The following is a 115,343-nucleotide window of genomic DNA, read 5'->3' as shown; positions in this document are numbered from 1 at the left end:
TGGTTCTCGGTGAAGGGGAGTGGGACCAGCCGGCCGCGGCCAAGCCCGCGCAGAACGGCACCCAGGCCCGACCGGTCTGGCCGCCCGTGTACGACGAATCCGCCGACCGCAGGCCCCCCGCTCCCAGCGCGGGACCGGCGCCGTACCGCGACACCCAGCGGCCTCGCGACTGGTAGGCGGCTTTCCCGTACCGGCGAAGAGCGCCGCCCCGTGTCTCACGGGGCGGCGCTCTTCGTCTCTCCGCGTCCAGGAGGGGGAGCCGCGGTCAGTCCGCCGGCCGCTCGGCGGACTCGATGGACTTCCGCAGCCGCGCGCTGGCCATCCGCATGTGCTCGGCCATGGCCTCGTTCGCCGCGTCGGGGTCACGGTCGCGGATGGCGGCGAGCACGGCGTCGTGCTCGCACAGGGTGCCGCTCACCGTTCCCTCCAGATCGCTCACCCGCTCCATCCACACCTGCAACAGGGCCCGGATGCTGTGCAGGATGTCGGTGAGCACCGAGTTCCCGGCGATGTTCGCCGTCTCCAGATGGAAGGCGATGTCGGCGTCGATGAACGACGCGGCGTCCGTGCCCGCGTCCCGCATCCGCCGCAGATGCTCCTCCAGCCGGGCCACGTCCTCGTCGTCGGCCCGCTCCGCCGCCAGCCGCGCCGAGACCCCTTCGAGGTGTGTGCGCACCTCGACCAGGTCCTGGGTGCGCCGCTGCCCCAGCATGAGACCCCAGTTGATGGCGCGCGGGAGGAACTCCGAGGTCCCCTCGCGTACGTACGAGCCCGATCCCGGGCGGATCTCGATGATGCCGAGCACATCGAGCGCCGAGAGCGCGCCGCGCACGCTGGAGCGCGCGACCCCCAGCGCCTCGGCGAGCTGACGCTCGGCGGGCAGCCGCGTACCGGGCTTGATGTCACCGGCGGAGAGATGGTCGAGAAGCCGCTTCGCGACCTCGCTGACCGAGGATTCGCGGACGACGGGGCGGAGGAGCTGGGCGAGATCCGGCGAACCGGACGCGGTCTGATCGGGCTGACTGGTCACGGTCACCAGTACACCAGATGGGTGTTCCCGCTGTTCAGGTACGTCGTGATCCGCCTCATTCTCGCCCCTCCGGCGTTGTTGTCAAGAGAGACGCAGGTCACATAAAGAGTGACCCTCGCCACATTGGTCAATTGGTGACCAATTTTCTTCTGGGGGTTACGTTGAAGACACATCAGCCGGTCGAGCGGGTGCCGCTGTCTCTTTCAGCCACGATCGCTACCGACTATGACCCGAGTCCGGACAGAGCTGTCCGGCGCAGCCGAGGGAGTCACCATGGGTGCCACCACGTCTCCATCCGCCGTGGAGAGATCAGCCATCAGGAAGGTCTCGATCCGGCTCGTCCCCTTCGTGGCGTTGATGTTTTTCATCAACTACCTCGACCGGACCGCCGTCTCGTTCGCCGAGCCGAACGGAATGGGTCACGACCTGGCGCTCACCGCGGCGCAGTTCGGATTCGCCTCCGGGGTCTTCTTCATCGGATACATCATCCTCGAAGTGCCCAGCAACATGGCGCTCCACCGCTTCGGCGCCCGCCGCTGGCTGGCCAGGATCATGGTGACCTGGGGCATCGTGTCCCTGCTGTTCACCTGGGTGCAGAACAGTGAGCAGCTCTACGGACTGCGCTTCCTGCTCGGCGTCGCCGAGGCCGGCTTCTTCCCCGGCGCCATCCTCTTCCTGAGCCAGTGGGTGCCCACCCGGCACCGCACGAAGGTGCTCGCCCTCTTCTACCTGGCACAGCCGCTCACCACGGTCATCGGCGCCCCGTTCGCGGGCTGGCTCATCGGCCACCACGGGCTCTTCGGCCTCGAGGGCTGGCGCGTGATGTTCCTGTTCGTGTCGATCCCCGCGATCGCCATCGGCATCATCGCCTGGTTCTACCTGATCGACCGTCCCGCCGACGCCAAGTGGCTGACCACGGCCGAGAAGGAGTGGCTGACCACCGAGCTGGCCGCGGAGAACGCCACCAAGACCGGCAACAAGGAGAGCCACGGCCGCGAGGCCCTCAAGGAAGCCTTCCGCAGCGGCCGGGTCTGGGTCCTCGCGATGGTCTACTTCGGCTTCATCTACGGCCTGTACGCGCTCGCCTTCTTCCTGCCGACCATCATCGCCGGGTTCCAGGACAGCTTCGGCACCTCGTTCAGCGTGATGGACAAGGCGCTCATCACCGCCATCCCCTACCTGCCCGCGGCCGTCGTCCTCTTCTTCTGGTCCCGGCACGCCACCCGCAACGGCACCCGGACCTGGCATGTCGCCGGCCCCGCCGTCGTCGGCGGTATCTCGATCCCGCTCGCCCTGTACATGGGCTCACCGGCCGCGACCATCGCCGTGATCACCGTGACGGCGTGCTCCATCTTCGCCGCGCTGCCCGTCTTCTGGTCGATCCCCTCCCGCTTCCTGACCGGCGCCGCCGCCGCGGCGGGCATCGCCCTGATCAACACCATGGGCAACATCGCGGGCTTCGCCGCCGGTTACGTCACCGGCTGGCTCAAGGACTTCAGCGGCAGCTACACCCTCTCCATGTTCGTCGTCGGCGGCTTCATGCTGCTCTCCGCGGCGCTCATGGTGATCCTCTCCCGGCGCCGGCCCGCCGATCCCTCCAACCCCGCGGACCAGCCGCTCCTTGAGGTGCACTGACATGACCCGCCTGTTCAACGACCCCGCAGCCTTCGCCGACGAGGCGCTGGAGGGCTTCGCCCTGGCCCACCGCCGCTGGGTGCGGCCGGTGACCGGCGGGGTCGTGCGGTCCACCCCGGGCGCCGCCGGCCAGGTCGCCGTCGTGATCGGCGGCGGCTCCGGCCACTACCCGGCCTTCTCCGGCCTGGTCGGCCCCGGGCTGGCCCACGGCGCGGCCGTCGGCAACGTCTTCGCCTCGCCGTCCGCCCGGCAGATCCGTACCGTCGCCAAGAACGCCCACACCGGCGGCGGCGTGCTGCTGATGTACGGCAACTACGCGGGCGACGTCCTGCACTTCGGCCAGGCGGCCCAGCAGCTCAACGCCGACGGCGTCGAGACCCGCTGTGTCTCCGTCACCGACGACATCTCCAGCGCGAGCGCCGCCGAGGCGGACAAGCGCCGGGGCATCGCCGGTGACCTCCCGGTCTTCAAGGCCGCCGCCGCGGCGGCCGAGGAGGGCCGCTCCCTGGACGAGGTCGTACGGGTCGCCCGGCACGCCAACGCCCGTACCCGCTCCTTCGGGATCGCCTTCGGCGGCTGTACGCTCCCGGGCGCCGACCACCCCCTGTTCACGGTCCCCGAGGGCCGGATGGCCGTCGGCCTCGGCATCCACGGCGAGCCCGGCATCGGCGAGCAGGACGTGCCCAGCGCCGACGAGACCGCCGAACTGCTGGTCTCCTCCCTCCTCGCCGAACTCCCCGACGGCGTGGACACGGCGGACGGCGCCCGCGCCGCCGTCATCCTCAACGGCCTCGGCACCGTCAAGTACGAGGAACTCTTCGTCGTCTACCGGCGCGTCGCCGAGCTGCTCGCCGAGGCCGGCATCGAGGCCGTCGACCCCGAGGTCGGCGAGCTGGTCACCAGCTTCGACATGGCCGGCGTCTCCCTCACCCTCTGCTGGCTCGACGACGAACTCGAAACCCTGTGGACGGCCGGGGCCGACACCCCCGCCTACCGCAAGGGCGAGGCCCGCGCGGCCGGCGGCCCGGCCGTCCTCGAAACGGCCCCCGAGGCGGCCGGGGCCGAGGCCGTCCCCGAGGCCACCGACGCCTCCCGTACGGCGGCCCGCACCGCCGTCGCCGCGCTCACCGCCCTCCGGGACACCGTCGACACCCACGCCGAGGAGCTCGGCCGGATCGACGCCGTCGCCGGGGACGGCGACCACGGCATCGGCATGAGCCGCGGCTCCGGCGCCGCCCACCGGGCCGCAGTCGAGGCCGCCGAGGCCGGCGCCGGCGCCGGTACGGTCCTCGCCGCCGCGGCCGACGCCTGGTCCGACCGGGCCGGCGGCACCTCCGGCGCCCTGTGGGGAGTCCTGCTGCACGCCGTGGGCACCGCGCTCGGCGACACCGCGGAGCCCACCGCCCGTACCGTCGCCGACGGGGTGGGCGAGGCGTCCGCCGCCGTACGGCGCCTCGGCGGCGCCGAGGTCGGGGACAAGACCATGGTCGACGTCCTCGTCCCCTTCGCCGGCACCCTCGCCGCCGCCACCGCCGAGGGAGCGTCCCTCGCCGACGCCTGGGACCGCGCCGCCACCGCCGCCGAGGGAGCCGCCAAGGCCACCGCCGACCTCGTCCCCCGGATCGGCCGCGCCCGGCCGCACGTCGAGCGGTCCCTGGGCACCCCGGACGCCGGCGCCCACTCCCTCGCCCTGATCGTCCGCGCCGTCCACGGCGTACTCGCCGGCCACTGAAACCCACCCACCGAGGAGCACCCCCCCATGAGCGACAAGCTGCGGATCGTCGTCGGCTCGGACGACGCCGGCTACGACTACAAGGAAATACTCAAGACTGATCTCGGCAACAGCGCGCTGGTCGCCTCCGTCACCGACGTCGGCGTGGACGGCGACGGCCACACCGCCTACCCGACCATCGCCATCGCCGCCGCCGAGATGGTCGCGCGCGGCGAGGCCGACCGCGCCCTGCTCGTCTGCGGCACCGGCCTCGGTGTGGCGATCGCCGCCAACAAGGTCAAGGGCATCCGGGCCGTCACCGCCCACGACTCCTTCTCCGTCGAGCGCGCCGTCCTCTCCAACAACGCCCAGGTCCTCACCTTCGGACAGCGCGTCGTGGGCATCGAGCTGGCCCGCCGGCTCGCCGCCGAGTGGCTGACCTACCGCTTCGACGAGACCTCGGCCTCGGCCGCCAAGGTCCAGCTGATGAACGACTACGAGACCGACGAGGAAGCCGCCGCCTGATGTCCGCACCCACCCTGCTCGGGGTGAGCCTGAAGATGTACTTCGGACATCACGAGACCCTCAACTGGGCGCGCCGTGTCGGCGACATCGCCGCCCGGCACCCGGCCGTCACCGGCGGCCTCACCGAGATGTTCGTGCTGCCCGCCTTCCCCGCGATCGTCCCGCTCACCTCCGTCCTCGCCGGCACCGGCGTCCGGATCGGCGCGCAGGACCTTGCCACCGACGACCGCGGCCCGTTCACCGGCGAGGTGTCGGGCCCGTACCTCAAGGAGATCGGCTGCTCCTACGCCGAGGTCGGCCACGCCGAACGGCGCCGCCTCTTCGGTGAGGGGGACACCGTCGTCGCCGCCAAGACCGCCGCCGCCCTGCGCAACGGACTCACCCCCGTGCTCTGCGTCGGCGAACGCGACCAGGCAGGACCCGTCGAGGCCGCGGACCGTACCGTCGCCGAGCTGGAACGTATCCTCGCCACCGCCGCGCACGACGGCGGCGGGGACGGGTCCGTCGTCGTCGCCTACGAGCCCCAGTGGGCCATCGGCGCGCCGGAGCCCGCCTCCGCCGGACACATCACAGCCGTCTGCGCCGCCCTGACCGCCTGGCTGGACGCGCGCCCCCGGTACGCCGGCAGCCGCGTCATCTACGGCGGCAGCGCGGGCCCCGGACTCCTCGGCCGCCTCGGCGAGGGCGTCGACGGGCTGTTCCTCGGCCGGTTCGCCCACGACCCGAGCGCCGTCGAGTCCATCCTCGACGAGATGAGCGCCCGGCACGCCGTGCGGGAGGACGTCTGATGGCCTACGGCCTTTCGACCTACGCCTACTTCTGGCGCATCTCCGCCCGCGCGCCCCGGCCGCTGACCGTGGAACAGATGCTCCACAACACCCGTGAGCTGGGCGGCGACGTCTTCCAGATCTGCGACTACCCGCTGATCGAGACCTTCGACGACGCCCGCCTCGCGGACATCCGCGCCACCGCCGCCGACCTGGGCATCACCCTGGAACTCGGCACCCGAGGCGTCCTGCCGGAGCGGCTGGCCACCTATCTCGCCCTGGCCGGCAAGCTCGGCGTCACGCTCGTGCGTTCCATGCTCAACACGAACGACCACCGGCCGTCCACCGACGAGGCCACCGCGCTGCTGCGCGCGGGCGTCCCCGCCTACGCGGCACAGGGCGTCACCCTCGGCCTGGAGACCTACGAGCAGGTCGCCACCGACGACCTGCTCACCGTCGTCCGCGCCGTCGACGACCCCCACCTGGGCGTCGTCCTCGACCCCGGCAACTGCGTCGCCCGGCTGGAGCGCCCCAAGGACGTCGTCGAGGCCACCGCGCCGTACGTCGTCAACATCCACGTCAAGGACTTCGCCTTCACCCGCAGGGACGGCTGGGTCGGCTTCACCTACGCCGGCTGCCCGCTGGGCGAGGGCCTGCTCGACTACGCCCACCTGGTGGAGACCGTACGGCCCGAGCAGCGCGGCATCAACCAGATCGTCGAGCACTGGCTTCCATGGCAGGACGACGGATTCGAGACCACTGCCGGGATCGAGGACCAGTGGACCCGGCACTGCATCAGCACACTTCAGAGGAGCAAGTAATGGCCACCGAGATCAAGACCGTCGCCGTCATCGGCGCCGCTGGCAAGATGGGCCAGCGTGTCTCCAACAACCTGGTCAAGAGCGACTTCCGGGTGCTGTTCTCCGAGAACTCCCCGCAGGGCCAGGAGCTGATCCGCGGGCTCGGCCGCGAGCTGACCGACTCCGACGAGGCCGCCCGGCAGGCGGACGTCCTCATCCTGGCGGTGCCCGACGTCGTCCTCGGCAAGGTCTCCGAGGTGCTCGTCCCGCTGATGAAGCCCGGCGCCGTGCTGCTCACCCTCGACCCGGCCGCCGCCTACGCCGGCCTGCTCACCCGCCGCGACGACGTGCACAACGCCGTCGCCCACCCCTGCCACCCCTCCGTCTTCCTGGAGCGCACCACCAAGGAGGAGTACGCGGACACCTTCGGCGGCATCGCCGCCCCCCAGGAGGTCGTCGCCTCCTTCGAGGGCCCGGACGCGGCCGTCCAGCCGCTGGCCGAGGCCGTCATCCGCACCATGTACGCGCCGGTCGTGGACGTGCACTGGGTGACGGTCAAGCAGCTCGCCGTCCTGGAGCCGACCCTGGTCGAGACCATCGCCTGCATGGTCGGCGCGCTGCTCACCGAGGCCCTGCACGAGACGGTGCACACCGTCGGTGTCCCGGAGGCCGCCGCCCGCGCGATGCTCCTCGGCCACACACAGGTCGCGCTCGCCAACACCCTCAAGGGCGACAACCCGTTCTCGGACGCCTGCCTGATCGCCATGGACTACGGCCGCGAGTCGATCGTCAAGGACGACTGGAAGAAGGTCTTCGAGGACGACGAGCTGGACAAGGTCATCACGCGCATGCTCCGCATCAAGGAGATCAAGCGCTGACCGCACGGCACCCGACGGAACCGGCCTCCCCCGTACGCACCGGGGGAGGCCGGTTCCGTTCTGTTCCGCTACGCGGCGGGCGGAGCCTCCGTCGCCCAGTCCAGGGTGAAGGTGACGGGCCCCGCGAACAGCCGGTACTCGGGCAGCACACCCGGCCCGCACGACGCGCTGCCGATGCCCTGCTGCGCGGCGTCCAGCGTCAGCCGGACCAGGTCGCCGCGGACCAGATCGGTGGGATGACGCGCCGCGTCCAGCTCCTCGCTGCTCCACGGGCGCGCGGCGAACGCGAACGGCGCGGGCCCGCCGATCCGCAGCCCGGGACCGCCCGTCCGGTCCGTGAGCCGCACCCAGCGGACATCGGGCCGGCTGCCGTTCTCCTGCGGGAAGAGATACGGCGTCTGGAGCTCGTCGAGCCCGGCCGTGAACCGCCCGATCCGGCTCGCGCTCCGGGTGTCGGGATACGCCTCGTACGGTCCGCCGCCGAACCAGCTGACCGTGTCCAGCGCGAGCGGTACGGCCGCGCGCAGCCCCAGCCGCGGCAGCGGCAGGTCCCAGACGCCCAGCGGCTCGACCTCCAGGGTCAGCCGCAGCCCGCCGCCCGGCCGGTCCTCCGGGGCGCTCCAGTGGTAGACGGCCGACATGGCCGCGTCGGTGCCCGCGGCGGCCACCCGCGTGGTCACCGTCAGCCCCTCGTCACCGGTGTCCACCGAGAGGACCCGGTGCTCCAGCCGGTCAAGACCGGCCGCCCGCCACCGCTCGGCGACGGAACCGCCCCAGCCGCGCAGATCGTTGTCCGTGGGAGCGCGCCACAGGTCCAGCCGGGGGCCCTCGACGGTCAGCGACCCGATCCGTACGAGCGCGCCGGTGTACGGGTCGAAGGCGCCCTCGCCCAGGGTGAGCAGCCCGTCCGCCGTGCCCGGCCGCCTGCCCCGGCCCGGCTGCGGTACGGGCGGCGCGGCGGCCAGCAGCGCCTGGCCCCAGGCCACTTCATGGCCGGCGGGCGCCCACGCCTCGTCCTTGGCGAGGCGCGCGCTCACCGTCAGCCGGCGCTCGCCCGCCGCATCGGTGCCGGCAGCCTCGGCCAGCGCCTCCGGCCAGGCCACCACCGCCGTACCGCCGGCGGCGACGGCCGGTACGGTCAGCTCGCCCCCGGCGCGGGCCACCCCCTCGTCCTCCAGCAGCCAGTGGAACGACAGATGACCGGTGCCGGCGAAGTCCAGACCGTTGCGCACCGAGACCCGGCGGGCGTGCGGATCGATCCGTACCGTCACCGGCTCGATGACCTTCTTGTACTCGGTGAGCCCGGGGGACGGGGTGCGGTCGGGGAAGACCAGCCCGTCGGCCACGAAGTTCCCGTCGTGCACGACCTCGCCGAAGTCCCCGCCGTACGCGAAGAACTCCCGGCCGTCGGGGGTGCGGCGGCGCACACCGTGGTCGATCCACTCCCAGACGAAACCGCCCTGGAGCCTCGGATGCTGCTCGAACAGGCGCTGGTACTCGGCCAGTCCGCCGGGTCCGTTGCCCATGGCGTGGGCGTACTCGCACAGGATGAACGGCAGCGCGCGGCGGTGCGCGTCCAGGGCCGGGTCCTTCGTCGGGTCCTCGGTGCCCCGGCCGATCCGGTCCGTCTCGTCGTGGTCGGCGTACATCCTGCTGTACACATCGACATAGCCGCTGTCCCAGTCGCCCTCGTAGTGCACCGGACGGCCCGGGTCGCGCTCGTGCGTCCAGTCGGCCATGGCCCGCAGATTGTCCCCGGTCCCCGACTCGTTGCCGAGCGACCACATGATGACGCTGGGGTGGTTCTTGTCGCGCTCGACCATGCGGCTCATCCGGTCGAGGTACGCGTCCCGCCAGCGCGGGTCGGCGCTCGGGTTGTCCCGCCAGTTGTTGGGCTCGAAGCCGTGCGTCTCCAGATCGCACTCGTCGACGACCCACAGACCCAGCTCGTCGCAGAGGTCGAGGAACCGGGAGTCGGGCGGATAGTGGCTGGTGCGTACCGCGTTGATGTTGTGCCGCTTCATCAGCTCGATGTCCTGGCGCATCGTTTCGGGGCTCAGGGTGCGCCCGGTGTCCGGGTCCCACTCGTGCCGGTTCACCCCGCGCAGCAGGATCGGCACGCCGTTCACCCTGAGCAGGCCGTCCTCGACCGCGACCGTACGGAAGCCGATGCGCAGCCGGACCCGCTCGCCCGCGGTGGCCAGCTCCGCGTCGTAGAGCCGGGGCGTCTCGGCGGTCCACGGCTCCACGGGGGTGCGGATCTCGTCCCCGACGGCGAGGTCGAGACCGAGTTCGGCCACGGTGATCCGGCCGGGCGCGCCGGCCTCCACCCGCAGCACGCCCTCGCCGCTGTCGCGGTCGTAACCGGCGTGCACGAAGACATCGCCCACGCCGTCGAGCGGCCGGTGGAGCAGCGCGACGGAGCGGAAGATCCCGGACAGCCACCACATGTCCTGGTCCTCCAGGTAGCTGCCCGCCGACCACTGGTGCACGCGTACGGCCAGGACGTTGCGGCCGGGGCGCAGTGCGTCGGTGGCGTCGAACTCGGTGGGCAGCCGGCTGCCCTTGCCGTTGCCGAGCGCCACGCCGTTCAGGAAGACCGCGAAGGCCGAGTCGACGCCCTCGAAGCGCAGCACGCCGTGCCCCGACTCCGGCCACTGGTCGGGCAGTTGGAACTCGCGCCGGTACTCACCGGTGGGGTTGGCGTCGGGCACACGCGGCGGGTCGACCGGGAACGGGAAGACGATGTTGGTGTAGGCGGGGGCGCCGTAGCGCGGGGCGTCGGCCACGTCCCGCAGCTGCCAGCTCGACGGCACGTCGAGGATGTCCCACTGAGTGTCGTCGTGGTCGGGTGCCTCGAAACCGGGGGTCAGCGTGTGCCGGGAGGCCGCGAGCCGGAAGCGCCAACCGCCGTCCAGATCAAGGGCCATGGCGTCCGACGTGTGCCGGGCCCGGGGGGCGAGCCGCCCCTGCCCCGGGTCATGGCTTTCGACGTAGTCGAGGGAGGCGTGGTCGAAACGGTCGCTGGGCACGGATGGGGTATCCCTTCGGGCGGGCGTGGCCGGAGCACCGTTGAGTGCGGCCGTACAGGTGACGTTTTCCATGCAGACTAGGTGAAGTATCCGGCCACGTCGCCCCCCTGGGCCAGGAAAACCGTCCGATCGGGACCGGAGTCGGTTGTGTCTCGCGACAGCCACTTCAGAAACCGGTTTCTCAACCTGTGGCCGAACCGTTGACCCTGATAGCAATCGGTTTCTACATTGAGGGACACACCGGGTGCCCCGGCCGCCGTCAGGGGGCGCCCCAGGAACAGGGAAGGACCCGGTATGACGTCGGACCGTCATCTCCGCAACCCCGTACTGCCCGGTTTCCATCCGGACCCGAGCATCGTGCGGGTCGGGGCGGAGTACTACATCGCCACCTCCACCTTCGAGTGGTTCCCCGGCGTCCCCGTGCACCGCTCCACCGACCTGGTGCACTGGGAGCACGCCGGGCATCTCCTCGACCGCGCCGAGACGCTCGACCTGCGCGGAGTGCCGGACTCGGCCGGTGTCTGGGCGCCCTCGCTCTCCCACCACGACGGGCGGTTCTGGCTGATCTACAGCATCGTCAGGACCGTCGGATCCCCGTACAAGGACGTCGACAACTTCCTCGTCACCGCCGACTCGGTCGAGGGGCCGTGGTCGGAGCCCGTCTTCCTCAACTCCTCCGGCTTCGACCCCTCGCTCTTCCACGACGACGACGGCCGCCACTGGCTGGTCAACCTCCAGTGGGACCACCGCCCCGGCCGGCCGTCCTTCGCCGGCATCGTGCTCCAGGAGTACGACCCGGAGAAGCGGGCGCTCGTCGGGGAGATCAGCCACCTGCTGAGCCACGACGAACTCATCGAGGGCCCCAACCTGTACCACCGTGACGGGTGGTACTACCTGATGCTCGCCGAGGGCGGCACGGGCTGGAACCACGGCATCCTGATGGCCCGCTCCCGCTCGCTCACCGGACCGTACGCACTCGACCCCGCCGGATCGCTGCTGACCACCCGCGACGCCCCCGACGCGCCTCTCCTCAAGGCCGGGCACGGGGAGCTGGTGGAGACCCCGGACGGCGAGTGGTACCTCGTCCACCTCGCGTCCCGGCCGGTCGCCACTCCCGACGGGCCGCGCTGCGTCCTCGGCCGGGAGACCTGCATCCAGCGGGCCGAGTGGACCGGCGACGGCTGGCTGCGGCTCGCCCACGGCGACAACCGGCCACGGGTGACGGTCCCCGCCCCGCGCTCGGCGCCCCTGACCGAACCGGTCCCCGCACCCGACCGCGACGACTTCGACGCCCCCGTCCTGAGCGGCGAATGGAGCACCCTGCGGGTCCCGGCCGACCCCTCCTGGCTGAGCCTGACCGAACGGCCCGGCGCGCTGCGGCTGCGCGGGCGGCAGAGCCCGCACTCGCGCCACAGCCAGAGCCTGGTCGCCAAGCGGCTGACCTCCGTGCGCTGCCGCGTCACCACCGCGCTGGACTTCCGGCCGTCACACTTCTCCCAGCTGGCCGGGCTGATCTGCTGGTACGACACCACCACCCACTACTACCTGCGCGTCACCCACGAGGAGGGGCGCGGCCGGGTGCTGGGCCTCACCCTCACCGACGACGGCGTCCACTCGGAGCCCACCGACGCCGAACTGCTGGTCGAGCAGTGGCCGGCGCTGCTGCTGCGGGCCGACTTCGACGGCGCCGAACTGCGCTTCAGCGCCTCTCCCGACGGTACGGACTGGATCCGCGTCGGCCCCGTCCTCGACGCGACGAAGCTCTCCGACGACTACGGCGACCGGCTCCGCTTCACCGGGGCGTTCGCCGGGGTGTGCGCCCAGGACCTGGGCGGGACCCGCGCCGTCGCGGACTTCGACTGGTTCGAGCTGACCAACCTCTGAGCGGGCGCCGCCCACGCGCGTCGGCCCTGTCGTGCGCCGTCGCGTCCTCATCTTGTCCGCATCTCTCGTCCACGTGTGTAGAAACCGATCCCTCTTTCATCGGCTTGTTTCTGCCGTGCGTCACCATTGACCCTTCCGGTCCCAGGTGCTTAGCGTAGAGATCGGTTGCTATCGTTGAATCCGAGCCGGAGGCCACTTCCCTTGACCGAGCGTCCCCTGGCGTTGTTCGCCATGAGTGCGGAGAATCCGCCGAAGCTGCTTCCGCCCGGTGTGCTGGCCAGGCTCCGTACCTCGGTCGACATCGATCCCACCCTGGTGGCCGAGGACTTCGGGGACCCCCGGGTCCGTGAAGTCCTCGGCGAGACCGAGATCCTCATCACCGGCTGGGGGTGCCCGGTGATCGACGACGCGGTGCTGGCCGCCGCGCCCAAGCTGCGGGCCGTCCTGCACACCGCCGGATCGGTGAAGGGCATGATCACCCCCGGCTGCTGGGACCGGGGCCTGATCGTCTCGTCGGCCGCCGACGCCAACGCGCTGCCCGTCGCCGAGTACACGCTCGGCATGATCCTGCTGGCGGGCAAGGACCTCTTCGCCGCCCGCGACCGCTACCGCGCGGCCCGCACCTTCACCCTCGCCGAGGTCATCCCGGACATCGGGAACTTCGGCCGCCGGATCGGAGTGGTGGGGGCCTCCCGGATCGGCCGCCGCGTCATCGAACTGCTGCGTCCCTTCGACTTCCGGGTCGCCCTGGCCGATCCGTACGTCGACACCGCGGGCGCCGCCGAACTGGGCGTGACCCTGATGGGGCTGGACGAACTGCTGCGCACCAGCGACATCGTCACCGTCCACGCACCGGCGACCCCCGAGACCCACGGGCTCCTCGGCCGCCGCGAACTCGCGCTGCTGCCGGACGGCGCGGTGCTCGTCAACACCGCCCGGGGCAGTCTCGTCGACACCCCCGCGCTCGTCGAGCAACTGCGCACCGGCCGGATCAGCGCCGTACTCGATGTCACCGAGCCCGAGCCGCTGAACCCCGACTCACCGCTCTTCGACCTGCCCAACGCCTTCCTCACCCCGCACATCGCCGGCTCGCAGGGCAACGAGCTGCACCGGCTGGGGCTCTGCGCCGTGGAGGAGCTGGAGCGGCTGCTGCGCGGGCTGCCGCTCTCCCACCGCATCGACCGCGCCGAGCTGGAGCGTGCCGCATGACGGAGGAGACCGGAACCCCCATCACGAGCTGGGGCCCCGGCGCCTTCACCCTGCACCTCGCGCACGGCGCCGACCGTGTGCCCCGCCTCGCCGTCAACGCCACGCCGGGCCGCGCGGCGCTGCCGCTCGTCGAGGTCGAGCTGACCGGACAGGGCCGCAGCGGCACCTCGGGCAAGCGCCATGTGGACGGCGCTGTCTCCCGCCGGCTGCGGTACGAGGGCCATGACGCGGACGGCGAGCGGCTGACCGTACGGACCCACGACCCGGAGACCGGCCTGCGCGCCGCCACCCACTTCCGGCGCACCGGGGCCCTGCCCGTCGTCCGCACCTGGACCGAGCTGACGGCGGGGGACCGGGCGGCCGAGGTCGAGAACGTCTCCTCCTTCGTGCTGTCCGGTGTCGCCGCTCTGCTCGGCGCCCCGGGCCGCTGGGAACAGGACGTACGGCTCTGGACGGCGGACAACCCGTGGAGCGGCGAGTACCGCTGGCAGGGCGTCCCCCTCGGCGCCGCCGGGCTGCTCGACACCGGCATGACCCGCTTCGGCCAGACCGGCTCCAAGAACCGGGTGGCCCGTACCAGCACCGGTTCGTGGCCCTCCTCCGAACAACTGCCCATGGGCTGGCTGGAGGGCCCGGACACCGTCCTCGCCTGGCAGATCGAACACAACGGCTCGTGGCACACCGAGATCGCCGACCGGTTCGACGAGATCTATCTGCTGCTGTCCGGACCGGGCCGGCGGGAACACCAGTGGTCGCTGCGGCTCGCCCCCGGTGAGAGCTTCACCACCGTCCCGGTCGCCTTCACCCTCGCCCCCGACCGGGACGCGGCGCTCGCCGCCCTCACCGGCCACCGGCGCGCCGTGCGCCGGCCCCACCCGGACACCACCACGCTCCCGGTGGTGTTCAACGACTTCATGAACTGCCTGATGGGCGACCCCACCACCGAGAAGCTGCTGCCGGTCGTCGCGGCGGCGGCCGCCGCCGGCTGCGAGTACTTCTGCGTCGACGCGGGCTGGTACGACGACGAGCGCGCCGGGGAAGGACCCGGGGGAGTGCCCGGCTGGTGGGACGCCGTCGGCGCCTGGCGGCCCGCGCCCTCGCGGTTCCCCGGCGGACTCGCGGAGGTCACCGATGCCATCAAGGCCGCGGGGATGGTTCCCGGGCTCTGGCTGGAGCCCGAAGTCGTGGGCGTACGGAGCCCGTTGGCGTCCTCCCTGCCCGACGCGGCGTTCTTCCGGCGGGGCGGCACGCGCCTCACCGAGTGGGGCCGCCACCAGCTCGATCTGCGCCACCCCGCGGCCGTCGCCCATCTCGACGACACCGTGGACCGGCTGGTCGGCGAGTTCGGTCTCGGCTATCTGAAGCTCGACTACAACATCGACATCGGCGCCGGTACGGACAGCGGGCCGCACGGCCCCGGACACGGGCTGCTGGAGCACAACCGCGCCTATCTGCGCTGGCTCGACAGCGTCCACGACCGGCACCCCGGGCTGGTGCTGGAGGGCTGCGCGGCGGGCGGCATGCGCATCGACCACGCCACCCTCGCGCACGTCCCCGTCCAGTCGCTCAGCGACCAGCAGGACGAACTGCTGATCGCCGCGATCGCCGCCGCCGCCCCCACCGCCGTACCGCCGGAGCAGGGCGCCGTCTGGGCCTATCCGTACGCGGGACAGAGCGACGAGGAGATCGCCTTCACCATGGTGTCGGCGCTGCTGGGGCGCGTCCATCTCAGCGGCCGGATCGATCTGCTCGCACCGGACCAACTCGCCCTGGTCGCCGAGGCGATCACCGCGTACGGCGGCTACCGCCGCGACCTGGCGCGGGCCCTGCCGTCCTGGCCGCTCGGACTGCCCGGCTGGCGCGACGACTGGCTCGCCCTCGCGCTGGACACCGGCAGCGAGACACTGCTCGCCGTGTGGCGCAGGACGGGTTCCGACGCGGTCCGTGAGATACCGGTCCCGGCGGGTACGAGCGGCGTCGTCCCGGTGTTCCCGCGCGCCGCGCCGGGCGAGGCGGTGCTCGACCCGGGGACCGGCCGGCTGCGGATCACCCTGCCGTCGGCGCCCTCGGCCCGGCTGCTGAGGCTCCCGCGGGCGGTGTCTCCACTATCGTGAGCCCCACGCACACCGCGGGGTGGAGCAGGGCGAAGGGGACAAGCACACGTGGACATGAACGCGACGGGTCCGTCCGGCAGGGAAGCTTCGACGGTCAGGGACGTCGCCAAGCGTGCCGGGGTGTCCGCGTCGACGGTCTCGCGGGTGCTGGGCGGTACCTATCCGGTGGCCGCGGCCACCCGCACCCGGGTCCTGCGCGCCATGCGCGAACTGGACTATGTCGTCAACGCGCACGCGCGGGCCCTCGGCGGCTCCACCAACAAGAGTGTGGCGTTCGTCGTGGACGATGTCACCGGCCCCTTCTACGCGCACATCGCGCGCGGTGTGGAGGAACAGGCTTCCGCCGAGGGGCGGTTGTGCATGCTCTGCACGACACACGGCGATCCGCAGCGGGTGCTGGCCGTGGTGGAGCTGATGCGCGAACAGCGCGCCGACGCGGTCATCGTGGTCGGCGGCGCCTGGGAGAACAAGGAGTACCAGGCACGCATGACACACTTCGCGCACGCGCTGGACCGCGCCGGGTCGCGGCTGGTCCTGGTGGGCCGGCCGCCGCTGGGCGAGGGTGTCCCCGCCACCGTCGTCGAGTACGACAACGAGAACGGGGCGTTCGCGATGACGACGCATCTGCTCTCCCTGGGACACCGCAGGATCGCGTTCCTCGGCAAGGTGCCCGGGCTCTCCACCAGCGGTCAGCGCGTCGACGGCTTCCTCAGGGCGCACGAGACGCTGGGCTTCGAGGCGGATCAGGAGCTGATCGTCGAGGGTGAGTTCACCCGGTCGTTCGGCTACCGCGCGGCGGCCAGGCTGCTGGCGTCGAAGACCGAGTTCGACGCCGTCTTCGCCGCCACGGACATGGTGGCCGCGGGCGTGCTCCACGCACTGCGCGAGGGCGGGGTGCGGGTCCCCGAGGACGTCTCCGTCGTCGGCTACGACGACATCCCGGTCGCCATCGACCTGCACCCCGCCCTCACCACCGTGAGCATCCCGCACGAGGAGCTGGGCCGTACCGCCGTACGGCTCGCCCTGCACCGGGAGGAACTCCCCGACGCCCAGCACCAGGTGCTGGGCACCCACATCGTCGTACGCGGCTCCACCCGGCGGCCCGGGCGCTGAGCGCACACCACCCCACCGGGGCGCGGCTAGAGATCGATTTCTAGCCGCGCCCCGTGCTGTGTCCGGGTGTTGAAGCAGCGGTTCGGGGTGCTCCGCCGCCGGTACGGCGCGAATAAGGCCCGTAACAGAAGATTTCCGTGCCCGACATCTTGCTCATCCGGTGGTCTGCGCTTAGCTTCCGTAGAGACCGATTTCTATGAGTCGTGCAGCTGAGCTCGAAGTCGGCTTCCTCTTCCGTGCCCGAACCTCTTGAGGAGGGGTGTCATGCAACGCACACACTTCGCAGTGACAGCCGCGACCACCGTGGTGCTTTCCGTCGTCCTGGCCGGCTGCGGCGGTGGGGACGGCGGCGGCGACACCGCCGCCAAGGGCCCCGTCACCGTGACCTACTGGACATGGGACGAGCCCAAGACGATCCAGCCCGTCGCGGACAAGTTCAACGCGACCCACGACACCGTCCAGGTCAAGATCGTCAAGCAGGCGGACAACCCGGGTACGGCGGCCAACCTGCGCAATGTCGTGGCCTCGGGCAAGGGGGTGCCGTGTCTGGTGAAGAACTTCGGGCAGGTTCCCGGACTGGTCGGCGAGGGGCTGCTCTCCGATGTCACGGGCGATGTCGAGCCGTATGTGAAGAAGGGCGTCTTCAACGAGGCGTCGCTGCTGGGCGCGCAGGCCGGCGGCCGGTACTTCGGTGTGCCGATCGGCTACCAGCCGAGCTTCCTGGTGATCAACCGCAAGGTCTACGACCAGTACGGCGTCGCCGTGCCCAAGACCTGGGACGAGCTGATCGAGGCCGGCAAGAAGCTGAAGAAGCACGGCGTCTACGTGATGAACCTGGCGGGCGAGGACCCCTCGACGCTGGAGAACCTCGTCCAGCAGGCCGGCGGCAGCTGGTTCGCGACCGAGGGGGACACCTGGAAGGTCGACTTCCTGTCCCCGGAGTCGCTGAAGGCCGCCGATGTCATCCAGCGGCTCGTGGACAACGGACTGGTCGCCAACCAGACCTATATGGACCGCCCCGCCCTGATCAACTACTTCGACTCCGGCAAGATGGTCTCGCTCCCCACCCAGGTGTGGCAGCTCGGCAACTACGAGCTGAACTACAAGAAGTCGCTCGGCGACTGGGAGCCCGTCGACCTTCCGCAGTTCGCGGACGCCCCCGCGTTCACCGCCCCCGCCCATGGCACCGCGCTGCTCGTGCCGAAGGGCTGCGCGCACCCGAAGGAGGCCGTGGAGGCCGCGGTGTGGATGAACACGACCAAGGAGGGCATCGACGCCAGCTACCAGAAGGACACCAAGCAGTACAACTGGCCCGGCGCGGTCCAGGACCCGGGCCCCTGGGTCGACTCGGCGGTCCCCGACAAGCTCTTCGGCGACCGCAAGGGCGAGGCCAAGGGGGTCATCCTCAAGGCAGTGAACGGCGCCAAGGACACCTGGACCGTCGGCCCCAACTACACCGGTGTCTTCGCCGAACTCCAGGACCAGTGGGCCAAGGTGGTCACCAGGAAGATGACCCTGCGTCAGGCGCTGGAGCACATGCAGAAGTTCACCGTCGACGACCTCAAGTCGAAGAACATCAACGTCGAGGGCTGATCGATGGCCGTGGAATCACCAGCTCCACCGCGCGCGGCCCACCTCACGTGGCGGCGTGTGATGGCCTTCAAGGGCGCCTCGTTCACCTTCCCGTTCTTCCTCGGGTTCCTCGTCTTCACCGTGGTTCCTGTGGTCATCGCGCTCAAGGAGAGCCTCTACACCGAGCAGGGCTCGGGGCTCGGCTTCGGGCCGAAGACCATCGAGTTCTCCGGCCTGGACAACTTCGTCCGGGGCTTCGAGGACGCCAAGTTCTGGACGGCGATGGGGCGGGTCGCCCTCTTCGCGGCCATCAGCATCCCGCTGATCCAGCTCGCAAGCCTGGGGCTCGCGCTGCTGATGGACATGGTCAAGCAGCGCCTCGCCAACCGCTTCCGGATCGCGCTGCTCGTGCCGTACATGATCCCCGGGATCGTCGCCACCCTGATCTGGATCTACCTCTACAGCCCGGTCGTCGGGCCGATCACGCCCTTCCTGGCCTTCTTCGGGATCGACGCGAACTTCTACAGCGGCGACATGATCTGGGTGTCGATCGGCATCCTCATCGCCTGGAGCTCCATCGGCTTCAACATGCTGATCCTCTACGCCTCCCTTCAGTCGGTGCCCCGTGAACTCTTCGACAGCGCACGGGTGGACGGCGCCTCGGAGTGGCGCATGGCCTGGTCGATCAAGGTGCCGCTGGTCCGCCGGTCCCTGGTGCTCACCACGGTGCTCAGCATCATCGGGTCGCTCCAGATCTTCAGCGACCCACTGCTCTTCCGGTCGATGACACCGGAGACCGTCACCCGGGACTTCACGCCGATCATGGCCATCTACGACTGGGCCTTCGCGCAGGGCGACTTCAACTACGCCGCCGCGCTGTCGATCATTCTCGCGGTGGTCGTCGGCATCGCCTCGGCCATCTTCTACCGGCTCACGAACAGGGCGCCCACCTCATGACCACGACGATGGACCGACCTCCGGCGAAGACGTCGGGCGAGCCCCCGCGGGTCCGCCGGCGGACGACGGGCGGCACGGTGCGGCACACCAGAGGGACCAGGGTGCTGGTGCTGGTGGGGCTCGCGCTGTTCACCCTCTACTCACTGGCGCCCGTGTGGTGGCTGCTGGTCGCCGCGACCAAGAGCCAGCGCGACCTCTACACCACCAACGGGCTGTGGTTCTCCGAGTTCCACTTCTGGGACAACCTCAAGGACCTGTTCACCTACCAGGACGGCATCTTCCTGCGATGGATGTGGAACACACTGTTCTACGGCTTCGCGGGCACCATCGGAATGACCCTGGTCTGTGTCGCCTGCGGCTACGGCCTGGCCATGTACCGGTTCCGGGGCCGCGGTGTGCTGATGGCCTGCATCATCGGGTCCTTCCTCATCCCCGGAGCCCTGCTGACCATCCCGTCCTTCCTGCTCTACACGGATCTGCGGCTGATCGACACACCGTGGGCCATCATCGTGCCGGGCTTCTTCAACGCCTTCTCCGTCTATCTCGCCAAGGTGTACGCGGAGGGCGCCATCCCGCCCGAACTGCTGGAGGCGGCCCGTATCGACGGCGCGGGCGAGTACCGCATCTTCTTCCAGATCGGTGCCAGGCTGATGTCGACCGGCGCCGCCACCATCTTCGTCCTCGGCTTCGTCGGAGCGTGGAACAACTTCTTCGGCCCCCTCGTCTATCTGCGCAGCAGCGAGAAGTGGACCGTGATGCTCGGCCTCTACTCCTGGCTCAAGGTGAAGGTCGACAGCTCCGTCGACCTGACGGGACTCGTCGTGGTCGGCTCCATCGTCTCGCTCATCCCCATGGTGATCCTGATGCTCTCGATGCAGCGCTACTGGCGCTCCGGGGTGACCATGGGAAGCCTGAAGTAGGCGGTGCCGGCGCCGGTAGGGACGCCGGCGCCGACGTGCCGGGCGGGAGTGGTCACTCCCGTCCGGCGGCGTAGTGGATCCCGCCGCGCAGATGGGCCAGGAAGACCGGGTCCGCGAAGGACTCCGCGGTGTGGCCGAGCGCGGTGTAGAACACCCTGCCGCCCAGCCGCTCGTGACACCACACGAGCGGATGGTCCGCCCCCATGCCCCCGCCCGCGTACGACGACTCGTCGGCGCGGGCCAGCACGTGTACGCCCGCGGGCACGGCGCGGAAGTCGTACCACTCGTCGGTGAAGTCCCACCGGGCGCCCAGATGGCGGGTGGCGGGATGGGTGCGGTCGGCGACCGCGACCGTGCCCGGCTGGAGGTCGGGGTGGCGGGCGAAGCGGGCGCCGAGCAGCTCTCCGTAGTACGGCCAGTCGTACTCGGTGCAGGCCGCCGCGTGGATCCCGACGAACCCGCCGCCGCCCGCCAGGTGCCGGCGCAGCGCGTCGCGCGCGGCGGGGGTGAGGACCTCCCCGCTGGTGGAGAGGAAGACGACGACCGCGCTGCGCGGGATCTCGCGCTCCAGGACCGCCGGATCCTCGGTGGCGACGCTCTCGAAGCCGTCCTCGGCCACGAGAGCGCCGACGGCCTCGACACCGTCGGGGATCGAGTCGTGGCGGTAGGCGGTGGTGCGGCTGTACAGCACCACGCGCGGTGTGGGGTGGGGCATGGCTCTCCCGTGGTGGAGGGGGGGAAGGGGAAGGGCGTGTGCGGCTCGGGGCCGGCCGGATCAGCGGGACGCGGGGGCTACCGTCTCCCGCGGGACGAGGCCGGTACCGAGCAGCTGACGCTGCTCGTCGGCGCTGTGCTCGCCGTTGCGCAGTCCGAGGGCCAGCCGGACCGCGAGCCGGCCCATCTCCTCGTACGGCACCCGGACCGTGGTCAGCGCGGGCCGCAGATCCTGGGCGAGCTCGCTGTCGTCGTACCCGAGGACCGAGATGTCCTCGGGAACCCGCAGCCCCGCGTCGAGGATCGCGGCCATGGCGGCGGAGGCGACGACATCGGTCTCGCCGAACACCGCGGTGAACGGCGGGCCTTCGCGCAGCAGCCGGGCCACCCGGTCCCGTACCGGGCGCCGGGCGAACTCCACCCGCTCGATCAGCTCGGCGCCCGGGCCGACGGAGTCGGCGAGCGCCCGCCGGTAGCCGGCCGTGCGGCCCGCGGTCGTGGTGTGGGCGGGGTCGCCGCCGAGATAGAGGATCGCGCGGTGTCCCCGCGCCAGCAGATGGCTCGTCGCCGCGTACGCCCCGCCCTCGTTGTCGTACTCGACGACGGTGGCGGGCAGTTCCGGTCCTGGCAGCGGCCTGCCGCAGAGCACCAGCCGCGATCCGGCGGCCTCCAGGCCGTGCGCGACCTCCGCCATCCGGTCCCGGTAGCGCGCGTCCTCGACGACTCCGCCGATGAGGATGACGGCCGCCGCGCCCTGCTCCCGCATGGACTGCACCACGGCCGGCTCGCGGTCGGGGCGGTGGCCGCTCAGCCCGACCACGCACAGATGCCCGCGCGCGGCCGCCTCCCGTTCCGCGCCGGTGGCGGCGAGCGCGAACGGCTGGCCCAGCACATCGCCGAGGACGAAGCCGATCTGCGGGGCGCCGGAGCCGCGCAGCGCCCGTGCGTGCGAGTTGGCGACGTAGTGCAGCTCGCGCACGACCCGCAGCACCCGGCGGCGGGTACCGGTCGCCACCGGATAGTTCCCGGCGAGGACCCTCGACACCGTCGCGGGCGACACACCCGCGCGCGCCGCCACCTGCTTGACGGTCGCCGGTCCGCCCGGCGCGGCGGAGATCCTCTTGAATTCTGATGCGGTCACGGGCGGTCCCTCGCTGGACGGGCGGGCTCGGCATCCGGGCCGGAGAACACCGGTGATGAGAAGCATAGACATCGTTCCCTATCAGAGGTACCCGTGCCAACCCCCGTGACAGAAGTGGATGGCCCCCGTACTGCCTCTACGGGCCGATCCTGTGGCAGAAACCGGTTTCTCCACACCCTCGCCGGGGCCTGGGTGAGGACGCCGCCCCGGGTGCCCCGCTTCCCGGGGCGGTACCTGTTAGGTACCGTACGGGTATGCCATCACTCAACATCAGCTTCACCGAGGACGAGCTGGAGGCGGTGCGCGCCGCGGCGGCCGCCGAGGGCAAGTCCCTCAAGCAGTACGTGCACGACCTGCCGCTGCGCGAACAGCAGCGCCTCCAGTTCGTGCGGTACGCGGTCGCCTGGGGCGAGCAGCACCGGGGCGAGTTCGACGAGGCGTTCGCCAACGAGGTGCCACCCGCGGCGCACGGCGGGCGGCAGGTGGAAGCCGCCTGATGCCCGTGGTGTACATCGACGTGGCCTGGCTGCTGGACGTACAGGAACAGGCCGTCCCCGAGGACGTGTCCGTGGCCGACTACTCGGCACTCGTGGCCGCGGTCGCCCGCCACAGGACCCGGATCCCGCGCCCGGCCACCAGCGAACCCGACGGCGCCTGGCGCGCCGCCGCCCTCATCCACACCCTGGTGCGGCTGGAGCCGCTGCCGTACCGCAACAGCCTGTTCGCCTGCCAGGTCGCCGCCGCGTACATGCACGCCTCCGGCGAGGGGATCGACCCGCCGTACGGCGCGCTCGTCGAGCTGGTCCGCGCCATCCAGGCCGGCAAGTCGAACGTCTACCAGGCGGCGGACCAGATCCGCGCCTGGCGCATCTGATCCCGGCGCCCCACCGGGGGCGGCCGGGATGACGCCGCGCTCGGCCGTCCCGTCCCCCGATGCGGGACGGTCGAGCGCCGCGTCGAGATGATTGGACCGCATCGGAGCGGTGCGGGGAAAGCCGCTGCCTCGGTGCACCGTGCCCGGACTCCGCGTCCCGGTGTGCACGGTGCACGGTTCGGGCCGTTGCCGCCGCGCTACGGGTGCGTGGTGACGGACGCGGGGGCGGCCGGCGGGCACAGGGGGATCCTGTCCGCGATGTGCAGCGCGTACACCAGATCGTGCACACCCGCGGCGGTGCGGGTCAGGTCGCGGCCGAGCAGCCGTTCGGCGGTCCGCAGCCGCGCCGTCACGGTGGTGCGGCTGCCGCCGAGCCGCTGTGCGGCCCGTCGCGTGTCCGCGTTCGACTCGATCCAGACGCGCAGTGTTCCGCGTACCCGCTCGTGGCGGCCGTCCGCGAGCGGTTCGAGGAACCGGTGGGCCCAGGAGACCGCCTCGGGTCCGCTCAGCAGTGGACACGCGGCGGTCGGCGACCGCTCGGGGTCCCCGGACTCCTCGTACGGTCCGGATCCGGCCCGTGCGGCGTCCGCGCCTACGGCGTCCTGGTGCGCGGCGTCCGGCCGCGCGTCGATCGCCAGGGCGAGCGCCAGCGTCGCGCGGGAGCGTACGTCCCGGAGATCCAGCCCGAGCGCCTCCTCGGCGCGCCGGAGGTGGGCGGTCACGGTGTTGCGGCTGATCCCCAGCAGATCGGCCACGCCGGAGCGGGGGAAGGACAGGGCGAGGTGGGTGCTCTCGGCCGCGAGCCGCGGCAGGAGGCGCAGTGGCCGCAGGAAGTGCCGGGCCCAGTCGGCCGCCGCCGCATGCGGCAGCACCCGCTCCAGCGGCTCCCGGCCCCGGTACGAGGCCACCCGGCCGGGGATGTTGCCCGCGACGGCCAGCGCGTGCCGGGCCTGCTCGTAGGCCACGGCCGTCGCGTGCAGCGGATGCGCGTCGCTGATGCCCAGGGCGTAGCCCGGGATCTCCTCGACCAGCTCCCGCAGCAGCCGGTCCAGTTCGGGCCGCTCCTCGGTCTCGGTCCCGGTCCCGGCTTCGGTCCCGGTTTCGGGAATCAGGCAGATCAGATGCTCGTCGTAGACCGGGCAGCGCACCATCATGCCCCGGCCGTGGTACCCGGAGGCGTCCTGGTGGGCACGGGTGAGCCGGTCGCGGTCGCCGGGCGCGCAGCGCAGCAGGAACAGCCGCAGCCGGTCGGAGTCCAGCAGCTCCGGGACCGCGCCGGTGGTCATGCGCCGCGCCAGTACGGTGTCACCGGCCATCAGCGCCATGAAGAGGGCCACCCGCAGCTGGTGCGCCTTCTGCTGGTAGGCGCGCAGCACGGTGTCCGTCGCCTCGGCCCGGTGGAGCAGGGTGAGGACATGGCCGGTGTGCGCCGCCGCCGTGGTGTCACGAGGGCTCAGCGGGTCGGGACCGGCGAGTACGAGCACCCGGCGCGGTGTGCCTGAGCCGACACCCTCCAGCCGGATCCGGACCGTACCCACCTCGGTGGCCGCCGACGCCAGGCGCCCGTCGGCCAGCCGGGTGAGCAGCGGAGCGAGTGTCCCCAGGATGCCGGTGGGAAAGGCGGCCGTGGCCAGTTCCACCGTGTGGCCCCGGCCGACCAGGGCGATCTCGGCGCCGAGCCGCCGCTGGAGCCAGTCGAGGACCTGCCGCGCGTCCGCGTCGGGGCGCCGGGCCAGCCGCCCGACGAGACGGAGGAATTCGTCCGGATCCTCCCCGGGCCCGTTCCGGGTACCCGAGGACGACGACCTGTCCGCCGCACCGGGCCGGCCACGCATAATCCACTCCCACTACCGCCGACTGCCCCCCGAAGGGGGGACAGTCTACGGGCGGTGTGGTGCGGTGCGGTGCGGGCCGGTGCCGGCAGGTCACTTCGCCTTGTCGACGAACTCCGTGGTGAACGTCTTGCTCAGATCCACCTTCGCGTCCTTCAGGTTCGGGTTGAACGCCCGCAGGACGCGCTCGACGGTCTCCGGGCCTTCGGCCGGCATCACACCGTCCGTCGTGAACATCGGCAGCGTGCTCTCGATGGCCTTCGCGTACAGCCCGTCGCCGCCCTGCGCGTAGTCGGTGGGCATCTTCGCCGCGATCTCCTCCGGGGAGTGCGCCGCCATCCACTTCAGTGTCTTCACGAAGGCGTTGGCCAGCTTCTGCACCGTCTCCTTGCTGTTGTTCACCCAGTCGGTGTTCATGTACAGACTGGACGACGGGTACGGTCCGCCCAGCGCCGCCTTCGAGCCCTCGGGCGTCCGCATGTCGATGAGGACCTTGCCGAGCTTCTTGTCCAGGATCTGCGCGACCGTCGGGTCGGTGGTCATCCCGCCCTGGATCGAGTTCTGCTGGAGCGCCGAGATGAAGGTCTGGCCCGCGCCGACGGCGACCGTGCTGAACTCGTCCGTCTTCACACCGTTCTTCACGGCGAGGTACTTGGTGAGGAAGTCCGTGGACGAGCCGAGGCCCGTCACACCGAGCTTCTTGCCCTTGAAGTCCTTGGCCGAGGTGATTTCGGCGGCGGCCTTGTTGGAGACGACCTCCACCTCACCGGAGGCGTGCGAGAACTGCACCACCGACTCCACCTGCTTGCCCTTCACCTGAAGGTCCAGCGTGTGGTCGTAGAAGCCGACGACACCCTGTACGTCACCGGAGACCAGCGAGGTCGTGGCCTGCACCCCGGCCGGCTCGGTGAGCAGTTGTATGTCGAGGCCCTCGTCGGTGAAGTAGCCGAGCTTCTGCGTGAGCATCGCGGGCAGATAGATGACCTTGTCCAGGCCGCCCACCATGATCTTGACCTTGCCGCCGGAGCCGGCCGAGGAGGAGTCGCCGCCGCAGGCGGTCAGGGTGGCGAGGGCGAGCACGGCGGAGACCGCGGCTGCCGGGAGCTTGAGATGACTGCGCATGTCACGTCCTTGTGATCAGGTGATCCGGTGATCAGGGCCCGGGGTGTGTCCGGCGGGCCCGGGGAAAGCGGCCGGGCGGCGGTGAGTGGTGAGTGGTGAGCGGTCGGGCGGTCACACGGTCAGCGGTCGGAGCCGGCTTCTGCGGGCTTCCAGCGGAAGAGGCGTTTCTCCAGGAAGGTCAGCAGCGCCTCGGCGAGCAGCGCCACGACCGCGAGGATCACCATCGCCGCGTACACCCCGGCCGCGTTGAACGTGCCCTGCGAGGCCGAGACCAGCAGCCCGATGCCCTTCGTCGCGCCGATGTACTCACCGACGATCGCGCCGATCAGCGCGAAGCCGAAGCTGACATGGAGGCTGGTGAAGATCCACGAGGTGGCGGACGGGATGACGACCTGGAGGGTGACCTGCCGGTTGGTCGCGCCGAGGATCCTGGCGTTGGCGACGAGATTGCGGTCCACCTCCCTGGCCCCCTGGAAGGCGTTGAAGAAGACCGGGAAGAAGACCAGCACGACCGCCGAGGCGACCTTCGAGGCCGGCCCCAGACCGAACCAGATGAGGAAGATCGGCGCCAGCACGATCCGGGGGAGCGCGTTGAGCACCTTGATGTACGGGCCGAGGACATCGGCCAGGAAGCGGACCCGGCCGAGCGCGATGCCCAGCACCACCCCGGCGGTCACACCGATGACCCAGCCGAGGAGCGCCTCGTACAGCGTGTACCAGATCTGCTCCCACAGGGAGCCCTGCGGGGTGCCGTGCACCGCCCACTGGACGATCTGGTCCCAGATCTTCGACGGCATCGAGAAGTTGAACGGATCGATGACGGCGGACCTGGCCATCCACTCCCAGATCCCGATGATCGCGATGAGCAGCAGGATCCGGGTGCCGTAGACCACGAACTGGCGGTTGCGGGCCGCCCGCGCCCTGGCCTGCGTACGTTCGCCGCCGGCGCCCGTGCCCGGATCCGTACCGTTGCCCGCGGTCTTCCCCGTGGTGTTCCCCGGCGTCTTCCCGGCCGGTGCGGCCGGAGTGGTAACAGTCTCAGGCGGCATGGGTGGCACCCCTCTCGCGCGTGATGCGGACCTCTTCGCCCAGCGAGGACCAGATCTCCCGGTAGATCTCGACGAACCGCGGTTCGAGCCGTACGGACTCGACCTTGCGGGGGCGCGGCAGGTCGATCCGGAAGACCTCCTTGACCGTCGCCGGTCCCGCCGTCATCACCACCACCTTGTCGGCGAGGGCGATCGACTCCTCCAGATCGTGGGTGACGAAGATGACCGAGGCGCCGGTCCCCGCCCACAGCTCCAGCAGCTCGTCCGACATCAGCGCCCGGGTCTGCACGTCGAGCGCCGAGAACGGCTCGTCCATGAGCAGCAGTTCGGGGTCGTTGACGAAGGTCGCCGCCAGGGCCACGCGCTTGCGCTGACCGCCCGACAGCTGGTGCGGATAGCGGTCCTCGAAGGACGTCAGCCCGACCCGGGCCAGCCACTCGCGGGCCCGCTCCCTCGCCTCGGCCTTCGCCACGCCGCGGAACCGCGGGCCCGCCATCACGTTGGACAGCACGGTGCGCCAGGGGAAGACCGCGTCCTGCTGGAAGACGAACCCGGTCTTGTCGCCGATGCCGGTGACCGGCTCGCCGCCGACCAGCACCTCGCCCTCAGTGGGCTCCTCCAGGCCGCTGACCAGGGTGAGAGTGGTGGATTTTCCGCATCCGGTGGGACCCACCACCGCGACGAACTCACCGCGTTCGACCGTCAGGTCGAGATCCCTGACGGCGGTATGGAGGTGTCCCGACGGGGTCCGGAATACCTTGCTCGTTCCCCGCAGCTCGATGGCGGGGCTCGTGTGGCTGCTCATGGACCGGGAGGCTAGGAGTGACCGGGACCACAGCGGCAGCCTTGTGGGCGCAACCCGTCGTTCTGCGCGCAAACCCCGTTCTGCTCGTTCTGCTCACGCGGGAACGACAAAAGAGCCGCACAGGGCTGGGCACCGGAGCCCCGGCGGCTTACGTTGCGTTCACCACGACATCAGACGGAAACGCGTGGTCCACCAGGGACGGAGGAGAGCGGATGCGGATGCGGAGCCCCCGGCGCGTCTCCGCCGAGGTCCTGGCGGCACAACTGGCCATCACCACCGGCGTGATGGTCCTCGCCACCTGTCTCTTCCTCGCCCCGCTCGGCTCCGAGCTGGACGACGCGGCCACCCACCGCGCCCTCGCCATCGCCCAGACCACCGCGGCCGACCCGGACATCGCCCGGGAGATCCTCACCACCGCACCGAGCAGCCGCGGCCCCGTGCAGAGCGAGGCCGAGCGGATCCGCCGCGCCACCGACGCGCTCTACGTGGTGGTGATGGACACCCGCGGGGTGCGCTGGTCGCACACCACCACCGCCGAGATCGGCCGGCACGTCTCCACCGACCCGAGCGCCGCGCTCGCCGGCCGGGAGATCCGGCAGATCGACGACGGCACCCTGGGCCGCTCGGCCCGCGCCAAGGTGCCGCTCTACGACGCCACGGGCCGGCTGGTCGGCGCGGTCTCCGTCGGCATCGCCTACGACAGCGTGCGCGGCCGGCTGCTGGACGCCGTACCGGCGCTGCTGCTCTGCGCCGGCGCCGCCCTCGCCGTGGGCGCGCTGGCCGCGGTCGCCGTCTCGCGCCGGCTGCGCCGCCGTACCCACGGGGTCGGCTTCGCCGACATCTCCGCGCTGCTCGACGAGCGCGAGGCGATGCTGCACGCCGTCCGCGAAGGGGTCGTCGCCTTCGACCGCATCGGCCGGATCCGGCTCGCCAACGACGAGGCCGTACGGCTTCTCGGCCTCGACGCCGGCGCCACCGGCCGGCCGCTGGACGAGGTGCTCGCGCCGGGACGGACCACGGACGTGCTCGCGGGGCGCGTCGCGGGCACCGACCTGCTCACCGTCAGCGGCGGCCGGGTGCTGGTCGCCAACCGGATGCCGACGCGCGACGGCGGCGCCGTGGTGACCCTGCGCGACCGTACCGAACTGGAGCAGCTCGGCCGCGAACTCGACAGCAGCCAGGGGCTCCTGGACGCGCTGCGCGCCCAGGACCACGAACACGCCAACCGGCTCCACACCGTCCTCGGACTGCTCGAACTCGGCCGCCACGACATGGCCGTGGAGTTCGTCGCCGAGATCGCCAGCGCCCACCGCGCCTCCGCCGAACAGATCGCCGAACGGGTCCGCGACCCACTGCTCTCCGCGCTCCTCGTCGGCAAGACCGCCATCGCCGCCGAGCGCGGCGTCGCACTGCGGCTCTCCGACGCGACGCTGCTGCACCACCGCGTGGTGGACGCGCGCGACCTGGTGACCGTGCTCGGCAATCTCGTCGACAACGCGCTGGAGGCCGTCACCGAGCGCCGCCGCGGCGACCCGTCGGCCGAGGCCTCCGTCGAGGTCGAACTGCGCGCCGAACACACCACCGCCGTACTGCGTGTCTGCGACACCGGCCCCGGGGTACCGCCCGAGGAGCGCGAGCGGATCTTCGTCGAGGGCTGGTCGACCAAGCGGCCCCCGCCGGCCCCGGGGGCCGGTGTCCTCCCGCGCGGACGCGGTCTCGGCCTCGCCCTGGTGCGCCGGCTCGCCGAGCGGTACGGCGGCATGGCGCGGGTGACCGCCCGCGCGGGCGGGGGAGCGGTCTTCACCGTCGTACTGCCCGAGGCACTCGTTCCGTCCGGCGTCACGGGCGACGCACTCCCCGAGCGCCGGCTCATGGCCGCGGGGGAGCCGCAATGATCGATGTCCTCGTCGTGGACGACGACTTCCGGGTCGCCGAGATCAACGCCGCGTACGTGGAGCGGACGCCCGGCTTCCGGGTCGCCGCCCGCGCCCACACCGCGGCCCAGGCGCTGGCCACCCTGGAGCGGGGCCATATCGACCTCGTCCTGCTCGACCACTATCTGCCGGACGAGACGGGCCTCACGCTGATCCGCCGCATGCGGCAGCTCGGCCACCACGCCGACGTCATCATGGTCACGGCGGCGCGCGATGTGACCACGGTCCAGGCCGCGATGCGCTACGGCGCGCTCCAGTACCTCGTCAAACCGTTCAGCTTCGCCGGGCTCGGCGCGAAGCTCGACGGCTACGCGGCGCTGCGCCGTACCCTCGACGGCGTCGGCGGCCGGGGAGAGGCCGGCCAGGACCAGGTGGACCGTATCTTCAGCGCCTTCAGAACCGCCGACGCGCCCCGTTCCGAACTTCCCAAAGGGCACTCCGCCGCCACCGTCGACCTCATGCGCCGGGTCCTGACCGGGGCCGAGCGGCCGCTCTCGGCCCACGAGGTCGCCGAACGCACCGGCGTCAGCCGCTCCACCGCGCAGCGCTACCTCAAATACCTGGAGCGCACCGGGCGGATCAGCCTCACCCTGAAGTACGGCGACACCGGGCGCCCCGAGCACCGGTACACCTGGGCCACGGCCGTCTGACGCCCGTTCTTCGCAAAGGTCACGGAAAGCTGACTCTTCGACATTTACTATGTCCTGGCGATCACTTATGTGACTACCGAGTCGCGTCTGCACAAGGGGCCCGTACTGCCTCCGGCCACCGAGCCCTCCGAAAGGACCTCCGCGCCGTGAACCATCTCTTCCTGCCCGAGGCCGACCCCGTCGGCGTATCACTGCGCGGATTCGCGCGCGCCCATCCGGAGCTGGTCGCGCTGCACGAGGACCCGCTCTTCGTCACCGCGACCGACACCGATCCCGCGCGGCGGGTCGGCCTCCTGTCCGGCGGCGGATCGGGACACGAGCCGATGCACGCCGGCTTCGTGGGCCGCGGCCTGCTCGACGCCGCCGTTCCCGGGCGGATCTTCGCCTCGCCGCACAACCGGCAGGTGTACGAGGCCAGCCGCGCGGTCGCCAGGGACGACGGCGTCCTGCACATCGTCAAGAACTACACCGGCGACCGGATCAACTTCGGGATCGCGGCCGAACGGCTGCGGGCCGACGGCATCGAGGTGCGCCGGGTCCTCGTGGACGACGACCTGGCGACCGAGAGCGACCTCACGGCGACCGGCCGCCGGGGCACCGGAGCCACCGTCATCGTCGAGAAGCTGCTCGGCGGCGCCGCCGACACCGGCCTCGGCATCGCCGAACTCGCCGCGCTCGGGGAGCGGTTCGCCCGCTCCTCGCGCAGTGTCGCCGTCGCGGGCCGGGCCCAGACGTCGCCCTCCCTGGGCGGTGAGGTCTTCGCCCTCGCCGACCGGGAGATCGAGTACGGCGTGGGCATCCACGGCGAGCGGGCCGCCGAGACGATCACCAGGCCATCGTTCGGAGAGCTCGTCGAACGGATGACCGCCCAGGTGCTCGACGGACTGCCCGGCACCGGCGACGGGGTCATCCTCCTCGTCAACGGTCTCGGCGCGACCACCCTGCTGGAGCTGTACGCCGTCCACGAGCAGGTCAGCGGGGTACTGGAGCGGCGCGGCGTCCCGGTCGCCGGGCAGCTCGTCGGCACCCACGTCCCCGCGCTGGACATGAGCGGCTTCTCCCTGACCATGACGGCGGTGCGGACCGACTGGCTCGCCTGGTGGCGGGCACCGGCCCGTACCCCGGCCTTCCCCCACCAGTACTCCCAGGAGCTGACCGGATGACCATCGACCAGACACAGGTGCTGCGCACCTACGCCGAAGCCGCCCACACCGTCCACGAGGCGCTGACGGCGCTCGACCAGATCTCCGGCGACGGGGACTTCGGGGACAACCTCTGCGAGGGCCTCGACCGGACCGTCGCCGCGCTGGACGCGAGCCCCGAGGAGCCGGCCGTGGCCGTGGCGGGATCCGTCTTCCTCGACCAGGTCGGCGGCACCAGCGGACCCCTGATCGGACTGCTCCTCAGCGCGATCGGCCGCGCGCTCGCCGAGGCGCCCGACCCGCGGGCCGGCTGGGCGACGGGCGTGCGCGAGGGGCTGGCGGCGATCCAGCGGGTCGGGGAGGCCGAACCGGGCGACCGTACGATGGTCGACGCGCTGGCGCCCGCCCGCGACGCCCTCGCCGAGGGCGAGAAGTTCGCCGACGTCGCCCGCGCCGCGCTGGCGGGTGCGGCGGCGACGGCCGGCATCCGGGCACGCCGCGGGCGGGCGTCGTACGTCGGCGACCGGGTCCTCGGCGCACCCGACCCCGGCGCCACCGGCGTCGCCCTCCTCTTCTGGTCCCTCGCCAGGGTGGCAGAACCGGAGGCCGTCCTCGGCGAGGTCGGGGAGCTGGTGCCCGTCCCGGGGAGCAGCGCCTGACCACGCCGACCCGGCCCGCCCCCGCGCTCCGGTGCGGCCGGGCGCCGGATGTCAGGGGTGCCTGACCGACGCGCCGGGCGCGGTGACGGCGGGCTGTTCGGTGATGCCCTCGGCGGGGATGCCGCGCCAGAGCGTGCCCGGCATGAGCCGCTCGCCCTTCATCAGGAGCGACAGCGCGTCCAGCCCGACCCCCGCGCCCACCACCGCGTCGTACAGTACGACCGCGCGCGTACCGACGCTCGCGCCGTCCTCCACCGTGACCACCGACATCTTCATGACCCGGTCCTCGAAGAGGTGCGTCTGCAGCGATACGCGCAGGCCGACCGCGACATCGTCGCCGATGTCCACGAGGTCGAACTCGGTGAGGAAGGTCGTACCGATCCAGGTCCGCCGGCCGATCCGCGCGCCGAACCGGCGCAGCACCGGCGGCAGGAACGGTGTGCCGATCAGGAGGCCCACCCCGGCCGGTACCGCCGCCGCCTCGTAGAGACCGGTGACGAACTCCGTACGCCGCACGAACAGGCTCCACAGCGGTTCGACCCGGGGCCGGTACACCCCGACGACCAGCCACTTCGCCAGTACGCAGCAGGCGATCACCACCAGCGCGGAAACCGCCGCGAGGAGCGGGGCCACCAGCACGGGCAGCACCGCCGACGGAGCGCGCGCCACCCCGGACAGCGCCATCAGGAAGAGACAGACCCCGCCACCGATCAGGGACGCGGGCAGTGTCGCCCGGAAGAACTCGATGCCCAGCCGCTGGAGCACCGCCGCGCGCCCGGGCCGGAACGTCAGCTCCTCGGGGAACGAACCGCTGCTCTGGCGCACCGGCAGCAGCATCGCCGGCGAACCCAGCCACGCGGTGCCCTCCGGCACCCCGTCCCGGGGCGGCACCGTGCTCACCCCGATCAGGGAGCCGGCCCCCGTGCGGGTACCGGCGGGGACGACGGCGGCGTTGCCGACGAACGCCCGCCGCCCCACCTCCGTACGGCCGAACGAGACCCGGCCGCCGGCGAAGGTGGCCGCCCCGACATTGGCCATGTCCGCGACGAAGCTGCCCTCGCCGAGCGTCAGCAGATCCGGGTCGAGGTGGGCGGCGGTGGAGACCTCGGCGCCGCGCCCGATCCGCGCGCCCAGCAGCCGCAGCCAGGGCACGGTGTAGAGCGTCGCGTAGAGCGAGTTGGTGGCGGCGAGGCTCAGCTCCAGCAGCTTGTCGGCCAACCACTTGCGCACCCCGAGCGAGGAGCGCACCGGATGGACACCGGCGGGCACCCGCGGCAGCACCAGCCGCTTGCCGGCGGCGATCACGGCACAGGCGGTGAGGACGAACACAGGTCCGAACAGTGCGACGGCGCCGACCGCCCCGGGGACGCCCCAGGCCGGCACCGCCCACCAGAACAGCACCAGGCCGGGAACGAGCATCGCCGGCGCGGCGGCCTCCAGACAGACGAGGCCGGCCAGCGCGGCGGCGACATGGCCCGCACGGTGGCCGGCCGGATCGCCCGGCGCCCGGAGCATGCTCTCCGCGGCGGGACCGAGCGCGTCCACCGGGGACGGCGGCGAGCCGGCCCAGCGCGCCCCCGCCGGAACCGTCTCGCCCCGGCCGATGACGGACTGCTCGCCGAGCCCGGCGCCCGCTCCCATCCGCGCGCCGGGTTCGAGGACCGCGTTGGCGCCGACGAAGGCGCGCGGGCCGATCTCGATCGGCGCGACCGTCACCCAGCCGTCGGCCACCCGCCACGGGCTCAGCGAGACGCCGTACCCCACCGAGGTGTCACCGCCCACGCGCAGCAGGGCCGGCAGGGTGATCGCGCTCGTGGCGATGGTCGTACGGGGTCCCACGCGCGCGCCGAGCAGCCGCAGATAGCCGGCCATCAGCGGGGAGCCGCTCAGCACGGGCAGCGGACTGACCCCCAGTAGCATGTTGACGGCCCACAGCCGGACATAGGTCCGGCCCCACAGCGGGTAGCGGCCCGGCAGGATCCCCGCGCCCAGCGGGCGCACGAGCAGCACCGGAACGAGCCAGCGCACCCCGAGGTAGCCGGCCAGCGCGCCGACGGTCAGTTCGGCCGCGAGCCGCTCCGAGATCCGGCCGCCGTGCACGGCGTACACGTACGCGACCGGCAGCGTCAGCAGGAGCAGCAGCAGATACACCGCCCCGGCCTGAGCGGCTCCGGCGGCGGCGATCCGGCCGGTGCCGTGCGGCAGCGGCGTCGGGCGGGGCGGCGCGGTGCGCCGCTCGGTGCCCGCCGGGGCGTCCAGCCGCGCCGTCAGGCTCCGTACGGTCGGGTGGGCGTAGAGGTCGCGCAGCGCGGGGCCCGTGCCGATGCCCCGGCCGCGCAGCAGGGAGACGACCTGGGCCGCGAGCAGGGAGTGGCCGCCGAGGTCGGTGAAGAAGTCGGCCTCGGCCGACAGCGCGGCGGGCTCGATGCCGAGCACCTCGGCCCAGGCGTCGCGTACCCGCGTCTCCAGCCCGTCGCGGGCCGGTACGACCGCGCCGCCACCTACCAGCCGTCGGCCGGTCGGGGCGGGCAGCCGCGCGCGGTCCACCTTGCCGCTCGCCATGGTGGGCAGGGCGGTCAGCACGTCCAGAGTGGACGGCACCATGTACGCGGGCAGGCCCCGGCGGAGCCGTTCGTGGAGCCGGGCGGCCAGCGCGTCGTCCGGCTCCGCGCGGTCCGGCACACGGACCACGTAGGCGGCCAGTCCACCTCCGGCCAGTCCACCTCCGGCCGATCCGCCGGGGTGTGTGGCGGGTGCGAGCGCGGTGACCGCCTCGGCCACCCCGGGGTCCTCCAGGAGCATGCTGTCGATCTCACCGAGATCGACCCGGTAGCCCCGGATCTTCACCTCGGAGTCGGCCCGGCCCAGGAACTCGATCTCGCCGGCCGCAGTCAGCCGGCCGAGGTCCCCGGTGCGGTAGAGCCTGCTTCCCGGGGGCGCCAGCGGATGGCGGATGAACCGGTCGGAGGTGAGCTCGGGCCGCCCGACATAGCCCCGGGCCACCCCGGGCCCGCCGACGCAGATCTCCCCGACCGAGCCGTCGGGCACCGGCCGGTGCTCCTCGTCGAGCAGCACCACCGAGTAGGTCGGCAGCGGTGTGCCGATGGTCACGGCGCGGCCCGGCAGCAGCTCCGTCCAGGTCGCGGTGACGGTGGCCTCGGTCGGACCGTACGTGTTGAGCATGCGGCGCCCGGGTCTGCTCCACCGTTCGACGAGCTGCGCGGGGCAGGCCTCGCCGCCGACGACGATGCTGCGTACGCGCGGCAGGTCCTGCGGGATGGTCTCCAGCAGGGTCGGCACGCAGTACAGCACGGTGACCGCGCGGTCCTCCAGGAACGTGCCGAGTTCGGTGCCGAGCCGGCCGGAACCGTCGGGGCCCGCGACGAGGGTGGCGCCGACCGACCAGGTCGGCCAGATCTCCTCGACGGAGAAGTCGAAGGAGATCGTCATGCCCTGGTACACACGGTCGCGTGGCCGTACGTCGTACACGCGGGGGACGACATCGAGGAAGTTGCAGATGCTCGACTGGGCGATCTCCACCCCCTTGGGCCGACCGCTGGAGCCGGAGGTGTACATGATGTACGCGAGGGGGTCGTCGTCCCGGTCCGGTCTCCCGTCCCGGTTCCCGGGCGGGGTGCGTGGCGGCCGGGTGTCCGGTACGGCGGCGAGTTCCGGGGCGCACGCGTCCAGTGCGACCACCCGGTGCGCGAGACCGTCCACCGCGTCGGCGAGGCCGGAGACCGTCAGGACGAGATCGACGTCCGCGTCCCCCGCGATCCAGGCGATCCGGTCGGGCGGCGACGCCGGATCGATCGGTACGAAAGCGGCGCCGGCCTTGCCCACGCCGAGCAGGGACACGTACATCTCGACGGACCGGGGTACCAGCAGCGCGACCCGGCATCCCCGGCCGATGCCGAGCCCGCGCAGCAGGTGGGCCAGCCGGTTGGCGCGCGCGTCCAGTTCGGCGTACGTCAGTGTGTGCGGCCCGCACTCCAGTGCGGTCGCGGCAGAGGCGCGGTCACAGGCGGTTTCGAAGACGAGGTGCAGGTCTCTGCCCCCGCCGTCCGTGAGCGTGGCCATGCCCTCCATCGGACCACCGATCACCGGTGGCCGCACCTCTGGCCGCGCCTCCGGCGGCCACCGGGGCGGGGCTGTCCCGGTGGCCGCCGAGCCGTGGTGGACCGGTGTGGATCAGTTGACGTACACGGAGGGGCTCCCGGACTGGCTGGTGTCCCGCACCGGTCCGTAGACGGCGGAGAAGTAGCTGGAGGCGGGGCAGGTGATGGGCCCCGACGACCTGGTGAAGAGCTGGTTGGCGAAGGTGATCGTGTTGCCCGTGTTGGAGGTGGTCCCGTTCAGACCGGTACTGGTGTAGACGCAGGTCGTCACGCCGAGGATGGTGTTCAGCACGACCGTCGTCTGGACGGTACCGACGCTTCCGGCGGTCACGGTGAGCGCACCGGCGGAGCTGGCCGACGCGACATGCGGCAGGTTCTGCAGCGTGATGCTCTGGACGCCGGTGGTGCCCAGGATATTGCTGGTGCAGCCGGCGAAGGTGTGGGCGGTGACCGATTCGGTGGCGGTTCCCGGGGCGACCGGATTGGCCGTGACACTGGCGGTGAACTGCGAGGCGGTGCAGGTGATTCCGGTGGTTCCGCCGGAGGTGGTGCGGATCGCGACGGTCGTTCCCGTGGCGAGCGAGGCGGTGAGCACATCACCGACCGCCACCGCGTCGCCCGCGGCGCTGCCGTAGGTGAGCACGTTGTTCGCGGCTTCGGCCGCCCCGGCGGCGGTGACGGTGGCGGAGGCGGTGCCGGTGGCGAGGAGAGCGGCGACGGCGGTGAGGCCGGCGGCGGTGAGGGCGGTACGTCGTGCACCCATGCGAAGTCCCTTTCGCGAGCGGAGCGTTGACAAGGCGGTGGGAGGTGCCTGCCCGGCGGACGCGGCCCGGCCGCGCGAGCGGTGGAGGCGAGATGTGTACCGAAGGACCGGACCCGGAGCCGGGCGGGGGAGGGTACGGAACGGATCCAGCGCCATGGATCCGTTCCGCGGCGCCGGTGAGCGCGTTTTCGGCAGGAAACCCAAGAGGGTTGTAGACCTGTCCCGAGCCCGGAGTCAAGGGTTCGCGGGGGAAGTGGGGGAGGAAAGTTACCCACGGTACCCAGACGTCAGAGGCGTTGTCGGGGGCGCGCGCCGACGGCGTGGCCGACGGGCGGAGGAGAGCCGGCCACGGAAGCAACACACAATTTCCACAAGGGAGTTGACCCGCCCGATACCTGGGAGTAACTTGACGGCCACTCCCGTGGCAGCGCCGTCGCCCGTACCCGGAAGCCCAGTCGGTGCCGGGAGTGTCCGCGCCAGGACCTCGCCGCGCAAGCTCGTTCCGGTCACCACACCTTCAGGAGCAGCTCATGGCCACGTCCGAACACACCGGCGGTGAATCGCCCGAGAGACCCGCACCGCGGGGAAGGGTCAGGCTGCGCAAGGCCGCTCTTATGGGAGTTCCCGCGTTCGCCGTCGCGGCCACCCTCGTGGTGCTCACCGCGCAGGGGGCCATCGCGGCCCAGTTCGCCATCTCAGGCATGCCGTTCGTCGTCGCCGCGGACCGTCTGGAGGCCGACGGGTTCGAGCAGTTCGGCTCCCTGGATCACATGGCGCCGAACAGCCCCAACGCGGGTGACACCGGGGGCCAGGTCCTCGTGGTGGTCTCCGCCATCAAGGAGGCCAAACTCACCAAGCTCTGCCAGAGTGTCGAACTCGGCGGCACGTTCCTGCACATCACCGCGGGCGACAAGGGCACCCCCGTCACCGCGACCGACCTCACCACCGACTCCACCGTACTCACCGGCAAGGACGCCCGCTTCACGAACATCGAGATCGGCGGCGACGCGAGCGAGTTCGACAAGGCGGGGGTCAAGGGCCCGCTCGGTGTCTTCGGCCAGCAGGCCGACACCGTCGTCATCGAGAAGCTGCGGCAGACCAACTGGGCCACCACCGCCGCCAAGTTCCGGCTCCCCAACCTCCATCTCGACTTCAGTTCGAAGGGCTGCTGAGCGTGGCCTCCGCCGAGCGGGGCTCCTCGGCCGGGGCAGCCGCCCCGGCCGGGGAGCCCCGCCGGCCGCGCGCCTTCGCCGCCTGGCGCAGACGCCGGCCGTTCTGGGGCGGGCTGCTGCTGCTGCTCGGCGGGGGCGAGATCCTGCTGACCGAGCAGGCGTCCATCTCCGTCATGCTGCACGCGGGCGCGGGCGGCATCGCCGCGTATGTGCTGCCGCTGGTGATGGTGGTGTGCGGGCTGCTGATCATCACCAACCCCGAACAGCGGCTGTTCTACTCGATCGTCGGGGTGCTGGTCACACTCGGCACCTGGGTCACCTCGAACCTGGGCGGCTTCGTCGTCGGCCTGCTGCTCGGGGTCGTCGGCTCGTCGATGGCGTTCGGCTGGCTGCCCGACCAGGAGCCGCGCCAGTGGCGGCGGCGGAAGGCAGGACGGCCGGCGGAACCGGCCGTTACGGACCAGCCGGCCGTTACGGAGCAGCCGACAGGTACGGATCAGCCGGCCGGTTCGGATCGGTCGGTGAACTGAGGCCCAGCGGCGTCGACTTGGCGGGCGTAGCCGTCCATGAGCCGCTGGAGCACAGCGGCCGCGGTGGCGATGTCCGCCTCGTCGAATCCCGCCAGCGCCCGCTGGATCGCGGCGCGGTTGGCATGGCGCAGCCTGGTCAGCAGCGACGTGCCGGCCGCCGTGATCGCGACCCGGCGCGCCCGGCCGTCGAGCGGGTCGGCGGTGCGCTCGACCAGCCCCTGTGACTGAAGCCGCGCGATCTGCCGGGTGACATGGGACGGCTCCACCATCAGCCGGTCCGCGAGATCGCCCACCCGGCCCACCCCGTCGTGCGCGTCCAGGGCGAGCAGCAGATGCACATCGGAGCGCCGCGCGCTGACCCCGGCCCGGGAGATCCGTTCGTCGTGTGCCCGGGCCCGGGTGAGCAGATAGGCCAGCGAGGCCAGCGTCATCTCCAGCTCGGCGACGGCCCCTTGGGGCGCGGTGGCGTCCAGGATGGCATCCGGCGCGGCGGATCCGGCGGTGTCCGGCATGGGGGAACTCTAGTGCCTCGCCCGGTACGGGCGCTCCGGCCGTGCGCGGGTACGCGTCGCGGGCGGGCCGTATCCGGCCAAAGTGGAGTGTCCCGCTCCATGCCTCTTCCCACTCCCACGCAGTGCGAGTTAGCGTGACCGTGAGTTAATTGCCTTTGTCAGGTAATTCGGTACGCCTCGCGTGCGAAGGAGCCCCCCATGACCGTCACCGAGCACACCCCGAGCCTCCCGTACCCGCCCGCCCTCACCGCGCCCGCCCCGCGCGGCGGCTGCCCCTTCGCCCCGCCGCCCGCGTACGAACGCGCACGGGAGGAGACACCCGTCACCCGGGTCACCCTGTGGGACGGCTCCACATGCTGGCTCGTCACCCGGCACGAGGACGTCAGGAGTGTGCTCGGCGACGCGCGGTTCAGCGCCCGCACCGACCGCCCCGGCTTTCCGTTCCTCAGCGAGGGGCGCAAACAGACCTCCGTCGGCAGGGCGAGCTTCATCCGGATGGACGACCCCGGGCACGCCCGGCTGCGCCGGATGCTCACCGGCGACTTCATGGTCAGGAAGATCGAGGCGATGCGTCCGGAGATCCAGCGCCTCGCCGACGAGCTGCTCGACGGGATGACCGCCGGGGCGGACCACGCCGATCTGGTCGCGGAGTTCGCGCTGCCGCTGCCGTCCCTGGTGATCTGCCGGCTGCTCGGCGTGCCGTACGCGGACCACGACTTCTTCCAGGGCCGCAGCAACACCCTGATCAACGAGGCGTCGACGCCCGCCGAGATGGGGACCGCCGTGGCCGAACTGTCCGCGTATCTGACCCGGCTGGCACACGACAAGAAGGACAGCCCCGACGACGGCATCATCAGCCGCCTGCTGGAGCGCGGCGAACTCGACTGCGACGACGTGGCCGCCATGGGTGTGCTGCTCCTGATCGCGGGCCACGAGACGACCGCGAACATGACCGCGCTGTCCGTGCTCGCCCTGCTGCGCGAGCCGGACCAGCTGGAGCGGCTGCGCGCGGACCCCGGGCTGGTCGACGGCGCCGTCGAGGAGCTGCTGCGGTATCTGAGCATCGTCCACAAGGGCATCCCGCGGGTCGCCGTCGAGGACGTCACCGTGGGCGGTGTCACCGTCCCCGCGGGCGAGGGCGTGCTGTGCCTGCTCAACACCGCCAACCGTGACGAGGATGTCTTCGCCTCCGGCGGCGGCCTCGACATCACGCGCAACGCGCGCCGCCATGTCGCCTTCGGCTTCGGCGTGCACCAGTGCCTCGGCCAGCCACTGGCCCGGCTGGAGCTGCGGATCGCGCTGGAGACCCTGCTGCGCCGGCTCCCCGGGCTGCGGCTCGCGGTGCCCTTCGCCGACATCCGCTTCCGTACCGACATGTCGGTGTACGGCGTCCACGCGCTCCCGGTGGCCTGGTGAGTGCGGCGGCCGGCCGCTGACTCCGCCGGGACGGCCGTCGTCAGGGTGTCACCGGGTGCGGGGAGCCGGCCGGCCCGCCGTGTGCCGTGCCGGCGGGTTCTGTCCGTGAGAGTGCGGAGAGGAGCCGCAGCTTGTCGTGGGCGTCGCTGTCCTCGTCGGGGTAGTAGACGACGAGGATGACGTCCTCGATGGGGAGTTTGTCGCGGTGCAGCCGCAGCTCTCCGACGACGGGGTGCTGGAGGACGGTGGTACCTCCGTCGAGGGGGCGCACGTCGTGTCGGGCCCACAGGGTGCGGAACCGCCCGCTGGACAGCGCGAGTTCTCCGACGAGTTCGACGAACCGGGGGTTGCCGGTGTCGTCCCCTATGGTGGTACGAAGAGTGGCGACGAAGCCGGCGGCGGCTCTCTCCCAGTTCTGGTGAAAGGCCTGTTCCTCGGGATCGAGGAAGAAGGAGCGAAGCCGGTTCTGGCCGGGCCGCAGCCGCGGGGAGAGCGCGACGGCCATGGGGTTGGAAGCCAGAACGTCGTACGCGCGGCCTTCGACGAACGCGGGGATCCCGAGGTGGGCGAGGAGCTGGTGCACTCGCGCCGGCACATGCTCGGGCCGCTTGCGGCGCGGTGCCCTGGGGCGTACCGCCGCGAGACCGAGCAGATACGTCTGCTCCACGTCATCGAGGCGCAGGACGCGCGCGAGCGATCCGAGAACCTGAGGCGAGGGGTGCTTGTCACGGCCCCGCTCCAGCCGCATGTAGTAATCGGGGCTGATTCCGGCGAGCAGCGCGACTTCCTCGCGGCGCAGGCCGGGGACACGGCGGCTACCGCCGGACGGGATCCCCGCCTGCGCGGGGGAGACCAGGTCACGCCGGGCGCGAAGATAGCTGCCGAGCCGGCCGCCGGATTCCTCGTCATTCATGAATCCACGGTAATACGGCGCCCACGTCGCTGAGGGGGCCCTGGCAGGACCATGGAGGACGAGGGCCCTCCCGCGATCGGCTGATCGCGTCAAGACTTGTGGCATCACTGTTCGACGCCGCGGGTCCGCATGTCGCCCGGCGTCCCGAACCGAAGGAACACCTCATGGATCTCTCCCGGCGCACTGTCCTCATCGTCGGCGGAACGTCCGGAATCGGCCGGGAACTGGCCCGCCGGTTCGCCTCGGCGGGCAGCACCGTGGCCGTCGGAGGCCGCGACACGGACGCGCTCGCCGAACTCTCCGCCGAAGGCATCGGCACCTTCGGCATCGATGTCACCGACGGTGCCTCCGTCGCACGTGCCCGGGACGCCGTACTCGCGCGGTACCGGGAGCTGGACACGGTAGTGACCATGTCGGGCGTCATGCTCGCGGAGGATCTGCGCGATCCGGCGCACTTCGAGGCGGCACGGACGATCATCGACACCAATCTGGTCGGCACCATCCGGGTCATCGACGCCTTCACCCCGCACCTGGTCGAACGCGGCGCCGGCACCTTTGTCACCGTCACCTCGGGCATCGCCTTCCTGCCGTTCCCGCCCATGCCCACCTACGCCGCCTCCAAGGCCGCGGTGCACGCCTACTCCGAGGCACTGCGCGCGCAGCTCGACGGCACCGGCGTCGGCGTCGTCGAGCTCGTCCCCCCGGCCGTCGCCACGGCGGGACAGGAGAAGGTCAACCCCCACGCGCAGCCGCTCGACGCCTTCGCCACCGAGGTCATGCGGCTGCTCTCGAAGAACCCCACCCCCGACGAGATCCTGGTCGAGCGGGTTCATATGCATCGTTACGCCGAGCGCGACGGCACCTACGACGAGCTGGTCGCACAGCGCGCCAAGGCCCTGGCCATGCTCCCCGGCCGCGGGAACTGACGCTTCCCGGCCGCGGCGGGGCCGGGCGCTCGGCGGCGCGGTGGCATCGGGGGACGTCGATGTCGAAGCGCTTCGATCCACCTATGGACAGGTCACAAGCAGGCGGACTACCCTCGGTGGCCAATGCGTCGAAGCGCTTCACCCCCGCCGCCCGCCCTGGAGAGCCGAATGGTCACCCTCGCCGATGTAGCTCAGCATGCCGGAGTCTCCGCCAGCACGGTGAGCTATGTCCTCAGCGGCAAGCGGTCCATCTCCGCCACCACGCGCGAACGCGTCGAGCGCAGCATCGAGCATCTCGGTTACCACCCCAACGCCGGCGCCCGCGCGCTCGCCAGCAGCCGGTCGAACATCATCGCGCTCATGGTGCCGCTGCGCACCGACATGTACGTCCCGGTGATGATGGAGATCGCCATCGCGGTCGCCACCACCGCCCGTACCTTCGGCTACGACGTCCTGCTGCTCACCGGCGAGGAGGGCCCCGCCGCGGTCCGCCGTATCGAGGGCAGCGCGCTCGCCGACGCGATGATCCTGATGGACGTCGAACTCCACGACGACCGGCTGCCGTTGCTGCGCGCCGGCCGGCGTCCCGCCGTACTGATCGGGCTGCCCGCCGACACCACGGGACTCAGCTGCGTGGACCTCGACTTCGCCGCCGCCGGCGCCCGGTGCGCGGAGCATCTGGCCGGGCTCGGCCACCGGGAGATCGCGGTCATCGGCGAGGCCCCCGGCGTCTACGAACGGCTCACCGGCTTCGCCGAACGCACCCTGAGCGGACTGCGCGAGCGCAGCGGCGAACTCGGGCTCCGGCTGCTGCACCGTCCCTGCGAGGGCGGTTACGCGGCCGTCTCCGCCACCGTCGGCCGGATCTTCGACGAACGCCCCGGCACCACCGCCTTCGTGGTCCAGAACGAGGCGGCCATCGACCCGCTGCTCTCCCTGCTGCGCCAGCACCGCAGGGCCGTGCCCGAGGACATCTCCGTGGTCGCCATCTGCCCGGACCAGGTGGCCGTGCAGGCGTCGGTCCCGCTCACCTCCGTCTCCGTGCCGGCCCAGGAGATGGGGCGGTACGCGGTGGAGCAGGTCGTCGCGAAGCTCGCGGGCCGCTCGACGGACGAGGTCGTGCTGCTCGCGCCGGAGCTGACCGTACGGGAGAGCGCGGGCCCCCGGTCGGTGGCCGGGGACCCGCGGTAGCCGCCGCGCGCGAGCGGCGGTCAGCTGCTGGAGACGGAGAAACTGTTCGTCGTGAAGTCCAGCCCGCCGGAGGACGAGGTGATCTCGTACCCGAACTGGACGTCACCGACGGTCACATTGCCCCACCAGCCCTTGGTGTCCTTGATCCACTTCAGGATCGGCAGCACATCGACCGTGCCCGAGGTGGAGTTCGAGGTGCGCAGGAACGAGAAGACCTCGTTGGAGCCGTTCGACCCCTTGTAGACGGTCCAGGTGTGACCGCCGAGCGTGAGCGTGCCCTGCGAGGTGCCGAGCGGACCGACCGCGCCCCGGTAGTTCACCCAGAGCATGATCTCGTAGTCGTAGTTGCTGTCCCAGATGTCGTACGACGTGTTGTACGCGCCCGAGGACGGCACGGTCACGTTGTAGCTGCTCCTGAGCGAGGAAAGCGAGTTGAGCGGCTTCCCGACGATCTTCTTGGCGTTGGGGTACGACTTGATGCCGCCGGTGTTGGGGTGGTTGGCCCATACCCCCCAGTTCGACGAGGAGTTGGCCCAGATGGTCTGCGCGCCCGCGCCCGAACCCCAGATGTTGTTGTAGAGGATGTAGTTGTCGGACGTGGTGTAGTTGCCCCACTGGTCCGACGAGGACCAGATGGCGGCCTGGGCGGGTGCGGCGGCGAACCCGACGAGCGCGGCGAACGCGGCCACCGGGGCGAGCAGCAGTGTGCCCGGAGTACGGATTTTCATGGCGTCCCTTCCATGGTGGGGGATGTGGGGGATGCGGGGGTGTGGGGGCAGGACGGGGCCGGGGATCCGCAGGTGTTACGGCGTGGCCTCCCGGAGCACGGCCACGCCGTACCGGTCCAGCTCCACCGAGCCGTCCACCGGCCGGTCCGCCAGCACCTCGTGGTACGGCCCGGGGACCGGGACGGTGACGCCCTTGGGGCCGTGGTTCAGCAGGAACAGCAGCGCGCCCCGGCGCACCGCCTCGACCCCGGCGGGCAGCCCCTGGAGCGTGGGCGCGATCCCCGCGCCCTCCGCCACCCGCGCGAGCAGCCCGCGCAGCGCCTCCGGCTCGGGCAGCGTCGACACGTACCAGGCACGGCCGTCGCGTACCACCGCCGGGGAGCCGGCCAGCTCCCCGCTGCGGTACGACGCGACGCTCTCGCCGGTCGACAGCTCCAGCTCCTCCGACCAGAGGGAGGCGCGGAAGCCGTCGCACTCCACGCTCTCGTCCGCGTCGAGGGGCCACCACTCGTGGACCGTACGGATCCCGAAGAGGTCGCGCAGCCGCCCGTCCATGCCGCCGGCCCGCACCCGGTCGTCCGGGTCGGCCACCCCGGTCAGGAACCCGGACACCAGGGTGCCCCCGTCCCGTACGTATCCGGTCAGGTTGGCGATCGCCGGGTCCCCGAGCAGATACAGATGCGGCGCCACGACCAGCCGGTAGCCGCTCAGATCGTGGTCGGGGCGGGCGAAGTCGACCGGCAGGTTCGACTCCCACAGCGCCCGGTGCCACGCCCGTACGATCTCGGTGTAGTCGAGACGCGAGGAGAGCCGGCCGTCCTGCTGGTCCGCCCACCAGGAGTCCCAGTCGTGCAGGACGGCGATCTCGGCCTTGACATGACGGCCCGTCACCTCCGGGCCCAGCCGGGCGAGATCGGCGCCGATTTGTTTGATCTCCTGGAAGGTACGGCCCTCCTCGCCCGCGTGGGTCAGCATTCCGGAGTGGAACTTCTCGGCGCCCTGGCGGGACTGGCGCCACTGGAAGTAGCAGACCGCGTCGGCGCCGCGGGCCACCGACTGGAGCGACCAGAGCCGGTTCAGCCCGCGCGGCTTGGGATGGTTGACCCCCCGCCAGTTGACCGGACCGGCCGCCTGCTCCATCAGCACCCAGGGACCGCGCGCCTGGGAGCGCGTCATGTCCCCGAGCATCGCGTTGTACTGGCCGCCCAGCGGGTCCTTCGGGTCCGGATAGATGTCGACGGAGACGACATCCTCCTCCTCGGCCCACCGCCAGGCGTCCTGCCCCGACCACAGCGGCATGAAATTACTGGTCACCGGGGTGTCCGGAGTGTGCCGCAGCACGATGTCCCGCTCCGCCGTGTAACACTCCAGCAGCGCGTCCGAGGTGAAGCGCCGGAAGTCCAGCACCTGCCCCGGATTCTTCATGTACTGCGCGCGCCGGGGCGGGATGATCTCCTCCCACGCGTCGTACCGCTGGCTCCAGAAGGCCGTGCCCCAGGACTCGTTGAGCGCGTCCAGCGAGCCGTGCCGCGCTTGCAGCCAGCGGCGGAAGTGGCCGGCCGTCCCGTCGCACCAGCAGTGGGTGCAGTACTCGTTGTTGATGTGCCACATCCGCAGGGCCGGATGGCCGCCGTAGCGCAGCGCCATGTCCTCGGTGAGCGCCGCCGCGTACTGGCGGTACACCGGTGAGCTGGGGCAGAACTGCTGCCGCGAGCCCCACCACACCGTACGCCCGTCCTCGTCGCGCGGCAGTGTCTCCGGGTGGCGCGCGCCCATCCACGGCGGGGGAGAGGCGGTCGGAGTGGCCAGCACCACCCCGATGCCGGCGTCCGCCATGAGATCCATCAGCCGGTCGAGCCAGCCGAAGTCCCGTGCCCCCGGGCGAGGTTCGATCTTCGCCCAGGAGAACACCCCGAGGGTGACGGAGTTGACGCCGGCGGCCCTCATCAGCCGCACGTCCTCGGGCCAGATCTCCTCCGGCCACTGCTCGGGGTTGTAGTCGCCGCCGAAGAGCACCCGGCCGCGCGTGGAGTCGTTCAGGGAGCGCATCAGGCGGGATCTCCGTACTGGATGCCCCGGCCGTTGGTGCCGAGGTAGACACGGCCGTACACCCGGGGGTCACCGGTGATGGTCTCCCCGGTCCACCCCCACTGGTGGGCGTCGTCGTTGATCCGGGTCCAGCTCCCGCCCGTGTCGTCGGAGCGGTACACCCCGACGAAGTTCTCGGTCGCGCCGGTCTGGTAGATCGCCGGATAGGACGCGCCGGACGCGGCCCGGCCGAACCCGAGGGCGTACGAGCCCCAGCAACTGGTCAGCTTGGTGAACGACGTGCCGCCGTCCGTCGACCGGTACAGCCCGTTCCACTTCGCCGAGAGCCAGAGATCACCGGTGCGCCCGGGCGCCGCCGCGATCCGGAACTGGATGTCGCCCGAGGGCAGCGATCCCGCTCCCCGTACGAAGGTCGCGCCCGCGTCGGTGGACCGGTACACGGCCCCGCCGTCCGTGTCGTACACGTAGAAGCGCCGCGCGTCGACCGGGTCGGCGACCGGTGTGCCGCCCTTGGGGAAGGTGGTCACCTCGCTCCAGCTCGCGCCGTTGTCCGTGGAGCGGAAGCCCGGGTGCTTGGTGCCGTCCCAGTGGATGAACGACCACAGCAGCGTCGCGCCGTCGGCGCTCACCGCGATCGGCCCGGGGGCGCTGCTGGCGATCGACGGCTGGGCGGCGAAGGGCGCCCAGGTCTGGCCGCCGTTCGCCGAGTACGCCCCGTTGCCCTGGTCGCCCCAGCCGGCCCGCGCCACGTAGGTGGGTTTCAGTGCGGCGATGGCCAGCCCGGTGGCCGAGCCGAAGACCGGGTTGGTTGCCATGCCCCGGGACGGCGAGACCGTCAGCGAGTCGTGGTACATCACCCCGATGTCGCCGAGCCCGCTGAGGAGTTGGGCGCCCCCGGCGGGCGGCGCGATGAGCTGGCGGACCGCCGACTCCTCCAGACCGCGGATCTCCGGCGCCCAGCGCACCAGGTCGCGGGTGCCGTAGAGAGTGGCGCCCGTCCCGAAGACGATGTGTTTCGAGTCGAACGGGTCGAGCGCGACGGCCTGGATCCACCAGCCGAACTTCGCCGTGCCGCCCCAGTTGAGATACGGCGTCTCCCGCACGTCCAGCGTCGCGGTGTCCTTGAGCGACGTCCAGCTCGCACCGCCGTCGGTGGACCGGTAGAGCGTGTCGACAGGACCCCAGCGGTTGTTGGTGGACACGATGACCGTACCGGCGACCCGCGCGTCCACCGTCACACCGCCGTAGCCGAAGGGATCACCGCCCGACGGCTTGACCGGGGTGATGTCCGTCCACACACCGGTGGCGGTGTTGAGCCGGCGGACAGAGCCGTCGCTCTGGTTGTTGGGCCCCGGTGTGTTGGCGTACGTCACGTACAGGGAGAGCGTGTTCGCGTCGTACGCCGCCCTGATCGGCACCTGCGCGGCCGAGCCGGACGGCTGCCCGGGGACGGCGCTCCAGTTCACACCGTCGGTCGTCCGGTACAGGGCGCTGCCGCCGTCCCCCCACCCCGCGTACACCACGCGCCCGGCGGCCACCAGGAAGGTGATGCCCTGGCCGGCGGAGTTCACCGACGCGGGGAACGAGGCGGCCGACCAGGTGGCGCCCCGGTCCGCCGAGCGCAGCAGCCCGTTGTGGCGCGTCCCGAGGAACAGCACGTCGCTGCTGAGCGGGGAGACCAGCAGCCGCTCGCCCGCGCCGCGCCCGTCCTCGTTGGCGCCGAGCTTCACGGAGAGATCGGTCCGGCTCCAGGTGGCGCCCCGGTCGGTGGAGCGCAGTACGGCGCCGTTGCCCGCCCAGGACTGGGCGTAGGCGCCGAGCGCGAGATACAGCCGGTCGGGCTGAGTGGGGTCGACGGCGATGGCCTCGACACCGAGCAGGTTGTAGTCGTCCCAGCCGAGATGGTCGGTGAGCGCCGTCCACCGCTGCGCGGTGTCGTCCCAGCGGTACGCGCCGCCGATGTCAGTACGGGCGTAGGCGAGCCCCTTCACCGCAGGGTGGAAGAGCACCCCGGTGATGAAGCCCGTACCGCCGATGGCCGCCGTGCGCCAGGTGTAGGCCTGCGCCGCGGCGGCGGCACCGCCGGCGGTGGTGCGCGGGGCCTTCGGCCGGGGCGCGGCGAGCGCGGGGGTGCCGGTCAGGGCGAGCGCGGCGGCGGTCGCCGAGGCCGTGGTGAGCACCGTACGTCTGCTGGGTCCGTGCGCGTCATTGGACACGGTGTGGGACATGACGTCACCTTCCGTCGTGGGGGGAGGGGCATGGGGGAGTGCGTGCGGGGCACCCGGTCAGATCGCCCGGACCTGATCAGCCCTTGACCGCGCCGGTGAGCATTCCCTTCTTGAAGTGTTTCTGTACGAACGGGGACAGCACGGCGACCGGGAGGAGCGCCATCACCATCACCGCCATCTGCACGGCCAGCTGGGAGAGCTGACCCGTCTTGATCGCCTGGCCGAGCCCGACCGGCGGCTCCTGTTTCTGGACGAGCTGGATCATGACGTTCTGGAGCGGCATCATGTCCTGGTCGGTGAGGTAGAGGGACGCGTTGAACCATGCGCTCCAGTACCCCACCGCGTAGAAGAGGGTGATCACCGCGATCACCGCGCGCGACAGCGGCAGCACGATCGTCCACAGAATGCGCAGATCGCCCGCGCCGTCGATCCGCGCGCTGTCGGTGAGTTCGGGCGAGATGCCCATGAAGAACCCGCGCAGCACCAGGATGTTGAACACACTCACCGCGCTCGGCAGGATCAGCGCGAGATAGGTGTCGGTCAGGCCCAGGGTCTGCACCAGCAGATAGGTGGGGATCAGGCCCGCCCCGAAGAACATTGTGGCGAGCAGCAGCATCAGCATCCAGCGGTGCCCGAGCGACCCGGAGCGGGAGAGCCCGTACGCGCCGAGCACCGACACCGTCATGGAGAAGGCGGTGCCGACCAGGGTGACCCCCACACTGATCACCGCGGCGCGGGTGACCTGGCCGCCGCTGAGGAGCTCCTGGTACGCGATGAACGTGATCCCGCGCGGGATCAGCACGAGCCCGCCCGCCTCCTGGATGGTCTGCTTGGTGGAGAGGCTGGTGACCACCACGATCCACAGCGGGAAGAGCACCGCCAGACAGGCCCCGGCCAGCACGACGCCCTTGCCGGCCAGTCCCGCCCTGCTGGGCTCCTCCTCCCAGACGGGCCGGGGTTCCGCCGCCCAGCGACCGGTCAGTCCCGCCCGGGGGCGTGGGGCGGCCGGCTTCGCCGGGGGCGTGGTCAGTGTGCTCACTTCTTGTACACCCCCTGCTCGCCCATCAGATGGGCGATCTTGTTGGCGGCGAGCACCAGCCCGAGGCTGACCACGCCCTTCACGATGCCGGCCGCCGCCGCGTAGCTGAAGTCCTGGTTGCGCACACCGTTCCACCACACATACGTGTCGAGCACCTCGGCCGCGCCGGGGCCCACCGCGTCCCGCTGGAGCAGGATCTGCTCGAAGCCGACCGTCAGCGCGTCCCCGACACGCAGCACCAGCAGCAGCGCGATGACCGGCCGCAGCGCGGGCAGGGTGACGTGCCACATCCGGCGCCAGCGGTTCGCACCGTCCATCGCGGCGGCCTCGTACAGATCGGGGCTGACCGAGGTGAGCGCGGCGAGGAAGACGATGATGCCCCAGCCCGCGTCCTTCCACACACCCTCGAAGGTGACCAGGAACTTGAAGACCTCCGGGTCGGTCATCAGGTCGAAGCCCTCGTAACCGCGCTGCCGCAGGGTCTGCGCGATGATGCCCGCGCCACCGAAGATCTGCTGGAAGACGGTGATGACCAGCACCCACGAGAAGAAGTGCGGCAGATAGAGCACGGCCTGCGCGAAGGCCCGCACCCGGGGCCTGATCACACTGTTGATGACCAGCGCGAGCACGATCGGGATCGGGAAGAACAGCACCAGCTGGATGATGAAGAGCACCAGGGTGTTGGTCACCGCGTCCCAGAACGCGGAGTCGCCGAAGACCCGCTGGAACTGCTCCACACCGACCCACGGCGACTCCATGATGGAGATCACACCGTTGTCGCTGATGTACGGGTCGTAGTCCTGGAAGGCGACCACATTGCCCAGGATCGGCAGGTAGTTGAAGACCAGGACGAGCAGCACGACCGGCAGGGTCATCAGCAGCAGGACACGGTCCCGCCGCAGCCGGACGCGCAGTGGGATCCGGCCGGTGACCTCCGCGCCGGCCGCCGCGTCGGGCGCGGGGGCGCGCCGCCGGCCGGCCCTGGCCCGGGGGACCCGTACCGTACTGCCGTCCCCCGGACCTCGGCCGGGACCCGCGCCGGGATCCGGACCGGGATCCGGACCGGCGCCGTCGGCGCCGCCCTCGTTGTTCTCGTCGCTCTTGTCGTCGGGCGTCCGGGCGGTGCCGGGCGCGGTGCTGTGCGGCACTCCGTCACCCCTGCGGCGCGTTGTCGTCCAGCAGCTTGCGGTACCAGTCGCGCAGCTTGTCGCCGCCGCCACCGCGCCAGTCGCTGACGGCCTGCTGCATGTCGCTGATCTTCTTCCGGCCGCGCACCACGTCGTCCTCCAACTGCTCGAAGTCGTTGGAGAGATTGGTGTAACGGGCCGGCTCGACGATCTGGAGCCCGTAGAAGGACGACTTCTTCGTGAAGGCGCCCATCCGCTGCTGCCACTCCACCTGCGCCTTGGCGACGTCGGGGAAGTCGGGGTGCGCGATGCTGGGGGCCGGGCCGTCGAGCATCACATACGCGTTGACGACCTCGATGTTGCCCTTGTCGTTCTTGACCGGCAGCCCGTCCTTGACGGTGTAGTGCACGCCCTCCTGGCCGTACTGGGTGAGCATGTACTCCTTGGTGCCGTACGGCGCCGCCGTCACATTGGCAGCGGCCAGCGCGTCCCGTACCACCGACTCGGGAGCCTTGGCGCTGATGAACGACCAGATACCGGCGGGTGAGTTGGCCCAGAGCGTCGGATCGCCGCCGTCGTGGCCGAAGATGTCCATGCCCCAGATCACCACGCCGGTGTTCTGGGCGGCCTGCTCGGCGCTCTTGCCGTACCAGTGGGAGATGTCCTGGTTGTAGATCAGGGTCTCGCCGGAGGTGAAGCGCAGCCCCGGGTCGCCCTGGGTCTTGCCCGCCTTGGCGTCCGGGTGTACCACCCCGGCGGCGTACAGCTTGCGGGTCCACTCCAGCGCTTCGAGATACGCGTCGGTCTCGACGCGGTAGACGAGCTTGCCGTCGACCAGGTTCCAGCCGAGCGGCTTCTCCTGGCCGGAGAGCACCCCGAAGCTGTTGAACGCCGTCCACTTCATGTCGTCGCACGCCCAGCGCTTGGCCCTCGCGTTGGTGATCTCCTTCGCGAGCGCCAGGAACTCGTCCGCCGAGGTGGGGAGTTGGTACCCCTTCTCGTCGAAGACGTCCTTGCGGTAGAACGGCACGATGCCCGTCACATACGAGCTGGGCATCGGGATGCCACGCAACTTGCCGCCGAACAGCGAGCGCTGCCAGGCATCGGTCGGGATCGCGGCGAGGTTCGGGTACTCCTTGACCTTGTCACCGGCGAGATACGGGCCGAGGTCGGCGAACTTGCTGATGATGGCGCTGGGGATCTTCCCGCCGAGATTCCAGCCGGGGACCACCACCATGTCGGGGATCTCGCTGGAGGCCAGCACCGCGCCGAGCTTCTGGTCGTAGGTGTTGCCGTCCTGGTTCTGGAAGACGATATCGGCGCCGATGGCCTTGTTCATCGCCGTGTAGTACGGGTTCTGGCTCTTCGGCGGCGACCCCCAGAACGGCGCCATGACCTTCACCGTGCCGCCCTTGCCGAGCGGGGTGGGCACCGACGCCTTCAGGTCAGCCATCTTCAGCGGCTGGGTGAAACCGACGGAGGAGCCGTTCTTGGACGGGATGTCGGGGGTGACGACGTTCTGGGCCACGAAGGTGGGCAGAAGCTTCTTCGCGTCCTTGCCGGAGGTGGTGCCTCCCTTGCTGGTGCCCCCCGACGAGCCGCCGCCGCAGGCGGTGAGGAGCGGTGCCCCGCCGGCCACCGCCGCTGCGGCGACCGCCGTCGAGGCGAGGAAGCTTCTCCGGCTGGGGACGGAGGAGGACTTCGGCGTCATTGCGTCAACCCTTCGTGGTGCGCCAGGACACCCGGCGGCAGAGTCCGCCGGTCGGCTGCGGTGTCATGAGATGGAGCGGGCGTAACTGGCCTGACTGACTGATCTGGAGCGGGCGTTACGGGCAACAGCCACCGCTGATCCGGCCGTGATCTGTCGAAGCGCTTCGATGTTGCTGCGAGGTTAAATGAACGCATCGGGAGGCACAAGAGTCGATTCCAAGATTCCTTACCCCTGTGTCGCCGCTGGCCAACAGAGCGTGGAGAGCGCCAGGTTGTCCGACCGGAACAGATCCATGCCGATGCTCCGGAACGTCTTGACACCTGAGGATCGGACTCAGAGCATCGAAGCGCTTCGAAAGCCCGGCGGACGGTACGCTCGCCTGCCCGGACACCGACCGGGAGCCCGTCCGCGCTCCGCCCGAACTCCTCCAGGGGGAACCGCCCGTGACCGCAGACCAGCCGCCCTTCCGCGACCCGCTGCTGCCCCGGAGCGCACGTATCGACGATCTGCTCGCCCGGCTGACGCTCGACGAGAAGACCGCCATGCTCCACCAGTTCGCGCCCGCCGTGGAACGCCTCGGCGTCGCCGCCTTCCGCACCGGCCAGGAGGCGCTGCACGGCGTCGCCTGGATGGGACGGGCGACCGTCTTCCCGCAGGCGGTCGGCCTCGGCGCGACCTGGAACGGTGAACTGGTGCGCCGCGTCGGCGAGGCCGTCTCCACCGAGGTACGGGCCATGCGCACCCAGGACGAACGCGTCGGCCTCAACGTCTGGTCGCCCACGGTGAATCTGCTGCGCAACCCCCTGTGGGGACGGAACGAGGAGGGGTACGCGGAGGACCCCGGTCTCACCTCCGCGATCGCCGTCGCCTACACCCGCGGACTGCGCGGCGACCACCCCGACGTGTGGCGCACGGCCCCGGTCCTCAAACACTGGCTCGCCCACAACAACGAGACCGACCGGGCCGTCTCGTCCTCCTCGATCAGCCCGCGCGTCCTGCACGAGTACGACCTGCCCGCCTTCCGCACGGCCGTCGAGGCGGGCGCCGTCGCCGGTGTCATGCCCGCGTACAACCTGGTCAACGGGCGCCCCAACCATCTCTCCCCGTACCTCCACGACCATCTGCGCACCTGGACGGAACAGGACCTGCTGGTCTGCTCCGACGCGGGCGCGCCCAGCAATCTCACCGACTCCGAGAAGTACTTCGACACCCACGAGGAGGCCACCGCCGCCTCCCTGCGCGCCGGTGTGGACAGCTTCACCGACCACGGCACCGACTCGTCCGTCATGATCGGCCGGCTCCGCGGCGCGCTGGAGCGCGGCCTGATCGCCGAGGACGACATCGACACGGCGGTCCGGCGGCAGCTCGCGGTCCGCTTCTCGCTCGGAGAGTTCGACCCGGCGCTCGACCCGTACGCCGGTGTCAAGCCCGCCGACGGCTGGGACACCCCCGGCCACCGGGCGCTCGCCAGGGAGGCCGCCGAACAGGCCGTCGTCCTGCTCAAGAACGACGGCCTGCTGCCGCTCGCCCCCGGCAGCGGCCGGATCGCGGTGGTCGGACTCCTCGCCGACGAGTGCAAACTCGACTGGTACAGCGGCACCCTGATCCACCGTTCCACCCCGCTGGACGGCCTGCGCGAGCGGTACGGCGCCGACCGCGTCACCTTCGCGGAGGGCGTGGACCGGGTACGGCTGCGGCTGGGCGCGGACGGCACGGGCTGGGCCCGGGTGCCCGGGCCGGCGGCCGGCGCGCCCCGCACGGCCGAGGAGGATCCCGGTACGGAGGCCGCGCTCGACCCCGCGCTGCTCGCCGGCCGCACCGACCTGCCGCCGCTGACCCGCACCGACGACCCGGCCGAAGCGACCGAACTCGCCCTGATCGACTGGGGAAACGGGCTGCTCACCCTGCGCGCGCCCGACGGCCGCTATCTGTCGGTCGCCGACGACGGCTATCTCCGGGCGTCGGCCGCCCGGCCCGGCGGCTGGGTCGTCCAGGAGAGCTTCCGGCTCGCACCGCACGACGGAGCGCACCTCCTTCTGCACCTGGGAACCGGTCGGTACGTGTCAGTCGCCGCCGACGGACTGAAGGTTGCCGAACGCGGTGAGCCGGTCGAGATCGTCGTCAGCGAGCGCGGCGAGGACGCCGTGGCGCGCGCGGCGGCGGACGCCGACGTGGTCGTGGTCGTCGCGGGCAACGACCCGCACCTGGCCGGCCGCGAGACCGAGGACCGCGAGACGCTGGCCCTCCCCGCCCACCAGGACCGGCTGTGGCGCGCCGCCCTCGCCGTGAACCCGCGCACCGCGCTCGTGCTGACCTCGGCGTACCCGTACGCCGTACCGGAGGCGCACGCCGCGCTCCCCGCGCTGCTGTGGACCGCGCACGGTGGCCAGGCAGCGGGCGCCGCGCTCGCCGCCGTACTGTCCGGCGACGTCTCCCCGGCGGGCCGGCTGCCGCAGACCTGGTACGCGGACGACACCGACCTGCCCGACCTGCTCGACTACGACATCATCGGCTCACGCCAGACCTACCTCTACTTCGGGGGCACGCCGCTCTACGCCTTCGGCCACGGCCTGTCGTACTCCTCCTTCTCATACGACGGCCTGGAGGTCGACCTGCCCGGCGAGGCCGCCGGCGGCGCGGTCGCGCGCGCCCGGATCACCGTCACCAACACCGGCACGCGCGAGGCCGACGAGGTGGTGCAGCTGTACGTGCGCGAGGCAGACCCCCGGGTACGGCGCCCGCACCGGCAGCTCGTCGGGCACGCGCGCGTGCCGCTCGCGCCGGGCGCGTCCCGTACGGTCGAACTGACCGTGCCGGTCACCGCGCTCGGCTACCACGACGTGGCGCACGGCGAATGGACCGTCGCGGGCGGGCGGTACGTCTTCGAGGCGGCGGCCTCCAGCGCCGACATCCGCCGCTCGGCCGACCTCACCCTCCCGGAGACGGCCCCGCGCGCCAGGCCCGTCCTGACCCGGGGCCTGGCAGCCGCCGACTACGACGAACAGAGCGGCACGGAGATCGTCGACCGTACGAAGACGACGGGCGACGCGGTGACGCCGAAGGCCGGTGCGGTGGGCGGTGCGGGAGGGGGTGCGGGCCGTCTGGTCTTCCGGGACTGCGACTTCGGTACGGGCGCGGACGCCGTCACGGTCGAGGTGGCGGGCGCGGGCGAGGTCCTCCTCACCCTCCCCGGCGGCACACACGTGGCCGCCTTCGCGATCCCCGCGGCGGCCGGCGGCCCGTACGCGTACACCACCCTGAGCGCCCCCGCCGCCCTCTCCGGCGTGCGCGATCTCCACATCGCGCTCCGCGGTGAAGTGCGGCTGGCCCGCGTGGACTTCGGGGCCTGAGCGGCGAGCCCGAGGGGGTCGCCCCCGTACCTTCCGTACGGGGGCGGCCCGCCGCGACGCGTTCTTCGTGCGGGCCCTCCTCCACGACACGGCCGCCGTCCGGCACGCGCCACCGGCCTCAGCCCTTCAGACCCGCTGAGGCCATCCCCTCGACGAAGTAACGCTGCGCGAAGAGGAACAGCGCGATCGTCGGCAGTGTGGCCGGCGCCGTCCCCGCCATCAGGTAGTTCCACTGCACCTCGATGTCGGAGTGGCTGAACACCGCCGGCCCGAGCTGGATCGGCCGCATCTCGTCGGTACGGGTCACCAGCAGCGGCCAGAGGAAGTCGTTCCACGACGACTGGAACCGCATCACCGCGGCCGTGACCACACCGATGATCAGCAGGAGGACGACCGCCTCGGCACAGGCGTAGCCGAACTTCAGCCGGGTGAAGGCGTGCAACCGGTTGTGCGTCCGACGGCTCAGCGCACGGACGACCGCTGACCTACCGTCAGCGGATCGGCGGACGCCGACCGGGTCAGATACTGCGGGACGGGCGCCGAGTCGTCGCCCGTGTCCCGTACGGTCCCGTACCGCACCCGGCCCGCCGCGTCGTCGCCCGGCGGGCTGGTGAGCGCCGCCGTGACGGTCTCCCAGGACGACGGCACCACATCGAGGTTGTAGTCCGCCTCCGTCTCGTTGAGATGCAGGGTCACCTCTCCGTCGAGGTGGAAGTACTCCTCGCGCCACATCATCTGCGCGCCGGACGGCAGGGTGATGCGGCCGTCGTCCGGATTGCCCTGCCAGGTGTGACCGGTCCCGGCCCCCGGCTGGACATCGTCCATCCGGTGCCCGCCGCCGGATCCCACATGGAACAGCTTCCCCGTCAGCCCCGTCCAGGACGGCATGGTCAGTGCGCCAGGACGTTCCCCGTACATCAGGTCCCAGCGCACGGTGAAGTAGCCGGTGCCCCTGACGGTCACCCACTCGCCCCGGTGCACGATCTGGTAGCCGCCCACTCCCGAGACCTTCCCCGGGAAGCTCGTCATGGTGACGCCCCCGCCGCCCCGGCGCGGCAGCGCCCCGGGGCGCGCCCCGGGATCCGGCGCCGCGTCCGGCCCGTCGACCGCCGAGCCGTACGTACCGGGCGCGGGCGGTACGGACGGCGCCCCGGAAGCCGTCGGCGCGGGTGCCGGCTCCGGCCGCGCGAGCGCCGCCGGGGACGAGGTGACGGCGCTGGGGGACACGGACGGGGTCGGGGAAGGCGTCGGCCGCGGCGCGCGGGTGACCTCGGCCGCCGGAGAGCCGGTCGCCGGGGCGAGGGCGGTGTGCCGCTCCCCGGAGTCCCAGGGCGCCTGGTGGAGCAGGACAGCGCCACCGCCGATCGCCAGCAGGCCGGCGGCGATCAGCGCCGCGGGCTTGGCCGCCAGCGCGGCGGACCCGGCGGCGGGAGCGGCGGCCCCGGCCCCGGTCCCAGCCCCGGTCGCCGCACCCGTACCCGTACTCGCTCCCGCACCCGCGCCTGCCCCGGCGCCGACCGCCCCCGGGATCAGCTTCCACGCCACCAGGGCCACCGGCAGCGGCACCAGCGCCAGCCGCGCCAGCAGCCCTTCGGCGGGCAGCAGTTCGGCCTGGTGCACGGCGCAGCGCGGGCATTCGCGCACATGGCGGGCGAGCCGTTTGCGCCACAGCGCGCCCGGCACCCCGTCCCAGTGCACGGTGAGCAGCACCAGATCGTCGCAGCGCGGACGCGCGCCCAGCGCCCGTACGACCATCCTGGCCGCCTCCAGCCGGGCCTTCATCCGCTGCACCCGCACCGCGACATGGTGCCCCGACAGCCCCATCGACTCGGCGGTCTCCGCCCGGGTCAGCTGTCCCGCGGTCTCCAGCCACCACAGGGAGAGCAGCTCACGCTCCTCGTCCTCCAGCCAGCGGGTCGCCTCCGCCACCTCGCGCCGCTGACCGGACAGCCGCAGCTCCAGAATGGCCAGATCGACGAAGTCGGCGCCCGGGTCGGCCGTGTCGGGGGTCTCCTCCAGCGGACTCGGCACGGCCTTCGCCGCCCGCGTACGTCCGCGTTCGCGTATCTGGTTCATCGCGATGGCCACCGCCCAGGAGCGGAACCGGGCCGGGTCGTCCAGCCCCGCCAGCCCGTTCAGCACCCGCAGCATGGTCTCCTGCACGACGTCGTCGACGTCGGCGTGACCGTCGAGGGCGCGCCCCACGATGTTGTAGATCAGCGGCAGGTAGCCGGTGACCAGGGTGTCCACGGCCCGATGGTCACCGGCGCGAGCCGCCGCCACCACCTCGGGTCCCGGTTGGTTCCGCACGCGCATCGATCCGTTCCTCGTACTCCTGGTGAATCAGGGCCCCGGCCCGCCCGGCAGGCTATCCGAGCGGGGATTTCTCCCCGCGGCGGACGGCCGGCCGGGCGCTGCCGTGTACAGGAGACGGAGGACGCGGGCGCGGATCACAGAAATCCGCGGACTTCTTTCCGTGCCGTGGAACGGGTGTGCCCGTCAGCGCAGTGTCAGCCGGTACCTGAGGGGCGAGCGGCCCGTGATCAGCACCCGGATCCCGTCCGGCGTCAGCGAACCGCCCATCCACGTATAGCGTTCGCCCGGCTCCACCACCGGCGGCTGCTTCCCGCCCTTGCCGTTGCCGGGACCGAAGACGATCCGGTCCTCGCCGACCGTGTACGTGGCCTCCCCGTGCACCAGCTGGTACGTGTCCACCGCGCCGGCCACCGGTTCCAGCCCCTCCCCGGTCAGTTGCCCGCCGCGCCGGAAGCACAGCTCCAGCGCCAGCGGCACCTCGGACCGCGACACGTCGAAGGACAGCTCCCAGCGCCCGCCGGGCCGCTCCCGCACCAGGATCTCCGTACGGAGCTCGCGGTACTCCTTCTCCCGGTGCGGAAAGTCCATCGCCGACCAGAAACGGCCGTCGTCCGTGAGCGGGTACGCCCCGTCCTCGCGCCGGTGGCCGCGCGGCAGCGGCTGGTGGAACCCGGCCCGTACCTCCGCCCGCAGCCGCCAGCCGTCCCCCGCGCGCTCCAGGCCCTCGGAGCGGAAGTGCCCCAGCGAGAAGAACTGCGGGGACAGCCGCAGCGAGTCGAGGATCGCCGCGCCGTGGCGCATCTTGAAGAACGTCGGATTGCTGGACAACCCCGAGGAAATGGCGTGCAGTTCGGGGAAGTCGGTACCCCCGAAGAGACTCGCGCTCCGGTCCCCGCGCCGCACCCGTACCAGCCGGCACGCCGCGTCGTGGTGCTCGAAGTCCGTCGGTACGGACGTGACCGCCGGCAGCCGCCGGGCCAGCTCCGGACGGTCGAGGACCTCCGCAAGCCGGTCCCCGAGCGGCGTCTCGCCGAAGGTCTGCCCGGCGCCGCGCTCCCGCAGCAGCGCGGCCATCGCCGCGAGGCGCCCGTCGCCGTCCCGGATCGCCAGCTCCCGGTACTGGAGCCAGAACTCCGGGACGTACCGCAGCGTGGTCTGGTCCTGGCGCCGCGAATGGACGCTCTCCACCTCGCCGTTGGGCTCGGTGACGTACAGCGTCGCGTCGAGGTTCGCGCGGACGCGCGCGTACAGGTCGGTGCGCCCGTAGTGGCGGGCGAGCGTCAGCAGCGCCGGATTGGTGACGACCGCCGAGTAGGTGGGGCTGCGCTCGCTGTACTCGCCGCCCGGCAGCTGGTCGATGCCCTCCGCCAGCCAGTCGTCGATCCGCCGCGCGTACGACGGGTCGGGCCACCGCTGGTGGATCCGCGAGAGCGCCGAGCACACCAGCCAGCGGTGGTTCGCGGTGTGCACCCCGCCGGTGGCGAGCGCGGGCCCCGCCTTGCGCAGGATCCGCTCCACCGTGGCGCGCAGCTTCCGGGTCGTACGGTGATCGTCCTCGGCGAGCAGGCCGTACACGATGTTCAGGTCCACGATCGAGAAGGCGGTGTCCGGCGGGGAGTGCACCGCCCCCTGGTCCCACAGCCCGTCGTCGAACTGCTCCTCGGCGAGGGCGTCCGCGAGCCGCCGCGCCGGCTCCAGCAGGGCATCGTCGTGATGGTGCGCCGACGCCCTGTGGACATGGACGGAGACGAGCGTACGCAGCGAGCGCGCGGCGGCGCGCGCCTTGCCCCTGTCGCGCAGCTCGGTGAGGTGCTCGGGGTAGCCGTCGAGGACCGCGCTCGCCCGGGCGTCGGCGGCCGTGGTCAGGAACGCGACGAAGTCCTCGTCCACCGTGCTCCCGTCCACCGCGCTCCCCTCCACCGTGCTCCCGCCCGCCCGGTCGAGCCCGGTCGTGGCGGTCGTCGCGGCGGCGGTCGTCGTGGCGAGGAAGGTCCTGCGGGCCATCATGCCGTCTCCTGCTCGTGGGACTCGGACTCGGACTCGGACTTGGACTTGGACCCGGACATCGTCCTGCGTACATCGATCGCCGTCAGCGCGAGAGCCAGCGGACCCGGCGCCAGGAACGCCAGCGGCGGCATCATCCACGCGCACAGCGCGGCCGTCACCAGCGCGAGCACGACGAGCGCGCTGCCGCCCGGGTCCCTGACCGCGTCGGGCGCCGCGCACCGCACCGCCGTACGCCAGCCGCCGGCCGACTCGGGGCGCGCACACGCCCGTCCCGCCACGACCAGCGCCGCCACGCCCACCAGAGCGGCCACCACCGAGAACGCCCGCGCCCCCGGCAGCCCGGCCCCGGCGAGCGCCAGATCCGCCACGAGAAGCGCCGCCCCGGCGAGCGCGACGGCCCCCGCCGCCAGATCGCCGGTCCACGGCCGCCGCCGCAGCAGCGCCAGATACCGTCCGGCCGTGACCGGCCTGCCCGACCTGACGCCGCGCAGCACCGCGCACGCGGTCGAGAGCGCCGCCGGGACCGTCACCAGCGGCAGACAGACCACCGCCGTCACCACCCCGATGCTCAGCACATCGGCGAAGAGCGTCGCGCGCGGCCCGAAGATCTCGCCCGGCTCCCGGGTCCTGGCCGCGCTCATCCCTTCACCCCGGAGCTGGCCATGCCCTCGACGAGGAAGCGCTGGAACGCGAGGAAGAACAGCACGATCGGCAGCAGCGCGATCACCGACATGGCGAACATCGGACCGAACGCCGACTGGCTGGAGGCGTCCACGAACGACCGCAGCGCCAGCGTCAGCGTGAACTTCTCCGGCGAGAACAGATAGATCAGCTGGGTGAAGAAGTCGTTCCACGTCCAGATGAAGGTGAAGATCGCGGTCGTGATCAGGGCCGGCCGGGTGAGCGGCAGGATGATCAGGAAGAAGCTGCGGAACGGCCCGCAGCCGTCGATCCGCGCCGCCTCCTCCAGCTCGCGCGGCAGCCCCCGCATGAACTGCACGATGAGGAAGACGAAGAACGCCTCGGTCGCCAGGAACTTCGGCAGGATCAGCGGCCAGTACGTGTTCACCATGCCGAGCTGGTTGAAGATGATGTACTGCGGGATCAGCACCGCGTGGTGCGGCAGCATGATCGTCGCGATCATGAACGCGAACAGCGGCCCGCGCAGCCGGAACCGCAGCCGCGCGAAGGCGTAGGCCGCCAGCGAGCAGCTCAGTACGTTGCCGAGGACGGCGCCGCCCGCGATCAGCAGCGAGTTGGTCAGCAACTGCCACACGGTCACCCCGTTGACCCCCTCCAGGGCGGTCGTGTAGTTCGACCACTCCAGCCGTCCCGGCAGCAGAGTGAGGCTCGCGATCACCTCCTCCGCCGGCTTGAGCGAGGTCGCCAGCAGCCAGGCCAGCGGATAGAGCATCACAGCCAGGACTGCCAGCGCGCCGGCGTGCAGCGCGGCCCGGCGCCACGGGAAGGGCGCGCGGACCGCGTCGGGCGCGGTGGTCCCGCTGGGCAGGGTGGTGGTCATCGGCCCTCCTCATCGGCGTAGAAGACCCAGGAGCGCGAGGTACGGAAGAGCACCGCGGTGACCGCGCCGATGGCGAGCAGCAGCACCCACGCCATGGCGGAGGCGTAGCCCATGTGGGACGCGACGAAGCCGCGGTCGTACAGATAGAGCGTGTAGAACAGCGTCGAGTCGGCAGGGCCGCCCTTGCCCGCGCTGACCGCGAAGGCGGGCGTGAAGACCTGGAACGCCTGGATGGTCTGGAGCACGAGATTGAAGAAGACCACCGGCGACAGCATCGGCAGCGTGATCGACAGGAACTGCCGCCACCTGCTCGCCCCGTCCACCGCCGCCGCCTCGTACAGCTCGCCCGGGATCTGCTGGAGACCCGCCAGGAAGATCACCATGGGGGCGCCGAACTGCCAGACCGTCAGCAGCGCCACGGCGAGCAGCGCCCACCCCGGCCGGTTGACCCAGCCGCCGGTGCCCAGCAGATTGTCGACCGTACCGCCGTCGTTGAAGATCGCCCGCCACACGAGCGCGATGGACATCGACGCGCCGAGCAGCGACGGCGCGTAGAACGCCGACCGGTAGAACGCCTTGCCGCGCCGCATCGACTTCAGCGCGATCGCCACGGCCAGCGCGACCGCCAGTTGCAGCGGTACGGCGATGACCACGTAGCGCAGGGTCGCGCCGACCGAGCGCCAGTAGCGGGGGTCCTCGGTGAACATCTGGGTGTAGTTGCGCAGCCCCACCCAGTGCGGCGCGTTGAACATGTCGTAGTCCGTGAAGGACAGATACAGCGATACGGCCATCGGCAGCAGCGTCAGCACGCTCGCGCCGAGCACCCAGGGGGAGAGGAAGACCCAGGCCGCGCCCTCGCGCCGGCGTGCGCTCCGCTTCCCGGGCTGCTTCGGGCCGGTGGCCCCGCCCCGGCGCGCCGGGGTCACGGGTATGTCGGTGGTGGTCATTTACCTCAGCTCCGCCTTCGCCTCGGTGACGTAGTTCTCGGCCGCCTCGCGGGGCGACATCCGTCCGAACGACACCTGGTCGTAGTCGCGGGTGAAGGTGTTCTGGAGCGCGCTGTCGCCCGAGGGCGGCGCCTGCGGCGGGGCGTTGAGTTTCCCCTCCACCGAGGCCTGGTACGTGGCGACGGTCCTGTCGAAGCCTTCGAGGACCGGCACCACGTTCTTCCGGATCGTCTCGTTGACCGGGATGCCCCGGCTCGCGCCGAGGATCTTCGCCGCGTCCTCGTCGTTGATCATGAAGTCGATCAGTTTCGCCGCCTCCTCGGGATGCGAGGTGGTGGCGCCGGCGCCGATGAACATCGACGGTTTGAAGTACTGCCCGGGCGTGCCGTCCGCGGCCCTCGGCATCGGTGTCAGCGTCAGCCCCTCGCCGACGAGCGCCTGGTAACCGCTGGACGGCGCGTCCCAGTTGAAGTCGGATACCGCCGTGGACCGGCCGAGCGGCGTGTTCTCCACCGAACCGTCGAGCTGGGTAGTCTGCTCGGCGCTGGAGACCGCGCCCTCGCGCCGCAGCCCGTCGGAGAAGGTCCACCAGCGGGTCAGGTCGTCGGCCGTGAAGCCGAGCCCGCGCCCCTCCGTGTAGAGGGACTTGCCCTGCCCGCGCAGCCACACCTCGAAGGCGTCCTCGCTCTGCCCGGGGTCGGTCGAGCCGGGCTTGCCGGTCTTCTTCGCGAGCGCGCGCATCGCGTCCGCCCACTCGTCCCAGGTCCAGTCGGCCTTCGGCAGCGGCACCCCGGAGGCCTTCCACTGAGTGGCGTCGTACGCGACCGTCTCGGTGCCCCGCCCCATCGGGACGGCGAACTGGGTGCCGTCCAGCCGGCCCGTGGCCAGCAGCCCCTTGTCGATGTCGTCGGTGCGCAGGGCCGCCGACCGCTTGCCGAGGTCGAGCAGCACCCCGCCCGACGCGTACTGGTCGATCATCCGGTAGTCGAGCTGCATCACGTCGGGGGCGTCGCCCCCGGCCGCCTGCGTGGCCAGCTTCTGCTTGTACGCGTCGTAACCGGCGAAGGACGTCTGGACGTCGATCCCGGGGTGCTTCTTCTTGAACAGGGCGACGGCCTGATCGGTACGGGCCGCCCGGTCCGGGTTGCCCCACCACGTGTAGCGCAGGGTCACTTTGCCGCCGCCGCCCGCGTGGTCGCCGCCTCCGCAGGCGGTGAGCAGGGCGCTGAGCGCGAGCGTCACCAGAAGCGCGCAGGACCTCGTTGTCCTGTTTCCGGGCATGCTGAACTCACCTCTCCTCTCTCGGGGTGTGTCGGTGGGGGAGTGCGGCGCCCGCGGCGCGCGGGCGCCGGATCAGGCGTCCGGTACGGGGAGCGTCGTGCCGGGCAGCTCGTACTCGTCGCGCCGCCCGCACATGCCGTAGCCGCCGAGCCGGGTGGGACCGCTGCCGTACACGGCGGAACCGGTGGCCAGATAGTCCGGCGCGCCCGCCTCCAGCGCGTCGAGCTGCGCGCCCGTACGCTCCGCGGCGGCCAGCGCGCCGGCCCGCCACCGCTCCCGCCAGGCCGGCACCTTCGGCCGGACGAGCCGGGCCGCCGCCCGCTGGAACTCCCGGTAGGGGCCGTTGTCGCCCGCTTCGAGCGACTCGCGCAGTACCAGATACCCCTCGACGGCGAGATCCCGGCGCCGCCGGGCGGCGTCCTCCGCCGCCGGCCCGGACTTCGCGGGCAGCGCCGCGGCGTCCGCGTACCGCTCCGGATCGGCCAGATACTCCGGCGGGAAGGTGAAGACCGCGTCCCCGGCCTCCGGCAGCCCGCTGTTCTGCATCAGCACGGTGATCCGCAGCCCGCCGCCCTGCACCATGCGGTGCACGGTCCCCGGTGTGAACCAGGCGACGGAGCCCGCCTCCAGCGGCGTCTCCCGGTAGCCGTCCGGACTCAGCGTCTGCACCGCGCCCCGGCCGCCGGTGACGACGTACGCCTCGGTGCACACCAGATGCAGATGCGGGCTGCCGCCGCACACCCCGTCCGCCGCCTCCCAGTCGTACGCGCTCAGATGCGACAGCCCGACGGCCCCCGGCAGCGGATGCGGCAGGCTCACCACGACAGGCCCTTGAGGTGCGTGTCCACCCGGTCCCTGTCCCAGGCGCCGTCGGCGACGACCACCCGGTAGCGGTACGCGAAGGACTCGCCCGGCGCCAGCGCGAACTCGTCGAAGAACGCCCACGAGAACGCCACGGTCGGGATCGGCTCGGCGCGGACGAACCAGTGCGACGCGTCCACCGCGCTGCCCTCCTCGCCGCGCGGCGCGTGCGCGAAGACGAGCGTCGAGTGCGCGTCGACATCGTCGTGCTCGGCGGTGAAACCGAGCCACGGGCCGCGCGTGCCCATCAGCCCGTGCCCGGCGCCCGCCGTGCCCGCCGCCTCCGCGCCGTCCGCCGGGTCCTCGGGGCCGAAGACCGTCCCGCCCGTGAAGTCGCGCGGGCCGCGCCACTGGAGCCCGGTGTACCCGGCCATCTCCCGGCCCGCGGTGGTCGGCGAGCCGAAGCGCAGCGGCTCGTCCCGGACGTTCGTCAGCCGGATCGACCAGTCCAGCGCCCAGGCGCCCGCCTCCGTGTCCACGGAGTGGACCGTGATGCCGCGCTCCTCGCGCGCCCACTCGGCGCCGCCGTTCTCCACCCAGGTCAGCTCCTCCGCCAGGGTGAACCGGTCCTCCCGCGCAGCCAGCACCGGGAAGCCGTCGTGCCGCATCGAGCCGACCCGCTCCGGCAGCGCCCGGTAACCCTCCCCGTGCACATAGCAGTTGCCGCCCCAGAAGTTCTGCCCGGACAGATGGCTGGCCGTCATCTGAAGGCCCTTGTGCCAGCGGTGGTCGTTGGGCCGGTAGCCGCTGACCTGCCGGCCGCCGAGGGTGCGCAGCGGATGGATGTACGGCTTGCGCGCCTCGAACGCCTCCGGATCGGGCCGGTACACATAGCTCAGCAGCTCCACGCCGCCCGAACACACCGTGATCCGCTCGCCGTGGGTGTGCGTCACCTGAATCGTCATCGCTGAGGGCTCCAGTCGGGGTGGTTGCCGTGCATGGCCGTGTAGTACGGATCGCCGGGCGCGATCTCGCCCGCGTACACAGGACGCCCGGTGAAGGCCGCCTTGTAGAGCGCGGCAGCGAATTCGAGCGTGGAGCGGGCGTCCGGGCCGCTGCCCGGAGGGCGTACCCCCGCGTCCTTCGCGTCGAGCAGCGCGCCCAGCTGCGCGGTGTGCGAGCTGGGAACATCGGTGGCGGGGGAGCGCCAGGCCGCGGCGCGCTCCGGCGCGACCCCCGGGGCCGGGGTGTAGGTCCAGTCGGCGTTGGAGTGGCCGTACAGATGCGTCAGTTCGACGGTCGCGTCCGCGCAGTCGATCCGGATCCGGCTCACCTCGTCCGGCGACAGCACACTGTTCACCACGGTCGCCAGCGCGCCGTTCGCGAACCGCACCAGCGCCGTCGAGACGTCCTCGCTCTCGGTGTCGTGCACCAGCCGGGACGCCATGGCGCGCACCTCGGTCCACTCACCGAGCAGATGGAGCAGCAGATCGTACTGGTGGATGCCGTGCCCCATCGTGGGGCCGCCGCCCTCGGTCGACCAACGGCCCCGCCACGGCACCGCGTAGTAGGCGGCGTCCCGGTGCCAGGTGGTCTGGCAGTGCGCGACCAGCGGCGCGCCCAGCTCACCGCCGGCTATCAGTTGCTGGGCGTGGGTGGCGCCCGAACCGTAGCGGTGCTGGAAGACCACCGAGGCGTACGCGCCCGACGCCCGCTCGGCCGCCGCGATCTCGTCGTACTCGGCGAGCGTGAGACAGAGCGGCTTCTCGCACAGCACCCAGGCGCCGGCCTTGAGCGAGGCGACCGTCTGCTCCCGGTGCAGGGACGGCGGGGTGCCGATGAGGACCAGGTCGGGCCTTGCGCCGTCGAGCATGGCGGCCAGGTCCTCGTACCCCTGGACGGCGAAGCCCGCGGCGGCGGCCTCCGTACGGAACGCGTCGAGGCGGCCGGGATCCACATCGACGGCGGCCACCAGATCGACCCGGTCGGCGTGGGCGGTCAGGGCCGGCAGATGGCTGCCGGCGACGATGGCACCGGTGCCGACGACGGCGGCGCGGAGACGGTCGGGCTGGCGGGACATGGCGGGGCTCCTCGGATACGGGTGAACAGGAGGGGGAGAGGGCCGGGACGCGATCTTCATTGACGCCCGGTGACCGGAGTGTCAACCTCAGGGCGTGCAGGTGACGATTCGAGAGGTAGCGAAGGCGGCCGGGGTCTCCCCGTCCACGGTGTCCCGGGCGCTGGCGTCCGGCGGCACGGTCAGTCCGGTGACCCGCGAGCGGGTACGGGCCGCCGCCGACCGGCTGGGCTACCAGCCGAACCGGGCCGCGCGCGGCCTGATCACCGGAAGGACCGGCCATCTCGGCCTGATCGTCCCCGACCTGCTGAACCCGTTCTTCGCGGACATCACCAAAGGCGTACAGGCCCGCGCCCGGGGACTTGGCCACGCGGTCTTCGTCAGCGACGCGGAGCGCGACGAGGGCCTCGAACTGGACGCGCTGCGCACCCTCGCCCCGCAGGTCGACGGCATCCTGCTGGTCTCGCCGCATCTGAGCAGCGAGGAACTCGCCTCCCTGCCAGGACTGACCGACAAGCCCATCGTGCTGCTCCACCGCAAGGAACCGGGCTTCGCCAGCGTCACCGCCGACCTGATGGAGGGCATGACCGACGCGCTGACCCATCTGCACGCCCTCGGCCACCGCCGGGTCGCGTACGTCGGCGGCCCGCGCTCCACCTGGGCGGCCAAGGAACGCGCCGCCGGGATCGAGGCGGTGGCCGAGTCCGGCCTCCTCGACATCGTCCGGGTCGGCAGCGTCGCCCCGCACTTCGACGGCGGGATCACCGGCGCGGCGGACGTCGTGCTCGCCAGCGGCGCGAGCGCGGTGGTGGCCTTCAACGACATCGTCGCCTTCGGCCTGATCAGCCGCTTCACCGCGCGCGGCGTGCGGGTGCCCGAGGAGATGAGCGTCGTCGGCTGCGACGACATCGCCCTGTCGGGCATGGCCGCGCCGCCGCTCACCACCGTCAACGTACCCAAGTCGCACGGCTCCCGGGCCGCCGTCGATCTGCTGTTCCGGATGCTGGGGACCCCGGCCGTCGAGGGAGCGCCGCCCCTCCAGCGCGTGCTGCCGACCCACCTGGTGGTACGGGGCTCGACGGCCGCGCTCGAACGCGGCTGACCTCAGCACATCACGGCCTTTCACTCGACGCGGAACGGATGGCTGCAAACGTTGCCAGTCTGTTTCCAACTGGCCGGGAAGTTACGCCCGGAGCCATGTGCCAGTCAATGAAATCTCCCGGATCTCATGTAAATACATAGCCTCCGGGGGCCTCTTGTCCAGTACCGCCCGGCATGCAATCGTTGCCACCACCGACCGTCATCCAGCTGCGCGTCCGGCTGTCCGCACACCGAACGGAGATCCCGCATGTCCTCCGACACCGCACGCAGGCGCTGCGCCGTCGTGGGCCTGGGCGCCCGCGCCCGGTTCTTCACCGAGGCGCTGACCGGACCGTACGCGGACCGGATCGAACTGGCCGCCCTCTGCGACGTCAACACGCACCGCATGGCCGTCCACAACGGCTGGATCGCCGCCGACCACCCCGGCAGGACCGCCGTACCCGCGTACGCCGCCGCCGACTTCGAGGAGATGCTCCGCCGCGAGCGCGTCGACCTCGTCGTCGTGTGCAGCGTGGACCGCACCCACGACGACTACATCGTGCGGGCCCTGGAGGCCGGCTGCGACGTGGTCACCGAGAAGCCGATGACCACCGACGCCCCGCGCGCCCGGCGCATCCTGGACGCCCAGCGGCGCACCGGCCGCCAGGTCCGGGTCGCCTTCAACTACCGCTACAACCCGGTGCACGCCGCCGTGCGCGAGACCCTCGCGGCGGGCTCCATCGGCGACATCGGCTCCGTCCACTTCGAGTGGCTGCTCGATCTGCGGCACGGCGCCGACTACTTCCGCCGCTGGCACCGTGACAAGGCCAACTCCGGCGGCCTCATGGTCCACAAGGCCACCCACCACTTCGACCTGGTCAACTGGTGGCTCGGCACCGCCCCGGAGACGGTGTTCGCGCAGGGCGGGCTCTTCTTCTACGGTGACGAGGCGGGCCGGCGCCGCGGCCTCGCCCGCGACTACACCCGCGCCCACGGCTCCCCGGCCGCCGCCGGTGACCCCTTCGCCGTGCACCTCGCGGACTCCACCGTCCTCACCGCGCTCTATCTCGACGCCGAGGCGGAGGACGGCTACCACCGCGACCAGAACGTCTTCGGCCCCGGCGTCTCAATCGAGGACGACATGGCCGTCCTCGTGCGCTACGCCTCCGGCGCCACGCTGACCTACCACCTCACCGCGTACGCCCCCTGGGAGGGCTACCGGATCGCCTTCAACGGCAGCGAGGGCCGGCTGGAGCTGCTGGTCGAGGAGTCCACCTGGACCCGGCCCGCCGCCCGTACGGACCGGGCGGGCGCGGTGATGCACGGCGCCGCCGTCGGCGACGAGGCCGGGCGTACGGAGCTGACGCTGCGCCGCTTCTGGGAGGAGCCGCGCGAGATCAAGGCCGGGACCGGAGAGGGCGGGCACGGCGGCGGGGACGTACGGATGCTCGCCGACCTCTTCGGCGAGCGCGGCCCCGGTGCGCCGGACGCGCTCGGCCGCGCGGCGGACGCCACCGACGGGGCCCGTTCCCTGGTCACGGGCCTGGCCGCGAACCGGTCCTTCGAGACAGGCCTGCCGGTACGCGCCCGCGACCTGCTCGACATCTGAGCCGCCGCTGTCCCACTCCGGCCGGCCCCGCCCACGTGTCCGACGCGTCGGGTGGGGCCGCTGTGTCAGGTCGGGCTGCGCGAACCATTGACGCCTCTGGCACCGCTCCCTATCTTTCCGTTCGAGGTTCTGACCATCGTCCGAAATATCGAACGAGGAGCCATGCGAACTATGCCCCGCACGCGTTGGAGACTGGCCCTCACGACCGCCGCGATCCTGGTGGCGGCCGGACCGCTCCAGGCGCCCGCGACCGCGGCACAGGACACCCCGGCGCAGGACGCCACCGCGCAGGACACCACTGACTACGCCCTCACCGTCGACACGGCCCGCCGGGGACCGAAGATCGACGACACCATGTACGGCGTCTTCTTCGAGGACATCAACCGCGCCGCCGACGGCGGTCTCTACGCGGAGCTCGTGCAGAACCGGTCCTTCGAGTACAGCACCGCCGACAACGCCTCGTACAACCCGCTCACCGCGTGGACCCCCACCGGCGGCGGCGAGGTGACCACCGTCTCCGACGACGGCCGCCTGGGCGAGCGCAACCGCACCTATCTGCGGCTGCGCCCCGACGGCACGGAGGCCGGCACCGGCGTCGTCAACTCCGGTTACACCGCGGGCATCCCCGTGACCGCCGGCAAGCGCTACGACTTCTCGGTCTGGGCCCGCACCGACGCCACGGACGGCACCCCCCTCACCGTCGCCCTGCGCGCCGCCGACGGCACACCGCTCGCGAAGCCCCTGCGGATCACCGCCCGCGGCGACCGCTGGGCCAAGCACACCGGCACCCTCACCGCGACCGCCACCAGTACCACCGGCCGCCTCGCGCTCACCGCAGGCGGCGCCGGCACGGTCCGGCTCGACATGGTCTCGCTCTTCCCCCGGGACACCTACAAGGGCCGGCCGGGCGGGCTGCGCAAGGACCTCGCCGAGAAGATCGCCGCCCTGCGCCCCGGATTCCTCCGCTTCCCCGGCGGCTGCCTCGTCAACACCGGCAGCCACGAGGGATACGACGAGGCGAGCGGCTGGCAGCGCAAGCGCTCGTACCAGTGGAAGGACACCGTAGGACCGGTCGAGGAGCGCGCCACCAACGCCAACTTCTGGGGCTACAACCAGAGTTACGGCCTCGGCTACTACGAGTACTTCCAGTACGCCGAGGACATCGGCGCGATGCCGCTGCCCGTCGTCCCCGCCCTCGTCACCGGCTGCGGACAGAACCGGGTCACCGACGACCCCGCCCTGCTGCGGCGCCACATCCAGGACACCCTGGACCTCATCGAGTTCGCCAACGGCCCCACCACCTCGGTCTGGGGCAAGAAGCGCGCGGAGATGGGCCACCCGAAGCCCTTCGGGCTCACCCATCTCGCCGTCGGCAACGAGGAGAACGTCTTCGACGCGTTCTTCGAGCGCTTCACCGCGTTCCGCACAGCCATCGAGGCGCGCTACCCGGAGATCACCGTCGTCTCCAACTCGGGCCCCGACGCAAGCGGTTCGACCTTCGACCGGGCCTGGCAGCTCAACCGGGACGCCAAGGTCGCCATGGTCGACGAGCACTACTACAAGAGCCCGCAGTGGTTTTTGGAGAACAACGAGCGCTACGACTCCTACGACCGTTCCGGCCCGAAGGTGTTCCTCGGCGAGTACGCCTCGCAGGACAACAGGTTCCGCAACGCCCTCTCCGAAGCCGCGTTCATGACCGGCCTCGAACGCAACGCAGACATCGTCAAACTCGCCTCGTACGCCCCGCTGCTCGCCGACACGGCCGGCACACAGTGGCGGCCCGACATGATCTGGTTCGACTCCACCCGCTCCTGGGGCTCCACGAGCTACGAGACCCAGAAGCTCTTCATGACCAACACCGGCGACCGGGTCGTCCCCAGCACCGCGAGTGCCACCCCGGCCGTCACCGGCCCGATCACGGGCGCCATCGGCCTCTCCACCTGGGCGACCAGCGCCGCGTACGACGATGTCACGGTCACCGGCGCAGACGGCACCCCGCTCTTCGCCGACGACTTCTCCGCCGGGGACCCGCAGTGGGCCAGGGCGGAGAACAGGGGTAACTGGACGGTCCAGGACGGCCGTTACGTCCAGTCCGACGCGACCGCCGAGAACACCCTCGTCACGGCCGGCGACCCGGCCTGGCACGACTACGACCTGCGGACGAAGGCCACCAAGCTCTCCGGCAAGGAAGGCTTCCTGGTCACCTTCGGCGTCAAGGACACCGGGAACCACTACTGGTGGAACCTCGGCGGCTGGAACAACACCCAGTCCGCCGTCGAGAAGGCCGTCGGCGGCGCCAAGCAGACCATGATCTCCGACTCCACCCGGATCGAGACCGGCCGGACCTACGACATCCGCGTCGAGATCCGGGGCCGGCAGGTCACCCTCTTCCTCGACGACAAGAAGTGGGGAAGCTTCACCGACGACAAGACCGCCGAGCCGTTCCGGCAGGTCGTCACCCGCGACGGGAACGACCTCGTCGTCAAGGTCGTCAACGCCCAGGACGCGGCGGCCCGTACCGCCATCGACCTCGGCCGCTCCACGAAGACCGCCTCCACCGCCCGGCTGACCACCCTCAGCGGGGACCCGGACGCCGTCAACACGGCCGACGACCACCCCGTCGCCCCCGTCACCTCCACCCTGAAGGGCGTCGGTGCCACGTTCACCCACACCTTCCCACCGAACTCGATCACCTTCCTCCGGGTCAGGATCCGATGAGGTGACCGGGCAGCACAGCGCAGCCCACTCCCTTCCCCCAACGGCAGGAGCCGCACGCATGCCCACCGAGCCCACCGCACCCTCAGAACCGCAGCGCACCGGCCCCACGTCCCGCCGCGTCGTCCTGGCGGGCGCCGCCGCCGTCGGTCTGACCGCCGCCATGACGGGCACCGCACAGGCGTCGTCCTCCGCCGGCGGCCGGACCCCGACGCGCGAGCTGTTCGGCAGGCTCGCCGACGGCACCAAGGTCCACCGCTGGACCCTGGAGAACGGCGGCACCCGGCTGCGCGTGCTCAGCTACGGCGGCGTCGTCCAGTCCCTGGAGATCCCCGACCGGCGCGGCCGGTACACCAACGTCTCCCTGGGCTTCGAGAACCTCGACGACTACGTGAAGGCGACCACCTTCTTCGGTGCGCTGATCGGCCGCTACGGCAACCGGATAGCCGGCGGCCGTTTCACCCTCGACGGCCACACATACCAACTCCCCCTGAACGACGGGCCGAACACCCTGCACGGCGGCACCCTCGGCTTCGACCGGCGCGTCTGGGACGTGGAGCCGTTCGCCGGATCCACCGGTGTCGGCCTCGTCCTGTCCTACGTCAGCGCGGACGGCGAGATGGGCTACCCCGGCACCCTGCGGGTGAAGGTCACCTACACCCTCACCCCGCGCGGCGCCTGGCGCATCGACTACGCGGCGACCACCGACCGGCCGACCGTCGTCAACCTCACCAACCACACCTACTTCAACCTCGCGGGGGAGGGCAGCGGCGATGTGTACGGCCATGAACTGACCCTCGACGCCACCCGCTACACCCCCGTCGACCCCACCCTCATCCCCACCGGCGAACTGGCCAAGGTCGCCGGCACCCCGTTCGACTTCCGGTCCGGCAAGCCGGTCGGCCGCGACATCCGCACCGGCCACCAGCAGCTCCTGCGCGGCCAGGGCTTCGACCACAACTGGGTCCTCGACAAGGGAATCACCGCCGCGCCCCGGCACGCCATCACCCTGCGCGACCCCGGCTCCGGCCGTACCGTACGGATCGCCACCACCGAGCCCGGCGTGCAGTTCTACTCGGGCAACTTCCTGACCGGCACCCTCACCGGCAGCTCCGGCCGGGTCTACCGGCAGGGCGACGGACTCTGCCTGGAGACCCAGCACTTCCCCGACTCCCCGAACCACCCCTCGTTCCCCTCGACGGTCCTGCGCCCCGGTGACACCTACCGCTCCACGACGGAACACACCTTCAGCGCCTGACCACCCCCGACCGGCCCGGGTTCCGTGCGGACGCGCGCCACGCGCCCGCACGGAACCGTCAGACGGCCCCGTCCTCCTCCGCCAGTACCCGCCTGGCCACCGCGAACGCCGCGTTGGCCGCCGGGACCCCGCAGTACACGGTGCTCTGGAGCAGCACGGCGCCGATCTCCTGCGGCGTCGGCCCGATCCGGCGGGCGGCCCGTACACGCATGGCCAGTTCGTCGTGGTGGCCCCGCGCGACCAGCGCCGTCATCGTGATCATCGAGCGCTCGCGCCGCGCGAGCGTCGGATCGGTCCAGATCTCGCCCCACGCGTGCCGCGCGATGAAGTCCTGGAACCGGGCCGTGAACGCGGTGGTCCCGGCCTGCGCCCGGTCCACATGCGCGTCCCCGAGCACCTCCCGCCGCACCCGGTGTCGCATCTGTCGCCGGAGCATGCCGGTCGCCTTCCGCGACACCGAGGGCCAGCCCTGGTGCGACGGCTGCCGTCGTCGCAACTGCGCGGAACCGTGCTCCGGCTGCGGCATCACGAAGGTGGTCACCGCCCGTGACGCCCGCGGACCGTGGTGCTGGGCCTGCTGGCAGCACGCTCGCCCCGGTGCCACCTGCGGCGACTGCGGACAGAACCCGTCCATGCCGATGCCGAGCTGGGACGGCACACCACGTTGCGTCTCGTGCTACGGGGCCGCGAGTGTCCCCTGCAGCCGCTGCGGGACGCTCGCCAGAGCCGAGCGTCGCTGGCCGGAAGGCCCAATCTGCCTGCCCTGCGTCGACGAGGTCCGCTTCACCCACGCACACTGCCACCGATGCGGCCGAATGGCGGCGGTGTTCCGCCAGGAGGAAGCAGGTCCGCTCTGCCCGGAGTGCGCCGACGTCAACTTCGCATACCGCTGCCCCACTTGCAGCGCGATGGGAAGACCTCTGCACGGTCAGTGCCCCCGCTGTCGGGCTCTGCGGGAACTCGACGAGACATTCGTCGGCCCTGACGGCCAGCGCTCGTCCCAGCTCGCCCCGCTGGCCGAAGTCCTGGAGCAGTACGAGCAGCCGTACTCCCTGGTCCTCTACCTGCGACGGCCCGGGGGTCAGCTGATCCGGGCGATGGCCACCGGTGACCTGGAATGCTCGCACGAGGCCCTGGATGCCCTGCGACAAACAGCGTCCGTGCAGCACCTACGCGGACTGCTGGTGCTTGCCCAGGTGCTGGAGCCGCGCGAGGAGCAACTTGCCGACCGCCTGGTAAAGCTCACGACTGACCACGTCCTGGTTCACCCGGAAGAGCCCGGCGTCCTCGGTCTTCAACTCGGCCGAGACCCACTCTGGCTCCGGCCACGGCTGTCGACCCTGCTCCAACAGCTGATCAACGAACGACGCCCACTGGCAGCCCCGCTCAGGACGCGCGAGACGCCCTACCTCTTCCCCGGCCTCCGCCCCGACCAACCCATGACCTCCAACACTCTGCAGAGACGACTGACCCGTCTGGGCATCCCCAGCACCAGCAAGGCCCGCAACGGGGCCTGGCTGGCCATGGTCGGCGCCGTCCACTGGAAGATGCTCGCCGATCTCCTCGGCCTCGCCGACGGCACAGCCCACAACTGGCACAAGCTCAACGGGGGAGACCGCGCCAGCTACGTCGCCGGCCGACTCAAAGCCTCTCAAGCACCCACGGAACCCGAGTAGGGACCAGGTGCGCCGCACTTGACGGCCAACCTTGTTTTGCCGAGTCGGTCTCGACGGGCGGTCCGGCCCGTCGCCGTCCGAGACCGCGGGCGGTTCTATAGGGAGGCCGGGAGCGACTTCAGCACACCAGGAGACCGATGGCGACCGCCATCCGTTGGCGGTAGAGCTCCCGTGATGCGACCTGGTGTTTGAGGCCGATCGAGGCGCTGATCATCGTCTGTGCGACGGGGAGGGCCTTCTCGCATCCTGACTCGACGGCGATCGCGTCTGTGATCAGTTCCTCGAAGCGTCGCGGCGTGGTCTCAACGATCTCTCCGAGGATGCCGGGATTGTCCTCGATAACCGTCGCGACATCGCGCGCCAGCGGGCCGATGTAGCGGCCCGCCCACTGGTCGAACGCTTCGACGAGGCGCTCTGAAAGTGGGCGGCCGCTGTCCGCCAGGACCTGTTCGACCGCGGCGATGTCGCGTTCCAAGGCCTGGATGGCCGCGGCACGGAACAGAGTCTCCTTCGAGGAAAAGAGGAAGTAGAGCCCGGGCCGGGAGATGTGCGCCGCCCGCGCCACCTCCTCCATCGAGGTCTTCCGGTAACCGAATCGCGCGAACGTGGCCATGGCGGACTCCAGAACCATGGTTCGACGGTCGGAATCAGCGACTGTCGACGGCCGGTGGCCAGCGTCGGGACTGCTCATGGAGCGAGCATACGAGCAGGAATCGAACTATACAAGTCAAGTCTAGTTCGTATAGTTGTGCCATGAGCACTCGCAAACCCATGTCCACGCCCTTCACCTCCTCCAGCACCGCGGAGGAGGTACTGCGGGACATCGACCTCACCGGCGTCCGCGCGATCGTGACGGGAGCTTCCTCCGGACTCGGGATCGAGACGGCTCGTGCGCTGACCGCTGCCGGGGCGGAAGTGACGCTCGCTGTCCGAAACACCACCGCGGGTGTCGCCGTCGCCGAGACGATCGGGAAGTCGACCGGGGGGATCCGGCCCCGAGTCGTCCGGCTCGACCTCGCCGACAGGGCCACCGTCACACGGTTCGTCGACGCGTGGGGTGGCCCGCTTCACCTGCTCATCAACAACGCCGGCGTGGTCACCGGTGGCCTCGACCGGACGCGAGAGGGCTGGGAGCTGCAATTCGCAACGAACCATCTCGGCCACTTCGCGCTGGCCACCGGCCTGCACCACGCCCTGGCCCGGGGAGCGGCCGACCGCGACGGAGCGCGGATCGTCTCGGTCAGTTCGACGGCGCACATGCGGTCCGGCATCGACTTCGACGACCTCCACTTCGAGCGCCGCAGCTACGACCCGCAGATCGCCTACGCCCAGTCCAAGACTGCGAACTCCCTCTTCGCCGTCGAGGCGACCCGCCTGTGGGCGTCCGACGGTATCGTCGCCAATGCGGTGAATCCCGGCGGTATCGCGACGGGGCTGCAGCGGAACTTCACGCCGGAACAGAAGGCGTCGCTCGACGCGGCCGAGGCCGCCGGAGTCTTCACGTACAAAACGGTCGAGCAGGGGGCCGCCATCAGCATCGTCGCGGCCGTCGCCCCCGAGTTCGCTCACTCCGGAGGCCATTACCTCGACGATGCACAAGAGGCCTACACCGTGCCGAACGACGCCGACCTCGCGCAGCACCCGCACGGTGTCAAGGAATGGGCGCTCGACCCCGCCACTGCCAAGCGCCTCTGGACCGTCTCGACCGACCTGCTCTGCGTCTGACCTCTCGACGCCACAGCAAGCCGCACCAGGGCAACCTGTCGCACACCCGTGCGAGTAACCGAAAGAGAAGACCCGTCACAAAGCGTGACGGCCCTTGGAGGTATTCGGCACGCCTGAGTATTGCTCGCCGCCAGCACGACGACCAGCGTCGGCACGGTGACCCCGGGCAGCAGCGCCCGCAGGCGTACGCCGCCAGCGCGTCGCAGCACGCCGCGTACCCGGCCGGATCGGCCGCCCGTACGTCCGCCACCAGCCCCGGCACGGTGAACCCGGGCGTGAACCAGCGCGCGGGCGCCGCCGCCGCGATCGCCTCCATGCCGGCCGCGCCGTCCCGCCGCACCAGCGCGGCCCGCTCCTCCCGCCGCCGCCGGCCCCCGAAGTGCGCCGACGAACAGACCACGCACGGCGAGCCCCGTCAGATCAGCGAGGCCGGGAAACCGCCGTGCCCCGGCAGGTCCCAGCGGACCACCCGGTGCGCGGCGGAGAGATCCGGCGCGACCGGGGGCCCTCGACCCTGGTGGAGCAGCGCTCTCCCGGTACTCCCCGTGCTGTTCAACGTCGCTCCGGGGCGCGGTCGGTGAGCGCGCCCGCGCTCCCCGTGCAGTGGCTGGGATCGGTGAGTCCGTCCAGGTCAAGACCGCGCAGCTCCGGCTCCGCCGCCAGGATCCGGGCCGGCGCGGCGGCCGGCCGCTCCGAGACGATTAGTCCACGCGTCAGGGCGAGCTGCCGCGCCATCGTGTCCCGGACGCGGCGGAAGGGCTGCGCCACCCGGCGGAACCCGAGCCGGCCCCGCCCGCGCCACCCGCACCGGCCACCCCACCCCGGCCGGTCCCTGACCGGCCCACGACCGGCGCGTTCGCTCACGAAGCCGTAACGTCTGCAACGGCCGGGGTCCGGAAAGGGTCTACCTCTTCATGAAGATTTCCTTCCTGATTCACAACGCGTACGGAATCGGGGGCACGATCACCACCACGTTCAATCTGGCGGGCGCGCTGGCCGACCGGCACGAGGTGGAGGTCGTCTCCGTGTTCCGGCACCGCGAGACACCGACCCTCACCCCGGACCCCCGGGTACGGCTGCGCCCCATGGTGGATCTGCGCAAGGAGGAGGACCACCCGGACCAGCTGCGCCCGGCGCGCGTCTTCCCCGAGGCGGAGCGCCGCTACGGCCAGTACAGCGCGCTCACCGACCGGCGGATCGGCGAGCTCCTGGCGGCGACGGACGCCGATGTGACGGTGGCGACCCGCCCCGGGCTCAATGTGCACCTCGCCCTCCAGGCAACGGACCGGACCGTACGCGTCGGGCAGGAACACCTCACCCTGGACCACCACTCGCCCCGGCTGCGCACCGTGCTGCGCCGCGCCTACACCGGGCTCGACGCGCTGACCACCGTCACCGAGGCCGACGCGGCGGCCTACCGGCGCAAGACCCGGCTGCCCGGCGTACGGGTCGAGGCGCTGCCCAACAGCGTGCCCGACCCGGTCCTGCCGCCCTCGGACGGGAACGGGCGCATGGTGATCGCGGCGGGCCGGCTTGTCCGGGTCAAGCGCTACGACCTGCTCATCGAGGCGTTCGCCGCCGTGGTGGCCGAACATCCCGAGTGGCAGCTGCGCGTCTACGGCCGGGGCGAGGAGCGCGACCGGCTGCGCCGTCTCATCGAGGAGCGCGGCCTCCACGGCCATGTCTTCCTGATGGGCGCCGCCACCCCCATGGAGGCGGAGTGGGTCAAGGGCTCGATCTGCGCGGTCACCTCCGACTTCGAACCCTTCGGCATGACCATCGTCGAGGCGATGCGCTGCGGGCTCCCGGTGGTCAGCACGGACTGCCCTTACGGACCCAAGGAGATCATCGCGGACGGCGCCGACGGCCGGCTGGTCCCCGTGAACGACCGCGCGGCCCTGAGCGCCGCGCTGCTGGATCTCGTACGCGACGACGAGACGCGCCGCCGCATGGGCCGCGCCGCGCTGGAGAACTCCCGGCGCTTCGCGCCGGGCCCCGTCGTCGCCCGCGCCGAGCGGCTCTTCGAAGAGCTGCTCGCGGCCCGCGCCGGTACCCCGGCCCCGCCCCGCCGGAGCGACCACGCCCTCGTCAGCCGGGGCTACGCGACCAGGGACAGCGCCCTGGTCGCGGCGAGCACCGTACTGCGCGCGATACGGAAGGTGAGCCGATGACCCCCGCCGGCCCCGAGGCCCCACGCGCCGAGGCCCCCAGCCCTGAGGCCCCCCGCGCCGACTGCCTGATCGACGGCGACGGGCGGCTCACCGTACGTCTCGTGACGACGGCCGGCCGGCCCCGACTCCTGCTGCGGCAGCGCCCGAAGAAGGGCCGGCCCGAGGAGCCCACCCGCACCGCCGACCTCGAACGCACGGCGGACGGCGGCCTGCGGGCCGTGGTGGAACCCACGCCCGCGCTCGCCGAGGGACACTGGGACACCTACCTCCTCGACGGGTCCGGCGCCCCGCCCGTCCGGCTGCTGCCCGGCCTGCTCGATCTGCGCGCCCTGCTCCCCGGCCGCGACCCGGACCGTACCCCGGAGCCCCTGGCCGTCCGGATCCCGTACCCCACCAAGGACGGCTTCCTGGCCCTGCGCACCTGGCTGCGGCCCGCCCACGCCGAGATCGACACCCTCGACCTCTCCGGTCACACGATGACCGTCCGGGCCCGGCTCTTCGGCGCCCGCCTCACGGAGGGAGCGGCGGTCCTGCTGATCCGCCGGGGCCAGGACCGGGCGGTACGTCAGTACGTACCGAGCCCCGAGGGCGCCCGAGGCTTCTCCTTCACCGCCGACTACCGCGACCTCCTCGCCGACCGCGTCGCCGACCGCGACCTCTGGGACGTCTTCCTCCGCCCCGCCCCCGGCGGCCCCCGGGTCCGGGTGGGCCGGCTGCTGGACGACGTACCCCGGCGCAAGGAGATATTCGTCTACCCGGCCACCCCGCTCGACGGCGCGACCGCACGCCCCTACTACACGGTCGACAACGACCTCGCCCTGGACATCGACGGCCGGTCCCTCCCGGGGTAATCCCCGCAAAGGACCAACGGCGCCCCGGTCAGGCCCGGCCCAGCAGATGCCGGCCCACCGGGGAGCCGGCCTGGCCCGTGAAGAACGCGGCGAGGCCCGCCGCGAACTCCGCCACCGTCACCCTGCCGTCCCCGTCCGCGTCCAACTGCCGGAAGCTCGCCAGCAGTTCGGCCGGCCGGAGACCGCCGCCGAGCAGCCGGGTGTACTCGGCCTGGTCGACGAACCCGTCGCCGTCCCGGTCCACTGCGGCGGCGACCGTGTCCATCGCCGCCCGCAGCGCCGCCCCGCCGGGACCGGCCGCCGCGTACTCCGCCTCGCTCACGGCCCCGTCGCCGTCCGTGTCGAGGGTGGCCCGCAGCTCCTGCCACCAGGCGTGGAACGCGTCGTAGAGCGCCGTTTCCCGCTCCTCGTCCAGCTCCAGCCGCCCCGCCAGCACCCGGGCCACCGCCGCCAGGTCGGCCCAGCTGATCAGCCCGTCACCGGTCTGGTCGAGGAAGCGGTGGACCGGCTCGGATCCCGCCGCGCCCGGCCGCCCGGCCCCGCGCGCCAGATCGCGCCGCAACCGGCGCTCGGCGGTGATCGCCGCGGCGGCCACCGGCATGTAGCGCAGCACCGGCGGCGCGATCCGGTCCAGCGCCCCGGCCGCCCGGCAGACCACCGCCGCCAGCAGCGGAGCGCCCGGCCCCATCCGCAGACCGAGCCGCTCCCGCAGCTCGGGGGAGAGCAGCGCCGCCGTCATGTCCATGTACGCCCCGGCCGCCACCCCGCGCAGCGCCCGCCAGACCGGCTCCGGCAGGAAACCCAGCTGCGCGGGCGGCGGGAAGTCGCCCGTCACGGCCGTGACCAGATCCCGCAGCCCCCGGGTCGCGCCGAGCCGCTCGCGGGTCATCCGCTCGAAGTACTCCCAGAACTCCGCGACGGTGGCGGGCACCGCCTCCTCGTCCAGCCCGATCACCCGGCCGTAGGCCCGCCACTCCTCATACAGCCGCTCCTCGTCGCGCGCGCCGAGCGGATCCCCGCCGGCCCGGCACATCGTCACGATCGCCTCGAACAGCGTGAGATGGACCCACGCCCTGGCCTCCGGGTCGAGCGCGTCGAAGGGACGGCCCTCGTCGTCCACCCCGTTGATGTGCCGGTGCACCCGGGTCAGCCTGGCGGCCTCCTTCTCCCGGCCGCGCGGGTCGAGATAGACGACGCGCTGGAGACTCAGCAGTGTCTGCACGGCCCGGCGCCACGGGTGGTAGCGGTACGTGGAGAACGCGGCGACACCCGCGCCCACCACCGGATGGGCCGTCTCCAGGACCAGGGCCCGGCCCAGCACGGTCAGCAGCCGCCACTGCCCGACGTACCTCCAGGCGACCGAATCGGGCCCGGGAAAGCCGGCGGGGGCGGCGCCGTCGGGACCGCTCTGACGGGGGATCTCGTTCATGGTGCCGTCCTCGTACGTAAGCGACTCGTGCGTAAGCAGCTCGGGTGCAGGGGAAAGGGGATGCCGGATCAGTGGCCGCCGAAGCGGCGGTCGCGTTCGCTGTACGCCACCGCCGCGGCCCACAGGTCACGGTGGCCGAAGTCCGGCCAGAGGGTCTCGGTGAACAGCAGCTCCGCGTAGGCGCTCTGCCAGAGCAGGAAGTTGCTGAGCCGCTGCTCACCGGAGGTGCGGATGAACAGGTCGACATCCGGCAGATCCGGCCGGTACAGATAGCGGGCGAAGGTCCCCGCGTCGATCTCCGCCGGATCGACCCGGCCCGCCACACTCTCCCGCGCCAGCTCCCTGGCCGCCCGCCACAGCTCGTCGCGGGCCCCGTAGTTGAGCCAGATGGTCAGCTCCAGCCGGGTGTTGCCCGCGGTCCGCGTCGCGATCGTGTCGAGATGGCCGAGCAGCCCCGTGCCCATCCGCCCGCGCCCGCCGGACCAGCTGACCCGCACCCCCTGCCGGTCCAGCCGCTCGCCGTGGTCCGCGATGAACGCGCCGATCAGCCGCAGCACCTCACCGACCTCGCCCGCGTCCCGCCGCCAGTTCTCGGTGGAGAAGGCGAACAGCGACAGATGCCGCAGCCCGAGCTGGAGCGCGCCGTCGACCGTGTCCAGTACGGCCCCCGCCCCCGCCCGGTGCCCCTCGGTACGCGGCAGCCCGCGCCCGGCCGCCCAGCGGCCGTTGCCGTCGAGCACCACGGCGACATGGCCCGGCAGCCGGCCGGCGGGAATCGACGGCGGCCCCCCGCCCGGACACGGCAGGGAGCGGCCGGACCGCTCTTGGGGTGCGGTGGGAACAGAAGGGACGACCACGGGCTCACCTTCGCCGACCGGTGCGGCTGCGACCGGAACCTCGGATACTCTCCGTACCCCGATAGTAACCATCAGGTGGTGGTGGGACGGTTGCGCTGCGTCCAGCACGGATATTCGAGCAACTCCCGCTCCGGACGAGGGAGATCGCATGAACGGCTGGCGGCGCGGGCTGACCCTGGCGGGGGTGGCCGAACCACGGCTGCGCGAGCGCTACACCAGGCAGGCGCGTCAACTGGCCCGCTACGCGCCGGCGCAGTACGCCGCACTGCGCCTGCTGCTGCCGCCCGCGACGGCCGTGCACGTGGTGGCCGCGGTGTCCTTCATGCACACCTGCGACGAACTCCTCGACCAGGACGGCCGGGCGCCCGTCGAGGTGCGGGCCACCCGGTTCGCGGCGTACGAGACCCGCGTACGGCGCGCGCTGGACTCCCCGCGCGCCCCCGCCGGCGCGCTCGCGCCGCTCTGGCACACCACCCGCGCGCACCCCCCGCTGGCCGGTCTCGTCGACGACTTCCTGCGCGCGGCCCCCGCCGACCTGTACTTCACCGGCTTCGCCGGTGAGCCGGAGTTCGCCGTGTACGTCGAGGAGTACGTCCTGCCCGGACTGATGCTGATCGGCGGTGTCCTCGCGGGACCGGGCGAGCCCCAGGAGCGGCTGCGGGAGAGCGTCCGGCTGCTGGCCGCGCCCCTCCAGCGCATCGACTTCCTGACCGACCTGGCCGAGGACCTGCGGGCCGGCCGGATCTGTCTGCCGCACTCCGACCTGCTGGACTGCGGCGTCACTCCCGAGGATCTGCGCCGGGGCCGCGCCACCGCCCGCGTCCGGGAGCTGCTGGCCCGCACCGCCGCCAAGTGCTGGAGCGAACTGGCCGCGGCGAGGCCCGCCCTGGCCGGCGTCCCCCCGCTCTACGCCCCCATGGTCGCCGCCCAACTGGACGTCTACGCCCACCTGCTCCACCGGGCCCTTGCGAGCGGACCCCGGCTGCTGCGCGGCGGCGTCCGCCCGGGCATTCCGGCCGCCGCCGCCATTCTGCTGCGCCACCGGCGGGCAACCTCCGGGGAAATTGCCTCATCCGGGTGAGGAACGGGTTTCAACCTGGCGAACGCGACGTTCGGCATGCCATAAGGAGGTAACACCCAAAAGGGAAAGGGGTCATCATGCACAAGCTCCGCCTCAACCACCGGGCCGCCGCCGTGCTCGCCGCCGTCGTACTCGCCGGCTCCGGCGCTCTCGCGGCCACCCCCGCCGCGGCCGACGGCCCGGCCGGCACCGCTCCGGCCACGGCCGCTCCGGCCACCCCCGCGACGGTGCCCGCGGCGCTGCCCAAGGGCAGGGTCGTCTCCCGGATCGCGCTCCACATCCGGGAGCGCGCCACCTCCGACTCGCGTTCCCTGGGCACGCTCCAGCCGGGCGCGACCGTTCCGCTCCTGTGCAAGGTCCACGGCCAGAACGTGGACGGCAACGACCTCTGGTACCGGCTCGGCGACGGCTGGAGCGGCTATGTCGCGGCCCGCTACGTGCAGAACCTGGGGCCCGTGCCCTTCTGCCTGCGCTGACCGCCCCGGGGCAGGCCGGGCGCACCCGGCCCGGCCTGCCCCGGTTCCGCTTCCGCGTGACGCGGCACGTGACCGAAGGCGCGGTCGCCGGGGATTACGATCACTGCGTGCGCGACGACGAGGCGGAGGCTTCCATGCCGTACCAGCAGCCGGTGCTCGACGAACTGGACCGGCAGATCCTCGCCGCGCTCGTCGCCAACGCCAGGACGAGTTTCACGGAGATCGGCCAGCGGATCGGCCTCTCGGCCCCAGCCGTCAAACGCCGGGTCGACCGGATGCGGGACCAGGAAGTGATCACAGGCTTCACCACGATCGTCCGCCCCGCCGCCCTCGGCTGGCGCACCGAGGCGTACGTGGAGATCTTCTGCGACGCCGCCGCCCCGCCCCGGCGCATCGCCGAAGTCGCCCGTACCTACCCCGAGGTGGTCGCGGCCGTGACCGTCACCGGCGGCGCCGACGCGCTCCTGCACATCAGGGCCGCCGACATCCAGCACTTCGAGGAGGTCCTCGAACGGATCCGCGCCGAGCCCTTCGTCAGCAGGACCAACAGTTTCATCGTCCTGACGCACCTGCTGCCCAACAGTCCCGAGGCCGGATCCCCCGCCACACCACCCGATGGAACGAACAGCCGCTGAACGCCCCCACCACGCAACACTCTTGCGCCCACACGCAATCCTTGATCCTTGAGCGGCGTGCCCGCGCTTCCTATCGTTGAGGGCATCCCCCTGATCACGAGAGGAGGCCCCGTGGTGCCCGTACGCGTGTCCCGTCCCCGGCGCTATCTCACCTGCGCGCCCGCGTACTTCGAGGTCACGTACGCCATCAACCCCTGGATGCGCGCGGAAGAGCCGGTCGACACCGCGCTGGCCCTGGCGCAGTGGGAGTCGCTCGTCCGCGCCTACCGCGCCGCCGGTCACACCGTGGAGAGCGCCGAGCCCGTCGCCGGACTGCCGGACATGGTCTTCGCCGCCAACGCGGCCCTGGTGCTGGACGGCAAGGTACTGCGCTCCCGCTTCCTCGCGGCCGAGCGGCAGCCCGAATCCGCCGCGTTCGCCACCTGGTTCAAGGCGGCGGGCTTCGATGTGCACGAGCCGGAACCGGGCCCCGTGTGCGAGGGCGAGGGCGACCTCGTCCCCGTCGGCGGACTGATCCTGGCCGGCACCGGATTCCGTACGACCGTCCCTGCGCACCAGGAGGCACAGGAGTTCTTCGGCGTGCCGACGGTCAGCCTCCACCTCACCGACCCGTACTTCTACCATCTGGACACCGCCCTGTTCGCCCTGGACGACGAGAACATCGCGTACTGCCCCGAGGTGTTCTCGCCCGGCAGCCGCGAGGTCCTGGCCCGGCTCTTCCCCGACGCCGTGACGGCCACCAGGGACGACGCCCTGGCGTTCGGACTGAACTCCGTCTCCGACGGACGCCATGTGTTCATCTCGCCCCGGGCCACCGGCCTGATCGACCGGCTCACCCGGCGCGGCTACGTCCCCGTCCCCGTCGACCTGTCCGAGTTCCACAAGGCGGGCGGCGGGATCAAGTGCTGTACCCAGGAGGTCCGTACCCCATGACGCACACCACCCTCGCCGGCCCCGCCGCCCGTACCTCGGCGGAGCTGATCCGCGCGGACGAGGCGGCCCTCGCGCACAACTACCACCCGCTGCCCGTGGTCGTCGCCCGAGCCGAGGGCGCCTGGGTCGAGGACGTCGAGGGGCGCCGCTACCTCGACATGCTCGCCGGCTACTCGGCACTCAACTTCGGCCACCGCCACCCGGCACTCATCGACGCCGCCCGGCGCCAGCTCGACGAGGTCACCCTCACCTCCCGCGCCTTCCACAACGACCGCCTCGCCGGCTTCGCCGAATCGCTCTCCGCCCTCGTCGGCCTGGACATGGTGCTGCCGATGAACACCGGCGCCGAGGCCGTGGAGAGCGCCGTCAAGGTCGCCCGAAAGTGGGCGTACGAGGTCAAGGGCGTCGCGCCGGGCCTGGCCACCGTCATCGTGGCCGCGGGCAACTTCCACGGCCGGACCACGACCATCGTCAGCTTCTCCGACGACGAGACCGCGCGCGGCGGCTTCGGCCCGTTCACCCCCGGCTTCCGGGTCGTGCCGTACGACGACCTCGCGGCGCTGGAGGCCGCCATCGACGAGAACACCGCCGCCGTGCTCATCGAGCCGATCCAGGGCGAGGCCGGCGTCCTCATCCCCTCGGACGGCTATCTCGCGGGCGTCCGCGAACTGACCCGGCGCAACGGCGTGCTGTTCATCGCCGACGAGATCCAGTCGGGACTCGGCCGCACCGGCACCACCCTCGCCGTCCAGCACGAGAACGTACTCCCGGACATGCTCCTGCTCGGCAAGGCGCTCGGCGGCGGCATCGTCCCCGTCTCCGCGGTCGTCGCGGGCCGGGACGTCCTGGGCGTGCTGCGCCCCGGCGAACACGGCTCGACCTTCGGCGGCAACCCGCTCGCGGCGGCCGTCGGCTCCGCCGTCGTCGCCCTGCTGGAGACCGGCGAGTTCCAGCGGCGCGCCACGGAGCTGGGCACGGTCCTCGACGCCGGCCTGGCGTCCCTCGTCGGCAGGGGCGTGACGGGCTACCGGCAGCGCGGTCTGTGGGCCGGGGTGGACGTGGACCCGGCCGTCGGCACCGGCCGGCAGATCAGTGAACGCCTCGCAGGGGAAGGCGTCCTGGTCAAGGACACCCATGGCTCCACCATCCGGCTGGCACCGCCGCTGACCATCACGGAGGAGGAGCTGACGACGGCGCTCGGCGCCCTCGCCGGGGTACTCGGCTGACATTCCGGCAGGGCAGGCCGGGTGCGCGTGTGGGCGCACCCGGATCCGGCCCCGGCCGCCCGTTCCCGCGCGCGCCGAACGGGGTACGGCTCGTTGCGAGGACGCGTCCGGCCGGCCCCGGGAGACCATGTGAACGACGACGACAGCCACGCCGAGGATCTGCCGCGCCTGCGGCTCAACCTCTACATCGAGTCGCTCAGGGCGCGGATGCCCGAGCCGCAGTACCGCCTGCTCATGGACGTCATCCGGATGTGGGCCGAGAACGGCGGCGGCACGGTGCGGCTGCGCATGGACGAGGAGGAGCGGGAGCTGTTCACCCGCGACGTCCAGCGGGAGATGCTCCGCATCATGGGGCTGATCGGCGCGCTCAGGCCCGGCCACGAGGACCGGGCCGACCATGTCGTCGCCGACCTCGGCGACGGTGAGCACGCCCGCGGCGCGCTGACCCTCGTACCGCCCGAGGTCGCCGCCGACCCCGAGCGGCTGCGGACGATGCGCGACGAGCTGGACGCCAAGGCGGACCGGCGCAAGCGGGACGAGGCGGCGGTCGAAGGGATCGCCCGGGCCAGCGGCATGCTGCCCGGGACGGAGACCGGGGCAGAGTCCGAGTCCGAGTCCGACGGCGACGAGCGGCGCGGATAGGCGACAGCCCGTTGGCCCGTACCGGTCAGGAACCGGTACGGGACTCCAGATCGCGCCGGGTGTTGTCGCCGTACACACCGGACTCGTCGCCCCGGATGCCGTACCAGACCTGGAAGCGTCCGATGGCCTCGGTGAGCTCCGTGTCGTAGACGCCGGAGACGCTGCCGCCCGTGTACACGTCGGGGATCCGCAGCAGCCGTTCCTGGACCTCGGTGACCAGCGGACCGCTGTCCCCCTGCCGCAGCACCCCCGTGCCCGCCGTGCCCGAGGCCGCCGGCGGCGGCGGGTCGGCCGGGACCACCGGGGAGCCGGAGACCGGCGGCGCCGTCGTCGGCAGCGCCGCGGGCGGCTCGGCGGCCCGGGACTCCGACCCCGTACCGTTCCAGGTGAGCAGCAGCGCCGCGCCGAAGCCGGCCACCGCGGCCCCGGCCACCGCGACGACGGCCCTGTTCCCGCCCTGCCACGGCCACCCGCCCCGTCCCCGGCCCTCGCCCGGGTCGTCGCGCCGACCGCTGCCGGGACCACCGCCCCGGCCGCCGGGAAGGCCGCGCCCGACGGCGGCCCGGCCGGCCGGGCCCGGCGCGACGCGCGGCAACTCCTCGGTGTCCGACGCTTCGTCCCGGTCCGCCGCCTTCGGCGGCGCGCCGACCGGCACCCGTTCCCAGCCCTCGCCCCGGCCGTCCTCGGGATCCTCAGGACGGAAGAGCTCACTGAAGTCGGAGAGCGGTTTCGGCCGCCGGGGACGGATCACATGGGTGGGTTCGAATATCGCGCGCCGTGCCGGCCGGCGGTGCTCCGAGTCTCCGGTCACCTCCGCCTCCTCCATCTCTCCGACGGCCCGTTCACTCGCTCCGGGCCACTGGATACGGGACGCTACCCCGGCCGCGCCACACGTGTGTGCGATTTGACGGAATAGCTGGTGGGACCCCCTCCACCGGCGTCAGCAGCCGGCCACCTCGAACAGCAGCGCCTGACCCGGGTTCAGCGTCGGCATCGGCAGCCCCGCACCGGTGAGCACGGCGCCGGGCACCGCCACCCACCCCTCCAGCGCCGCCGCGTACCACGCGGGGGCCGCGACCTGATGCGCCGACGGCAGCCCCGCCTCCGTACGGATCCGGACACGGTAGCCCCGCCGCGGATCCAGCCCCGGCAGCGGCACCCGGCCCGACTGGGCGTCCGGGGACGTGGCGAGCCGCGCCCAGCAGTACACGGCCGAGCCCGCGTCCGGGGCCACCACACCGTGCAGCAGCGTGGCCTCGTCGGCCAGATCGGCGCGTACCACCCGGCCCCCGTGCAGCAACGGCCGCAGTTCCTTGTACAGCTCCGCCCACCGCCGCAGCCCCGCCAGCTCCTCCGGCGTCCGCGCCGTCAGGTCGTCCTCGATGCCGGCGTGTCCGAACAGCGCGGTGATCCGGCTGAACGCCACGTCGCCGGTGCGCGCGGTGGTGTGGCTGTGCGGGGCGCCGACATGCGCGCCGACCAGCTCGGGCGGCAGCAGCTGGCCGGTCCAGCGCTGAATGGTCTGGCGCTCGACGGGATCGTTGCAGTCCGACGCCCACACCCGGTCGGTACGGGCCAGAATGCCGAGGTCGGTCCTGCCGCCCCCGCTGGAGCAGCTCTCGATCTCCAGACCCGGATGACGCTCCCGCAACGCGTCGAGCAGCCGGTAGACGGCCTCGGTCTGGGCGTGTACCCCGGGCCGGTCGAGACCGTCCGCGCCCTGAAGCACCGCCTCGTGCAGATCGCGGTTGTGGTCCCACTTCAGATAGTCCACCGCGTACCGCGTCACGAGCGCGTCCAGCGCCGTCAGCAGATACGCGAAAGCGCCGTCGTCGGCGACGTTCAGCACGTACTGGTGGCGCGCGCTCGGGCCAAGACCCGCCCGGTACGGGGCGAGGATCCACTCGGGATGCTCCCTGGCCAGCCGCGAGTCGAGGTTCACCATCTCCGGCTCCACCCAGAGCCCGAACTGCATGCCGTGGCCGTGCACCCGGTCCGCGAGCGGTGCGAGACCGTCCGGCCACACCGTCTCGTCCACGGTCCAGTCGCCGAGCCCCGCGGTGTCGTCGCGGCGCCCCAGGAACCAGCCGTCGTCCAGCACCAGCCGCTCCACCCCGGTCGCCGCCGCGAGATCGGCCAGCTCAAGCAGCCGGTCCTGCCGGTGGTCGAAGTAGACGGCCTCCCAGGTGTTCAGGGTCAGCGGACGAGGCCCCGACGGATGCGCGGGCCGCGCCCGCAGCAGCGTGTGGAAGCGGTCGGCGAGCCCGTCGAGCCCCGCGTCCGACCAGCCGAAATGGCAGACGGGCGCGGTGTAGCGGTCGCCGGGCGCGAGCCGGATCTCGCCGGGCGCCGGCAGCTCGCCGCCGCCGAGCACGGCCCCGTGCACCCCCGCCCCCTCCGGCAGCCGCTCCGCCAGCCAGCGCTGGTCGCCGCTCCACGCCACATGCAGTCCCCACACCTCGCCACCGCGGAACCCGAAGCCGGGCACACCGACGGTGAGCAGATGCGGCGCGTCCTGCCCCGGCCGGCCGCGCCGTACCTCTCGTACGTGCGCCCCGAAGGCGAGCCGCCCGCGCTGCGGGGAGCGCTCGCGGCACCACTTGCCGGTGAAGTCGAGCACCTCGGACGCCCGCGCGGGCAGCGGCAGCAGGGTGGTCACCCCGGCGAGGTCGTACGGCACGAGGTCCGCCGGGGCGGTGCCGTCGCCCTCCGGCAGGGGCCGCGCGAGCTCCGTCGCGACGCTCAGCACTCCCGAGGGATCCAGCCGGTAGGTGAGGGTGATATCGAGGCCGCTGATCCGGTCCGTGAGCCCCAGGACCAGTTCCCCGGGGCCCTCCCGGACGTCCGTCAGCCGTGGCCGGGGCGTGGTCGCCGTCCCGCCCCGGTGGCCCTGGTGCGCGGGCGTGCCGGACCAGCCGTCGGCCTGCGTCGGCCAGACCGTGAACCGCCTCGGTCCGTCCGGCGCGTTGTTGAGCGTGGCCCCCTCGGCGGTCAGACACAGCGCCGCGAGGCCGTCGTCCGTCAGCTCCCCGAGATCCTCGCCCCAGTGCAGGACGCGAGGCAGCGGTTCGCTGAGCTCGACGACGAAGCTCACTCCGGCCGCGCGCAGATGGACGGTCCGCGCGGTGGTGCGGGTCATACGGTTCCCCTCGGCTGCTCTCTCGTACTGCTGGAAAGACCTGATGAGAGGACATCTTGTCGTGTCCGCCGCCGGGCCCTGCCGCCGCCCCGGCCACCCGCCCCGCACCTGCCCGTGCCGCGGCCGGGAATCGGTGCGGACGCCGTGGTGTTGCCGGTGGGGCGGCACCGCCCCAGGGCGCCGTCCTACCGACCGAAGGTGTTCCCCTTGTCCAGCAGCAGCTTGTCCAGCAGTGGTCTGTCCGACGGCAGCCGTCCCACCCGGGCCGCCGAGATCCTCGACCGGCCCTTCTCCCTCGGCTCCCTCCAGGTGCGCAACCGCATCGCGATGGCCCCCATGACCCGGGAGTTCTCGCCCGGCGGGGTGCCGGGCGCCGATGTCGCCGAGTACTACGCGCGCCGGGCCGCCGGTGGTGTCGGCCTGATCATCACCGAGGGAACGTACGTCGGCCACGCGTCCGCCGGCACGAGCGACCGGGTCCCGCGGTTCCACGGCGCCGACGCGCTGGCGGGCTGGTCCGAGGTGGTGCGGCGGGTCCACGAGGAGGGCGGCCGGATCGTCCCGCAGCTCTGGCACGTCGGCATGGCACGCGCCGAAGGCGCCCCGCCCGTACCGGAGGCTCCGCGTGTCGGTCCCTCGGGCGTGGACCTGACCGGCGCCGAGGGCGGCCACGCGATGACCCGGGCCGACCTCGACGAGGTGATCGCCGCCTTCGCGCAGGCCGCCGCGGCGGCCGAGCGGACCGGCTTCGACGGGATCGAACTGCACGGCGCCCACGGCTATCTGATCGACCAGTTCCTCTGGTCGGGCACCAACCGGCGCACCGACGCGTACGGCGGCGACCCGCTCGCCCGTACCCGTTTCGCGGCCGAGATCGTGGCCGCCTGCCGCGCGGTGGTGTCGCCGGACTTCCCGGTGATCCTCCGGATCTCCCAGTGGAAGATGAACCACTTCGACGCCAGGCTCGCAGCCACCCCCGAGGAGCTCGACGCGCTGCTCGCCCCGCTGAGCGAGGCCGGGGTCGACGCCTTCCACTGCTCGACGCGCCGCTACTGGCTGCCGGAGTTCGAGGGCGCCGACCTCAACCTCGCGGGCTGGGTGAAGAAGCTCTCCGGCAAGCCCGGTATCACCGTCGGATCCGTCGGTCTGGACAACGTGTTCACCGACGCGTTCCGGGGCGAGCGGGGCGAGGTGGCGGGCATCGACCGGCTGCTGGACCGGCTGGAGCGCGACGAGTTCGACCTTGTGGCGGTGGGCCGGGCGCTGCTCGGTGACCCCGAGTGGGCCGCGAAGATCCTGACGGGCCGGACCGCCGAACTGGTGCCGTTCGACGCCGGACAGCTCGCCGTCCTCCGGTAGCCGGGCCGCGTCTCAGCCGTCCTCGCCGTCCGCGCCGCCCTCGCCGAACAGTTCGCGCACCGTCGCCCGGTGGTTGGCGTGGACGTGGGCGAGGGCGCTCGCGCGGGCCCGCGCCGGGTCGCCGGAGGCGATCGCCTCGTACAGAGCCCGGTGTTCGGCCAGCAGCTTGGGCCACTGCTCGTTGCGCCGGGTGAGCCAGCGCAGCCGTCCGCCGACGGGCTCCATCACGGAGATCAGCAGGCTGTTGCCCGCCATGGCCAGGACGCGGTCGTGGAAGAGGGTGTTGAGGTCGGTGATCCGCTCGGCGTCCCGCGTCCGGGTCGCCTCCGCGGCCCGCTCCAGCACCTCGGCCAGCCCGGCCAGCCCGTCGCGGCCCGCGCGCTCGGCGGCGCGGCCCGCCGCGTACACCTCCAGGGCCTCGCGCAGTTCGAAGAGTTCGTCGACATCGGTGACCGTGAGCCGGCGCACCACCGCGCGCCGCGGGGTTTCGAACAGGACGAAACCCTCCGCCACCAGCGCGCGCACGGCCTCGCGCACCGGGACCCGGGAGACCTCGAAGCGTTCGGCGAGTTCGCGTTCGACGAGCCGGTCGCCGGGGCGCAGCCGTCCGGCGATGATGTCCTGCCGCAGTGCGGCGAGCACCCGCTCGCGTACGGCTCCCAGTGGTTCGGCGGTGGTCATGTGCTCCATGATCCCCGACCCGGCCGGTGTTTTCCCGGCCGGTGTTTTACGGGGCCGTAACCGCCGGGACATGACCGACGGCGACCGGAGGAACACCATAGGGCTCGGCTTTGGTATACCAAAACGCCGTCCATGCCCTCACCGGGAGGCACCGTGTCCCTCACCGACCGTGCGACCGCCGCCGGCCCCACCCCCGGCTTCGTCCCCGACCCCCGGCTCACCAACGAGGACCTCGCCCCCGCGGGCGTCCGGAAGTGGAAGGTCTTCGACCTCTTCGCGCTGTGGATGTCCGACGTCCACAACCTGGGCAACTACACGTTCGCCGCCGGGCTCCTGGTGCTCGGCATGAACGTCTGGCAGGTCTTCAGCTCGCTGCTCGTCGGCTTCGTACTGATCTACTTCGGGATGAATCTGATGGGCCGCATCGGCCAGCGGCACGGGGTCCCCTTCCCGGTGGTCAGCCGGATCAGCTTCGGCGTCTGGGGCGCCAACATCCCCGCGCTGATCCGCGCCGTCATCGCCATCATGTGGTACGGCATCCAGACCTATCTGGCCTCCGTCGCGGTCAATGTGATGCTGCTCGCGGCCCGCCCCGGCCTCGTCTCCTGGACCGAGCACTCCTTCCTCGGTCTGAGCGCCCTCGGCTGGGTGTCCTTCCTGACGCTCTGGGTCGTCCAGGCGCTGATCATCAGCCGGGGCATGGAGTCGGTCCGCAAGTTCCAGGACTTCTGCGGACCGGCGATCTGGCTCGTGATGATCGTGCTCGCCGTGTGGATCCTGGCCAAGGCGGGCTGGTCGATACCGCTGGCCAGCACCCCGAACCCGGTCTCGACCGGTGAGCAGTTCCGGCAGTGGTTCGGCGCGATCGGGCTGATCCTCGCGACGTACGGGACGCTGATGCTCAACTTCTGCGACTTCTCGCGCTTCTCGCCCGACTACCGCACTGTCCGACGCGGCAACTTCTGGGGCCTGCCCGTCAACTCCACGGCGTTCGTCATCCTCTCCGTCGTCGTCACGGCCGGGTCCCTCAAGGTCTTCGGCGAGGCGATCACCGATCCCGCCCTGCTCGTCGCGAAGGCCGGCAACACCTGGGTCCTGGCGCTCGGAGCGCTCACCTTCGCCGTCGCGACCATGGGCGTCAACATCGTCGCCAACTTCGTCTCCCCGGCGTACGACCTGGCCAACGTCTGGCCGCAGAAGATCAGCTTCCGGACCGGCGGCATGATCAGCACGGTCGCCGCGCTGCTGGTCACCCCGTGGAACCTCTACTCCAACCCCACCGTCGTCAACTACTTCCTGGGCGGCCTCGGCGCCTTCCTGGGCCCGCTGTTCGGCATCATCATGCTCGACTACTACTGGGTCAAGCGCGGCCGGATCGATGTCGACCAGCTCTTCGACGGCCGCCCGGACTCCCGCTACTACTACCGGAAGGGCTTCAACCCCAAGGCGCTCCAGGCGTTCCTGCCGACGGCCGGGTTCGCCGCCGTGCTCGCGCTCGTACCGTACTTCGGTGATGTGGCCGCCTACTCGTGGTTCATCGGCACGGTCTCGGCGGCGGCGCTGTACTGCCTGCTGTGCAGGCCGGAACGGGCCGAGTCGCTGGCCGCCGAGACCGCGGAGGTCTGAGCGGCGTGCGGATCCTGGTCACCAATTGCAACACCACGCGGTCGATGACCGAGGAGATCGTCCGGGGCGCCGAGGCCGCCGCCGCCCCGGGCACCGCCATCACCGGCCTCACCCCCGGGTGGGGACCCGAGTCCGCCGAGGGCTGGCTCGACAGCTACCTCTCCGCCGCCGCCGTTCTCGACACCCTGCGCGGCTACGACGGCCCGTACGACGCCGTGGTGATGGCCGGGTTCGGCGAACACGGCCGCGAGGGCGCCCGCGAACTCCTCGACACGCCCGTGGTCGACATCACCGAGGCCGCCGCCCATCTGGCCTGTCTGCTGGGGCGGCGGTACGGCGTGATCACCACCCTCGACCGGACCCGCGACCAGATCGAGGACAGCCTGCGCACCGCCGGCGTCGACCGGAACTGCGCCGCCGTCGTCAGCGCCGGCCTCGGCGTCCTCGACCTGCGCGACGAACGCCGCACCACCGAGGCGTTCCTGACCGCCGCCGCCCGGGCCAGGGACGCCGGCGCCGAGGTCCTGGTGCTCGGCTGCGCGGGCATGACCGGGCTCCAGCGGACCGTGGGGGAGCGGCTCGGGATGCCCGTCGTGGACGGGGTCGGCGCGGCCGTCAAACTCGCCGAGTCCCTGATCACCCTCGGCCTCACCACCAGCCGCACCGGCGGATACGCCCGACCGCTCCCCAAACGGCGCTCCTGGGCGTCGCCCGGCTGACCGCGCGAGCGCCTGTCATGAAGGGGCAGGAAGGGGACAAGGGTGATCTTTTCCGGTCGACACCATAGAAGGCGCAGGTGAGGGCCGTAGCTGAAGAGACGATGGGTTCTCCGGCTGCCGAAAGGAACGCCAGTGCCCCGCAAGGACATGGTCCGAAGACTCCTGATCCCCGTCGCCGCCCTGCTCGCCGCCGTACTGCCCGCCACGACCGCCCGGGCATCGCCCGCCGACCCCGGAACGCCGGCGGCACCGTCCGCCACTGCCACTGCCACTACCACTGCCACCGCCACCGCCGCGCCGCTCGCCCGTACGGTGTGGCTGTGCAAGCCGGGCCTCCCGGACAACGCCTGCGGCCAGGACGCCACCGGCCGTCCGACCGCCCCCGGCGGCGAGCTGCTGACCCGCTACCCCAACGGCGGCGCGACCCGGCTGCTGGACGACACCCGCTACGCGCCCGACGGAAGCAGCCGGCGGGTGCCGTTCACCGTCACCGGCACACCGCCCGTCGACTGCTTCTACGCCTACCCGACCGTGGACCTGCTCCCCAACCCGCTGCTCCAGACCGGCAGCCTGCCGCCCCTGCGCGAGAACGCCCACCAGGCCGTCACCCTCACCCAGGCCGCCCGGTTCGCCGGACTCTGCCGGCTGTTCGTACCGGTCTACCGGCAGGTGCCGCTCACCGGACTGCTCGGGGGGATCATCCTCGGCACCGACGCCGATCTGACCACCGCCAACGCGGACATCCAGCAGGCGTGGGACGCGTACTGGACCCACGACAACCGGGACCCGGCCACCGGCGAGCGGCGCGGGGTCGTCGTCCTCGGCCACTCCCAGGGCACGGCCACCGCCACCGCGCTGCTCCAGCAGCGGTTCGACGGCCGGCCCGAGGCGCGGCGGCAGCTCATCTCGGCCGTACTGCTCGGCGGGGGCATCGAGGTACCGGAGGGCCGGGACTCCGGGGGCGGATCCGATCCCGGCTCGACGTTCCAGCACATCCCGGCCTGCCACCGGGACACCGGGGCCCCGCTGCCGGTCGGCTGCGTCGTCTCGTACTCCAGCTACGTCCTGCCCGCGGGCTCGCTGCCGCCCGTGATCGGCCGGACGGCGAAGCCCGGCCACCGCGTCGTGTGCGTCAACCCGGCGGCCCTGCTGCGCGGTGCGAGCGCCGACGCCCGGACACCGCTCGATCTGCACATGCCCACGCGCCGGCTCGTGGGGGGCAGCGCGCTGCTGCCGGGCGGCCATCTGGCCGTTCCGCTGAGCAGCTACCAACTCCCCGTCCTGCCCACCGCGTTCGCCCACTACCCCGACGCGATCCAGGGGGAGTGCACCCACGCCACCGACTCCTCGGGCAGCGCCGACTGGCTCCAGATCGGCGGCGACCTCTCGCACTTCCCCGAGTCGGCGCCGACCAGCCTCGCGGGGCTGCATGTCGTCGACTTCAATGTGGCGCTGGGCGATCTCGTCGACCTGACCACCGCCCAGGCCCGCGACTGGCTGGCGGGCGCGCGCGGCTGATGTGCCGGGCCCGCGCGTTCGGCGGAGGCCGGTGGGGCCACGGTCCGTTCCGTGGCGCCACCGGCCTTCCGCGTGCGGCCGGGCCCCGGAAGTAAGCATTTCTACGGACGTGGTGTCCGTCCGCCGCTCCTACTGTCCTTCCACGAGCCCCCGGCCGGGAACACCGGACGCAGGGCGGGGCTCAGGACGGAGAGCAGACATGAGCCGCTTGTCGGGAAAGGTCGCGCTGGTCAGCGGCGGGGCCCGGGGGATCGGCCGGGGCATAGCCGACCTCTTCGCCGCGCAGGGCGCCACCGTGATCGCCGCCGATGTCATCCGGCCGGAACCACGGACGCCGGACGCTCCGGCGGACCCCGCGGACGGTGCCGCGGGGACCGTGGAGTTCGAGTGGCTCGACGTCACCGACGAGGACGCCTGGGCCCGTGTCGTGGGTCTGGCCGAGGACCGGCACGGCGGCATCGACGTACTGGTCAACAACGCCGGCGTGGGCTCGTACGAGGCGGTCCACGAACTGGGCGCCGACGAGTGGGACCGGGTGCTCGGTGTCAACCAGACCGGTGTCTTCCTCGGGATGCGGGCCGTGATCCCCGCGATGCGGCGGCGCGGTGGCGGTTCGCTCATCAACATCTCCTCGATCTACGGCGCGGCGGCCGTTCCGGGATCGCTCGCCTACCAGGCCACCAAGGGCGCCGTCCGCAGCATGACCCGGAACGCCGCGGTCACGTACGCGGCCGAGTCGATCCGCGCCAACGCGGTGCTGCCGGGGTGGATCCGTACGCCCATGACCGAGTCCCAGACCGCCGAGTTCAACGAGGCCGTCATCGCGTCGACCCCGATGGGCCGGGGCGCCGAGCCGCTGGACATCGCGTACGGGTGCGTCTATCTGGCCTCGGACGAGTCCGCGTACGTCACCGGCACCGACCTGGTGATCGACGGCGGATTCCTGGCGCGCTGAGCCGGTTCGGCTCCGTTCCCACCGCACACCACAGACAGGAGAGACACACCATGGGGCGTTTGGCAGGGAAGGTGGCGCTGGTCACCGGCGGTTCCCGGGGCATCGGACGAGGGATCACGGAGGCATTCGTCCGGGAGGGCGCCGTCGTCGTCTCGGCCGACCTGACCCCGGCGGAGCCGCCCGTACCCGGAGTCCACGAGATCCGGCTCGATGTCACCGACGAGGACGGCTGGGCGGCGGCCGTCGCCGGGGTGGAGAGCGCGTACGGCCGCCTCGACATTCTCGTCAACAACGCCGGGCTCATCTCGTACGAGCCGATCGACACACTCACCCTCGCCGAGTGGGACCGCGTCATCGCGGTGGACCAGACCGGTGTCTTCCTCGGTATGAGGGCCGCCATCCCCGCGATGCGCCGCGCCGGCGGCGGCTCGATGATCAACCTCTCCTCCGCCTGGGGTGTCGTCGGCGGCGTCGGCACCCACGCGTACCACGCTGCCAAGGGCGCGGTCCGCAGCATGACCCGCAACGCCGCCATCACGTACGCGGCCGAGACCATCCGCGCCAACTCCGTGATCCCCGGCTGGATCGTGACCCCGCTGACCGACGCGCAGCCCGCCGAACTCAACGCGGCCGTGCTGGCCGGCACCCCGATGGGCCGTGGCGGCACACCGGCGGACATCGCCCACGGGTGCGTCTATCTGGCCTCGGACGAGTCGGCGTACGTCACCGGCACCGACCTGGTGATCGACGGCGGACTGCTCGCCCAGTGAACCGCGGGTCACCACGGAGCCGGTCATCCCAGAGAGGACAGACAAGAGATGAGTAACCACCTCACCGTCGCGGCGGTCCAGTTCGAGATGCGCGAGGTCGACGGCTTCGACGCCTTCGCGGCACAGACGCGCGGCCTGCTCGACCGTACCGACGGCGCCGAACTGGTCGTCCTGCCCGAGCTGTTCACGGCGGCGCTGTTCACGGCCAAACCCGGCTGGCAGGGCGACCCGGCCGGCGAACTGGGCCGGATCGCGGACTACACCGACGACTACGGCGCACTCTTCCAGGACCTGGCGAGCACCCGCGGACAGGTGATCGTCGCCGGCTCCCATCTGGTGCGCGCCCCGGACGGCGACGGTGTGCACAACACCGCGTTCGTGTTCTTCCCCGACGGCACGGTCGTCCGCCACATCAAGACCCATATCTTCCCGGCCGAGTCGGGATGGGGAACCACCGAGGGGAGTGTGCTCGCGCCCTTCCGCGTCGGCTCCGTCACCGTCGGCGTCTCCATCTGCTACGAGACGGAGATCCCGGAGGTCGCGACTGTCCTCACCCGCAAGGGCGCCGACCTGATCGTCAGCCCCTCCTACACCTTCACCGAGGCCGGATTCTGGCGCGTCAGACACTGCGCCCAGGCCCGCGCCATCGAGAACCAGGTCTACATGGTGCACTGCCCGACCACCGGCGATCCCGGCGCCCCGCTCTCCCCGGGCCGGGGCCGCTCCTCGGTCCTCGGCCCCTGCGACGCGGGATTCGCCCCCGACGGTGTGCTCGCCGAGGCCGCCCCGGACACCGAGGACATCATCACGGCCCGGCTCGATCTGGACCTCCTCCACGAGAACCGGCGCACGGGCGCGGCCACCACCCACTCCGACCGGCGCCGGCGCGCCCCGCTGTACCGCCACTACGCCGGTGAGCTGCTCGCCGGCGCCTGACCCGCCGCGCCGCACTTCCGACCCTCCGTACAGCCCCTTGACCACCGTCTCCCACCGGAGGACGACATGCCGCTCCACCTCCCCGAGGGCAAGACCCTCGCCGTGTCCATCGGCGCCGACTTCGACGCGCACAGCGTCTGGATGGGCACCTTCAACCTCAGCAGCCCCAGCTATCTCTCCCGCGGCGAGTTCTGCGCCGAGGTCGGGGTGCCCCGGCTCATCAGCCTCTTCGAGCGGTACGGGGTACGGGCCACCTGGTGCACCCCGGGCCACTCGATGGTGACGTTCCCCGAACGCTTCCGGCAGATCGTGGACGCCGGCCACGAGATCGCCGCCCACGGCTGCTACCACGAGGGAGTCCCGAAGCTCGACGGCGACACCGAGCGCCGGCTGATGGCCGCGCAACTCGCCCAGCACGAGAAGCTCGTCGGGGTCCGCCCGCGCGGCTACCGCTCGCCGGCCTGGGACTTCACCGACCAGACGCTCGGGATCCTGGAGGAGAACGGCTTCGAGTGGGACTCCTCGCTGATGGGCCGCGACTTCGAGCCGTACCACCCGCGCCCGGTGACGGTGGGCTGGGAGGAGGGCAGCACCTTCGGCGCGCCGAGCCCGCTGCTGGAGTTCCCGGTCTCGTGGTTCCTCGACGACTTCCCCGTCGCGGAGTACATCCCCGGTGTCAACCAGGGCCTCGGCTCCAGCGAGGTGATGTTCCAGCGCTGGAAGGACCACTTCGACTACGCCTACGCGCATGTGCCCTCGGGCGTGCTCGCGCTGACCGTGCACCCGCAGACCATCGCCCGCGCACACAACCTGATCGGCTTCGAGAAGCTCATCGACTACATGAACGGCCACGAGGGCACCTGGTTCGCGGGTCTCAGCGAGATCTACGACACCTGGACCGAGGACTGAGCCCTCCACACCGACACCCCACACCGACACCCCACACCGACACCCCACACCGACACCCCACACCGACACCCCACACCGACACCCCACACCGACACCTCACACCGACACACCACACCCACACTCCCCCCGCGCTCCCCGTGTCACCTCGCCCGTACCCCGTAGGGAGAACGACCATGGACCGACTTCTCAAGAGCTCCGGCGCACGCAGACCGGGCGCCCGGCGCTCCACCCGCTCCCTCCTCGCTGCCGCCGCCTGCGCCTTCGCCGTGACACTGACCGCCGGGGCGTGTTCCGTCCCCGCCGACCAGGCCGCGTCCGCCACCGACTCGTCCGCCACGGGCACCGCGGGGACCAAGGGCCCGGCCAAGGTCTCCGATCTGAAGATCGCGTACTTCTCCGCCGGCACCAGCAACGCCTACCTCCAGGCGGCCATCGCGGCGGGCAAGAAAGAAGCCAACACGCTCGGTGTGAAACTCGACGTCTTCGACGGGCAGTTCGACGCGCAGAAGCAGTTCGACCAGATCCAGACGGCCATCACCAGCGGCCGGTACAACGCCTTCGCCGTCGAGCCCAACGACGGCAACCTCGTCTGCAAGCTGCTCACCAAGAACGCCGCCGACAAGGGCATCCTCGTCTCCGTCTTCAACCTGCCGATCTGCGGCCGCGCCACCAAGCTCGGTGACGAGACATGGGAGCCGGGCACCGTCACCTACGTCGGCGGCCAGACCCTGGACGTCTACCGCGCGTGGGTCACCCAGGTCATCGAGGACAACCCCGGGGGCGCCAAGGTGGCGCTGATCTCCGGTCCCGACCTCAACGCCAACACCATCTGCTTCCAGGAGGCCGCGAAGGAGTTCGCGAAGCACAAGGGGTTCGAGGTCGTCGCGCGGCAGTCCACCGACTACACCACGCCCAAGGGCCTGGCGGCGGCCCAGACCATTCTGCGGGCCAATCCCGATCTCAACGTCATCATGTCCAACTTCTCCGGGATGAGCCGCGGAGTCGTCCAGGCGGTCAGCGGTGCGAAACGCACGGGCAAGGTCAAGATCTACGACTTCGGCGGCGACAAGTGGGCTCTCGACTCGGTGAAGCGGGGCACGCTGGAGCAGAGCGTGATGATGCTGCCCGCCCAGGAGACCGTCGAGGCGATCCGGGCGCTGGCCGACCACGTCAAGGGCGAGGACGTCCCGCACTTCATCAACCTCACCGAGTCCTCCGCGCTGCCCGGCACCCCCTTCGCGACCAGGGCGACCATCGGCGAGTTCCACCCCGAGTACTGATCCGGTCCCGGCCGGTCACGAGAGGAGTCCAGAGATGACCGCGGAACAGTCTCCGCCGCCGGCCGTGGTGTGCCGGGGGGTGAGCAAGGTCTTCGGCCGTACGTACGCGGTGCGCGACGTCGACCTGGAGATCCCCCGGGGCGCCGTCCACGCCCTCGTCGGCGAGAACGGCGCCGGAAAGTCCACCCTGCTCGGGATGATCAGCGGGCGCCTCGCCACCGACACCGGCTCCGTCGAGGTATTCGACACCGTCCTGGGCGCCGGCGGCCCGCGCAGGGCGCGCGGCCTCGGCCTGGTGACGGTCTATCAGGAACTCACCATGGTCCCCGCGTTGAGCGCCGAGGCCAATGTCTTCCTCGGCGGCAACATCTCCCGGCGCGGGCTGCTGTCCCGCCGGGAGATGCGCGGGCGCTACGAGCGGATGTGCGAGGACTTCGAGGTCGACATCCCGGCCGACGCCCTCGCCCGTACGCTGTCGGTCTCCCAGCAGCAGATCCTGGAGATCATGCGCGGGGTACAGGCCGACGGCCGGGTACTGCTGCTCGACGAGCCCAGCGCCGCGCTCGCCGAGCACGAACGCGACACCCTGTACCGGATCCTGGACCGGCTGCGCACCCGGGGCACGACCATCGTGTTCGTCAGCCACAACCTCGACGAGGTGCTCCGGCTCAGCGACAGCATCTCCGTACTGCGCAACGGCCGGCTGGTCGAGACCGCGCCCCGGGAGCGGTGGAACCGGCAGGCGCTCATCCGGTCGATGGTCGGCCGCGAGATCGGGGTGACCGCCCGCGGCGGCACCCATGAGCCGGGCGGCCCCGCGCTGGAGGCGTCCGGGGTCGGCGTCCCCGGGGTGCTGGACGACATCGGCATCCGCGTCCACGCGGGCGAGATCGTCGGTTTGTGGGGTCTGGTCGGCTCCGGCCGCACCACCTTCATGCGGGCCCTGGCGGGTCTGGACGGTACGTCCTCGGGCGAACTGCGCCTGGGCGGCAAGCCCGTGCCATGGCCGCGCTCCGCCCGGGAGGCCATCGCGAGCGGGGTCGTCATGGTCCCCGAGGACCGCAAGAACGGGCTGGTCCCGGCCATGGACGCGGTGGACAACGTCAGCGTCGGGGTCACCCGCGCCACCCGGCTGGGCCGCATCGACCACGCGCGGGAACGCGCCGCGGCCGAGGAGTTCACCCGCTACTTCGGCTTCGACGCGAACCGGCTGGAGGCCCCCGTACGCCATCTGTCCGGCGGCAACCAGCAGAAGGTCCTGCTGGCCAAGTGGGCGGCCAGGACCCCCCGGGTGTTCCTCGTCGACGAACCGACGCGCGGGATCGACGTGGGCGCCAAGTCGGAGGTACTGGCCAGCCTGGTCAGCCTCGCACGGGATGGCGCCGCCGTGATCGTGACCTCCTCCGAACTGGAGGAGGTGCTCGCCATCGCGAACCGGCTCCTGGTCTTCACGAAGGGCCGGGTGGTCCGTGAGATCCCCGCCGATTCACCCCAGTTCCGGGTGCGGGACATCGTGCGCCTGGGCTTTCACGAGAAGGAGACCGAAAGATGACTTCACCGGCCGTGTCCACCACCCCGTCCGCGCCACCGCCCGGCGCCGCCGCCGGCCCCGGGGAACCCGGCCGCGGCGGCGGCGCGGGGACGGACCGGGCCGCCCGTATCAAGGCGGTGGCCCTGCGCTACAGCATGCTGTGGGTCCTGGTGGCCCTCGTCCTCGCCGCCACCGTGCTCTACCCGGGCTTCCTCCAGCCGGCGAACGTACAGGACATCCTCACCCAGAACGCCGCCGTGGGCATCATCGCCGTGGCCATGACGTTCGTGATCATCTCCGGCGGCTTCGACCTCTCCGTGGGCGCCACCTACGCCCTGGGATCCACGGTCTTCGCCGGTGTCACCAAGAGCACCGGCTCGGTCGCGCTGGCGGGAGTCTGCGCCCTGCTCGCCGGGCTCGCGGTGGGCGCCGCGAACGGCACGATCATCGCCCGCTGGAAGGTCAACCCCTTCGTCACCACCCTCGGCATGTCCTCGGTGATCGCGGGACTGGCGTACGTGTACTCCAACTCGGCGCCGTTCATCGTCGACGGCATCTCCTTCCAGTACCTGGCCCTCACCACGGTCGCCGGGGTGCCCCTGCCGATCTGGATCCTGCTGGCCGTCTTCCTGGCCGGCGCCGTACTCCTCGCGCAGACCGGGTACGGGCGCAACATCTACGCCATCGGCGGCAACGAGGAGGCGGGACGCCTGTCGGGACTGCGCGTGCCGTGGCTGGTGGGCAGCGCGTATGTGATGACCGGGGTGACGGCCGCGCTCGCGGGGATGATGGACGCCTCCCGGCTCGGGGTCGGCCAGGCCGACGTCGGCGCGACCGTGGCGCTGGACACCATCGCGATCGTCGTCGTCGGCGGCACCTCGCTGCGCGGCGGCGAGGGAGCCGTCTGGCGCTCCGCGGTGGGACTGCTCATCCTCGCGACGCTGACCAACGTCTTCTACAGCCTCAACATCAGCCAGCACTGGCAGCTCATCGCGAAGGGCACGATCGTGGTGGCGGCCGTCGCGCTCGACTCGCTGCTGCGCGCCCGGCGCGCCTGACCGGGTCCGCGGCCCGGAACAAGGGGCCGCGACCCGGAACAGACAGAGCCCCCGCGCGCAACCCGCGGAGGTGAAGTTGGCCGAAACAACTCCTTATCTGTTTGTTACGTATATCCCTGTTGGTTGGCGCCCGCCCCCGGCATGATGAGCCCGAGTCACCGCGGTCCCGGACGGTCCGGGCACCGTGCCGGGGCCGCGTCGTCTGCGGCCGTCCTCATACAAGGGGCGGTGGATGTGCCGTGTCCGGTCTGAAGAAAACCCCTGCTCCCTGGCCCTACGGGACGCCTCTCCCGCCCCCGGCCGCCGCCATCGTGCTGGCCGACGGCCAGGTCGAGGCCACCGACAGGCCCGCCGGCCACCCGACCGCCGAGCCGGGACCAGCCGTCGCCTTCCTCCGCGCGCACACCGCGCTCACCGATCTGGTCGCCGCGTGCGTACGGACCGAACCCGGCCGGATCGGTTTCATGTGGACCGACAGCACGGCCCGGTCTCTGGTCCGGGTCTGGGTGGACCCGTTCCGTGACCCGCGGGACCGGCCGATGGGCCGGGTCCTGGTCGAACCGTGCCACCCCTCGCCCTACGGGCTGACCCTGCGCGAACTCGACGTCCTCACCCTGATCGTCGCGGGTCTGACCAACAACGAGATCGGCGAGCGCCTCTTCACCAGCCCGCGCACCGTCACCACCCATGTGGACCGGCTGCTCACCAAGCTCCAGCTCTCCAGCCGTGCCGCCGCCGCGGCCGTGGCACTGGACCAGGGCCTGGTCCGGCTGCCGTTCCCGGGCGGCGGCGCCCCGTTCGGCCGTCTCGCGGTGGGCCGGGCCGCGCTCGCCGCGCAGGGCGGCACCCCGCTGCCCGCCCCCGTGCCGGGCAGCACCAGGCCGCTGCGCCGCCGTCCGCTGCTGCTGGGCGCGGCGCTGCCGCTGACGGGACCGGCGGCGGACGACGGTACGGAGATGCTGCTGGCGACGCGGCTCGCGCTGGAGGAGATCAACGACCTCGGCGGGATCGCCGGACGCCGGGTCGAGCTGGTCACCGCCGATGTCGATGTGACGGAGCCGGGCTCCGTCCGCGGCGCGTTCGAGGAGCTGGTCGGGCTGGAGGTCGACGCGCTGACGTCCGGCTACATCGGCCCGCAGGACGTGGCGCACGAGATCGCCGCCGACTACGGCTGCCCGTATCTGCACGCGGCGACACTCGACTCGATGGTGGCGCGCGTCGCCGACGACCCGGGACGCTACGGCGGTGTGTTCCAGGTCTGCCCCAGCGACACCCGCTACGGCCCCGGCTATGTGCGGTTCCTGACCCGGCTGCGCGACAGCGGCCGGTGGCGCCCCGAGTCGGACCGGCTGGTGGTGGTGCAGGGAGTGTGGCCGCTGGGCGATCTGGGCCGGGGCGAGATGGAGAAGGCCGTGGAGGAGGGCGGCTGGTCCCTCACCGTGCTCTCCGGCATCGGCATGGGCGCGGCGGAGTGGGAATCGGTCGCCCGCCGCATCCGCGCCATGGCGCCCGCGTCGGTCCTGGTGGGCCACTACTTCATGCCCGGCAGCCTCGCGTTCCTGCGGGAACTGCTGCGCGACGGCGGCCCGCCCGTCCTGCCGTACCTGCTCTACACCCCGTCCATCCCGAGCTTCCGCGAGACACTGGGACCGCTCGCCGAGGGGCTGCTCTGGGCGACCGTGACGGGCACCTACGCCGATCACATCGGACGTTCCTTCGCCGCGCGCTACCGGGTGCTGCACGGTGTCGCCCCGGGCCGGTCGCACGCGGGCATCGCCTACGACCGGGCCCGGATGATCGCCGGTGCGTGGTCCCGGGTCGACGACCCCCGCGACTACCGCCGGGTCGCCACCGCGCTGCGCACCACGATCCACCGGGGAGTGAACGGCGCCTACTATCTGGCGGATCCGGGCCAGGCCGCGCTGGCGTACCCGGAGCTGACCCCCGACCCGTCGATCGGCCAGGCCCATCTCGTCCACCAGATCCAGGACGGCCGGCACCGCATCCTGGCGCCGTCCCCGTACGCCGACGGCGACTTCAGGCTGCCGCCCTGGTACGCCGTCCCGCGCGTCGCGGGAGCCGGCGGCCCCCGCTGACACGCGGTCCGTACGCGTCAGGGCCGACGGGTCTACTGCGGGGTGTAGACGAGACCGAGCTTGTCGATCTCGTCACCGGACCGTCCGGTGAAGCCGCTGATCTGCCAGCCGGCCGGCGCCGTGTACGTCACGGTGTCCGAGGTCGCCGTACCGGACGACAGCGTCCGGCCCGCGTCCGTACGGAACGCGGCGGAGAAGACCCGGGTCCGGCCGTCCTTCTGTCCCCGGGTCAGAGTGACCGACGTCAGATGCTCCGCGGCACCGAGCGTGAGGGAGGACGCGGTGCCACCGGTGCCGCCGTGACCGAGGACCGTACCGCCGTCGAGCGTCATCCCGACGGCGTCGAGGCGGGAGCCGCCGCGCAGGGTGAGTGTGCGGGGCCGGGGCGTGGCGGGCAGCGCGGCGGCGTCGTTGAACGCGGTGCCGTGCGGCCCGCCGAAGACGTCGGAGGCGCGCCGGTCGGCGGGCAGGGTCCAGGTGAAGGCGGTGGTGTGCGGGAAGTGGTCGGACAGGTGCTTGCCGCCGGAGTCCAGGAACTTCCGCCAGTCGTTGGCGTAACGCGTCGCCGACAGCTTCACGAGCGGACCGCTCCGGTAGAGGACCTTGTCCACCACTTCGCAGTCGTCGGCGGGCGCCGCCGAGTCACAGACGAGCGCGTCGGCGCCGAGCGCCGGGGCCACACCGCCGCGTACCAACTGGACCCAGGCGTCGGTGAGTCCGTTGTCGGTGAGGAGCGTGCGGATGTTGTCACCGGTGCGGGTGTAGCGCGTGTTGGTGTCACCCATCACGATCACCGCGTTCGAGGCGCTGTTGGCCTGGATGAACCGGGAGAGCTGGACGACATTGGCGCGCCGGGCGGCGAGCGCGGCGTCGGTGGTGTCGGCGTTGGTGTGCACGTTGTACAGGTCCACGAACACCCCCTCGGCCAGCCGCATCCGGGCGAGGGTGAACCCCTTGGGGGTCAGACAGTCCGTACCGGTGCAGTTGCTCCAGCGCACCCGCTCGAAGTCGTCGAACGGATAGCTGGACAGTGTGTTGAGGCCGTCGCCGAACGCGGCACCACCGCTGGTGGCGGTGCGGTAGGGGTGGGTGTCGTTCGCGTACAGCGACGCGTGGTAGTTGAAGTCCTCCTGCACGTTGATGATGTCGTAGGGCCCCAGCCGCTGCCCGATCAGCGGGGTGTTGGTCGCGGGATCGCTCTGGCCGAGCCCGAGGGGCAGCCCGGCGATGTTGTACGTGAGGACGTTGAAGGAGCCGGAATCGGCGGCCGGGACCGCGGCCGGGGAAGCGGCCGAGCCGGGTGCCGCCGAGGCGGCGAGCGCACCGAGGGCGAGCGCGCCGGCGGCGAGGACACTGGCGAGTCTTCGTATGGGGGTTCGCATGGTGGGGGCAGCCTTTTCCGGAGGGGGGAGTGGTGCGGGCACAGGCCTGTCGCCCGCACCGGCGGGCCGATCATGTCTAACGGTGAACAGGCCTGCCGCGCAAGGGTTGTTGAGTGACCACTTGGCATCCCCGGGACGGCTGCTCCGGGCGGCCGTGTCCCGACGGCCGCCCGGAACCCCGGGAGTTACCGGCCCGCCGCCGGCTCCCAGACCGTGCCGTAGCGCAGGGCGAGCGCCCCCGCCTCGTCGGGGGTGAGCACCCGGGGGCCGGTGTCCTTCAGGAGCAGGGTCAGGCGCGAGACCTCCTCCAGCTCGACGGCGGCGTCCACGGCGCGCGCGAGGGTGTCACCGGCCGTGATGGGACCGTGGTTCTGGAGCAGCGCGGCGTGGAACGGGAAGTCCAGCAGCTCCAGTTGGCGCGCCTGCTCCAGGTCCCCGGGGGCCGCGTACGGTATCAGCGGGGTCTGGCCGACCCGCATCACGAAATACGGTGTGAGCGGGGCCAGGGCGCTCCTGCGCGACCAGGGCGGCAGACAGGAACAGGCCGCCGCGTGCGCGCTGTGCAGATGGACGACCGCCCGGGTCGCGGGATCGCGGCGGTAGAAGGCCCGGTGCAGCGGGAACTCCTTGGACGGCGCCGGCCCGGCCGTGTGCCCCGCGTCCAGGGGCGCGTGCGCGTCCAGTACGGCCAGCCGGCCGGGGTCGAGCGCCTCCAGCCGGGCCCCGGTCGGTGTCATGTAGATCCGGTCACCGACGCGCACACTGAGATTGCCGGACGTGCCCGGGCTCAGTCCGGCGGCCGACAACGCGGCTCCGGCCGCGACGAGTTCGGCGCGTGCGTCGCTCATCCGAGTTCCTTCCAGGCGCTGGTGAAGAGGGACCGCTCGCCGAAGTTCCCGGACTTCAGGGCGAGGTTGTAGCGGGTGCCGCGGGCGTCGGGACCCATCGCCCAGGAGACGCCGGGGGCCAGCGCCGGGCCGAGTTCGAGGCGGCGTACGCCCAGGGCGCGCACCACGCTTCCCGAGGTCTCGCCGCCGGCCACGACGAACTGCCGGGCGCCCGCCCCGGCGAAGGCGACGGCGCAGCCGGCGAGGGCCTCCTCGACCAGCTCGGCGGCGGGCCGCTGTCCTTCCGGCGTCCGCCGCTCGATGTCCTGAGGCGAGCCGGCGGAGTGGACGAGGACCGGGGTGTCCGGCGCGGCGGCCCAGTGGGCGCGGGCCCAGTCGGTGAGCCGGGCGACCTCGGCGGCGGGGTCGTCGCGCAGGGCCGCCAGGTCAAGCCGGCGGCTGGGCAGGGCCGACCGGGCGGCGTCGATCTGCCCGCGGGTGGCCGCCGACGCGCTGCCGGCCAGCACCGCGCGGTGTCCGGGGACCACGGGCATGGCCCCGGTCGCGGGCGCGCCGCGTGCGGGCAGTCCGAGAGCGAGCCCGGAGCCGCCGGTGACCAGGGGGTGGTCCGCGGTCGCCGCCGCGATCCGGGCGAGGTCGCCGTTGTCGATCGCGTCCACCACGGCGTAGCGCCGCCCGTCGCTCCCGGCGGCGTCCAGCGCCGCCCGCAGGGCGCGCGGGTCACCCCGTACGACATCGAGACCGACCGTGGTCACCGGGTGCGCGGTCTGCGGCGCGAGCAGCCGGACCAGGCTCGCGTCGGTCATCGGGGTCAGCGGGTGGTGGCGCATCGGGCTGTCGCCGAGCAGCTGGTCGCCCACGAAGAGATGGCCGCGGTACACGGTGCGGCCGGTGGCGGGGAACGACGGCACCACCACGGCGATCCCGGTGTCCAGCTCGGCCATCAGCGCGTCGGCGACGGGTCCGATGTTCCCCCGCGGGGTGGAGTCGAACGTCGAGCAGTACTTGTCGTAGATCCGCTCGCAGCCCAGGGCACGCAGCGCCGCGAGCGCGGCCAGGCTCTCCGCGACGGCCTCGGCGACCGGCGCCGTACGCGACTTGAGCGCGATCACCACGGCGTCCCCACCGCCCCCGCCTGCACCACCGGCACCGGCGAGCGCGGCCAGTTCCCCGGCGGTGGGCACGCCGAGGGTCACGGTGGTCCGTACCCCTCTGGCCACCCAGTTCGTCGCGAGATCCGTGGCGCCGGTGAAGTCGTCGGCGATCGCGCCCCATCGGACTGCTGTCTGTGCTCCGTGCACCGTCGGTCACCCGTCCTTGCGTCGTGAACATGTCCGGCCGGGACCGCCTCGGGCGATCATGGCCGTCACTCGATCGAGATCTGTGAATCATTGTTACGTACGTTGACGCTTATGTTAATCCACGTTACGTTCACGCTGCGAGGCGGGAAACCGCATGCACCACACCGGCCCCACGCGGGCCGCATCCCCAGGAGGGCTCATGAACGTCGACACGCCGGGCGGTCCGCTCACGGCGGGCCCCGTCACCTACGCGCTCACCGGCGCGGGCGGCGGATTCGCACGCACCCTGCTCGCCCAGTCGCTGCTGATGCCGGACCTCCACCCGGCGGTGCTCTGCGACCTGGACCCCGCCGCCGTCGTCGCCCTCTGCACCGAGCTGGGGTACGACCCGGCCACCCTGACGCTCGTCACCGACCCGGACGGACTGCGGGCCGCCCGCGCCGCCGGGCGCACCGCCGTCGTCGCCGGCACCGAACTGCTGGCCGACGCCGCGTACGACATCCTCGTCGAGGCCACCGGCAGCCCGGCGGCCGGCTTCCGGGCCGCCCGGGACGCCCTCGCGGGCGGCCACCACGTGGCGATGGTCAGCAAGGAGGTCGATTCCGTCGCCGGAGTGGCGCTCGACCGGCTCGCCCGCCGCCACGGCGTGGTCTACACCCCCGCCGCCGGCGACCAGCCCGCCAACCTCATCGAGTGGTACGACCGGCTCCGCACCCTCGGCCTGGAGATCGTCGCCATCGGCAAGTCGGGCGAGTACGACCTGGTCTTCGACCCCGCCACCGGCGAGGTCAGCCAGCTCGACCAGACCCTGAGCGCCCCCGCGCTGGCCGGGCTGCTGGCACTCGGCGACGATGTGCCCGCCACCCTCGCCGCCCGTGCCCGCGCCGTCGCCCCGCTCAAGCGCGCGGCCGCCGCCGACTACTGCGAGATGGCCGTCGTCGCCGCGGGCACCGGCCTCGTACCCGACCGCGAGGATCTGCACTACCCCGTCGCCCGGGTCGCCGAACTCGCCGACGTCTACGCCCTGCGCGAGCACGGCGGCGTGCTCGGCGGGCCCGGAGCCATCGATGTCTTCAGTGTGCTGCGGCTGCCGGAGGAGGCCAGTTTCGCCGGCGGGGTCTTCGCCGTGGTCCGCACCCACGACCCGGTCACCTGGCGCACCCTCGCCCAGAAGGGCCACGTCGTCAGCCGCGACGGCCGCTACGCATGTCTCTATCTGCCCTACCACCTGATGGGTGTGGAGACGCCGCTCACCCTGCTCGCCGCCGTCCGCGACGGGGTCGCGGCGGGAGCGGCGGCGCCGGCCCGGCACGCGGTGCTCGCCGGCCGCGCCGCCCGCGACCTGGCAGCCGGAACGGTCCTGGCCATGGGAGGCCACCACCACGAGATCGACGGGGTGGCCCCGGTCCTGCTGCCCGCCGCCGAGGCCCCCGCGGACACCGCGCCGTTCTATCTGGCCGCCCACGCCCGGCTCGTCCGGGACGTCCCCGCCGGCGCGCTGATCACCCTGGCCGACATCGACGGATACGACCCCGGCCTGCTGGCGGCCTGGACGGCCGGCTGACTCCCCGCCCGCGCACTCCTGACCCGCCCACTCCTTACCCGCCCACTCCTCGACCCGGCCGCCCCCCGACCCGAGTACAAAGAGGTATTCCATGTCCGACGCCTATACGCTGCTCGCGTTCGGCGGAGCGATCGTCGCGCTGGTACTGCTGATCGCCAAGTTCAAGGTCCACCCCGTCGCCACCCTGTTCGTCATCGTCACCACGCTCGGGCTGGTCCTCGGGCTCGGCGGTGCGAAGACCCTCAAGCTGGTCACCGAGGGCTTCGGCTCCACCATGTCGAACGTCGGGCTGCTGATCATCTTCGGCTGTGTGCTCGGCAAGATGCTGGAGCTCAGCGGCGCCGCGCTGCGCATCACCGAGGAGGCGCTGCGCTGGTTCTCCGGCAGGAAGATCCCCTGGGCGATCGCCCTCGCCTCCGCAGTCGTCGGCATCCCGCTGATCGCCGACACCGTGGTACTGATGCTGATCCCTGTGGTCTCCGCCATCGCGATGCGCAGCGGCATGTCGATGATGCGGCTCGGCCCGATCCTCTACATCGGCGCCTATGTGATGACCTCCCTGCTCCCGCCCGGCCCCGGACCGCTGGCCGCCTCCGCGCTCCTGGGCGTGGACCTCGGGCAGGCGATGCTCTACGGCGCGCTCGTCGGCATCCCGGGCATCATCGTCGCCACCCTCTACCTGCTGACCATCAAGACGTACGTGGCACCGAAGGCCGAGTACGTCGACCACCTGACCGCGGTCCCCGCCGGAGCGGGCGGTGCCACGGGCGGCACGGAGGAGACCAAGAGCACCGGCACCGCCACCGGCAGCACGGAACGCATGCCGAGCCTGGCCCTGTCACTGATACCGATCTTCACCCCGATCGTCCTCATCATGCTGGACTCCTACGCCGTGGACATGGTCGGCGAGACGTCCCGGGCGGGCGGGGTGCTGCGCTTCCTCGGCGCGCCGCTGATGGCGCTCTTCATCGGCTGTCTCACCGCGCTGCCGCTCTTCGGCCGGGAGTGGCGCGCCAAGAGCACCCTCAACGACCTCTTCGAGGCCGGACTGAAACTGGCGGCCCTGCCGCTGGCCCTCACCGGCGTCGGTGGCGCGCTGGCACTGATCATCCGTGACACCAAGGTCGCCGACGGCGCCGCCGACATGATCAGGGACATGGGACTGTCGCCGATCATCGTCCCGTTCCTGGTGGCCGCGGCGATCTGCACGATCACCGGCTCCAACATCCTCGGGGTGATGACCGCCGCCGCGATCATGGAGCCGCTGATGGAGGGGCTCGGTATCTCCGCCCTCGCCGTCTACCTGGCATGCGGCACCGGCGCGCAGATCATGAAGCACGCGAACTCGTCGGGCTTCTGGGTGACCACGACCCTGTCCAACATGACGGTGGGACAGGGCATCAGGTCCATCGGGGTCGCCTCCGCGGTCTCCGGTGTGACCGGGTTCGCGATCCTGTACGTCCTGTACGCGATGGGCCTGGTCTGAGCCGCTCCCGGCACCGCCCGCCCGGGGTACCGTCGGCACGCGGACGCCACCCCGGGCGGCCGGCCATGACCTCCGGGACAACCGGACGCGACGCGTCAAGAAGGCACGAGCGAAGGAGACTTGGGTGACCACCGACGAGACCCCCCTCATCCCGGATCAGCGCCGGGAGCTGCTGATCAAGCTGCTGCGGGGACACTCGGTGCTCAGCGTCCACCAGCTCACCGAGATGCTGGGCGTCTCCCACATGACCGTACGGCGCGACATCGCCGCGCTCGAAGCGCAGGGCCGGGCGCTCTCGGTGCCCGGCGGCGTACGGATCGCCGGACAGCAGGTCCACCAGGAGCCCAGCCGGGTCGACAAGTCGCTGATGGACCAGCCCGCCAAGGAGGCCATCGCCCGGGAGGCCGGCGAACTGCTCCAGGATCACACCACCGTCTATCTCGACGCCGGAACCACCTGCCAGGCCCTGGTGCCCCATCTGGTGCGGCGCCAGGGCATGACCGTGGTCACCAACGACTTCACCTCGGCCCACGCGCTGATGGGCATTCCGGACATCGAGGTGATCCACACCGGCGGGCGCGTCGAGCACGCCAACCGTTCGACGGTGGGCAGGCTCGCCGCGCTCACCCTCCAGCAACTCGCCCTGGACCTCGCCTTCATCTCCACCAGCTCCTGGGACCTGCGGCGCGGAGTGACGACACCGTCGGCGCCCAAGGTGGAGGTCAAACAGGCGGCGATGGCCGGCGCCTCCCGGTCGGTGCTGCTGGCGGGCAGCGCCAAGTACGACACCTTCGGCATGTACCGGGTCGCCGCCCTGACCGCCTTCGACACCGTCATCACCGACGACGGCCTGGCCAGGGCCGCCCGCGAGGCGCTGCTCGCCGGGGGCGTCGACGTGAGAGCGGCCCGTACCGGGGACGCGTAGCGGTCCGGCCGGGCGGGCAGGGCCCCTGTCCGGCCGGATTCCGCGGGTCCGCGCGGCCGGTACCCTTCCGGAGTGACGGAGCACCTCATGCCGGACGGGCGGCGGCCCGCGAACCACGGGCCCAGGGCCGCGGCCCGCAACAGGGCCGCTCTGGTCGCCGCTGCCCGTGAGATCTACGCCGAGCACGGACTGGACGCGCCGCTCTCCGCGATCGCGCGCCGGGCCGGGGTCGGACAGGGCGTGCTGTACCGGCACTTCCCCGACCGGGCCGCCGTGGCGACCGCCGTACTGGAGGAGAACGTGCGCCAGGTCGAGCAGGCGGCAGCGGCCGACGGCGCGACCTTCGCCGACGTACTCGGGGTGCTGACCTGGCATCTGACGGAGTCGGCCGCCTTCATCGGCCTCCTGCACGCCGACGCGGCGGGCGGCAGCCCCGGCATCCTCGCGTACGCCCGGGCCCTCTCCGGGCGGGTGGAGGGTGCGCTGCGGGACTGTCTGCCGGACGGTCATCGGCTGAACGCCGCGCAGGACCTCATGATCGCCGTCTCCATGGTCGCCGGCGCCGTCACCGGCCCCACCCGCGAGGAGCGGGAACGCCGGGCGCTGGCCGCTTGGCGGCTGCTCGGCGTCGGGGCGGGACCGGTGCGGCCCTTGGACGGGTGAGCGGGGGCGGAATCAGCCGCCGTTGGACTGCCGGATGCCCTTCGCCAGTGCGTCGAAGGCGTACACATAGCCCCCGGCGGGCCCGCTGACGGTCATGTACGCCCGGGTTCCGCCCGGCGTGATCGCCACGTTCGTCGCCGACTCCAGCCCCGTGGCGCGGCCGGGAACCTCGACCGTCGCAAGGCGCTCACCGTGCTTGTTGAACACGATCATCGCGGCCCGGCCGTGCAGCCCCTGGTAGAGGTTGCCGTCCGCGTCCACGGCGATCGAGTCGGTCTCGGAGATCCCGCCGTCGACACGGATGGCGGTGTGCCGGGAGGCCACCGTCTCCCCGTTCCCGCCGAGACGGAGGTAGGAGATCCGGTTCTGTGTGAGCTCGCTGATCCACAGCCCGCGGTAGTCCACGTCGAACGAGATCCCGTTCGGCGCGGCCAGCTTGTCGGCCAGGACGGTGGCCTTCTTGCCGGTGCGGTCGATCCGTACCACGCGGCCGATGTCCTTGCCCTCGGTCAGGCCGCGTGAGTCGCTGATGTAGAGGTTGCCCTCCTCGTCGAAGGCGATGTCGTCGGGGTTCATCCGCGCCCCGTCGACCTCGCCGGCGAAGAAGGTCCGCGGATCGCCGCCGCCCGGAGCCAGGCTCACGATCTCGCCGTGGGCGAAGTCGGACAGATAGATCCGCCCGTCGTACGGGCTGAACTGCGCCGAGGTGTAGGCCCCCCGGCTGTCGGTGTGGACGGCCCGCGAGGTCTTCTTCCGGACATCGAGACGTATCACCTTCGGCTTGCCGGGGGGCGCCGTGACGTCGACGACGAGCAGGTTGCCGTTCTCGTCGAACGTCGGGCCCTCCAGCAGGGTCATCCCGGTCTCCTCGTGCACCGTTGTCACCTGCATGACCTTCTGCGCGGTGATGGTCCTGCCCGTACCGGCCGGGGCCGTTGCCCTGCCGCCGGGACCGGTTGTCTCCGTACCGCAACCGGTGAGAGTCAGTGTGCCGATCGCGGTGAGCGCGGCGAGGGAGCGGAGCGGAAGTCGTCGCATGGGGGGTCACTCTTCCTGTCTGCGGGTACGGCTGCGCGGTGGGCACGGTGTCCCGGAACCTCCTGGCCGGAGGGCGTATGGGCCCTGGCCGGATACCGCGACGCACCCACCCTCCAACCGGACAGTGTTGTCCGGTAGTTGCTACGGTAGCGGAGACGGCCGCCCATGTCCGGGGCGGCCCGTGCGAGACGACCGACAGGATTGAGGCCCCCCACATGACCACGTCACAAGCCCCGACCCCCGAAGAGATCGCCGAACTGAGGCAGCGCTACAGCCTCGAACGCGAGCGGCGCGTACGGCCCGACGGCGCGGCCCAGTACCGGTCCACCGAAGCCGAGTTCGGCTACTACGCCGCCGACCCCTACGCCGGCGCGCGGACCGAGCGCGAGCCGCTGCGGGACA

At 71.9% G+C, this 115,343-nt stretch carries 95 protein-coding genes and 3 pseudogenes (2 of these 98 cut by a window edge); 57 read left to right on the top strand and 41 right to left on the bottom strand.

Translation table 11 applies throughout. The annotated features are described in order from the left end of the window. A protein-coding gene (locus tag AB0389_RS00755) for an MHYT domain-containing protein (protein ID WP_366393122.1) crosses the window boundary here: on the top strand, window positions 1-176 show its 3' portion. Its footprint begins 721 nt before the window's first position; only the last 176 of its 897 coding nucleotides appear in the window; its start codon lies beyond the left edge, outside the window; its stop codon occupies window positions 174-176. Between the two features lie 89 nt (window positions 177-265). Here the strand turns inward: AB0389_RS00755 and AB0389_RS00750 are convergent, their stop codons facing one another. Next, window positions 266-1,036, bottom strand: coding sequence for a FadR/GntR family transcriptional regulator (locus AB0389_RS00750; RefSeq protein ID WP_366393121.1), 771 nt, complete (start codon window positions 1,034-1,036; stop codon window positions 266-268). A gap of 267 nt (window positions 1,037-1,303) precedes the next feature. On the opposite strand from AB0389_RS00750, the gene AB0389_RS00745 reads away from it, so the two are divergent. Genes AB0389_RS00745 through AB0389_RS00720 form a run of 6 tightly spaced genes read left to right on the top strand, consistent with a single transcriptional unit; the run spans window position 1,304 to window position 7,346 of the window. Then, the gene (locus tag AB0389_RS00745; protein ID WP_366393120.1) at window positions 1,304-2,665 is read left to right on the top strand and encodes an MFS transporter; all 1,362 of its coding nucleotides are present in this window, start codon (window positions 1,304-1,306) and stop codon (window positions 2,663-2,665) included. A gap of 1 nt (window position 2,666) precedes the next feature. Further along, a complete protein-coding gene (locus tag AB0389_RS00740) occupies window positions 2,667-4,397 on the top strand; it encodes a dihydroxyacetone kinase family protein (protein WP_366393119.1) in 1,731 nt (576 codons plus the stop codon). 27 nt (window positions 4,398-4,424) lie between these two features. Continuing rightward, on the top strand, window positions 4,425-4,901 hold the full coding sequence (locus AB0389_RS00735) for a ribose-5-phosphate isomerase (RefSeq protein ID WP_366393118.1): 477 nt from the start codon (window positions 4,425-4,427) through the stop codon (window positions 4,899-4,901). Further along, a complete protein-coding gene (locus AB0389_RS00730) occupies window positions 4,901-5,689 on the top strand; it encodes a triose-phosphate isomerase family protein (RefSeq protein ID WP_366393117.1) in 789 nt (262 codons plus the stop codon). The genes AB0389_RS00735 and AB0389_RS00730 overlap by 1 nt, the downstream gene beginning before the upstream one ends. Further along, window positions 5,689-6,489 carry a TIM barrel protein gene (locus AB0389_RS00725; protein WP_366393116.1) on the top strand — a complete coding sequence of 267 codons (801 nt, stop codon included), beginning with the start codon at window positions 5,689-5,691 and terminating at the stop codon, window positions 6,487-6,489. Before AB0389_RS00730 ends, AB0389_RS00725 begins: the two co-directional genes overlap by 1 nt. Next, the gene (locus AB0389_RS00720; protein ID WP_366393115.1) at window positions 6,489-7,346 is read left to right on the top strand and encodes a phosphogluconate dehydrogenase C-terminal domain-containing protein; all 858 of its coding nucleotides are present in this window, start codon (window positions 6,489-6,491) and stop codon (window positions 7,344-7,346) included. Before AB0389_RS00725 ends, AB0389_RS00720 begins: the two co-directional genes overlap by 1 nt. A 68-nt stretch (window positions 7,347-7,414) precedes the next feature. Here the strand turns inward: AB0389_RS00720 and AB0389_RS00715 are convergent, their stop codons facing one another. Further along, a complete protein-coding gene (locus AB0389_RS00715; protein ID WP_366393114.1) occupies window positions 7,415-10,378 on the bottom strand; it encodes a glycoside hydrolase family 2 TIM barrel-domain containing protein in 2,964 nt (987 codons plus the stop codon). 294 nt (window positions 10,379-10,672) lie between these two features. On the opposite strand from AB0389_RS00715, the gene AB0389_RS00710 reads away from it, so the two are divergent. The 7 genes from AB0389_RS00710 (at window position 10,673) to AB0389_RS00680 (ending at window position 20,147) form a co-directional block, all read left to right on the top strand. Next, window positions 10,673-12,262, top strand: coding sequence for a glycoside hydrolase family 43 protein (locus tag AB0389_RS00710; protein ID WP_366393113.1), 1,590 nt, complete (start codon window positions 10,673-10,675; stop codon window positions 12,260-12,262). A gap of 201 nt (window positions 12,263-12,463) precedes the next feature. Further along, a complete protein-coding gene (locus tag AB0389_RS00705) occupies window positions 12,464-13,471 on the top strand; it encodes a hydroxyacid dehydrogenase (protein ID WP_366393112.1) in 1,008 nt (335 codons plus the stop codon). Beyond that, window positions 13,468-15,585 (top strand): glycoside hydrolase family 36 protein, encoded by a 2,118-nt coding sequence (locus AB0389_RS00700; protein WP_366393111.1) that lies wholly within the window; start codon window positions 13,468-13,470, stop codon window positions 15,583-15,585. Before AB0389_RS00705 ends, AB0389_RS00700 begins: the two co-directional genes overlap by 4 nt. 54 nt (window positions 15,586-15,639) lie before the next feature. Then, complete coding sequence (locus tag AB0389_RS00695) at window positions 15,640-16,698, top strand: LacI family DNA-binding transcriptional regulator (RefSeq protein ID WP_366393421.1); 1,059 nt, start codon at window positions 15,640-15,642, stop codon at window positions 16,696-16,698. 264 nt (window positions 16,699-16,962) lie between these two features. Next, window positions 16,963-18,291, top strand: coding sequence for an extracellular solute-binding protein (locus AB0389_RS00690; RefSeq protein ID WP_366393110.1), 1,329 nt, complete (start codon window positions 16,963-16,965; stop codon window positions 18,289-18,291). A gap of 60 nt (window positions 18,292-18,351) precedes the next feature. Next, on the top strand, window positions 18,352-19,227 hold the full coding sequence (locus AB0389_RS00685) for a sugar ABC transporter permease (RefSeq protein WP_366393109.1): 876 nt from the start codon (window positions 18,352-18,354) through the stop codon (window positions 19,225-19,227). Then, window positions 19,224-20,147: a carbohydrate ABC transporter permease gene (locus AB0389_RS00680; protein WP_366393108.1), complete on the top strand. Its 924-nt coding sequence runs from the start codon at window positions 19,224-19,226 to the stop codon at window positions 20,145-20,147. Before AB0389_RS00685 ends, AB0389_RS00680 begins: the two co-directional genes overlap by 4 nt. A 52-nt stretch (window positions 20,148-20,199) precedes the next feature. Here the strand turns inward: AB0389_RS00680 and AB0389_RS00675 are convergent, their stop codons facing one another. Next, window positions 20,200-20,862 (bottom strand): ThuA domain-containing protein, encoded by a 663-nt coding sequence (locus AB0389_RS00675; RefSeq protein ID WP_366393107.1) that lies wholly within the window; start codon window positions 20,860-20,862, stop codon window positions 20,200-20,202. A 60-nt stretch (window positions 20,863-20,922) separates the two neighbouring features. Then, the gene (locus AB0389_RS00670) at window positions 20,923-22,002 is read right to left on the bottom strand and encodes a LacI family DNA-binding transcriptional regulator (RefSeq protein ID WP_366393106.1); all 1,080 of its coding nucleotides are present in this window, start codon (window positions 22,000-22,002) and stop codon (window positions 20,923-20,925) included. A 254-nt stretch (window positions 22,003-22,256) separates the two neighbouring features. Between AB0389_RS00670 and AB0389_RS00665 the strand changes: the two genes are divergently transcribed. Next, window positions 22,257-22,499: a hypothetical protein gene (locus AB0389_RS00665; RefSeq protein ID WP_366393105.1), complete on the top strand. Its 243-nt coding sequence runs from the start codon at window positions 22,257-22,259 to the stop codon at window positions 22,497-22,499. Next, window positions 22,499-22,876 (top strand): toxin Doc, encoded by a 378-nt coding sequence (locus AB0389_RS00660; RefSeq protein ID WP_366393104.1) that lies wholly within the window; start codon window positions 22,499-22,501, stop codon window positions 22,874-22,876. Before AB0389_RS00665 ends, AB0389_RS00660 begins: the two co-directional genes overlap by 1 nt. Window positions 22,877-23,073: 197 nt before the next feature. Here the strand turns inward: AB0389_RS00660 and AB0389_RS00655 are convergent, their stop codons facing one another. The 4 genes from AB0389_RS00655 to AB0389_RS00640 form a co-directional block, all read right to left on the bottom strand. Continuing rightward, window positions 23,074-24,711: a helix-turn-helix domain-containing protein gene (locus AB0389_RS00655; RefSeq protein WP_366393103.1), complete on the bottom strand. Its 1,638-nt coding sequence runs from the start codon at window positions 24,709-24,711 to the stop codon at window positions 23,074-23,076. A gap of 90 nt (window positions 24,712-24,801) precedes the next feature. Further along, window positions 24,802-25,830, bottom strand: coding sequence for an ABC transporter substrate-binding protein (locus AB0389_RS00650; protein ID WP_366393102.1), 1,029 nt, complete (start codon window positions 25,828-25,830; stop codon window positions 24,802-24,804). Between the two features lie 119 nt (window positions 25,831-25,949). After that, complete coding sequence (locus AB0389_RS00645; protein ID WP_366393101.1) at window positions 25,950-26,879, bottom strand: ABC transporter permease; 930 nt, start codon at window positions 26,877-26,879, stop codon at window positions 25,950-25,952. After that, complete coding sequence (locus AB0389_RS00640; RefSeq protein ID WP_366393100.1) at window positions 26,869-27,684, bottom strand: ABC transporter ATP-binding protein; 816 nt, start codon at window positions 27,682-27,684, stop codon at window positions 26,869-26,871. The genes AB0389_RS00645 and AB0389_RS00640 overlap by 11 nt, the downstream gene beginning before the upstream one ends. Before the next feature lie 212 nt (window positions 27,685-27,896). Here AB0389_RS00640 and AB0389_RS00635 point away from each other — a divergent pair, with 212 nt between their 5' ends. The 4 genes from AB0389_RS00635 (at window position 27,897) to AB0389_RS00620 (ending at window position 32,069) form a co-directional block, all read left to right on the top strand. Beyond that, window positions 27,897-29,579: a sensor histidine kinase gene (locus AB0389_RS00635; RefSeq protein WP_366393099.1), complete on the top strand. Its 1,683-nt coding sequence runs from the start codon at window positions 27,897-27,899 to the stop codon at window positions 29,577-29,579. Continuing rightward, window positions 29,576-30,268 carry a response regulator gene (locus AB0389_RS00630; RefSeq protein ID WP_366393098.1) on the top strand — a complete coding sequence of 231 codons (693 nt, stop codon included), beginning with the start codon at window positions 29,576-29,578 and terminating at the stop codon, window positions 30,266-30,268. The genes AB0389_RS00635 and AB0389_RS00630 overlap by 4 nt, the downstream gene beginning before the upstream one ends. A gap of 146 nt (window positions 30,269-30,414) precedes the next feature. After that, the gene (locus AB0389_RS00625; protein WP_366393097.1) at window positions 30,415-31,431 is read left to right on the top strand and encodes a dihydroxyacetone kinase subunit DhaK; all 1,017 of its coding nucleotides are present in this window, start codon (window positions 30,415-30,417) and stop codon (window positions 31,429-31,431) included. Next, on the top strand, window positions 31,428-32,069 hold the full coding sequence (locus AB0389_RS00620; RefSeq protein WP_366393096.1) for a DAK2 domain-containing protein: 642 nt from the start codon (window positions 31,428-31,430) through the stop codon (window positions 32,067-32,069). The genes AB0389_RS00625 and AB0389_RS00620 overlap by 4 nt, the downstream gene beginning before the upstream one ends. A gap of 51 nt (window positions 32,070-32,120) precedes the next feature. On the opposite strand, the gene AB0389_RS00615 is transcribed toward AB0389_RS00620, so the two are convergent. Beyond that, window positions 32,121-36,149: a Pls/PosA family non-ribosomal peptide synthetase gene (locus tag AB0389_RS00615; RefSeq protein ID WP_366393095.1), complete on the bottom strand. Its 4,029-nt coding sequence runs from the start codon at window positions 36,147-36,149 to the stop codon at window positions 32,121-32,123. 111 nt (window positions 36,150-36,260) lie between these two features. Further along, a complete protein-coding gene (locus AB0389_RS00610; RefSeq protein ID WP_366393094.1) occupies window positions 36,261-36,950 on the bottom strand; it encodes a Tat pathway signal sequence domain protein in 690 nt (229 codons plus the stop codon). 530 nt (window positions 36,951-37,480) lie between these two features. On the opposite strand from AB0389_RS00610, the gene AB0389_RS00605 reads away from it, so the two are divergent. Further along, window positions 37,481-38,122, top strand: coding sequence for a DUF6230 family protein (locus tag AB0389_RS00605; RefSeq protein ID WP_366393093.1), 642 nt, complete (start codon window positions 37,481-37,483; stop codon window positions 38,120-38,122). Between the two features lie 2 nt (window positions 38,123-38,124). Then, window positions 38,125-38,652 (top strand): DUF6114 domain-containing protein, encoded by a 528-nt coding sequence (locus tag AB0389_RS00600; protein ID WP_366393092.1) that lies wholly within the window; start codon window positions 38,125-38,127, stop codon window positions 38,650-38,652. Here AB0389_RS00600 and AB0389_RS00595 read toward each other — a convergent pair. Next, window positions 38,619-39,164 (bottom strand): MarR family transcriptional regulator, encoded by a 546-nt coding sequence (locus tag AB0389_RS00595; protein ID WP_366393091.1) that lies wholly within the window; start codon window positions 39,162-39,164, stop codon window positions 38,619-38,621. The genes AB0389_RS00600 and AB0389_RS00595 overlap by 34 nt on opposite strands. A 198-nt stretch (window positions 39,165-39,362) precedes the next feature. Between AB0389_RS00595 and AB0389_RS00590 the strand changes: the two genes are divergently transcribed. Beyond that, window positions 39,363-40,580 carry a cytochrome P450 gene (locus tag AB0389_RS00590; RefSeq protein WP_366393090.1) on the top strand — a complete coding sequence of 406 codons (1,218 nt, stop codon included), beginning with the start codon at window positions 39,363-39,365 and terminating at the stop codon, window positions 40,578-40,580. 40 nt (window positions 40,581-40,620) lie between these two features. On the opposite strand, the gene AB0389_RS00585 is transcribed toward AB0389_RS00590, so the two are convergent. After that, window positions 40,621-41,493, bottom strand: a complete 873-nt coding sequence (locus AB0389_RS00585; protein ID WP_366393089.1) for a helix-turn-helix transcriptional regulator — start codon at window positions 41,491-41,493, stop codon at window positions 40,621-40,623. A gap of 164 nt (window positions 41,494-41,657) precedes the next feature. Here AB0389_RS00585 and AB0389_RS00580 point away from each other — a divergent pair, with 164 nt between their 5' ends. Both AB0389_RS00580 and AB0389_RS00575 read left to right on the top strand, forming a co-directional pair. Continuing rightward, entirely contained in the window at window positions 41,658-42,419 is a 762-nt protein-coding gene (locus AB0389_RS00580) for an SDR family NAD(P)-dependent oxidoreductase (RefSeq protein ID WP_366393088.1), read from the top strand. A 168-nt stretch (window positions 42,420-42,587) separates the two neighbouring features. After that, window positions 42,588-43,610, top strand: a complete 1,023-nt coding sequence (locus AB0389_RS00575; protein WP_366393420.1) for a LacI family DNA-binding transcriptional regulator — start codon at window positions 42,588-42,590, stop codon at window positions 43,608-43,610. Window positions 43,611-43,630: 20 nt separating this feature from the next. Here AB0389_RS00575 and AB0389_RS00570 read toward each other — a convergent pair whose 3' ends face one another. From AB0389_RS00570 to AB0389_RS00545, 6 genes are all read right to left on the bottom strand, one after another. Continuing rightward, window positions 43,631-44,338 (bottom strand): hypothetical protein, encoded by a 708-nt coding sequence (locus AB0389_RS00570; RefSeq protein WP_366393087.1) that lies wholly within the window; start codon window positions 44,336-44,338, stop codon window positions 43,631-43,633. Between the two features lie 75 nt (window positions 44,339-44,413). Further along, a complete protein-coding gene (locus AB0389_RS00565; protein ID WP_366393086.1) occupies window positions 44,414-46,387 on the bottom strand; it encodes a beta-galactosidase in 1,974 nt (657 codons plus the stop codon). Then, a complete protein-coding gene (locus tag AB0389_RS00560; protein WP_366393085.1) occupies window positions 46,387-48,615 on the bottom strand; it encodes a 1,4-beta-glucanase in 2,229 nt (742 codons plus the stop codon). The genes AB0389_RS00565 and AB0389_RS00560 overlap by 1 nt, the downstream gene beginning before the upstream one ends. Window positions 48,616-48,691: 76 nt before the next feature. Beyond that, a complete protein-coding gene (locus AB0389_RS00555) occupies window positions 48,692-49,597 on the bottom strand; it encodes a carbohydrate ABC transporter permease (RefSeq protein ID WP_366393419.1) in 906 nt (301 codons plus the stop codon). A gap of 53 nt (window positions 49,598-49,650) precedes the next feature. After that, window positions 49,651-50,574 (bottom strand): ABC transporter permease subunit, encoded by a 924-nt coding sequence (locus tag AB0389_RS00550; protein ID WP_366393418.1) that lies wholly within the window; start codon window positions 50,572-50,574, stop codon window positions 49,651-49,653. A 232-nt stretch (window positions 50,575-50,806) separates the two neighbouring features. Beyond that, entirely contained in the window at window positions 50,807-52,492 is a 1,686-nt protein-coding gene (locus AB0389_RS00545; RefSeq protein ID WP_366393084.1) for an extracellular solute-binding protein, read from the bottom strand. 443 nt (window positions 52,493-52,935) lie between these two features. Between AB0389_RS00545 and AB0389_RS00540 the strand changes: the two genes are divergently transcribed. Beyond that, entirely contained in the window at window positions 52,936-55,842 is a 2,907-nt protein-coding gene (locus AB0389_RS00540) for a glycoside hydrolase family 3 C-terminal domain-containing protein (protein WP_366393083.1), read from the top strand. 118 nt (window positions 55,843-55,960) lie between these two features. Here the strand turns inward: AB0389_RS00540 and AB0389_RS00535 are convergent, their stop codons facing one another. From AB0389_RS00535 to AB0389_RS00490, 10 genes are all read right to left on the bottom strand, one after another. Continuing rightward, window positions 55,961-56,284 (bottom strand): hypothetical protein, encoded by a 324-nt coding sequence (locus tag AB0389_RS00535; protein WP_366393082.1) that lies wholly within the window; start codon window positions 56,282-56,284, stop codon window positions 55,961-55,963. A gap of 20 nt (window positions 56,285-56,304) precedes the next feature. Then, window positions 56,305-58,158, bottom strand: a complete 1,854-nt coding sequence (locus AB0389_RS00530; protein ID WP_366393081.1) for a sigma-70 family RNA polymerase sigma factor — start codon at window positions 58,156-58,158, stop codon at window positions 56,305-56,307. 183 nt (window positions 58,159-58,341) lie between these two features. Next, window positions 58,342-60,165, bottom strand: a complete 1,824-nt coding sequence (locus AB0389_RS00525) for a hypothetical protein (RefSeq protein ID WP_366393080.1) — start codon at window positions 60,163-60,165, stop codon at window positions 58,342-58,344. After that, window positions 60,162-60,806 carry a hypothetical protein gene (locus AB0389_RS00520; protein ID WP_366393079.1) on the bottom strand — a complete coding sequence of 215 codons (645 nt, stop codon included), beginning with the start codon at window positions 60,804-60,806 and terminating at the stop codon, window positions 60,162-60,164. The genes AB0389_RS00525 and AB0389_RS00520 overlap by 4 nt, the downstream gene beginning before the upstream one ends. Then, on the bottom strand, window positions 60,803-61,579 hold the full coding sequence (locus AB0389_RS00515; protein ID WP_366393417.1) for a carbohydrate ABC transporter permease: 777 nt from the start codon (window positions 61,577-61,579) through the stop codon (window positions 60,803-60,805). Before AB0389_RS00515 ends, AB0389_RS00520 begins: the two co-directional genes overlap by 4 nt. Window positions 61,580-61,683: 104 nt before the next feature. Beyond that, entirely contained in the window at window positions 61,684-62,634 is a 951-nt protein-coding gene (locus tag AB0389_RS00510) for a sugar ABC transporter permease (RefSeq protein ID WP_366393078.1), read from the bottom strand. Beyond that, entirely contained in the window at window positions 62,635-63,915 is a 1,281-nt protein-coding gene (locus AB0389_RS00505; RefSeq protein WP_366393077.1) for an ABC transporter substrate-binding protein, read from the bottom strand. A gap of 72 nt (window positions 63,916-63,987) precedes the next feature. Next, window positions 63,988-64,737 (bottom strand): cupin, encoded by a 750-nt coding sequence (locus AB0389_RS00500; RefSeq protein ID WP_366393076.1) that lies wholly within the window; start codon window positions 64,735-64,737, stop codon window positions 63,988-63,990. Next, window positions 64,731-65,681, bottom strand: a complete 951-nt coding sequence (locus AB0389_RS00495; protein ID WP_366393075.1) for a PmoA family protein — start codon at window positions 65,679-65,681, stop codon at window positions 64,731-64,733. The genes AB0389_RS00500 and AB0389_RS00495 overlap by 7 nt, the downstream gene beginning before the upstream one ends. Continuing rightward, a complete protein-coding gene (locus AB0389_RS00490; protein ID WP_366393074.1) occupies window positions 65,678-66,796 on the bottom strand; it encodes a Gfo/Idh/MocA family oxidoreductase in 1,119 nt (372 codons plus the stop codon). The genes AB0389_RS00495 and AB0389_RS00490 overlap by 4 nt, the downstream gene beginning before the upstream one ends. 100 nt (window positions 66,797-66,896) lie before the next feature. On the opposite strand from AB0389_RS00490, the gene AB0389_RS00485 reads away from it, so the two are divergent. From AB0389_RS00485 to AB0389_RS00470, 4 genes are all read left to right on the top strand, one after another. Continuing rightward, window positions 66,897-67,895: a LacI family DNA-binding transcriptional regulator gene (locus AB0389_RS00485; RefSeq protein WP_366393073.1), complete on the top strand. Its 999-nt coding sequence runs from the start codon at window positions 66,897-66,899 to the stop codon at window positions 67,893-67,895. Window positions 67,896-68,141: 246 nt separating this feature from the next. After that, on the top strand, window positions 68,142-69,482 hold the full coding sequence (locus tag AB0389_RS00480; RefSeq protein ID WP_366393072.1) for a Gfo/Idh/MocA family oxidoreductase: 1,341 nt from the start codon (window positions 68,142-68,144) through the stop codon (window positions 69,480-69,482). A 171-nt stretch (window positions 69,483-69,653) separates the two neighbouring features. Next, window positions 69,654-72,200 (top strand): alpha-L-arabinofuranosidase C-terminal domain-containing protein, encoded by a 2,547-nt coding sequence (locus AB0389_RS00475; protein ID WP_366393071.1) that lies wholly within the window; start codon window positions 69,654-69,656, stop codon window positions 72,198-72,200. A gap of 58 nt (window positions 72,201-72,258) precedes the next feature. Further along, entirely contained in the window at window positions 72,259-73,455 is a 1,197-nt protein-coding gene (locus AB0389_RS00470) for an aldose epimerase family protein (protein WP_366393070.1), read from the top strand. A 58-nt stretch (window positions 73,456-73,513) separates the two neighbouring features. Here the strand turns inward: AB0389_RS00470 and AB0389_RS00465 are convergent. Continuing rightward, a pseudogene (locus AB0389_RS00465) lies at window positions 73,514-73,864 on the bottom strand (carboxymuconolactone decarboxylase family protein); the annotation flags it as partial. Window positions 73,865-74,363: 499 nt separating this feature from the next. Between AB0389_RS00465 and AB0389_RS00460 the strand changes: the two are divergent. After that, on the top strand, window positions 74,364-75,131 hold the full coding sequence (locus AB0389_RS00460) for a hypothetical protein (protein ID WP_366393069.1): 768 nt from the start codon (window positions 74,364-74,366) through the stop codon (window positions 75,129-75,131). 118 nt (window positions 75,132-75,249) lie between these two features. Here AB0389_RS00460 and AB0389_RS00455 read toward each other — a convergent pair whose 3' ends face one another. Beyond that, window positions 75,250-75,744 (bottom strand): TetR/AcrR family transcriptional regulator, encoded by a 495-nt coding sequence (locus tag AB0389_RS00455; RefSeq protein WP_366393416.1) that lies wholly within the window; start codon window positions 75,742-75,744, stop codon window positions 75,250-75,252. Window positions 75,745-75,884: 140 nt separating this feature from the next. Here AB0389_RS00455 and AB0389_RS00450 point away from each other — a divergent pair, with 140 nt between their 5' ends. After that, window positions 75,885-76,856 carry an SDR family NAD(P)-dependent oxidoreductase gene (locus AB0389_RS00450; protein WP_366393068.1) on the top strand — a complete coding sequence of 324 codons (972 nt, stop codon included), beginning with the start codon at window positions 75,885-75,887 and terminating at the stop codon, window positions 76,854-76,856. A 137-nt stretch (window positions 76,857-76,993) separates the two neighbouring features. Here AB0389_RS00450 and AB0389_RS00445 read toward each other — a convergent pair. Then, a pseudogene (locus AB0389_RS00445) lies at window positions 76,994-77,355 on the bottom strand (4-carboxymuconolactone decarboxylase); the annotation flags it as partial. Window positions 77,356-77,408: 53 nt separating this feature from the next. Further along, window positions 77,409-77,591, bottom strand: a pseudogene (locus AB0389_RS00440) (3-carboxy-cis,cis-muconate cycloisomerase); the annotation flags it as partial. A gap of 179 nt (window positions 77,592-77,770) precedes the next feature. Between AB0389_RS00440 and AB0389_RS00435 the strand changes: the two are divergent. Both AB0389_RS00435 and AB0389_RS00430 read left to right on the top strand, forming a co-directional pair. Next, window positions 77,771-79,027: a glycosyltransferase family 4 protein gene (locus AB0389_RS00435; RefSeq protein ID WP_366393067.1), complete on the top strand. Its 1,257-nt coding sequence runs from the start codon at window positions 77,771-77,773 to the stop codon at window positions 79,025-79,027. Next, window positions 79,024-79,878, top strand: coding sequence for a transferase (locus tag AB0389_RS00430; protein WP_366393066.1), 855 nt, complete (start codon window positions 79,024-79,026; stop codon window positions 79,876-79,878). Before AB0389_RS00435 ends, AB0389_RS00430 begins: the two co-directional genes overlap by 4 nt. 28 nt (window positions 79,879-79,906) lie before the next feature. Here AB0389_RS00430 and AB0389_RS00425 read toward each other — a convergent pair whose 3' ends face one another. Then, window positions 79,907-81,307, bottom strand: coding sequence for an oxygenase MpaB family protein (locus AB0389_RS00425; RefSeq protein ID WP_366393065.1), 1,401 nt, complete (start codon window positions 81,305-81,307; stop codon window positions 79,907-79,909). 68 nt (window positions 81,308-81,375) lie between these two features. Then, a complete protein-coding gene (gene uppS, locus AB0389_RS00420) occupies window positions 81,376-82,164 on the bottom strand; it encodes a polyprenyl diphosphate synthase (protein WP_366393064.1) in 789 nt (262 codons plus the stop codon). A gap of 148 nt (window positions 82,165-82,312) precedes the next feature. Here uppS and AB0389_RS00415 point away from each other — a divergent pair, with 148 nt between their 5' ends. The 6 genes from AB0389_RS00415 (at window position 82,313) to AB0389_RS00390 (ending at window position 87,157) form a co-directional block, all read left to right on the top strand. Further along, on the top strand, window positions 82,313-83,245 hold the full coding sequence (locus AB0389_RS00415) for a squalene/phytoene synthase family protein (RefSeq protein WP_366393063.1): 933 nt from the start codon (window positions 82,313-82,315) through the stop codon (window positions 83,243-83,245). 77 nt (window positions 83,246-83,322) lie between these two features. Then, window positions 83,323-83,721, top strand: a complete 399-nt coding sequence (locus tag AB0389_RS00410) for an SH3 domain-containing protein (RefSeq protein ID WP_366393062.1) — start codon at window positions 83,323-83,325, stop codon at window positions 83,719-83,721. 134 nt (window positions 83,722-83,855) lie between these two features. Then, the gene (locus AB0389_RS00405; RefSeq protein WP_366393415.1) at window positions 83,856-84,356 is read left to right on the top strand and encodes an Lrp/AsnC family transcriptional regulator; all 501 of its coding nucleotides are present in this window, start codon (window positions 83,856-83,858) and stop codon (window positions 84,354-84,356) included. Between the two features lie 111 nt (window positions 84,357-84,467). Next, entirely contained in the window at window positions 84,468-85,289 is an 822-nt protein-coding gene (gene ddaH / locus AB0389_RS00400) for a dimethylargininase (protein WP_366393061.1), read from the top strand. Next, window positions 85,286-86,515: an ornithine--oxo-acid transaminase gene (gene rocD, locus AB0389_RS00395; RefSeq protein ID WP_366393060.1), complete on the top strand. Its 1,230-nt coding sequence runs from the start codon at window positions 85,286-85,288 to the stop codon at window positions 86,513-86,515. The genes ddaH and rocD overlap by 4 nt, the downstream gene beginning before the upstream one ends. Window positions 86,516-86,644: 129 nt before the next feature. Then, on the top strand, window positions 86,645-87,157 hold the full coding sequence (locus AB0389_RS00390) for a hypothetical protein (RefSeq protein WP_366393059.1): 513 nt from the start codon (window positions 86,645-86,647) through the stop codon (window positions 87,155-87,157). Window positions 87,158-87,182: 25 nt separating this feature from the next. Here AB0389_RS00390 and AB0389_RS00385 read toward each other — a convergent pair whose 3' ends face one another. Together AB0389_RS00385 and AB0389_RS00380 are read right to left on the bottom strand one after the other, a co-directional pair. Next, window positions 87,183-87,968, bottom strand: coding sequence for a peptidoglycan-binding protein (locus tag AB0389_RS00385; RefSeq protein ID WP_366393058.1), 786 nt, complete (start codon window positions 87,966-87,968; stop codon window positions 87,183-87,185). Between the two features lie 129 nt (window positions 87,969-88,097). After that, window positions 88,098-90,296, bottom strand: coding sequence for an alpha-galactosidase (locus tag AB0389_RS00380; RefSeq protein WP_366393057.1), 2,199 nt, complete (start codon window positions 90,294-90,296; stop codon window positions 88,098-88,100). Between the two features lie 207 nt (window positions 90,297-90,503). Here AB0389_RS00380 and AB0389_RS00375 point away from each other — a divergent pair, with 207 nt between their 5' ends. Next, window positions 90,504-91,655: an NADH:flavin oxidoreductase gene (locus AB0389_RS00375; RefSeq protein WP_366393056.1), complete on the top strand. Its 1,152-nt coding sequence runs from the start codon at window positions 90,504-90,506 to the stop codon at window positions 91,653-91,655. 12 nt (window positions 91,656-91,667) lie between these two features. On the opposite strand, the gene AB0389_RS00370 is transcribed toward AB0389_RS00375, so the two are convergent. Continuing rightward, the gene (locus tag AB0389_RS00370) at window positions 91,668-92,336 is read right to left on the bottom strand and encodes a GntR family transcriptional regulator (RefSeq protein ID WP_366393055.1); all 669 of its coding nucleotides are present in this window, start codon (window positions 92,334-92,336) and stop codon (window positions 91,668-91,670) included. 153 nt (window positions 92,337-92,489) lie between these two features. On the opposite strand from AB0389_RS00370, the gene AB0389_RS00365 reads away from it, so the two are divergent. The 11 genes from AB0389_RS00365 to AB0389_RS00315 all read left to right on the top strand — a co-directional run bounded on the left by AB0389_RS00365 (window position 92,490) and on the right by AB0389_RS00315 (window position 105,734). Beyond that, complete coding sequence (locus tag AB0389_RS00365) at window positions 92,490-93,962, top strand: NCS1 family nucleobase:cation symporter-1 (protein WP_366393054.1); 1,473 nt, start codon at window positions 92,490-92,492, stop codon at window positions 93,960-93,962. A gap of 5 nt (window positions 93,963-93,967) precedes the next feature. Beyond that, window positions 93,968-94,681: an aspartate/glutamate racemase family protein gene (locus AB0389_RS00360; RefSeq protein ID WP_366393053.1), complete on the top strand. Its 714-nt coding sequence runs from the start codon at window positions 93,968-93,970 to the stop codon at window positions 94,679-94,681. Window positions 94,682-94,813: 132 nt separating this feature from the next. Continuing rightward, window positions 94,814-96,199, top strand: a complete 1,386-nt coding sequence (locus AB0389_RS00355; protein ID WP_366393052.1) for a DUF3089 domain-containing protein — start codon at window positions 94,814-94,816, stop codon at window positions 96,197-96,199. A 199-nt stretch (window positions 96,200-96,398) separates the two neighbouring features. Continuing rightward, entirely contained in the window at window positions 96,399-97,154 is a 756-nt protein-coding gene (locus AB0389_RS00350) for a glucose 1-dehydrogenase (RefSeq protein ID WP_366393051.1), read from the top strand. A 50-nt stretch (window positions 97,155-97,204) separates the two neighbouring features. After that, a complete protein-coding gene (locus AB0389_RS00345; protein WP_366393050.1) occupies window positions 97,205-97,924 on the top strand; it encodes an SDR family oxidoreductase in 720 nt (239 codons plus the stop codon). Between the two features lie 48 nt (window positions 97,925-97,972). Continuing rightward, window positions 97,973-98,860 carry a nitrilase-related carbon-nitrogen hydrolase gene (locus AB0389_RS00340; RefSeq protein ID WP_366393049.1) on the top strand — a complete coding sequence of 296 codons (888 nt, stop codon included), beginning with the start codon at window positions 97,973-97,975 and terminating at the stop codon, window positions 98,858-98,860. Between the two features lie 66 nt (window positions 98,861-98,926). Continuing rightward, window positions 98,927-99,769, top strand: a complete 843-nt coding sequence (locus tag AB0389_RS00335; RefSeq protein ID WP_366393048.1) for a polysaccharide deacetylase — start codon at window positions 98,927-98,929, stop codon at window positions 99,767-99,769. 173 nt (window positions 99,770-99,942) lie between these two features. Continuing rightward, window positions 99,943-101,049: a sugar ABC transporter substrate-binding protein gene (locus AB0389_RS00330; RefSeq protein WP_366393047.1), complete on the top strand. Its 1,107-nt coding sequence runs from the start codon at window positions 99,943-99,945 to the stop codon at window positions 101,047-101,049. A gap of 34 nt (window positions 101,050-101,083) precedes the next feature. Further along, the gene (locus AB0389_RS00325; RefSeq protein ID WP_366393046.1) at window positions 101,084-102,601 is read left to right on the top strand and encodes a sugar ABC transporter ATP-binding protein; all 1,518 of its coding nucleotides are present in this window, start codon (window positions 101,084-101,086) and stop codon (window positions 102,599-102,601) included. Next, window positions 102,598-103,638 (top strand): ABC transporter permease, encoded by a 1,041-nt coding sequence (locus AB0389_RS00320; protein ID WP_366393045.1) that lies wholly within the window; start codon window positions 102,598-102,600, stop codon window positions 103,636-103,638. The genes AB0389_RS00325 and AB0389_RS00320 overlap by 4 nt, the downstream gene beginning before the upstream one ends. A 239-nt stretch (window positions 103,639-103,877) precedes the next feature. Further along, window positions 103,878-105,734, top strand: coding sequence for an ABC transporter substrate-binding protein (locus AB0389_RS00315; protein ID WP_366393044.1), 1,857 nt, complete (start codon window positions 103,878-103,880; stop codon window positions 105,732-105,734). A 32-nt stretch (window positions 105,735-105,766) separates the two neighbouring features. Here the strand turns inward: AB0389_RS00315 and AB0389_RS00310 are convergent, their stop codons facing one another. The 3 genes from AB0389_RS00310 to otnK all read right to left on the bottom strand — a co-directional run bounded on the left by AB0389_RS00310 (window position 105,767) and on the right by otnK (window position 109,265). Next, entirely contained in the window at window positions 105,767-107,104 is a 1,338-nt protein-coding gene (locus AB0389_RS00310; RefSeq protein ID WP_366393414.1) for a jacalin-like lectin, read from the bottom strand. A gap of 197 nt (window positions 107,105-107,301) precedes the next feature. Next, on the bottom strand, window positions 107,302-107,964 hold the full coding sequence (locus tag AB0389_RS00305; RefSeq protein ID WP_366393043.1) for a class II aldolase/adducin family protein: 663 nt from the start codon (window positions 107,962-107,964) through the stop codon (window positions 107,302-107,304). After that, window positions 107,961-109,265, bottom strand: a complete 1,305-nt coding sequence (gene otnK, locus AB0389_RS00300) for a 3-oxo-tetronate kinase (protein WP_366393042.1) — start codon at window positions 109,263-109,265, stop codon at window positions 107,961-107,963. Before otnK ends, AB0389_RS00305 begins: the two co-directional genes overlap by 4 nt. Before the next feature lie 199 nt (window positions 109,266-109,464). Between otnK and AB0389_RS00295 the strand changes: the two genes are divergently transcribed. The 4 genes from AB0389_RS00295 (at window position 109,465) to AB0389_RS00280 (ending at window position 113,903) form a co-directional block, all read left to right on the top strand. Beyond that, window positions 109,465-110,829, top strand: a complete 1,365-nt coding sequence (locus AB0389_RS00295) for a homoserine dehydrogenase (RefSeq protein ID WP_366393041.1) — start codon at window positions 109,465-109,467, stop codon at window positions 110,827-110,829. Between the two features lie 91 nt (window positions 110,830-110,920). Then, a complete protein-coding gene (locus AB0389_RS00290) occupies window positions 110,921-112,315 on the top strand; it encodes a GntP family permease (RefSeq protein WP_366393040.1) in 1,395 nt (464 codons plus the stop codon). Between the two features lie 124 nt (window positions 112,316-112,439). Next, window positions 112,440-113,240, top strand: coding sequence for a DeoR/GlpR family DNA-binding transcription regulator (locus tag AB0389_RS00285; protein WP_366393039.1), 801 nt, complete (start codon window positions 112,440-112,442; stop codon window positions 113,238-113,240). 72 nt (window positions 113,241-113,312) lie between these two features. After that, window positions 113,313-113,903: a helix-turn-helix domain-containing protein gene (locus tag AB0389_RS00280; protein ID WP_366393038.1), complete on the top strand. Its 591-nt coding sequence runs from the start codon at window positions 113,313-113,315 to the stop codon at window positions 113,901-113,903. Between the two features lie 12 nt (window positions 113,904-113,915). Here AB0389_RS00280 and AB0389_RS00275 read toward each other — a convergent pair whose 3' ends face one another. Further along, window positions 113,916-114,941 (bottom strand): SMP-30/gluconolactonase/LRE family protein, encoded by a 1,026-nt coding sequence (locus AB0389_RS00275; protein ID WP_366393037.1) that lies wholly within the window; start codon window positions 114,939-114,941, stop codon window positions 113,916-113,918. A 215-nt stretch (window positions 114,942-115,156) separates the two neighbouring features. Here AB0389_RS00275 and AB0389_RS00270 point away from each other — a divergent pair, with 215 nt between their 5' ends. After that, a protein-coding gene (locus AB0389_RS00270; protein WP_366393036.1) for an NAD(P)/FAD-dependent oxidoreductase crosses the window boundary here: on the top strand, window positions 115,157-115,343 show its start. The gene runs 1,625 nt beyond the window's last position; the window shows 187 of its 1,812 coding nt (coding positions 1-187); its start codon is at window positions 115,157-115,159; its stop codon lies beyond the right edge, outside the window.

It is taken from the genome of Streptomyces sp. NPDC093109 (assembly GCF_040701725.1).
Taxonomy (GTDB): Bacteria; Actinomycetota; Actinomycetes; order Streptomycetales; family Streptomycetaceae; genus Streptomyces.
The sequence above is the reverse complement of the archived record's forward strand: the minus strand, read 5'-3'. Positions and strand labels throughout refer to the sequence as shown.

What these genes read in the sequence shown, in the direction of transcription:
- AB0389_RS00690 (WP_366393110.1), top strand. Translation starts at nt 16,963, where the DNA reads ATGCAACGCACACACTTCGCAGTGACAGCCGCGACCACCGTGGTGCTT.
- AB0389_RS00460 (WP_366393069.1), top strand. Translation starts at nt 74,364, where the DNA reads ATGGGAAGACCTCTGCACGGTCAGTGCCCCCGCTGTCGGGCTCTGCGG.
- AB0389_RS00680 (WP_366393108.1), top strand. Translation starts at nt 19,224, where the DNA reads ATGACCACGACGATGGACCGACCTCCGGCGAAGACGTCGGGCGAGCCC.
- AB0389_RS00735 (WP_366393118.1), top strand. Translation starts at nt 4,425, where the DNA reads ATGAGCGACAAGCTGCGGATCGTCGTCGGCTCGGACGACGCCGGCTAC.
- AB0389_RS00610 (WP_366393094.1), bottom strand. Translation starts at nt 36,950, where the DNA reads ATGGGTGCACGACGTACCGCCCTCACCGCCGCCGGCCTCACCGCCGTC.
- AB0389_RS00430 (WP_366393066.1), top strand. Translation starts at nt 79,024, where the DNA reads ATGACCCCCGCCGGCCCCGAGGCCCCACGCGCCGAGGCCCCCAGCCCT.
- AB0389_RS00495 (WP_366393075.1), bottom strand. Translation starts at nt 65,681, where the DNA reads ATGACGATTCAGGTGACGCACACCCACGGCGAGCGGATCACGGTGTGT.
- AB0389_RS00685 (WP_366393109.1), top strand. Translation starts at nt 18,352, where the DNA reads ATGGCCTTCAAGGGCGCCTCGTTCACCTTCCCGTTCTTCCTCGGGTTC.
- AB0389_RS00570 (WP_366393087.1), bottom strand. Translation starts at nt 44,338, where the DNA reads ATGAAAATCCGTACTCCGGGCACACTGCTGCTCGCCCCGGTGGCCGCG.
- AB0389_RS00655 (WP_366393103.1), bottom strand. Translation starts at nt 24,711, where the DNA reads ATGCGTGGCCGGCCCGGTGCGGCGGACAGGTCGTCGTCCTCGGGTACC.
- AB0389_RS00595 (WP_366393091.1), bottom strand. Translation starts at nt 39,164, where the DNA reads ATGCCGGACACCGCCGGATCCGCCGCGCCGGATGCCATCCTGGACGCC.
- AB0389_RS00630 (WP_366393098.1), top strand. Translation starts at nt 29,576, where the DNA reads ATGATCGATGTCCTCGTCGTGGACGACGACTTCCGGGTCGCCGAGATC.
- AB0389_RS00505 (WP_366393077.1), bottom strand. Translation starts at nt 63,915, where the DNA reads ATGCCCGGAAACAGGACAACGAGGTCCTGCGCGCTTCTGGTGACGCTC.
- AB0389_RS00640 (WP_366393100.1), bottom strand. Translation starts at nt 27,684, where the DNA reads ATGAGCAGCCACACGAGCCCCGCCATCGAGCTGCGGGGAACGAGCAAG.
- AB0389_RS00410 (WP_366393062.1), top strand. Translation starts at nt 83,323, where the DNA reads ATGCACAAGCTCCGCCTCAACCACCGGGCCGCCGCCGTGCTCGCCGCC.
- AB0389_RS00520 (WP_366393079.1), bottom strand. Translation starts at nt 60,806, where the DNA reads ATGAGCGCGGCCAGGACCCGGGAGCCGGGCGAGATCTTCGGGCCGCGC.
- AB0389_RS00590 (WP_366393090.1), top strand. Translation starts at nt 39,363, where the DNA reads ATGACCGTCACCGAGCACACCCCGAGCCTCCCGTACCCGCCCGCCCTC.
- AB0389_RS00665 (WP_366393105.1), top strand. Translation starts at nt 22,257, where the DNA reads ATGCCATCACTCAACATCAGCTTCACCGAGGACGAGCTGGAGGCGGTG.
- AB0389_RS00350 (WP_366393051.1), top strand. Translation starts at nt 96,399, where the DNA reads ATGAGCCGCTTGTCGGGAAAGGTCGCGCTGGTCAGCGGCGGGGCCCGG.
- AB0389_RS00475 (WP_366393071.1), top strand. Translation starts at nt 69,654, where the DNA reads ATGCCCCGCACGCGTTGGAGACTGGCCCTCACGACCGCCGCGATCCTG.
- AB0389_RS00295 (WP_366393041.1), top strand. Translation starts at nt 109,465, where the DNA reads ATGAACGTCGACACGCCGGGCGGTCCGCTCACGGCGGGCCCCGTCACC.
- AB0389_RS00470 (WP_366393070.1), top strand. Translation starts at nt 72,259, where the DNA reads ATGCCCACCGAGCCCACCGCACCCTCAGAACCGCAGCGCACCGGCCCC.
- AB0389_RS00510 (WP_366393078.1), bottom strand. Translation starts at nt 62,634, where the DNA reads ATGACCACCACCGACATACCCGTGACCCCGGCGCGCCGGGGCGGGGCC.
- AB0389_RS00700 (WP_366393111.1), top strand. Translation starts at nt 13,468, where the DNA reads ATGACGGAGGAGACCGGAACCCCCATCACGAGCTGGGGCCCCGGCGCC.
- AB0389_RS00635 (WP_366393099.1), top strand. Translation starts at nt 27,897, where the DNA reads ATGCGGATGCGGAGCCCCCGGCGCGTCTCCGCCGAGGTCCTGGCGGCA.
- AB0389_RS00335 (WP_366393048.1), top strand. Translation starts at nt 98,927, where the DNA reads ATGCCGCTCCACCTCCCCGAGGGCAAGACCCTCGCCGTGTCCATCGGC.
- AB0389_RS00325 (WP_366393046.1), top strand. Translation starts at nt 101,084, where the DNA reads ATGACCGCGGAACAGTCTCCGCCGCCGGCCGTGGTGTGCCGGGGGGTG.
- AB0389_RS00450 (WP_366393068.1), top strand. Translation starts at nt 75,885, where the DNA reads ATGAGCACTCGCAAACCCATGTCCACGCCCTTCACCTCCTCCAGCACC.
- AB0389_RS00740 (WP_366393119.1), top strand. Translation starts at nt 2,667, where the DNA reads ATGACCCGCCTGTTCAACGACCCCGCAGCCTTCGCCGACGAGGCGCTG.
- AB0389_RS00545 (WP_366393084.1), bottom strand. Translation starts at nt 52,492, where the DNA reads ATGACGCCGAAGTCCTCCTCCGTCCCCAGCCGGAGAAGCTTCCTCGCC.
- AB0389_RS00320 (WP_366393045.1), top strand. Translation starts at nt 102,598, where the DNA reads ATGACTTCACCGGCCGTGTCCACCACCCCGTCCGCGCCACCGCCCGGC.
- AB0389_RS00380 (WP_366393057.1), bottom strand. Translation starts at nt 90,296, where the DNA reads ATGACCCGCACCACCGCGCGGACCGTCCATCTGCGCGCGGCCGGAGTG.
- AB0389_RS00530 (WP_366393081.1), bottom strand. Translation starts at nt 58,158, where the DNA reads ATGCGCGTGCGGAACCAACCGGGACCCGAGGTGGTGGCGGCGGCTCGC.
- AB0389_RS00745 (WP_366393120.1), top strand. Translation starts at nt 1,304, where the DNA reads ATGGGTGCCACCACGTCTCCATCCGCCGTGGAGAGATCAGCCATCAGG.
- AB0389_RS00575 (WP_366393420.1), top strand. Translation starts at nt 42,588, where the DNA reads ATGGTCACCCTCGCCGATGTAGCTCAGCATGCCGGAGTCTCCGCCAGC.
- AB0389_RS00720 (WP_366393115.1), top strand. Translation starts at nt 6,489, where the DNA reads ATGGCCACCGAGATCAAGACCGTCGCCGTCATCGGCGCCGCTGGCAAG.
- AB0389_RS00620 (WP_366393096.1), top strand. Translation starts at nt 31,428, where the DNA reads ATGACCATCGACCAGACACAGGTGCTGCGCACCTACGCCGAAGCCGCC.
- AB0389_RS00615 (WP_366393095.1), bottom strand. Translation starts at nt 36,149, where the DNA reads ATGGCCACGCTCACGGACGGCGGGGGCAGAGACCTGCACCTCGTCTTC.
- AB0389_RS00650 (WP_366393102.1), bottom strand. Translation starts at nt 25,830, where the DNA reads ATGCGCAGTCATCTCAAGCTCCCGGCAGCCGCGGTCTCCGCCGTGCTC.
- AB0389_RS00275 (WP_366393037.1), bottom strand. Translation starts at nt 114,941, where the DNA reads ATGCGACGACTTCCGCTCCGCTCCCTCGCCGCGCTCACCGCGATCGGC.
- AB0389_RS00290 (WP_366393040.1), top strand. Translation starts at nt 110,921, where the DNA reads ATGTCCGACGCCTATACGCTGCTCGCGTTCGGCGGAGCGATCGTCGCG.
- AB0389_RS00675 (WP_366393107.1), bottom strand. Translation starts at nt 20,862, where the DNA reads ATGCCCCACCCCACACCGCGCGTGGTGCTGTACAGCCGCACCACCGCC.
- AB0389_RS00330 (WP_366393047.1), top strand. Translation starts at nt 99,943, where the DNA reads ATGGACCGACTTCTCAAGAGCTCCGGCGCACGCAGACCGGGCGCCCGG.
- AB0389_RS00725 (WP_366393116.1), top strand. Translation starts at nt 5,689, where the DNA reads ATGGCCTACGGCCTTTCGACCTACGCCTACTTCTGGCGCATCTCCGCC.
- AB0389_RS00605 (WP_366393093.1), top strand. Translation starts at nt 37,481, where the DNA reads ATGGCCACGTCCGAACACACCGGCGGTGAATCGCCCGAGAGACCCGCA.
- AB0389_RS00455 (WP_366393416.1), bottom strand. Translation starts at nt 75,744, where the DNA reads ATGGCCACGTTCGCGCGATTCGGTTACCGGAAGACCTCGATGGAGGAG.
- AB0389_RS00490 (WP_366393074.1), bottom strand. Translation starts at nt 66,796, where the DNA reads ATGTCCCGCCAGCCCGACCGTCTCCGCGCCGCCGTCGTCGGCACCGGT.
- AB0389_RS00585 (WP_366393089.1), bottom strand. Translation starts at nt 41,493, where the DNA reads ATGAATGACGAGGAATCCGGCGGCCGGCTCGGCAGCTATCTTCGCGCC.
- AB0389_RS00480 (WP_366393072.1), top strand. Translation starts at nt 68,142, where the DNA reads ATGTCCTCCGACACCGCACGCAGGCGCTGCGCCGTCGTGGGCCTGGGC.
- AB0389_RS00730 (WP_366393117.1), top strand. Translation starts at nt 4,901, where the DNA reads ATGTCCGCACCCACCCTGCTCGGGGTGAGCCTGAAGATGTACTTCGGA.
- AB0389_RS00345 (WP_366393050.1), top strand. Translation starts at nt 97,205, where the DNA reads ATGGGGCGTTTGGCAGGGAAGGTGGCGCTGGTCACCGGCGGTTCCCGG.
- AB0389_RS00565 (WP_366393086.1), bottom strand. Translation starts at nt 46,387, where the DNA reads ATGCGCTCCCTGAACGACTCCACGCGCGGCCGGGTGCTCTTCGGCGGC.
- AB0389_RS00425 (WP_366393065.1), bottom strand. Translation starts at nt 81,307, where the DNA reads ATGAACGAGATCCCCCGTCAGAGCGGTCCCGACGGCGCCGCCCCCGCC.
- AB0389_RS00660 (WP_366393104.1), top strand. Translation starts at nt 22,499, where the DNA reads ATGCCCGTGGTGTACATCGACGTGGCCTGGCTGCTGGACGTACAGGAA.
- AB0389_RS00305 (WP_366393043.1), bottom strand. Translation starts at nt 107,964, where the DNA reads ATGAGCGACGCACGCGCCGAACTCGTCGCGGCCGGAGCCGCGTTGTCG.
- AB0389_RS00580 (WP_366393088.1), top strand. Translation starts at nt 41,658, where the DNA reads ATGGATCTCTCCCGGCGCACTGTCCTCATCGTCGGCGGAACGTCCGGA.
- AB0389_RS00405 (WP_366393415.1), top strand. Translation starts at nt 83,856, where the DNA reads ATGCCGTACCAGCAGCCGGTGCTCGACGAACTGGACCGGCAGATCCTC.
- AB0389_RS00560 (WP_366393085.1), bottom strand. Translation starts at nt 48,615, where the DNA reads ATGTCCCACACCGTGTCCAATGACGCGCACGGACCCAGCAGACGTACG.
- AB0389_RS00710 (WP_366393113.1), top strand. Translation starts at nt 10,673, where the DNA reads ATGACGTCGGACCGTCATCTCCGCAACCCCGTACTGCCCGGTTTCCAT.
- rocD (WP_366393060.1), top strand. Translation starts at nt 85,286, where the DNA reads ATGACGCACACCACCCTCGCCGGCCCCGCCGCCCGTACCTCGGCGGAG.
- AB0389_RS00415 (WP_366393063.1), top strand. Translation starts at nt 82,313, where the DNA reads ATGAACGGCTGGCGGCGCGGGCTGACCCTGGCGGGGGTGGCCGAACCA.
- AB0389_RS00695 (WP_366393421.1), top strand. Translation starts at nt 15,640, where the DNA reads ATGAACGCGACGGGTCCGTCCGGCAGGGAAGCTTCGACGGTCAGGGAC.
- AB0389_RS00340 (WP_366393049.1), top strand. Translation starts at nt 97,973, where the DNA reads ATGAGTAACCACCTCACCGTCGCGGCGGTCCAGTTCGAGATGCGCGAG.
- AB0389_RS00370 (WP_366393055.1), bottom strand. Translation starts at nt 92,336, where the DNA reads ATGACCACCGCCGAACCACTGGGAGCCGTACGCGAGCGGGTGCTCGCC.
- AB0389_RS00435 (WP_366393067.1), top strand. Translation starts at nt 77,771, where the DNA reads ATGAAGATTTCCTTCCTGATTCACAACGCGTACGGAATCGGGGGCACG.
- AB0389_RS00645 (WP_366393101.1), bottom strand. Translation starts at nt 26,879, where the DNA reads ATGCCGCCTGAGACTGTTACCACTCCGGCCGCACCGGCCGGGAAGACG.
- AB0389_RS00525 (WP_366393080.1), bottom strand. Translation starts at nt 60,165, where the DNA reads ATGATGGCCCGCAGGACCTTCCTCGCCACGACGACCGCCGCCGCGACG.
- AB0389_RS00515 (WP_366393417.1), bottom strand. Translation starts at nt 61,579, where the DNA reads ATGCTCTATCCGCTGGCCTGGCTGCTGGCGACCTCGCTCAAGCCGGCG.